Here is a 115343-nt window from a genome sequence, read left to right on the forward strand (position 1 = left end):
TATTATAATGATATCGCTTTCTATTGGCAATACCCTAATTGTAAATATCTTGGTTAATGATGATGTAAAAACTCGAAAAAGCCACGAATTTGTTGATTTTCGAGCAATATCGTATGATAGAACATAATATTTCCTGCTTGAGATAGCAAAAGGAGACGAAGACGATGGCAGTAACCATCAAAGATGTCGCAAAACGTGCTAATGTTGCTACTTCCACCGTATCCCGTGTCATTCAAGACAGCCCCAAAATTAGCGAAGCCACCAAGGCACGTGTCCGTAAAGAAATGAAGGCGCTTGGCTATGAACCCAACTATTCAGCTCAGAGTCTAGCTAACCGTGTCACACAGTCGATTGGCATTATTATGCCTGAATCGGATGTGGCAATCTTTCAAAATCCCTTCTTTCCGGAAAGCCTTCGCGGGATCAGCGAATGGGTGAATGAGCACAACTATACACTGTCCATTGTCACAGGAAAAACGAGTGATGAATTGCTATCCCGCGTGAAGCTGATGACCCGGACCGGACGTGTTGACGGCTATATTGTTCTGTACTCCAAGCAAAAAGATAGCATCGTGGAGTATCTTCATAAAGAAAAAATACCTTACACCGTAATCGGTAAGCCTCAGCAATTTGTCAGTGAAACTACCCATGTAGACAACGATAACTACCAGGCTGCCAAAGATGTGGTCAGTTATTTGACTGGGCTGAATCATCAGCGCATTGCTTATGTTGGCGGTGATCATGAACAGATCGTGAATATTGAAAGACTCCGAGGCTACCAGGATGCGCTGCGAGAGGCGGGCTTGCCTCTACCCAAGGAATACGTGGTCAGGGAGCCATTTAATCTGGAGGACATGCGCACATTATTGCAGGCTACCCCGCCGCCTACCGCGATGATCGTTAGCGACGACCTTGTAGCCATGGCAGTACAGAAAATGCTTTCTCAGCTCGGCGTGTCCATGCCAGAACAGTTATCCATGGTGAGCTTCAATAATCTAATGCTGGCTGAGCTGATGAATCCCCCTCTCACTTCCGTGGATATTGATATCTTCACTCTAGGTTATCAGGCAGCCAAAAGCCTGATTGAAAAAATCGAAGACCCCAAAGAATTGACCAAACACATCATTGTTCCCCACCGAATTGTGGAACGCGAGTCCAGCCAGATACTATGATTCTCTGAGGAATGAACAAGAACTGATTTTGTGGAAACCCATAAAATCAGTTTTTTTGCGTTGACAGGGCAAACGGTTGCACTATATACTGAACTCGCTCATATACTGGTTTCGTTAAAACAACGATCTCATTTTCCGAGAGGGGTACACAATCATGGTTTACAACCGATTATTTGACGTAGATAGTTGGAAGCTGACAACACACACTCTACATAGCACACACATGCGATTACAGGAAAGCATAACGTCCATAGGCAACGGTTATATGGGCATGCGCGGCAATTTTGAAGAAGCTTATTCAGGTGACCATCATCAGGGAACTTATATCTCCGGTGTATGGTTCCCCGACAAAACAAAAGTCGGCTGGTGGAAAAACGGCTATCCTGAATATTTCGGCAAGGTCATCAATGCCATGAACTTCATCGGCATCAGTCTGATCGTAAACCAAGAGGAAGTAGATTTATTTACGGCACACATCAGCGATTTTGTGCAGGAATTGGACATGAAACAGGGTATCCTGCGACGCACCTGCACCGTGAACGATCAGGTTCGTATCACTACGGAGCGTTTTCTGAGCCTCACCACTCGTGAGCTATGCCTGATTGATTACCAAGCTACGAATATAAGCGAGCAGCCTCTAACCATAGAGCTTGTCCCCTATCTGGACGGCAATACGAAGAATGAAGACACGAACTATGACGAGGTTTTTTGGTTGGAGGAGGCCCGAGAGGTTCAAGAACAATTCATCAGCCTGTCCACAACAACTATAGATAATCCCTTCGGTATTCCGCGCTTTACCGTAAACGCTACCATGGGTATTGTGACCGAGGGACAGGATCAGCAGACGACGGAAGAGAGCTTTTTGTATGCTGCACGCCACTATCAATACAGCGTCGCTCCGGGCGACAGTATCCAGCTGCAAAAATTTGTGGCGGTTACCACCTCACGGGATATGGAAAAGGACGCACTGATTCCACAAGCTGAACGCATCGCCGTGGAGGCTGTGAACAAAGGGTACAGCTCCCTCAAGCAGGAGCATGTCGCAGCTTGGGCCAGACGTTGGGACAAAGCAGATGTAGAAATCGAGGGAGATACAGAGGCCCAGCAGGGAATACGCTTTAACATTTTTCAGCTGTTCTCTACGTACTACGGCGAAGATGCCCGTCTGAACATTGGTCCCAAAGGCTTTACAGGTGAAAAATATGGCGGTGCCACCTATTGGGATACAGAAGCATATGCCGTACCTATGTACCTGGCGCTCGCAGACCCGGATGTAACCCGTAATCTGCTGCTGTACCGCTACCAACAACTTGAGGGTGCCAAGCATAACGCGGCCCAGCAAGGGCTACGGGGTGCACTATACCCTATGGTCACTTTTACAGGTGTGGAGTGCCATAACGAATGGGAGATTACCTTCGAGGAGATTCACCGTAACGGAGCCATCGCGTATGCCATTTACAACTACACCAACTATACGGGCGACCTGAGCTATTTACGGGAATATGGAATAGATGTACTGGTCGAAATTAGCCGCTTCTGGGCCGACCGGGTTCATTTTTCCAAAAGCCAGCAGCAGTATATGATCCACGGGGTTACCGGGCCGAATGAATACGAAAATAACGTCAATAACAACTGGTATACCAACACGCTGGCTGCATGGGTTTTGAAATATACATTATCGGTCTTACCTCAAATTTCGGCTGAGAAATCGCAGCACCTGGCAGTTACGGCTGATGAGCTGGCACATTGGCAGGATATCATCACTCACATGTATTATCCCTATGATGAGGAGCGGGAAGTCTTCGTACAGCACGATACCTTTATGGATAAGGATTTGCAGCCTGTATCCTCCCTTGATCCCAGCAATCTTCCACTAAATCAAAAATGGTCATGGGATAAAATCCTTCGTTCCTGCTTCATTAAGCAGGCAGATGTGCTGCAAGGGCTGTATTTCTTTGGGGACCAGTTCACGCTGGAAGAAAAAGCGCGCAATTTTGCATTTTACGAGCCAATGACTGTTCATGAATCCAGTCTGTCCCCGTCCATTCACGCCGTGCTGGCTGCCGAACTCAAAATGGAGGAAAAGGCAGTCGAGATGTATAAGCGGACGGCCCGTCTGGATCTGGATAACTACAATAACGATACCGAAGACGGACTTCATATCACTTCCATGACGGGAAGCTGGCTGGCGATTGTACAGGGATTTGCCGGGATGAGAACGTATCGTGAAACATTAAGTTTCTCCCCCTTCCTGCCTCAAGGCTGGAACAAATATACGTTTAAAATCAACTATCGCGGTCGCTTGTTAAGTATTCTCGTACAGGAAAATGAAGTAATCATTACCCTGTTGGACGGAGAACCGCTGACGCTAGAGCTGTATGGAGAGCCAACGCACATTACCAGTGGGCAGTCGTTAATGACGAACAGCGTTTCATAAATCGGGCAGACAGGGGGAATCCAAATGAAAGCAGTCATTTTTGATCTAGACGGAGTCATTACAGATACCGCCGAATATCATTTTCAGGCATGGGGCAGCTTGGCGGCAGCGTTAAGCATCCCTTTTGATCGGGAATTTAATGAACAGTTAAAAGGAATCAGCCGTACGGAATCGCTCGACAAAATACTGGCGCGCGGTAACCTGTCCAATAAATTTTCAGAAGAAGGCAAGCAAGAACTGGCTACACGGAAAAATACGGAGTATCAGCGGCTCATTTCAGCTGTAACTCCCTCGGACATTCTTCCAGGCATTAAAGCGCTACTGACAGAACTTCGTGAAGCCCGAATCGGCATCGCGCTGGCCTCTGCAAGCAAAAATGCAGCGTTTATCCTGGAGCGACTGGAGCTAGCGTACTATTTTGACAGTGTGGTGGATGTTACCGCCATTCGGAATGGCAAGCCTGACCCGGAAATTTTTCTCACCGGAGCCGCAAATCTGGGCGTTCAGCCTGCCGACTGTATCGGTATAGAGGACGCACAGGCTGGCATACAGGCGATCAAGGGTGCCGGGATGTTTGCGGTCGGTGTAGGAACACCTTCGCAAATGCAAGGTGCGGATATCGTGGTAGCCACTACTGCCGAGCTTTCTCTGAGCATGTTGGAGTCACATTTTATCAGAGGATGAAAAAGAGTAAAATATTAAGTTTTTAACGACAACGTATTGGCACTATTGCAAAAAATATCATGATCCAAAAGACCGACTCTTGATGAATCGGTCTTTTTTGTCTGCTCCAAAAACCAGATGAGATCCGCCGCTAGGTCACCGTCTATTTTCTGTCTGTACACATTTATCTTGGCTGTTGCACCTCTACAATGGTTACATCTTCGAGCTTATCCCCGCATCCTCACGCAGCCACTGAAGCACATCTCGCTGGTTATCTGGTGAGACACCGTGATCCGTCGGGTATGTTTTGAATGTGGAGTGAGAAGTCCTGGTCTGGAAATATGCCGCCGTCTCATGGCCGATGCTCACTGGAAATACAGAATCGTATTCGCCGTGGGAAATAAATACGGACACGTCCTCTATGCTTTGCAACGAATATTCTGTTTTCACAAAATCAGGCACATAGCCGTTCAACGCTACAATCCCCTTCAACTGATTGCCAAGGGTAAGCGCAAGTGACATCGACAAAATCGCTCCCTGACTGAAGCCGAGGAAATACCGTTTGCTAGGATCAACCGGATATTTATCTGTGGCATACTGTACGAACGCCTGAAGCTGTTCAATAGACCGATCAAACTGCTCACGCAGCGGATTACCCAGACTTTTCAGCTCATAATATTGGAATCCTCCACTCATGGGAAGGTCTCCACGAATGCCGATGATAATAAATTCATCTGACAACGGCCCTACCACTCCGAACATATCCTGCTCGTTGGACCCTTTCCCATGCAGTGTAAAAATGGTTGGATACGTACGGTTGAGATCAAGCTGGCTGGGCAGGTGAATATCATAGCTATATAAAGACGACATATTATTTCCCCCTCTTAACAATAAGTTTATTGCATACCTCCACGGATACAGTCCACTACAAACCATTCCTATACAAAATCATTAACACTAAAATATTAGTAATATTTATTTTATATTTATAATAGAAATGTACTCTTCAAAAGGAAACATGTCAACCCGTATGAAAACTTTCCAACTGCTCCCTCCACTCAATTTATATTCGTGAACTGATATAATGGAAGAGTTAAGCTACTACCCGATCAACTATTCTCTCTTAGGAGACTAATGCACATGAAACCAACCTATCTTATGGATGATATACAGTGGCAACAGCTTATTGAAAACGTGGCTGACCATTTTAATGACGTGACGATCAAACGAGGTTTCCAGTATTTTAAGCAAGGAAAGGTAAAAGAATTCGCAATGCCTGATGCCGATCATATTGCAGCTGTCGTGGATGGAAGCGAGCTATACGAGGTGGATCTCCACTTGAGCGCTTTTGCTGCCAGCAGATGTACATGCCCTGTCCACACCAACTGCAAGCATATGATCGCCGTACTACTGAATTACGCGAATGAACAGGAACGTTCTGTACATGCTTTAGTGAACGCTCATTCGGCGGGATTCACTCGATTGGCGACAAAAGCTGACATGCGTAACACACCTCCTTCCCGGTCGAATCTTTCACCGGATCACAAGGAAACAACAAGAAACTCCCTCAGTAAAACTGCAAGCAAAATACCGGACATGCCCATTTCAGAGTGGCATGATCTGTTCGATCAGTGTATCGCCCTTAACCATGTGAACACACAAAATTCCCAATATGTCCAAAGCGCTTTAGCCTCGATCTATGCTGTAAAGCCGCCGCTTTCACCCGGCATGCAACAGCTATACGGACTGCATGCTCATCTGCGTGTGCTGGAAAAGCTCGTACCTCAGTCTTCCATGCCAGGCTATCCCTCTCATACCTATATGGGGTATTACACGCAAATTGCTGCCGATGAGCTTAAAGAAGCTATCGAGCGTGATTTTGAGAGTCCACTGGAGCTGACCGATGAACCGATGCAAGAAGTCCGTATGGCAGAAACCTTAGCCTATTTACGCCGAAAAATGCTGACAGAATCGCGTAACGGTACTTATTTTTCAGACGCGTATTATCAGTTTTGGCTGCACTGGGTGCATCCCGAAAGGCAGGACTCCAGCATATATACGGAGGAATTACAGCATTTACAGGCGGCTGAGGAGGAGCTCGGCACAACCTTAGCAAGACTTCCGTGGATGTTGGCTCGCAGCTGGATGCATATTTTCCAATCGCACGATAACGAAGCCTGGGCACTGCTTCAGGAGGCGGAACGAGCTTTTCCACTAAAAATTTCTTCCAGTCAATTGCTTTTGTTCTTACAGGCGTTGCGTAAAGCCGAGGATTGGGCACGTCTCAAGGACGGACTGCGACATATCGGCCCCCTGCTTCACAGTCATCGGGATGACCATTTACAAGATTATATACATGATTGGGATCTGGTTTTGCAGCACCTTCCAGAAGCGGAGCAGGACATGTGGGACACGCTGGTGGGTATGCTTCCATTTGCCGGGGGAATGTATGAAGAGGCGCTGCTTGCTCACGAAAAATGGCGGTCATGGATCGACTATCAGCTAAGCATACGCAGTGAGCCTTTGAGTTTTCGAGTAAGCGTGTTACAGCCCATTGAAAAGAACGCGCCTGAGTTACTACTCCCCTTTTACCATCAAGCGGTAGAACGTTATGTGTTGGAAAAAAACAGAGCCAGCTATAAAGCAGCAGTCAAGCTGTTAAAGCGACTGTTCAAGCTATACAAGAAAATGAAGCAAGAATCACGCTGGGAGCTGTTCTTTACGACCTTCACCAGCCGTCATAGCCGCCTGCGGGCGCTACAGGAGGAATTGCGGAAAGGGAAATTGTTATCATGAATCAATATACGGAAACGATTACCGTCCATATCCAATTAACTACCTATGGAGACGCGCTGATCTATGGCGATTCCTCCATGAACTATAGCATTTCCGGCCAAATTCTGAAGCAGCGTTTGTTTGCTTGGCATGAGGCTTCGTTTTATGGCACCGAGCTGGAGATTCAACATGTTCAAGACACGGATATTATCCTGCTACCCTCGGAGCAGGTGATTCCTTTTCTGGCAGAGCGCGAGCTTCTGAAACATATCGAATGGATCTGGAACGAGGCCCATGCCCCGTGGCTCCGGCTGATCCCTTTACTTGCTCACTGTATTGAGGCGAAAGCATATGTGCCCAGCTTCACAGCGTTCCAGGCGGGGAAGCTGCAATGGAAGTGGGATGCGGAAGCACTGGAAAACATCCAACCGGCAGAGCTTGCTTTGCTCGACCGCTTGGAGAAGGACGAGCAGGAAGGGCTGATAGCGGCGTTCTCGGCTGCCGTATTTCAGCGCTGGTACGGCACCGAAGCGGAAGCCGCCGATTTGCGAAGAGAATATTCAATTCTCTTCGCCCCCAATCGCCCGGCGGCGGGTCTGGACGCGCGGGCCTGGCTCATCGCCATCGGCTGGAAAGCCGATACCGCGCCATTTCGGCCACTTCTGCAACTGCTGGAGCCAGAGCTGGAGGACGACGAGCCGTCCTGGCAGCTCAAGCTTGTGTTGCAGGATAAGCAGGACCCGGCGTTGCTGGTGTCTGTACAGCTCGCCGATGATGGGTACGCATCCGGCTCATGGCCCGATGCCTGGACAGCACATGTCCGTGAGCGCTCTGTCGGGTGGCTAGAACGTTTGACCTCGATTTTGCCCGCCGGACAGCGTGCCGGCAGCCGCGATGACGTGCTGAATCGCCCGCTCTCCGACGAAGCGGCGTGGCAATTCCTGACGACTGACAGCCAGCGTCTGCTGGAAAGCGGTTGGCAGGTGCTGCTCCCGGCTTGGTGGGAGGCAGCCACCCGCAAGAAGCCCAAGCTGCGGGCCAAGGTACGCCCTGGCGAAGGGGCGGGAGAGCGCACGAAGGGCAGCTCGCTGTTCGGACTGGACTCGATTGTCCAGTTCGATTGGCGTGTTGCCATCGGTGATGCCGATCTCAGCGAGTCGGAATTCGCCGAGCTGGTCGCTCGCAACGAGCGCTTGGTGCGCTTCCGCGGGCAATGGATCGCGCTCGACCCCGCGTTGCTGGCGCAGATCCGCCGGGCCATGGCCGGGATCGACAGTGCTCAGGGATTGTCCTTTCAGGACATCCTGCAGCTACACCTGCTCGGCAACGCCGACGAGCCTGAAGGCGACGCCTCGGGCGAGCAGCCGGAGGATGCGGCACGCTTCCGACTGGAAGTCGAGCTGAATGCCCATCTGCTGAAGCTGATCAGCCAGCTCGGACGGCAGTCGGAATGGCCTGCATTGGACGTGCCGGACGGGCTGCAAGCCGAGCTGCGGACGTATCAGCGGGACGGGTATGCATGGCTTGCCTTTTTACGGCGTTTTGGACTGGGTGCCTGTCTGGCCGATGACATGGGACTCGGTAAAACAGTGCAGTTTATTACTTATTTACTGCACCTACAGGATATTGCCGCCGAGACGGGCGTCCGCTCCAGTTCGCTGCTGATTTGCCCAACTTCGGTACTGGGCAACTGGCAGAAGGAACTCAGCCGCTTCGCCCCTTCATTGAAGGTGATGCTGCACTATGGAAGCAAGCGGGAGCAGGGAGACCTGTTCCGCGAAGAAGTTGAGCAGGCCGATGTCATCCTGACCTCCTTCGCTACGGCAACCCTGGATCAAGAGCTGCTACAAAGCATGACCTGGGATTCAGTCTGCCTGGATGAAGCGCAAAACATTAAAAATGCGCAAACCAAGCAATCCACAGCCGTGCGCAGCTTTCCTGCACGTCATCGAATTGCGTTGACTGGGACACCTATTGAAAATCGCTTGTCAGAGCTATGGTCCATTTATGATTTTATCAATCCAGGTTATCTGGGCAGCTCACGCGCCTTTAGCAATCGCTTCATTAATGCTATTGAGAAGGAACATAACGAGCAGCGCACATTAGATTTGCAAAAGTTGGTTCAGCCCTTCATGCTGCGGCGAAAGAAGAAAGACCCTGCTATACAGCTTGATTTGCCTGACAAGAATGAGATGAAAACCTACATTCATCTGACCTCTGAGCAGGGCGCGCTCTATGACCAGATTGTCAAAGAGTTGATGGAACGGATGCAGAAGCTGGAAGGGATTGAACGGAAAGGAGCCATTTTATCCGCCCTTACCCAGCTGAAGCAGCTTTGTGACCATCCTGGCCTCTTAACCAAGGAGGCGCTCCCAGATAGCGCGGCTTACGGTTATAGTCCCTCCGATCTTGAAGCGGTCATTAGCCGTTCATCCAAGCTGGAGCGCATTCTGGCTATGGTCAAGGAACTGCGGGAGGAGGGCGAGCGCTGCCTTATTTTTACACAGTATATTGGTATGGGACAAATGCTCCAGCGGGTACTCGCTCAGGAGCTGCAAGAGCCCGTGCTCTATCTGAACGGCAGCACATCCAAAACTGCGCGTGACCGAATGATTGATCAATTCCAATCTCACACGCTCCCCCCTGCCGAGCAGCCATCCGTGTTTATTTTATCGCTCAAAGCCGGGGGGGTGGGCCTGAATCTGACAGCCGCCAACCACGTCTTTCACTTTGATCGCTGGTGGAACCCAGCTGTTGAAAATCAGGCCACAGACCGCGCCTACCGGATGGGGCAAACGAAGGATGTACAGGTGCACAAATTTATCTCGCTGGGCACGCTTGAGGAACGCATTGATGAAATGCTGGAGAGCAAGCAGCAGCTTAGCGACCAAATCATAACCAGTACCGAGGGCTGGATTACTGAGCTGTCTACAGACGCGTTAAAAGACCTCTTTACGCTACGACGCGATTGGGCATAAGGAGGTCCCAAATCGAACTATAATGTACATGGAATTCCATTTTGAGTTCGATATATACCTATTTTTAAGAAGTCGTAGTTTATAACACAGTCCAAAACTCCTTTGTTTGCATTTACTATCTCATCACAACAAAGGAGTTGATTTGAAGTGGCCATTCGTCCTCCACAAACATTGAAATCTACGGGCAGGAAGGTTCCTGTTACGAGATATCGCAATGTGAGTCCAACACAAACCCTGCGCCGATTTACGGTCATCTGGGCTAACACAAACGGTGTTCCTTTTAACACAACCGGATTTTTTGCTATACTCCGGCGTCTAGATGGAAGCTTTGTGCAAGCTGCAGGCTTCGATGGTTTTGGTACTGCCCGATTCAGCAGAGTCCGTACACCTACGAACCAGGCTTTTATTCTGCGTACCTTTAGAGACGATGGAACGCTATTCCGGGTTAGAACCGTACCTGCTGGCGTGTCCTCGTTTGTCGTTATCGGTTAAGTTAGTACCGAACACAACCTTAACGTAGGTAACCAAAAAAGCAGTCAGAAACAGAGCATATCTGTCCTAGCTGCTTTTTTATTTGGCCTACCTATTCGGAATCTTCTTCCACTATTGCATTTTTCGCAACGGCTGTTTTGTACACCGTTTTGAGCCAGTTTTCACTCGACCAGTTCAGCTTGCCTGCACCCGCTCCATCCTTGGCCTGCAATTGAGCAACCAGGTTAGCAGGGTCTTCAGCAGTATAGCTGTATGGCAACGTTGTGAACCCATTCCAAGAGAAGCTCTTGGCCTTCGCTGGATAAGGGGCTAACGGGCTATTCGTATCGTCACTGCCTCCTCTAAATACGGTACCGTTGTCCGAAAAGATAACGTCTTCGGCTTTGATTTTACCTGTGTAATCCGCTTTGTTAGGATCTTTTTGATTATTACGCACTGGAGAAAACACATCAATTAAATAAGACTTTTCTAGCAACACCGCGCCGTTTTCTGTTGAAATTGCACCATTACCCACGACATCAAAATGGTATCCTTTTGCGGCAATTGCTTTAGCCATGTCAGAAGTGATTCTTTTTTTGGCTCTGGCCAATCCAGCATCGTCCATAACGATGTTATATGCATGAGCATTACCAGCACGCAGACGAGGCATGCGATCCTGAATATCCAGGTAGTAATTATGATGCAGCGTCACCTCAAGGTCTGCATTGTCGGAAGCCATTTCCGTAGCACCGATCAGATGAGCCTTCTTTTGTCCTGCTGCAATATCAATGATATCTTCTTTACTCATGCCTACTGCACTGCTTCTCAGATAAGCGTACATAGGATAGGAAGACTTGTCTGCTTCCATCGCGTTGACTTGTTGGGTTACCCAGCTGTTGGAGCTGCGGTCATCTCCTTTGAACAAAGACCAGGAAATCGTAACTCCGTTACTACCTTTTTTCACATCTACCAGACCATCATAGGCTTTGTTAAATGTACAGTGGTCGATCCATACCTTGGAACTTGTACCTTCGATGGTAACATAATCCCAGTCATTCTTATCATAGTTCCCTTTGGTTGCTTCATCCCACTCCCAAAGCTCATCAAATTCGAGGTTACGGAAAATCAAATTAGAGCTTCTTTTGATGACAAAGCCAGCATGTTTGATTTTCGCACCATTGGCAGAGAAAATCGTAACCCCATTCATATTTTCGATATAGACTTTGCTCACACCTGTCTTTTTCAGAACAGGATGCGTCTGTACAGGGTTGTTGGCACTAAAAGGCATTACTTTAGCAGCAGTAGGAATTTCATTCCAACCGAGATCAAGATCGTTCATAATCTCAATCACTTTGACTTTGCTGCCTTTCTTCAGTGCTTCGTTGAGATCTACAGCGTTGTAAACCTTTTTGTAGTTGGCATCTGTATCCGCAATATTGCCACCACCTGTATTACCATACGAAAAGCCAGTCAAATTATAGTTGTTTTTGGAGGTTACATCAGGGTCCACTCCAGGAGTCGGTTGTTCTGTACCTGGTGTTGGGTTCACAGGCGGTGTTCCTGGATCTACCTCAGAAGAAGCACCGGATACAATCACATTATCGAATTGGGCAGCTGTTTTAGAGGTTACCAAACCAATGGCTCCAGCAGTGAGGCTGGTGTCTGTTACGGACAGCTCCAGTTGATCATTGACATACATTTTGATTTCTGAACCAGATAGTTCCAGCTTGACTCTGTACCATGTATTCGTGTCCAGTTTGTATTTTTTATTGGTAGCCAGTGTCTTCATAGAGCCTTTGACTTTTTTTCGAATCTCAAGAGCCCCATCTTTCTTGTTGTACAACGATGCGGCATAGAAGTTGTTGGAATCTGTGTATCTACCTGCAACGTAGACTCGATTGGAGCCATTAAAATCATTTACATATACATCTGCTTGCACGCTATAGTTCGTCCATGAGGCATTACCTTTGACGGAATGGCTTTCGCTTCGACTAGATTGTTGGTATGTAGAACCATTCCCATCCTTGACCACAGACCAGTTCCCCGAATCTGCGGTCCAGCCTTGAGCTTCTCCTTGCTCGAAATCATCACTTATCTGTAAATTCCCATCTGCATGTGCATGACCTAGCAACGGTAATGATAAAGACAGTACCAACGTACTGCTTAGCATTACACTTGCACATTTTTTTAACAGACTCGACTTCATTATAACAATCCCCTTCTTAATTAGATTCATGAATACTAAAACAAAGGTTGCACCGTTCATCGGACATGACATGCCCCAACGGTATATAACGTACTGATGAAGGGAATAATGTCCCAACACCAATGAGGGCCCCAATCGCTATACTCCAATAATTATAGGCATTTAAATAAATATTAAAATATGTCTAATTACTTATCTTTTGTCTTAATTTCTCTATTAATTTTGCATCCTGTTTCGTGAACACGCCAAATGCTGTTTCATAAAATCACAAAAAACGATATTTTTTTATTTTTGAATAAGACATACGGTTGTCATGTTGAGAATGGTACATATAAAGGAGTGAGTATTATCCATATCATTTAAAGGAGCGATTAGATGTCCAGCTACGACTACGCTTCCAAATTGGAGTTAAAAGAAGCCATTCATGCCTCCTACTTACGATTTGACGGTGAGTTCCAGGAGATCGACGAGAGCCAAAAGGATATTCGTATCCCTGAAGTAGATAAAACACCCGCAGAAATGATCGCCTACCAGCTCGGATGGCTTCATCTTGTCATGACATGGGACAGGGACGAACGGGAAGGAAAAACCGTCATCATGCCCGCTCCCAATTATAAATGGAATAGACTAGGCGAACTATATCAATCATTTTACAAGACCTATTCCCACCAATCTTTACGTGAATTACGCGATATGTTCAAGTTGACTGAGCAAAAGTGGCTGGACTGGATCGACACACTTAGCCATGAAGAGCTCTTCACTCAAGGCGTTCACAACTGGACGGGTACTAATCCGAACTGGCCCATGGCAAGATGGATTCACATCAACTCGGTGGCACCGTTTAAAACATTCAGAGCCAAGATACGGAAATGGAAGAAATACAAAGCCCAACAGTGATGAAAAAAAGTGTACATTGTGCTACAATACTTGAGTTGTATCGGGATACATTTAGGGAAGGGTAAGTGAAACGCCATGCTTATTATTGGTATTGCCGGCGGTACAGGTTCCGGTAAATCGACGGTAGCACGCGCCGTCGTTGAGCGTCTGGGATCTAATAAAGTGACTTTCATATCTCAGGATAACTATTATAAAGACCATTCACATCTGAGCTATGATGAACGTGCTTTGGTCAATTATGATCATCCGTTTGCCTTTGACAACGAATTGCTTATTGAGCATCTCCAATGTTTGAAAAAAGGACAAGCAACACAAGCACCAGTGTATGACTTTACGGTTCATGCACGCTCCACGGACGAGACGGTAGAGCTTCTGCCAAATCACATCGTTATGTTGGAGGGTCTGCATGTGCTGTCAGACGAAAAGCTCCGCAGCCTGCTTGACATCAAAGTATTTGTGGATACTGACCCTGATGTGCGCATTCTCCGTCGGGTTCTTCGCGATATTGAGGAACGCGGCCGCACCATCCATTCGATCCACGATCACTATTTGACTACCGTTAAGCCGATGCATGAGGCATTTATTGAGCCTTCCAAGAAATACGCTGACCTGATCCTTCCTGAGGGAGGACACAATGAGGTTGGTATTCAACTGCTGTCTATTTTGACTGAAAAATATTTGGCGGGAGATCGGACGTGGGGAACTGTATAAAAGGAGAAAAGCACCCTTTGGAGGAAGCTCACTATCACTTCGACTCCAAGGGGCGCTTCTTTTGTTTTCACCAAACCTGAATTACAAAGAGGTTGTTGTCTTTTTGAAGGAAAGTGTATTGTGCAGCCTGCTCTTATCTACTTCAGCAGGGCTATTATCAAAATGCCGGATCTCAATATCTTCCCATAGACAACTTCTGGCACGGATTCCTTCCACAAAAGCATCCCAATGGGCAAATTTCCATTCATCCCGCTCCAATCCACGGGCTTTCATCCTCTCTTTTAATGTGTCAAAATCCACGTCCACCTGTAATACAAGCGGTCTGACATGATGCCAGTCGTATTTTTCTTTTAATTCCCGAATGTAATCTTTGTTAGAAAAATAACCGAGAAACGGTGCATCCAGAACGACGGATCTCCCCAATTGAAGGTTATCATTGGCTAAGTCCAGCAAAGTCTGATATTCAAGCGGCATGATCGTATCGCTATAAAAAGTGTTGCCGTCACGCTCATGAGGCGAGTATCCTTTGGACTCCAACAGTAGGCCCGTGAACTTATTACAGATGATATCTTTATCCAAATAAGCAAAATGATATTCTGTAGCAATGAGCTTACCTATCGTAGATTTACCTGAACTGGCAGCCCCGATTAAAAATATAGCTGTAGGTTGCATCCGTAATTCCTCCTTATAACCCGCAATCTGTATTTCAGGATTTTTGCACATTTTCATAAATTAAATCCTTAAATGTATACGGTTCCAATTGATAGCGTAGCAACACCCGTACGGTACACATCCAGGAGCTGCTCAAAATCCCACTTTGTTCGCATATACGAACTAAATTCGTAGTATTGAATTTATTTTTTATTTAGATTATAACGTTTTCATAAGAAATTCAATCCCATATCGGAATAAATAAAATATTTTGTAAAGGTTATTGATCTCTCTTGTGGGGCTGTACTATAATAAACCCAAGTTCGAAATAATGAACACTGTTCGCATATACGAACAGTAATTGAATGAAGGAGATTGCATGGAAAATTTTAAGCTGAATAAATCAGCCGAAAGGGTTGTCGATCTTCTGGTCCTGTTATCTAATAGCAGTTCCCCGCTGACACTGAACGAAATTTGCAAGACGTTGGGGCTGCCCAAAAGCAGCGCCTTCGAACTGGTGCAGACATTACTCTATAAAAACTTTATTGAGCTGGATGATCCGCGCCTGAAGACCTATCGTTTGGGCATTGGCGCCTTTGAAACCGGTATAGCTTATTTATCCAATATGGGCATCCCCCATCTGGCCAGACCGCTGTTACAGGAGCTGAACAGACAGACGGGCAGCACTGTTTTTCTGGGAGTCGAGGATAAAGGGCAGATCGTGTATCTGGATAAGGCGGAAAATTACTCTGTTATGAGACCGACAGCAAAGCTAGGCTCACGAAGATTCATACACACCACAGGAATCGGTAAAGCACTTTTGGCAGCGTTACCAACGGAAAAAATCCAGTTTATTCTGGGAGTAGACGGAGAAATTCCGGCCAAAACACAATACTCAAAGGTAACGTTACAAGAAATTTTGCAGGATATAACGGAAATTCGGACGCGTGGCTACTCCATTGATGACCGGGAAGACAATCTGGAAATGTATTGCATCGGTTCTGCGATATATGACCAATGGAATCAGCCGGTGGCAGCGATTAGTGTGGCGAGTATGTACTCTACCATGACACCGGAGCGCGAGGGTATGATCGTCAAGCTAGTCAAGGAAACAGCGCTAAAGCTCTCCAACCAGTTGGGATACCGTGGTGAAAGTCTGTATAACGATTAGGAGGATAAGATGATGTGGAAGAAGTTCAATAATCTCAAGAAAATAGCGGACACAGGCATTGTGTTGATCATTCGTTTGGACAACGAACAAGAGGCTTTGGCTGTAGCAGAAGCAGCCGTAAAAGGCGGTATTAAGGCGCTGGAAATCACAATGAGTGTGCCGAATGCGCTTCATGTCATTCAAACACTGGCAGAAAAGTATCGTGAAGAAGACGTTCTTGTCGGCGCTGGAACCATATTGGATGCAGAAACGGCAAGAGCGGCTATTCTAGCGGGGGCAGAGCTTCTGGTAAGTCCGCAACTCAACCCCGAAATGATCAAAATGGCCAACCGTTATCAGGCCGTGACCATTAGTGGCGCTTTTACCCCGACGGAAGTATTGGAGACGTTGGAAGCCGGGGCGGACATTGTTAAACTTTTCCCGGCCGAAGGGTTAGGTCCACAATATGTAAAATCGGTTACCGCCCCACTTCCTCAAGCTCCCATCGCCCCTACTGGAGGAGTCACTCCGCAAAATGTGCAGGAATGGTTACAAGCTGGCTGCATCGGAGCTGGCGTAGGAAGCTATATCACCAAGGCTGCGCAAAAAGACGGAGATTACAGTAAAGTTACGGCGGCTGCCAAGGAATTTCTGGAGGCCGTTGCGGCGGCACGTTCCATATAAGATATCGATTGGCTAAGCCTGTATAGACCACATTAGGCAAGATATGCGGCATCACAACGATCAATAGCTAACTTTCGAATTTTCCGGAAAGCTTCGAACCCATCGTTGTGAATCGCCCATATCAACAGAGCTAAGGAATCATCGAAATGAATTTGATGATTAGAGGAAATGTAAACGCATACAATCGTGATTTGAATGACCTATTTTTAATTTGGCATCAGCCTTTTTAATAAACAGCCTAGATCAAGGAGCGTGAGCTTTCATGAACAAAATCGGGAATAACCATGTAACATCCACAGGAAAACCCAAAAAGGCAGGTCTGCGCTGGGGCATTATTTTGATGCTTCTGCTTGGGGCCGTCGTCAACTATCTGGACCGATCGAATTTAAGTATCGCGAATACGACCATCGCAGCGGAATTTGGACTATCCTCTACACAGATGGGTCTGCTGCTGTCCGCCTTTCTCTGGCCTTATGCTTTGGCTAATCTTCCGGCAGGATGGCTTGTTGACCGCTTCGGTCCAAAGAAAATGTTCGCATGGGCTTCTGGACTGTGGTCGGTCGCAACCATTATCAGTGCTTTTGTAAATACCTATTCTCTGCTGTATGCAATGCGTATGCTGCTCGGTGTGTCGGAATCTCCATTCTTTACATCAGGACTTAAAGTGACCGAAAGATGGTTCGCTAAAAGTGAGAGAGGCCTTCCAACCTCTATTATTAATACGGGCTCGCAAATTGCCAATGCTATTGCTCCACCCCTGCTGACTGTTCTTATGCTGACCATGACTTGGAGAGGCATGTTTATCTTCGTCGGCGCAATGGGTTTGATTATTATGCTGATCTGGCTGAAAGTTTACCGCGATCCAACTTTTGCCGAAAAGCAGGCCATCACTCAAAATGATATGGCTGCAGACGTAGTTCCTGCTGCGGAATCAGATGCGGCACAATCAGAAACACAGGCGCCAACAGCCAAATGGTCTTCTCTTTTCAAGAATTCCAGCACTTGGTTTATGATCATCGGTAATTTCGGCATCATGTTCACAATCTGGGTATACCTGACCTGGTTGCCAAGCTATCTGGAGAAGGAACAGGGCTTCACGCTGAAAGAAACCGGGTGGATTGCATCCATTCCATTTGTTGCAGGCATTATTGGCGTACTGCTTGGTGGTTTTATTTCCGACTATTTCATCCGCAAGGGGGTTGCTCCTGTGACCTCACGTAAGATACCTATTGTTGGTGGTGCCATTTTGGCGGCGGCATCTGTAGCGCCGATTCCTTTTATAGACAATACAGTTGTCAGCATTGTACTTCTCTCTGTCGGTTACTTTGCTTCCCAGTTGCCTTCAGGCGTTATTTGGACATTGGCAGCCGATATTGCTCCGGGGGAACAGGTGGCATCCCTGGGCGCCATCCAAAACTTTGGCGGTTTTCTGGGTGCTGCTCTAGCACCCATTGCAACCGGATACATTTTGGATACAACCGGAAGCTTTAATAATGTATTTTTACTGGGAGCATCCTTGCTCGTTATGGGAGCGATTTCATACGGGGTATTCCTGAAAAAACCGATTACTCGAACTACGTAAACGATGGACGATGCATGAGCAACGGATAGATTGAGCCTATTAATAGAAAGAAACGGAAAAGCAGGTTTGCTTTTCCGTTTCTTTTTTCCATATATACGGCTTGTTCTCCATATAATATTCAATGGCCCGGCAACCGATATGAAAAGAAAGGCTTAATTTGAGACATCTTTGGATTACATCTGTAGTTTATGTTAGCATGTAAAGATTAAATACTTTATATTTCAGCCAATTTGGAAGCGTTATCAACTATGTGTCTCAAATGATGTGACGTCCGCCTTATGGAGGTCTTTTTTTGAATAGGTATAATTACGGAGAGTGCTGCCATGAAAGAACTATGCAATATTTTAATTGTAGATGATGAGATATTGGTACGGCAAGGGATCAAGCATCATTTATCGTGGGAACAGTATGGATTTCGCATTGTAGGTGAGGCTTCTAACGGGAAAGAAGCACTGGAGCTGATTGAAACCTTGCGCCCTCATATTGTCATTACAGATATCGTAATGCCGATTATGGATGGCGAGGAGCTGACGCGCATAGTCAGACAGAACTATCCAGATATCGAAGTCATTGTACTTAGCAGTTACGGTGAGTTTAATTACGTGCGATCTACCTTTCAGCAAGGGGTTGCTGACTATATTTTAAAACCCAAGCTGGACACGGATGAGTTGCTCCAAGTACTCCAGAGAACCGCTCGCAAAATTCCATCCATTCAGTATCAGGCAGATGCTAATAATAGTCAAATTACAATAGATCATGTGATCGAAAAGCTGATCTCCGGATATAGCATGGACTATGACGCTGAGCTGCTGAAGCAAGCATTTCCTTATGTCCGTTTTGCGCTTATAGGTGTGGAACAATCAGCACCGCAGAATAAAGGACGCTCCATCTCTGCCTCGGATCTATTTTCCAAGCTAACAGATCAAGTATCCTCTGCTTGTGAGCACATCGTACTGCGACAACTGCCGTCTGATGTCTATGCAGCTGTGGTTTTAGCCAATCTTGATCCACGGGAAGTAGACGCCTGGATGGCTGCGGTTAGGGAAGTTGCTCAGGAGACAAAGCGAGTCGATCCACAGACAGGCTGGGCAGTTAGCCATTTATTTGATGACTTCAATCAGATTAGTGACGTCTATCAGGATGAACTGCCCAAACTGCTGAGTTACCGCTTTTATTTCCCAGGAACAGCGCTGCTAATAGAAGACGAACTCACTCCGCCTGTACAGGTGAACAGCTCGTTCAACTTAAAACAGTTTACAGAAGAGATGAAGCGTGAGCATTTTGATACAGCTTTTCAGGATTTGAGATCCTATGTAGCCGCCATGTCCGGCAACTATACCTCTACCGCTTTTGAATTCAAATCGCTTCTCGGAAATATCGTGTTTAACATTACGATTTTGCTCGGGAATCAGGGGTATGATATGAAGGAGCTGGATGCGGCGAAATATTCCTATTTCAAAACAATTAATGATGCCCCTCATGTACATGAAGCCGTGCGCCTTCTGGAGACTTTTTTGGAGGAAGCGAACAGACAGATTATGGCTAAGACACAGCAAGGAAGTAGCGCAAGCATGAAAAAACTGCTGGAGTATATTGAGGAGCATCATGCTGAAACACTCAATTTGACGACACTTGGGCAATATTTTCATTTTAACCCTTCCTACTTGTCCAGCTATTTTACGGCACACCATACAGAGGGCTTTAGCGAGTATCTGAACAAAATTCGGGTTGAAAAAGCCGCAGAGTTACTACGGTCGGGGACGATGTCCATTTCGGATATTAGCAGCACGGTAGGCTATTCGGACCCCAGCTACTTTACCAAAGTGTTCAAAAAAGTGAAGGGTTACTCGCCCAGCCAGTACCGCCGGGAGCATCTCTATTAGAGAGTAAGCCATATCTGCCAGCAGAAAAGAGATTGATTATGAAAAGGTATATCCATAAGATCAAATATCAAGGTCTGTTCTTCAAAATCTTTATTGTTATGGTGGTCAGCATCACTGCGGTGTCCTTGCTGACCTCTTTGGTGACGATTCGGATGTCTGAACGACTTTTTGCTGAGACATTCAGTATTACAAATGCCAAGGTACTCAGCCAGATTCAATCCAGCTTTGAATCCTTCAATGATTCTATCGTGAATGCCGTAACCCATGCTTCGGAAAATGGAACGGTCAAGAACTATCTGACTGGCGGTCAATCTGACTCGATTAACTCGGCAAGGACTTACTTCGGAATGGCACAGCAAATGAAGCAAATTAAATCGAACGTCGATGCCTATGATGTCGGTGTCGCTGTAACAGGTCTGAACGGCCGGAGCTTTTACTCCGACTCGTCCTATTGGCCTGTAACTGCGGAAGAACTTAAAAGCAATGCTATTACAGCCCGAAGTGTAGCACGACCCGCACAGCTTATGTATCAATTGGATATTGAATTATTTCAGCAACAAATGAATAATACCGCGCAAAAGCCAACACCCTATATTATCGCCTCCAAACCATTTATGGAGCGGACCAGCGGCACCCTGTACGGCATGATCTACATCGCCATTCGGGAACCTGAATTACGCCGTTTTTACAACAGTTTCACGAGCAACGGCAATGATGTACTTATCTTGGACAAGTCGGGACTGATTGTATCGAGCAACCGTCAGGACCTGATCGGACAACGCTCCAGTGAGCTGCTAGGCTATGCCACAAAAATCAATGAACAGGGACTTAACTACATTAATGCAGATGTGATGAATAAGGAAAGTATCCTCCTTTCCAACTATATCCCTTCATTTGATTTTTATCTGGTGAACATGATCGACAGACAAGCCGCGATTGGGCAAATTATTGACGTTAAATCCGTTGTATGGATCTGCATTGCCATCGTACTGATTGCTTTGGTGATCGTTTTCCTCATATCCCGTCGACTGATTCGTTCCCTGACTCGACTTGTGAAGCAAATGTCGACCATACGCGAGAAAAATTTTGATAATTATATCCCGGTAACGGGCAGCTATGAGGTTAGACAATTAAGTCATGCTTACAACTACATGCTGGATGAACTAAATGACTATATCCGTAAGCTTTTAGAGACACAAAAGGGTCAACGGAACGCAGAGCTTGCTGCACTACAACGGCAGATCAATCCGCATTTTCTGTACAATACACTGGCTTCGATCAAAATGCTGGTGCTCAAAGGAAATAAGGAAACAGCCGCCGAGACGATCAATGCACTCATTTCCTTACTGCAAAATACAATCAGCAATGTGAGTGAAACGATCACTATTGAGCAGGAAATGGCCAACATGCAAAATTATGTGTTCATTAACCATGTGCGCTACGGGCAGCGGGTACAAGTGAATTATTTTGTATCACCCGATTGTCTGGAGTACCATGTGCCCAAGCTCATCATTCAGCCTTTTATTGAAAACTCTTTCTTCCATGCGTTTAATGAAAAAAATGTAGGGCACATCTATATATTGGTGTCCAAAACGGAGGATACATTGATCTGTGAGGTGGTCGATGATGGAGACGGTATGGATTTAGACGGGCATACGGCGCAAGACGGACTCCCGAATCCCAAGAGTAAGCGCCAACTGTTCACAGGCATCGGCATCCAGAATGTGCACAACCGCATCACCCTTTTATATGGAGAAGAATATGGCGTGACCATCTCCAGTAAAAAAGGCGAGGGCACCAAAGTAAGAATGACCCTGCCATTGATTTTGAAATCGAACGACTCCACTAAATAAATCTATATATACTGAACTTAAAAAATGCACATGTAAAACGGAGTGGGTGGTATGGTGCTGTACAAGCGAAGCGGTCGCTTTAAAAGCTTTCCGTAGGAAAGCTAGCTTCGGAAGCATCACCTCCCCGGATCTCTACTTTAAGAAAGACTTCTTTCAAGAAATCCGGGGGCGGGGGCGATGGGAAGCACCATCCACATGCGTAGTAACACACCATCTAATTTCAAACTCACCTAAAAAAAATACCTAAACCAAAATAAAATACAAATGTAAGCGGTACCTTTTTTGATAAATCATAATAATAAGACCAATCCTTATAAAGATATTCCTAACGCCGACAAAGTATGGATGGTACACTAGATTTATAAATAAGGTAACCGCTTTCATTTAAGAGGTTTAGAACTAGCAAGCAACATATAAAAAAAGAGTAGGGGTTGAACAAAATGAAAAAAATGACTTTCCTTCTGCTGATTGCAAGCTTGATCTTGCTATCCGCATGCTCCAGCAATTCCGAGAAAGCAGCTACTACCACAGATTCAGGCAAAAAAGAAATCACCGTCTGGGCTTGGGACCCGAACTTTAATATCGCAGCCCTGAAGCTGGCAAAAGATCGCTACGTTGCCAAACATCCAGATGTAACCGTAAACATTGTTGAATATGCTCAAAACGATATTGTACAAAAAATGAATGCCGGCCTTAACTCCGGATCTACCAAAGGATTGCCGAATGTGGTTCTGATCGAGGATTATCGGGCACAGAACTTCCTGCAAGCCTATCCCGATTCTTTCCATGATATGAGCAGCACGATCAAAGCATCCGACTTCGCTGATTATAAAATCGGACCGACTAGCTACAACGGCAAACAGTATGGTGTTCCATTCGACTCCGGTGTTATGGGACTGTATGTAAGAACGGACTATCTGGAACAAGCCGGCTACAAAGTAGCAGACCTGACTAATATTGATTGGGACAAATTTATTGAAATTGGTAAAGCCGTAAAACAAAAAACAGGCAAAGAAATGCTGACTCAAGATCCGAATGACCTCGGTCTGATCCGTGGTATGATCCAAACTGCAGGTTCATGGTACCTGAAAGAAGACGGTAAAACACCAAACCTGGCTGGTAATCCAGCTCTGAAAGAAGCGCTCTTGACGTACAAATCCTTGTTCGACGCTAACATCGTTAAAATGAATGCCGACTGGAGTCAGTTCCTGGCCGCATTCAACAGTGGTGCAGTTGCTTCCGTACCTACAGGTAACTGGATTACACCTTCGATCAAAGCTGAAGCTTCGCAATCAGGTAAATGGGCCGTTGTTCCTTTCCCTAAGCTGAAAAATATTCCTGAATCCGTGAATGCTTCCAGCCTCGGCGGCAGCTCCTGGTATGTCCTTAACTCGGACGGTCAAGATACCGCTGCTGATTTCCTGAAAGAGACATTCGGAACAGATCAAGAACTGTATCAAGATATGCTGAGCAAAATTGGAATTGTCGGTTCATTGAACGCAGCTTCCAGCGGTAAAGCTTATGACGTGGAAGATCCGTACTTCGGAGGCGACAAAGTATACAAGAAATTTGCAGAATGGACTAAGCAAGTTCCAAAAGTTAATTATGGCCTGCACACGTATGCCATTGAGGATATCATGACCGTTGAAATTCAAAACTATCTGAACGGAAAAGATGTAGACGCAGTTCTGAAAGATGCTCAAGGACAGGCGGAAGCACAGCTTAAATAAGACAGTCCATCTAGCCAAGGCTAAACAATAAAACGATAAGCACTTAAAACCTTGGGCTTGCGAGTTCAAGGTTTTATTGCTGCACAGGGAGTTGACATGGTATGAAGACAGCCGCGCCCAAAATAACTACAACACGTCTCAAAGCAGGTATGACAGGATGGTTGTTCATATCCATCGCAGTGATCATGATCGCCGCTTTTTATTTCTATCCGATGATTCAGGCGCTTATCTTGTCCTTTAAGACAGGTACAGGGTCTAATCTGAGCTTTAACGGCATTGATAATTACAAGCGACTCTTCACCGATAAAATGTTTATAACGGCCGTGAAGAATACGTTTATCTATTTAATTTTCCAGGTACCTTTGATGGTCATTCTGGCTCTGTTCATTTCGGTATTGTTGAATGATAAAAACCTGAAATTCAAGGGCTTTTTCCGCACAGCTATCTTCTTGCCGTGTATCACATCCCTTGTAGCCTATTCGGTTGTCTTCAAGTACTTGTTCTCGTCCGATGGTCTGGTAAACTCCTTATTGCTGAATCTGCACGTGATTGGCACGCCCATCCAATGGATTACAGATCCTTTCTGGGCCAAGGTTACGATTATTATCGCGATCACATGGCGCTGGACTGGTTATAATATGATCTTTTACCTGTCCGGTCTTCAGAACATTGACAGTTCCATCTACGAAGCGGCCCGTATTGACGGAGCTTCTCCGATCCGACAGTTTTTCAGCATTACGGTTCCACTGCTTAAGCCGATTATCCTGTTCACTTCGATTACATCAACGATTGGTACACTCCAACTCTTCGATGAAATTATGAATATTACCAAGGGTGGGCCAGGGAACGCGACATCTTCAATTTCGCAATATATTTACAATCTGTCCTTCAAATATTCATCCGACTTTGGTTATGCGGCGACCGTATCTTATTCCATCGTCATTATGATCATTATCTTGTCGATTATCCAGTTCAAAGTGGCAGGTGAGAAAAAATGATGAAAACAAAAAGAGCATTTACGTACGCCTTTCTGATCCTTGTGTCGTTCGTTTCGATTTTCCCGTTCCTCTGGATGCTATCCAGCTCCACGAACCTGTCGGTCGATGTGACCAAAGGCAAGCTTCTGCCTGGCTCCCATTTGATGGATAACATGCACAATTTGCTTGAAAAAGTAGACATCGTTACCGCACTAAGTAACTCTGCAAAAGTCTCCATCTCAACTACGCTGCTGGCTATGCTAATCGCATCACTGGCCGGTTATGGCTTTGAAATTTACAGAAGTAAAGCGAAAGACGTTGTCTTCAATATCCTGCTGATGTCTATGATGATTCCGTTTGCGGCGATCATGATCCCGCTCTACCGGATGTTCGGCAGTATTTCTAATGTCATACCGTGGATCGGTATTGATACACTCTCTTCTGTCGTCATTCCGACCGTAACTACGGCGTTCCTGATCTTCTTTTTCCGTCAAAGCACCAAGATGTTTCCAAAGGATCTACTGGAAGCAGGTCGTATGGATGGATTATCCGAGCTGGGTCTGTTCTTCCGGGTGTATATGCCTACGATGAAAACAACCTATGCCGCTGCCGCAATCATCACATTCATGTCCAGCTGGAACAACTACCTCTGGCCTCTGATTGTGCTGCAAACGCCGGAGAATCAAACGATTCCGCTGTTGATCTCGAACCTTGGCTCCAGCTATGCACCGGATTACGGTGTCATCATGATCGCCATTGTCCTGTCCACACTGCCAACTGCACTGGTATTCTTCCTGATGCAGAAACACTTTGTAGCGGGCATGGTTGGTTCGGTAAAATAACAGATTTCTGTGTACGTTCTTCATTTCATTTTAAAAATAAGGAGTGTTCGCCTTGACCACCCATACCCCTAGTCTGGACTGGCTGACCGACGTAACCAAATTTGCTGTACATCGGCTGCCCGCCTATTCCGATCACAAATATTACGCTACGCTTCAAGAAGCGGAGCAGCAAGCTGATATGGCTTGGCGTCATAGCCTGAATGGGAGCTGGAAGTTTAACTATGCAATGAATCCAGCCAGCCGTCCGGTAGAGTTCTATGCCCCTGGCTTTGAGTATGGCGGCTGGAGCGATATTCAGGTGCCGGGTCACATTCAGACACAAGGCTTTGGCCAAATGCAGTACGTGAATACGATGTATCCATGGGACGGACATTCGGACGTTCGCCCACCCCATATTCCGGAGGATCACAACCCGGTCGGGAGCTATATCAAAAGCTTTGTTTTGCCGGAAAATATGGCTTCGGGCGCGCAGCCTGTGTTCATTTCTTTCCAAGGCGTCGAGTCGGCTTTCTATGTATGGCTGAACGGACAATTTGTCGGTTACAGCGAGGACAGCTTTACACCATCTGATTTTGAACTGACACCGTTCCTGCAAGCAGGCGAAAACAAGCTGGCAGTAGAGGTCTATCAAAGAAGTACGGGGGCGTGGCTGGAGGATCAGGACTTTTGGCGTTTTTCCGGTATTTTCAGAGACGTATATCTCTATACCATCCCTACTCTTCACGTACGTGACCTGAATGCCAAGGCGGATCTGGATGCTTCCTACACGCAGGGCCTTCTGGAGCTGAAATTGACCTTGGAAAAGCCGGCAACGGCCTATGCAACTGTCGATGTGAAAGATGCTACCGGCCATGTTGTAGCTTCTTTGAAAGCTGACTTTACTGATGGCACAGCTTCGCTGTCAGCAACCTTGGAGCAAGTGCAGCGCTGGAGCGCGGAGAAACCTTATTTGTACACGTTGTTCATTCAAATTTATGATGCCAGTGGATCGCTCGTGGAAGTCATTCCACAAAAAATGGGCTTCCGTAAATTTGAGTTGATAAACAAGGTCATGCATTTGAACGGCAAACGCATCGTCTTTAAAGGTGTGAACCGCCATGAATTTAATGCTCGCACCGGACGTGCGATTTCCCGTGAAGATATGCTGTGGGATATCCGGACGCTCAAGCAGAACAATATGAACGCTGTTCGCACCTCTCATTATCCAAATCAGACTCTGTGGTATGAGCTATGCGATGAGTACGGGGTCTATGTAATTGATGAAATGAACTTGGAAACACACGGTTCCTGGCAAAAACTCGGCGCCGTTGAGCCATCGTGGAATATTCCCGCCAATTTGCCTGAGTGGCAGGATATCGTCATGGATCGCGCCATTTCCATGCTGGAACGGGACAAAAACCATGCGTCCATTCTGATTTGGTCTTGCGGCAATGAGTCGTATGCAGGTGAAGTGCTGCGCAATGTAGCCAACTATTTCCGTGCCACTGACCCGAGCCGTTTGGTGCACTACGAAGGCGTGTTTCACAACCGTACGTACGATGATACCAGCGATATGGAGAGCCGGATGTACGCCAAACCCGCAGATATCGAGCAATATCTGAACGACAATCCGCAAAAGCCGTATATCAGTTGCGAATACATGCATGCGATGGGTAATTCCGTAGGCGGCATGCACAAGTATACAGAGCTGGAGAACAAATACGAGCTGTATCAGGGCGGTTTTATTTGGGATTATATTGATCAGGCTGTTATGAAAAAAGATCGCTACGGACGTGAGTACCTCGCGATCGGCGGCGACTTTGACGACCGTGCCACAGACTATGGCTTCTGTACGGATGGAATTGTCTATGCGGACCGGAAGGTTTCACCGAAGATGCAGGAGGTCAAATTCCTGTATCAAAATCTGAAGCTCACCCCGGATCGCAGCGGTGTAACCCTTCGCAATGAAAACCTGTTCGAGGGAACGGGCGACTATGAGCTAGTATACAGTCTATTGCATGAAGGCCAAGAAATCGCACGTAATGCCATTCATGTAGATGTGGCGGCTCAGACCGAAGCGTATATTCCACTGACGTTCCCCAATACGGACGGAAAGCCCGGTGAGTACGTCATTCACACCGCTCTAGTTCTGAAAGAATCCACACTCTGGGCTGAGGCTGGACACGAAGTGGCCTTTGGACAGCATATTTTCATCGTGGAAGATCCAAACCCGCTGAAGATCCCTACGGGCGGTGCCTTACGAGTGGTGCATGGTGATGTTAACATTGGCGTTCACGGTGCAGATTTCAGTATGATGTTCTCCAAAGGAGCAGGCAGCCTGACTTCACTTCGCTACGCCGGACGTGAGATGATTGCCATGCCTCCTGCCCCATTGTTCTGGCGGGCGACCACAGACAATGATCGGGGAACTGCTCTGGGCTTTGAAGCCGGTGGCTGGTTCGCTGCAAGTCTGACACGTAAATGCGTCGACATTCAGGTCACGGAAGAGCAGACAGACCGTGTAACCGTTACATTCCGCTACACGCTGAGCATCCATGCAGACGTACAGGTAACGGTAACCTACACCGTCTTGGCGGATGGTAGTCTGAACGTAAAATCAACTTATGAAGGCGTCTCAGGACTGCCTAACCTGCCGATCTTTGCCCTTTCGTTCAAGGTTCCGGCTGACTACCGCCATTTGGACTGGTACGCGATGGGACCGGAAGAGAATTACATCGACCGTGCCTTTGGCGCGAGACTAGGCGTATTCCGTAACGAAGCTGCGGATAACGTATCCGGGTATGTCGTACCGCAGGAATCCGGCAACCGCACAGGCGTGCGCCGTGTCGATATTACCGACGATTCTCAACGCGGTATTCGCATTACTGCACCAGCTACCGCACCTGTGGAATGCAATATTTCGCCGTATACAGCGTTTGAGCTGGAAAGTGCCTACCATCTGTATGAGCTACCAAACGTGTATTACACCGTTGTCACCATAGCCGGTAAACAAATGGGCGTAGGCGGCGACGATAGCTGGGGAGCTCCGGTACATGAAGAATACCAAATTACAGCCGATCAAAAGCTGGAATTCGAATTTACCGTGCAACGAGTATAAATAAGCACGCTCACTGTATAGACAAGTAGATATAACAAAAGCCCTTCCGCTGCTTCCCTCATGAGAAGCTAAAGCTGAAAGGGCTTTTGTATTTACGTATCTGCAGAATAGACAGCGCTGGCCATATCTATTTCAATATAACTTCAATATAACTTCAATATCACGTCCAGGATCGCTGTACTTGTAGATGCCAGGATTTAGTTCCAATTTTCCGTCTAATTCAATGTTTTTGTAACGGTCAACATTAACTCCTGTGGATACCATACCCTTCGCAATGATCTCAGGCACTACTTCTTTGCCGTTAATTCGCATCGTTGTTTGGTTGACGCCTTTGAAGCCAGAGGAACCGGATTTCGATTCGACAATCAAATCTTTTCCCTCTGTATAGTATGTGAAATCAATTTGATAACCGTCCGCATTAAGCTCAGCGAACTGTTTTTCTTCTTTGGGTTTATGAAGAGTAATCCAATTCTTGGACGTATCACGTTTCTCGATGACAGCATCTTTCAATATAAGTTTCATTGGAACATCAGACCAGTCCTTATACCACTCTGGAGATTCAAATTGATATAAGTGTTGATAATTTTCAGGATCAGCTCCTTTAATATTCCACCCTCCGTTAATTTTTTTATCACCTATAACCAGCTGAGCTGTTTTATAATGAACAATTCCTTTTTTAAGTGAATCACGCTCTGTTACTAGAATTTCAATATCCAAGGGGGTAACAATCAGTTGGTCTAAGGTAGTGCCCGTATTTTCTTGGAATTCAGCGCTGCTATGCAGCTTCTTGGAATAAATCGCTTCACTTGCTTTTTTTCCATCCGCTTCAAATTCGAACTTCCAAGTACCTTCAATTCGTTTTGCTTCCCCAATATAACAAAAATGAAGGTTTGCCTTTTTCCAATCTTGTGCAGTCATGTTGAATACCTGCTCAATATGCAAGTCTGAGCTGTCGCTAGGTAGAATGGTTGGGATTGCGTCTATCTCTTTGTCGCCCACTTTCATTACCAAATGCGGGTTCCCACGTCCTAAATCGGATGGAGCTGCAGCAACTCTAAAGCGGACAACAGTCTTGTTGTTGGTTTGTCGAACGGATTCTATATAAATGTTAGGATACTGCTTGGTCCCGGTAACGAGGGTATCTCCGGCTTGATGATCCGTCTTTAAAGGAATATCCTGATTACGATAAAAAATTAGATTCTGAGCCTCAAGTGTGTAATCTTTTTTACGCTCCTTTAAAGTATCAATAGTTTCATAAATGCCAAGGAGTTTCTGGCTTTTAGGATCGTAATTTAAATATCCGTGTGCTTGTTCCTTGGTATCAGAATTGCTAGTTACCGTAGTTTTCTCTATAGCAAACCCAATATAACTGGTTGGATCAATTCCTGGATCCAGAGAAATAAGCATTTTCATTTTTTCGCCATCCGTTACAACACCATTCAAATTCATCGTAATGCCTGCATTGGATGCTTTTAGATCATACCGTTGTCCAATACCATTATTTAGCGCATTGGTTACACTACGTCCGCCTATTCTATCCCAATTGATAGTCACACTAGCGAATACAGGGATGGCGACGAGCAGAAAACATGAGAATACGATACTCGCTGGAACAACTTTTGCTCTATGCATAGGTGCTTCCTGTGACTGTTGCAGAGTTGCTTTTCGTTTGGTTGCTTCCTGTTCTATATTTACCCACATTGCATCATATTCAGGTTGAGGAATGTTCTGTTCTTTTTCAAAATACCGACTCACTGCTACTCATCTCCTTTACTTGGGATATCACCATTTTTTTTAGCAGTTTAAGCCCCCGATTTAATCTAGATTTAGCTGTTCCTTCGGGTATATTTATAACTCTAGAGATCTCCGGCACAGTCAATTCGTTTACATAACGAAGGACCACGACCATTCGAATTTTATCTGGAAGCTTGTTATATAGCTTCTGTAGCTCTGTCTTAGTTTCTTGATGATATAAGCTCTCTTCCACCGGATTAAATGAATGAGGGCGTGACAATAAAAAAGTTCGTATTTCCTTCATCAGTCCAGTTTTCCGCCTTCTAAGCACATTGCTGCACTCATTAGAAGCAATTCGCAAAATCCATGATTTGAGATCTTGTACTTTGGACCTGTCGGCCAAAAGTGCTTTGACAAACACTTCCTGGCAAACATCTTCTGCATCTGCTTGATTTTGCATCAAATAATAACAAAAATAATATATCTGCTCCTTATATAGCTCAAACAGCTCTCGATCAGTCATATACGTGTGCACCTCCCTTGTTGTGTTCTCATCTATTAAGACTAATAACGGAGTACAATCGTTCATTTACATCGAAAAAAGGCGGCCCTATATAGGACCACCTATTATTGATCGTTCGATTCCCGACACTCGGGCAAAACAAACCTACTGTGCCACATGCTCAATTCACTGCTTTTATCAATCAAAAAACCACCCTGCGCTAACCCCCATCATTTGCCCTAAATCAGCATGAGTCTGCCGCACCGGGCTAGCTCGTAGCAAGATTGACATATGTGTTCGAGAAATCAAGGTTCTTCAAGTCTCTTTGATCGATCAAAAATTCCAAATACCCTGCGTCCCACCAGCACATACCAACCTCGTCCAAAGAGGATACCGAGAGCAGAACATGCCAATTCGCTGAAGCCTGATCGTGCTTCTCCCGATTCGTCTGATATTCTTGCAGCTGAGGCAGCACTTCGGATCGTAAATGCTCCGCATAATCCGTACTTCCCCTATGCATAGCTTGCTCGATTTCCTTATGAATCTGACTCTCACTCTTATGCCAGTTAAACAGAAGACCCTCTAGCCCGTTTCGGCGTAGATAAGCATCCCGCAGGGTGTTCCCGGCAAAAGATTGATGCTGACCCCACACCGTGTCACTTTGTTCACACACAAGCTCATACAGCTCTTCATACTGATCTACAAGAACATCTCCTAGCTCACCCTCCGACCGAAGGGTAACAATCGGCTGAAAAGAAATTGCATAAGATGTGAAACCCCTGTTCTCAGCACATACTTCAACCTTCCCGGTCGGTGGCAAGGTTTTCTTCAAAGCGCTGCTGTCACCGTTATAGTAAAAGATTTTATGGTCAATATCATAGGCGGGCTCATCCAGCCCAAGAAAAAAGTAAAGTATACCCTGATGAGGCAACCCCTCGTATGGGGAAAAAGGCATTTCACCCAAATTGATTTGAGCAATAAACGTATAATATTCTCCGTCTGAATCACACGGCCACTCGATCGTGGGTGGCAGATCTGGATAACCGGCGATCCGACTATTTCCAATGTGTTCGTAATTTTCCTCATGCTCCACATGGAATTGTATAGCAGCTTGAGCTTCCTGATGAATCTCTTCTTTTAAATCTTCATCTAGTGAATGCCCTTCCAGTATTCGAGTCAGTTCATCCTTTAATGGTGGTTGTAGCATCTCGCTCGCCCCTTTTTCATGAAGTAATAAAATAGCCTGCAACCATTTAAACCCTTACCTCAGATTACCAAATAAAAGCCTGACAATCTATTTTTCTAGCAGATGTAAGAAAATACATGCTAAAAAGAGACCCCTAGGGCCTCTTTTTTCGTTTCATATGAGAGTAGATAATAGGGTCATTCCTCAATGGTAATCATTGCTCTTGACTGCAAGCACCTGTCGGGCGATTAGCATAAAGGCATCAAAGGAGTGGCAATGCTTTAATCGTTCCAGCGTCTCTTCCTGGCGGATCAGTTCTACAAACAAATCATAAATCCCCATAGCTTGCTCGTAGTCCTCTTTGCAGATTGAAAGCAGGAATACCACATGAACCTCGTGGTTGGCATCCCAAGGAATCGGATTTTCCAGCAAGCACACGCTTACGACCGTTCGGTTAGAGCTTAGCTCCAAGGGATGGGGAATGGCCATCCCTCGATCCAGTGCAGTAGAGCCCAGCTTCTCTCTTTCTTTGACTGCTGGCAGAAACTTGTCGGTCACCACTCCTTTTTGCTTTAAAATACCACTCATTTCTTCAATTAGGGTATCTTTGCTCGGTTGATCGGATCGGGTCATAAACCATTCCTTGTCAAAATACCGTAGCAGTGAAGTTTCCTGTTCCTCATCGCTGGCCCGTACCATCCGCGTCATTGTCTCCATATCCCGTTCCGAAGGAATCGGGCTAATCACCGCGGACGGTTTATCCTTACGTTGCTGCAAGTGAATGGTCGAAACGACAAGGTCCTCATCGACGGTGGACATCTCCTCGTATTCCCGAAGTGAAACCACTCGGGATACATCCAGCTCAGCGAACAGCGAACGCAGCCTGGATTCTAGAATCCGGGCAGTTCCATAGCCGGAGCCGCACACCAGCAACACGGTTTTACGACGCCGATGAGGTATATTGTATTTGCGTTCCAATGCAGCCCCGATATGAAGTGCCAAATAACCGATTTCGTTATCGTTGATGTCGTACGGAAACGATTTTTGTAGTTCTTTTACCGCACCAACTGTGATTTCATAGGCAAGCGGATAATACTTGCGAATATGTCCAAGCAGTGGATTACGCATGTTCATACCATGCTCCAGCCGAGTCAGCATTGGCTTCAAATGTACAAATAAATCCTTGGACAACCGTTCGTCGTCACGCAAGTCATAGGTAAAGCGTTCGTAGACGAATGTCAGCATCCCGCGCACTGCCAAGAAGAGACGGTCAGACTGGAGGCGTTCCCACTCGGTTTCGGCCATCTTTTTGCTGACGACGTGCAGCAGAACATAATCGAACTCTCCTTCTGGACAGATGATGCCAAAGACCTCTTCCATCTCCCTCAGCATGGCGCTAGCCAATTCAATATCCCGCTGACTGCCCACCACCGCCTCAAAGCGTTCTAACCCATGTCCTTCCTTCACTCGCAGCACCATGACCGCCAAATGAGTGATGAGATCTTTGAGCGCCAAATCAGCCATTTTGGTCCCAACGCTCCGCAAATGCTTTAGAATAATTGTCCGGATCTGCGGTAGATCCAATCCTTGAAACAGCTGTTGTTGTTCCAAGGGCATGTCGCTGCGTTGTCCCTCTTCATCGCGGACGTCAGCATATTCAGCCAGGCAGTAACGAATACTCTTTTCTTCCCCAATCACCTTTACACCATGTCCCGGCTTGGTGCGCAGGGTGAGGCTATAATCCTCCAGAATCCGACGGATGATTTTAGAATCATTATTCATCGTGCCCCGGCTAATATATAGCTCATCGGCGAGATCTTCCATCTTCACGTATTCCCTCGCATTCAGCAGCTTGAACAGCTCATACCGTATGCGCTCTTCCGGAGCCCCCGGTAGCCGCTGACTTACTTCTGTTTCTTCCTGACTTTCATCCGCAAAAAAATGGTATTTCTCACGATCATCAACCCTAATCGTATAGCCGCTACCCCTCTTGGATTCCAGATATGCTCCATATTCATTCAGCATACTGTCCAGCTTCTTAAGATCATCGCGGATGGTCCGCTCTGTTACCTCCAGCCGCTCAGCGAGCGCTTTGGTGGTCCAAGACCAGCCTTGATCATTTCCACTAACGAGCTGGTACAGCTTTTTCAAGCGTTTGTAGGGAAAAATCATGTAGATATAAGACCTCCTTTCCGATAAACCGTATTTTACTTCCACGTTATTTCAATTCCGGGGTTACCAGTACCGTTAACAGCTTGCAATGCTGCAATTCCGGCAATTGTGCACCTTCCGTATCGGACGAAACCAATGTTTCTCCCTTGGAACGCTCATCCAGCGAAACCAACTCGTAGTGGGCCGATTCGCTGTATGTGATATGTGTAGTCGCATTTTTCTCTAAATAAGGATTAAATACACGGACGATATAACCATCACTATGCTCTGCTTTCTTGAATGCACTCAAGATTACATTGGAATCCTTGCTAAAAGATAACAGGCTGTAGTTTTGCTCAAATATTCTTTCTTCGTCTCGGAAGGCAAAAATTAAACGGCCGTTCAGAAAATCAGACAGCTGGTAGCTGGACAATGGTGTTAAATATTCCTTGGCCGCTTGAGCGATGCCCGCCTCGTCAAACCCGGACTCGCGGACATGTAGAGCAAACGTAAATGAAAGCTCACCGAGCAGCTGTGCATCTGGCGTTTCTACGATCTTTTCTCCTGAGGCACGACCCGGGCGATATAGCAGATTCTCCTTGCCCATATAACCAAAAGTGCGGAATAACGTCAGCGCTATTGTATCATGTTCATGCCCAATGATTTCATATTCCCTTACTCCTTCAGTCATCACGGCTACTCCATGGGAACCATCGTTTAATGCAACATAGCTTTGCATAGCTTCAATGGTGATCGGCTTTTCTGTCCACTGCTCCCGTTCCCATACCTTTACTTCCTCCAGCGTAGTTGGACGGGCAATGACTCCGAACGGCTGATCTGCAATAGATAGCTTAGAGGCAATCCCGGTATCAAATAGCACCCGCAGACGGTGACTCAGCACTCGGTTGTCCACATCCACCGAGAAACGTATCAGGCGTTCACCTTTCCGCAAGGAGACCGATGCCTGCAGTGGCAACTCAGCTGAAGTCCCAGCAGCGGAACGCTCATTTAAATCATACGGAACCTTCAGTTTCATCCGAAGGGACAATTCTTCGGATACCGTACTTTTGGATGTTATCGTCTCCACATCAGCACCAAGCGAAGAAACTGTAAGATCACGTTCCGGTGGAGAATAGTTGTAGGAATCTCCGTCATCTCCGTTTTCCTCGAACACCATCTGATCTGAGTACACACGTCCCGAAATTTTATCCGTGATGCTTAATGCCCCGTTCTCCTGAACGGCTATGCTATAAAATTCATTTTCAATATGTTTTCCGTTGCTACGTTCTGCTGTTGTATCCCCTGTTGCACTAAAATCAAATATAATTTGTGTGTACCCCATAGCAGGTACTTCCTGAAGCTCCACCAACAACTTGGCACGGAATACACGCTCAGGCAGGTACACCTTTTTGCTCGGATTCAGATCAATATGCTGACCAAGCACGTAGTCTGTTTGTTCCACTTTCTCGGTAATCGTATACAAAAGCTGCTGACCGTTCGTATCCCGAATGACAAAGCTTCCTTCCGGCAAGTAAGCATCAATTTCTGTCACTCCCTTGCGCGGGTAAGGCAACGTATTAAAGATGGTGAAGGCAAAGGTTTCCTCCTGCTTAATCTTCGACGCGATCAGTCGCTTGTGCAGCTCCAATACATTCTCCGCGATATCCCGCGCCTGTTTATAACGAAAAGCCACATCCCGATTCGTCGTATCACTATTACATCCACCAATGCTGTCGTGGGCTGCATTTTCAAACAAGAGCTTCCATATATCCTTCACGATATAATGTGGATATTCATGCCCAAGTGCATGGCTGATCGATAGTACAGGCTCCAGCGTGTTCACGATTAAATGTTCAATCTCGTTATTTTGCTGCTTAAGGTCAGCCCGTGTGGAGAAAATCGACTTATGAATACGCATATGCTTAGCTTCCATAAGCTCTCCTTCCAGTACAGGAAGGTCGTTGCTGTCCTTTTCAATCTCTTCAAGGAAACGTTCCGGCTCATTCATCACATATTCCCGTTCCGGGTCCAGCTCGTTGAATGTGCGAATCAACTCTGGCAAGTTCAGGCGGATAGGTGCTTGGTCGAAGCCGTTGGGAAAATAAACATGGCGCGTGGACGCTTTTTCTTCCAGCGCACCGATCTGGCTGTCGAGATACGTCTCAAGTTCTCCCGCTTCCTCTGGAATATTTCCACCATAGTAGTAGCCAAACGGCATCTGTACCGCAAACACCTGGCTGCCATCCGACCCCTTCCACAAAAACTCAGTTTTAGGATTCGTATTATCTGCCACCCCGCGCCAGAATAGAAAATGCCGAATACCAAACTCCTGATAAATCTGCGGCATCTGCGCCGACTGGCCGAAGGCATCCGGCACATAACCGACCTTCATGGCATGACCATATTTCTGCGCCGTTTCCATACCGTAATACAGATTACGGACTATCGATTCACCGGAAATCACCAATTGATCCGTCTGCGTATACCACGGCCCGGTCATCAGGCGTTTATCGCTTACCAGGCGGCGAATGCGCTCTTCATCCTCCGGGCACCAGCGAGTATAATCGTCAAGCAAGGACCCTTGGGCATCCAAAAGATAGTATTTAAAACCGTCCCCATTCTCCAACGCATCCAATACTTCTTTCACATGCTTTACCAAGTAGACTTTGGATCTGGAAGTAGTAAAATACCATTCCCGATCCCAGTGAGTATGTGGTATGACATGTACTTTCGTACGGCTCATATCTCGTTCTCCCTCCATGCTGTCTATTCTTTATCTAGTGCTATTAGTCAAATACAAGCTCAATGTCTTCTCCATTTTTCTTAACAGAGGCCTCTTTCGTTTCAGCCTGCTGCTGTTCTTCCTCACGGAAATTGACGAGCAAGGTTCCTGCCACAATGATTAATGCGCCTGTAACCCCTCCAGCCAGATATGCAAACGGAGTGCCTACGGAGATGGCGCCATACAAACCGCCAATTGGAGGCATGATGACATGTGCGCCCAGCAAAGCTGTCAATCCTGCACCTGCTGCGCAAGCAATCATGTTTATTGGAATCAGCTTGGCAGGGTTACGTAGTGTAAATGGAATAGCCCCTTCCGTAATTCCGATAATACCCATGATCACGGAGCCTTTTCCAGCTTCCCGATACGTTTTGGAAAAGCGACGCTTCAGAATCAGGGTTGCAATTCCATAGCCCAGAGGTGGAATACAGATCGCAATATTTACGAAAATATTGGGTAAATATACACCCGACAGGAATAACGCATTTCCCGCCATCCAGGCTGCTTTATTCACAGGACCCCCAAGATCGAACCCAATCATGGCTCCCAAAATCAAGGCTAGCGCCAAGGCGCTGGTTCCGCTCTCACTCATATGCTTAATCCAGTTGACCAGTCCTTCATTAATCGCGCTCAACGGCCCACCCAGGATGACGGACATGAGAATCCCGGTTAAACCTACCGTAATGAGTGGCAAAATAATCAGTGGAACAGAACCTGCGGCCGGGCCTGTGATTTTCACTTTGTTTTTCACCCATAGGGTGAGATACCCGGCGAAAAAGCCTGCAACAAGAGCACCTAAAAATCCCGCATTCGTCTCCTGTGCCAATACGCCGCCAATCAGCCCCGCTGCAAGTGCAGGCTTATCACCAATCGAATAGGCGATATACCCCGCCAAAACCATGTTTAGCAGTCCAATTCCGCGCCATCCTACATTTTGCATTAAATATAAAACATGAAGAAATCCACTTTTGTCAGCATATGGATCAAGGTCAGTGACACCCATTGTCAGACCGATAATTTTACACACGGCAACAATCAAGGAGCCTGCAATAATAACCGGAAGCAGGTAAGAAATGCCTGTCATCAGATGCTTTTTAGCTTCACTCAGCCATTTTTTCATCATGTTCTCCCCCATTATGAATACTACTGTTATTCAAAGGCTCATCGGATATCATTCAGATCATCTACACTGCTGATTGTCCGTGTTGCCTTCCTAATCTTATTTTTGAGCAGAGATGGCCTCCACCGCTTTGGTAAGAACCGCTTCCGCATTGTTGACCGCATGACCGATTTTGACGCGAACGATTCTTTTATCTTCAAAACGCTCTGCATCCTTTACTGTCTGATCCGAGGCAATCAGTACAAAATCCGCCGCGGCAATGTCTTCCTCCGTAAGTTTGTTCACTTGGCCTAGTGCGCCTTGCTGTTCCACTTTAATATGGTGACCGAGCTGTGCCGCCGCTTTTTCCAGTGCTTTTGCCGCCATTGGAGTATGAGCCAACCCTGCGATACAGGATGTAACGCTTACAATTTTCATTATGACACCAACCCTTCTGTATACTGTTCCAGCAAATGATACACATCGCCGCTGCTATTGGCACCCGCTACCGCCTCTTTGAAGGAATCCTCTAAGAGCAGGGTTGCGAGCGAGGAAATAATTTGTAAATGGGATACATCCACGGACCCTTTAGGCACCAAAATACTAAAAATATACTGGACAGGCTTGCCATCATGAGAGGCCCAGTCAATGCTATGTTCCAATCGGATTACGAGGACTGCTGGTCTGGTAACCACTTCGCTCTGCGTATGAGGTATGGCAAACTGATCCTGAAGCCCTGTCGAATATACCTTTTCCCTCTCCCACAAATCCTGTACCAGTTGCTCCCTATGGACGGTGACACCCAGCTTTTCAGCCTCTTGGGCAATAAACTCAAACACAGCCGATTTGGTCTCCAGCTTCTCATCCAAATAAATCTGTTCTCTAGTAATCATGGTGGATGTCTCTCCTCCCTTCTATCTATAGGTGAAACGCTTACAAGTTTATTTTAGCCGACTCTTCCTCCATGTTTTATCTATAAAATTTCCCTATCCAAGCGGAAATGCACTAGACATTGTTCATAAATGTTTTGTGATAGGCATTCCGGTACTGGGAAGGAGTCATATGGACCGTGTTTTTGAACAAACGCATAAAGTACTTTTCATCGGTATATCCTGCCTCTTCGGCAACCTGCTTAATGCTCATATCTGTACGAGAAATCAACTCTTTGGCTTTGTTGATACGAATACTGTGAATGAACTCCAAGGGACGCATGCCTGTATTTTGCTTGAACAAACGAGATATATAATCCTTGTTGTAATTGAATTTTCGAGCTAAATCCGTCACGGTCAACGGCTCTTCAGCATGAATTCGGGTCCACTCGATAATTTTGTTAAAACTCACATTCCCCTGTGAACTGACAGGATTGGAAAGCAAGCGGCTAAGCGCCAGTTCAGATATCTCGATCAGCAGCGAGGTGAACAAATAATTTGCACTGTGATACGTAAGGTAATGTGAGTTGGCTACATGCAAAATCTGATTGACGATAATATGAATCCGATCTCCGTTGTCTGCCTGTACACATTGTGGTAAATAGATATCCCGCATCACACCGTGACGCTGCAAACGTCCATCCAAAGCACTTGCTTCCTGCTTCATTTCCTCATTAGATAATACATTCAGGGTCGTGGGAACATCGAAATGAAACCAATAAAATTTCACGCCTGGCAATGACTCCCGGTATCCTTTATGCGTACGACCGGGGTAAAGCAATAGAATATCTCCCTCGCCTACTTCAAAATCTTCCCGTTCCTCCCGTATATATACCGTCTCTTGGACACCCAGGATCAGCTCAAAATTCTCAATGGAACGACTCATATGCTTCCAAGGCACCTCGTTAACAAACTCGCCTGCCGAGATCAGTTGGATCGGAGCATCTACATTCACTTTCAGATAGGTCATGTTATCGCCTCTTTAGATTCATGTTCGGTTTTGTCCACCCATTGTATGGTTAAGCTACTGACATACCGCGATTGCAATGCTAATGTAGTGGAGAAATATACACTTTCATCTTAGCTAAGGAGCGATGATTTTGAAAGCTAAAGCTTTTGACTTGCATAAAGTAAGGATTGATTCCGGCCCACTTTTACATGCGATGGAACTAAATACGGCCTACCTGCTGAGTTTGGAACCCGACCGTTTATTATCACGCTTTCGTGAATATGCAGGACTGGAGCCCAAAGCAGCTCACTATGAGGGCTGGGAAGCGCGTGGCATCAGCGGACATACACTCGGTCACTACCTGTCCGGCTGTGCGCTGATGTTTGCCTCCACAGGTGACGAAAGACTGCTGGAACGAGTGAACTATGTGGTTAGTGAACTGGAAATATGCCAAAACAGTCATGGAAACGGATACATTTCCGGCATTCCACGCGGAAAAGAGATTTTTGAGGAAGTAAAAGCCGGAGATATCCGCTCCCAGGGATTTGATCTGAACGGCGGTTGGGTGCCGCTATATACCATGCACAAGCTTTTTGCGGGCTTGCGTGATGCACATCTGCTGGCGCAACATCCCAAGGCCCTGTCTATAGAAATCAAACTCGGCAACTGGCTGGAGGATGTACTTCAAGGGCTGGACGATGATCAGGTGCAGCAGGTGCTGCATTGCGAGTTTGGCGGTATGAACGAGGTGCTGACGGATCTGGCGGAACATTCGGGAGAAGAACGCTTTTTGAGCCTTGCGGAACGCTTTTATCACGGAGAGGTGCTCAATGATCTCGCAGATAGCCAAGATACGCTGGCAGGGCGACATGCCAATACGCAAATTCCAAAAATCATTGGCGCTGCACGGCAATTTGAAATGACGGGCAAACCTCAATATGCGGACCTGTCTCGCTTTTTCTGGGATCGGGTTGTTCACAAGCATTCCTACGTGATCGGCGGCAATAGCTATAATGAACATTTTGGTGAACCCGGAAAGCTGAATGACCGTTTGGGCGAAGGTACCTGTGAAACCTGTAACACATATAATATGCTGAAATTAACAAGACATATGTTCGAGTGGGACGCCTATGCAGCCTATGCCGACTACTATGAACGAGCCATGTTCAATCATATTCTGGCTTCACAACAGCCTGTAGATGGACGTGTGTGCTATTTTGTATCGCTGGAAATGGGAGGACACAAGTCCTTTAATTCTCAATATGAGGATTTCACATGCTGTGTCGGGTCCGGTATGGAAAGCCACTCCATGTACGGCACTGCGATTTATTTTCACACGCCAGAAACGATCTATGTCAATCAATATGTCCCTTCTACCGTGACATGGAACGAGATGGGCGTACAGCTCAAACAAGATACTCTCTTTCCGCAAAATGGACGGGGAACGCTGCGCGTCATCAGCAAGGAGCCCAAATCATTCGCGATCAAGCTAAGATGCCCGCATTGGGCGGAGCAAGGGATGATGATTAAAATCAACGGGGAAGAGTACGTCACAGAGGCTTGTCCTACCAGCTACGTTGTAATAGAACGGGAATGGAACAATGGGGATACGATCGAGTATGACATTCCTATGACCGTGAGAGTCGAGGAAATGCCGGATAATCCACGCCGAATTGCTTTTATGTATGGGCCGCTAGTGCTGGCTGGGGACCTTGGCCCTGTCACACCGGAATCCAACGAGGAACGTCTGCTGGCGTCTGTACTGATCGGATCGGCCGACTCATTGACAACGAAGCTGATTGCTGACGGGAACGAGCTTAATACATTCCATATGACCGACTTAGGCTATATCGGAGACTTGAAGCTTCGTCCGTTTTATCAGATGTATGATCGTTCATATACCGTCTATTGGGATCTCTTTTCCCAGGAGGAATGGGCAGCAACAGAGGCAGAATATCGTACCGCGTTAGCGTATCAGCTAGAGCTGGAACGACTTACAGTGGACGTTGTGCAGCCTGCCGAAATGCAGCCAGAACGGGATCATGCCTTTACTGGAGAGCATGTAGGTTTGGGGTCCATCTATAACCGCAAATATCGCGACACCTGGCCTGGGGGCTGGTTCTCTTTTGTCATGAAGGTGCTTCCGGATGAGCCTGTCCAATTGGCGGTCACTTATTTGAAGGACTTGAGCCGTCCTCATAGTGACTTTGGCATCACTGCGGATGGTCAGATTTTAGGGGAAGGCAAGCTGGAGTCTGAGGAAATGAATAAATTCGAAACGTTCACCTATGAGCTTCCTCTATCTGTGACGGGCCACAAGAATGAAGTTACGATTCAATTCACAGCCCATCCACAAGGTAAGGTGGCGAAAGTAGCTGGATTACGAGTGATTAGGCATTCTATTGTATGATCAAATTATCTATATAAATCTACTATAGCGCCACTACGCAGGCGGATAGTGCTTCGCTTGTACAGCACTATTCCGCCTACTCCGTTTTGATGTTCATCTTTTAAATTCAGTTTAAATACAAAAAAACAGATGCTCCTGTGAGCTATCTGCTTTTTTGTTTACCCTAATAACTTCGAATCATCGTTATTGCTTTATGTTCACTTCACAGCATGTTCATTTCACGGAAGCTGTCTCTAATCTTGCGTAGCTCTTGCTGTGCCCTGCTGTATCGCGAGGCGTAGGTCCAGGCAAGCACCTGATGATAATGCGAAGGTGTTTCAATCGTAGTCACGTTATACATGATCGGAGTCCCATCTACTTCTCCTTTTAGAGTAAACTCAATGGCAGGATATCCGTTCACCACCATATCTGAAGCGGTCCCCAATTCAGGGTCCGTAATTCCTGACACCAAATGATCCTCAATGATTCCTTTATATTCTTGAAGAGTCATACTACTGTCAAAATCGCTTTTTGGTTCAGACAATACAATCAGATATCTTTCGGTAAATTCATTTTTAATGGAGATGTCCGCATCCTCATTAATCATATTATCTCGTGACCAATTCCAGGGAGCCGTAACCGCAAACTGGCTATCCTTACTGGTAAATACCTCAGGCTTCATGATTTGCGTAATGAGCGTAGAAATTAAAGATACAGCAAAGACAATTGAAATGATCGTCGTCAGGATGATTGCTCCTGCAATAATCCCAGTTTTCTTTCTGCCCACCTTTCCCAAATCCCTTACCTTAACCACATATGTATTCGCAGCCATATCTCCAATCCGTTGTTTCCGAGGTGTCACCAGCACACATATACCGGCGGGCAGTCCCATGAAAAGCAGCGGATTCGTATCCACCAGATGTATGAGAGTGCGGATCAAGGATTTAACCATGCCTGGCGGCCTTCCTTCTCCATTCACGACCTGAATACGAAGTACAAACTTGCCCAACGTATAGCCCGTAAATCCTTCCAGTAACAGATAATAGCAGAAGGAGCCAATCAGGAAAAGCATCACTACCATGCCCATATTTGGGGTTTCCGCTTCAGATACTTTTTTCGCTGTAAAATAAACCAGCCCTCCATACCCAAAGACGATAAGAATGAAGTCAATCATCCAAGCCAGCCATCTTCTGAAAAAAATAGAGGCTCCGTATGTTTCTGATAATACTGCCATCTTATCCGGTTCTCGTCGATGATAGCTGCCATTCGTCGCATATGGTCCCGGAGCGACTGTAGACGGATTGTTCGTTACACCATGTTCCTCCAAATGATACACCTCTGTTGTCAATTTAATCCCGGTTAAGTATAGCATCCTTTTTCATCCAGTGAAGCAAGCCTGACAGTGCACTGGAGTAAACCGAATCCCGCCGATGAACAAACCACACCTCTAATTTGCGATATTCTTCAGGCAAACGATGAGAAGCAATACTTCCCGCCTCCTCTGCCTTTGCAATCGACGATTGTGGTAACATGGACACCCCCATACCAGAGGCTACACCACCCAAAATGACTTCCAATGTTCCGAACTCCATAACCTGATACGCATCCACACCTGCTTCGCTCAGAAAGCTTTCTGCTCTTGTACGATGCGTGCAGCCTACGTCGAAGAACAGCATAGGCTTGGCAAGCAACTCGCCCATGTCCCTTTCTCCCGGTTTCGAGATGAGTACCAGTTCCTCTTCAAAAGCTGCAACATACTCTATATGCGGATCATCGACGGGGCCATAGACGAACGCTCCATCTAATTTGTAATTCAATACCTTTTGTACGAGATCATGGGTGCTGCCTGTCATAAGCGATAGATGGACATCAGGATATTGAGCGTGATATTCCGTCAATAAAGAAGTCAGATGTGTAACCGCCGCCGTCTCAATCGAGCCCAGTCGCAAAGGTCCCGCAGGCTGGTCTGAATATTGAGTGGACTTTACTGCCTCGTCCAGCAAGGTCAGTATGGTATCCGCATATTCCAGCAGATTCTCTCCTGCTGGCGTTAACGTCATTCCCCGGTTAGATCGGCGAAATAGCGGTACGTTCAATTGTGCCTCAAGCTGCTGAATCCGCGAGGTCACATTGGACTGTACATAATTCAAAACTTGCGCAGCCTTCGTGATACTGCCCTCGCGAGCGACGGCCCGAAAAATTTTCAAATCACTGCTTTCCATGTATACGTCACCTGCTTGGTATGATCATTTATGATACTCACGTTCGATTTTGTTCATTTTACCGGATGCTTGCCGCTCTGTACAATTCAATATACATGCAATTGCATCTAAATTCGCACCACGGGAGGTTTTAAAATGAAAGCCGTAATCCATGCCAGCAAAAGCGGCCCTGAGGGCCTGACATATAGAGACATTGCGGACAGACAGCCGGGACACAACGAAGTGAAGGTAAGACTCAAAGCCGCAGGCTTGAACCATCGGGACCTATTCCTCATGGCAGATCGAGCTGCCAACGATGCTCCACTCATTCTCGGATCGGATGGAGCAGGTGTGATCGAGGCTGTGGGTGCTGGCGTCCCAACCTCGCTGGTAGGCACCGATGTAATTATCAATCCCTGTATCGGATGGGAGAATACGCATCACGTTCCCTTAGTTCCGGCCATTCTGGGCGGGCCTTCGGACGGGACATTCGCTGAATCGGTTATCATCCCCGTCCAAAATGCCGTCAGCAAGCCAGCATACCTTTCATGGGAAGAAGCAGGGGTACTGCCTTTGTCTGCTTTGACCGCTTACCGCGCGCTCTTCACAAGAGGCCAGTTACAGCAGGGTGAGCACGTCCTCATTCCCGGTATTGGCGGTGGTGTAGCCACGTATGCCATGCTTATGGCTTTAGCGGCAGGTGCACGGGTCACCGTCACATCACGCAGCGAAGCAAAGAGTCAGGCTGCCCTCGCCCATGGCGCTAATCATGCATTCGACAGCCATAGCGAATGGAAAGAAAGTATGAACGGAGACACCGTGGATCTGGTTCTTGACAGTATCGGTCCTGCTACGTTCGATAAATATTTTGATATCCTCAAGCCGAACGGTCGGATCGTTACATTTGGCGCAAGCTCAGGAGATCGAGTAGAGATTCCGCTGCGGTCTATATTTTTCCCTCAAATCAGCATCATCGGCACCTCTATGGGCAGTGGCGAGGAATTCGCAGCTATGCTTCAGTTTATGGAGCGCCATGCACTCCATCCGATTATAGATAGCGTATTTCCTTTACAAGACACACCGCAAGCCTTCCACCGTATGCAGCAGGGAGCGCAGTTAGGCAATATAGGGATCAGGATGGAGTAAGGGGTCTGAACGAAGTATAGGAATAGAAAAAAATCCACTGCCGTAAAATGCCTTCATCCAGAAGTCAATTTTATGGTAGTGGACCTATTCAGTCGATCAAACGATGCTGGACCCATTTGTTGCCGCGGAAGCGCCAAAGGAAGACGATCCCTCGCACGCCCCATTCAATATCCATAGCCAACCAGACACCAACAATCCCCAGGTTGAACACAATGCCCAAAATATATCCGAGCACCACCCGGCACAACCACATGGACAGCATTGAGGTGAGGGACGTAAATTTTGAATCACCTGCTGCCCTTAGTGCAGAGGGTGTAATAAAGGCAATGGACCAGAGCGGAATCTGGGCCAACGTATTAATCAGTATGACAACAAAAATGTCATCTACGATTTCGGCAGGCGGATGAAACAGCCCCACCATCGGCTCAAACAAAGGCATCAGAATTAATCCCATTACAATAAACGAACAAGACGACAGCCAAATGAACGATTTGATAAACTTCCGGGCATCCGCGACATTTCGACGTCCCATGCATTGACCGACCACGGTTACAATCGTAAGAGCCAAAGCATTCGCAGGGATTTGGAACACATTAGCTAGCGATGAGCAAATAGCATTCGTCGCCAACGCATTTGTCCCCAGGCTCACAATGAAAATTTGGGTTAAAATTTTCCCCCCATTAAAAAACATCTGTTCCGCTGCAAAGGGAAGCCCGATAAACAGAATCTTTTTAAGCATAGCCAGATTAAAATAAAGCATATCTCTAAGCTGGACACGCAAGTCATCATCTACCCTGACCAAATAGATCAGCGCGCATACTGCTCCTGCATATCTGGACACATTGACGGCAATCGTCATGCCCAGCACACCCATATCCAATACATTAATGAATACCACATTGAGAAGCACGTACGAGAGGTTCATGATGAGCGAAAGAGCCAGCGATGCCCTCGTCTTCCCGATTCCCCTCAGCGCCCCACACACTGCCTCAACGATTGCAATTCCCACAAAAGACATACAGCTTCCCAGCAGATATACCTTACCGTTAGCTAATACATCAGGCGAGGCCGAACCAAACAGAACACTTAAAATTGGATTGTACAACACGATCATAAACAAACTGATACATAAAGCCAGCAAGGAAACGGAGGAAATGGTACCGGATGCGGCTTTAGAGACCATGAGGTCGTTACCGCTCCCCTTATACTGTGCTACAACAACCGTTCCCCCGGTAGACACTGCAACAAACACATTGATCAGAAAAATATTCAAAGAATCGATCATATTTACAGCACTGACTGCCGCCATCCCCGACGAGCTAATCATTGCCGTGTTCACCAAATTAAGACCCACAATAAAAGCCTGATCAATCAGAAGCGGGATAAACAGCGCAATAATCTGTCGATAATCGATAGACTCTCCTGAAAAATGCTTATTCAGAAAGCCATGTGTTCTCATCCTTACACTCAGTTGACTCATATCATCACATTCTTTTTCTCAAATTGAAAAAAACCCTTCAACAGAAGAGCCTTCATGGCGAAAAAATGTATAAAGTTGCAAGGCTAGATATGTCTAGTTCTTGATTCTGTACACTTTTCTCTACATAGAAGTATTACTCCAAAAGAAAATACTGTCAATGGCTTTACTCACATTTGAATAGAAAAAAACAAAAAAACCTGCTCAGCTCAGTGAACAGGTTTTGGAGCAGCATTATAATGCTTTAATATATCATTAAACCCTTGTTAAAAGAATGTCTATGATCTTCTCGAAATTAAATCTTGTTGAATAGAAGCTTCATTCTTTTCGAATTTTTTATAAAAAAACATAGGAATGATTCCGATCAAGAAGACGATAAATGGCAGCCAGATAAAGCTAAACTGAATGCCGGACAACGCCGTAGGGGTTTGAACTTTTCCAGCGATATAACCGGTGCTGCCCATGATCCATGCTGGCAATAATCCGCCGATTCCGCTACCCGCTTTAATACAGAATGCGCTTCCAATAGAGGTCAGGAAACCACTTGCCCGAATACCATTTTTCCATTCCCCATAATCGACTGTATCTGACAACATCGCAAACGGCATAGAACATGCAAAACCTGATCCTAACGCACCAATAATCCAGCCGATAATAATGAGGGTTAAATCTGTACTACCCATTAAAATCACGACTTGACCCAGCGCAGCTAATATCAATCCGATAATCATAATCGCATTTTTACTTAATTTTCTGGCGAAAAACGGAATCAGAACCATCGAGATCAACTGCAAGGAGGTCAGTCCATTGATTAAGGGTACTAAATCCTTACTGTCCAGATTGTATTGCAGATAAAAGATTAGCGTAGCTGAACGAATATTCAAACCGATCCAGTAACACAGGTTGGCAGCTACAACAAGCATCCAGGGCCAGTTTCGTTTGATGGCTGTAAAGCTTTTAGCAATGGGAACGGATTTCGTTTTCACTGCTGCATTTTCTCGCAAATCCGCAAACGCTATGAAAAACATAATAATCGCCATGATTCCAAATAAAACGAGCGTTAAGGAAAATCCTTTTTGATCATTCCCCTGTCCAAAGAAAGCGACCAAAGGTAACGTAAACGTGGTGGCGATGAAGAAACCCACATTCCCCCCGACCATGCGGAAGGAGTTCAAGACTACGCGTTCATTAGAATTGGTGCTCAGATTAGGCAGAATAGACGTAATCGGCGTACTAATTCCTGTGTACAGGATGCCGGCTATGATATACGTAATGGCGGCATATGCAATTTTGCCCGACTCACTCCAATTGGGTGTCGTAAACGTAAGGACCATGAACACAGCGAACGGAATAGCTAACCATAGAAAATAAGGTCTGCTCTGGCCGTATTTCGACTTGGTTCGGTCAATCAGGATGCCCCAAATCGGGGCATCAATGGCATCGATAAAACGGGTGATAAATAGTAATGTCCCGGCAATTCCGATAGAAAGACCGAATACATCTGTATAAAAATATAATAGATAACTGGAAATGACACAGTATAGTAAATTGCCTGCTGTATCCGTTAATGAATAGCTGATTTTACGATGAAAAGGAACGGTACTTGTTGCCTTTTCCGGTGGTTCCGTACTCACAATTCTCGTACTCATGATCTTTCCTCTCCCCATGCGAATGAATTATGATTCATAAACCCATACACGCATTTCCCCTTTAGCCCGATTGCACCAGGCGTAGTAAGGAATGGCGGTAATTTGTTGAGGAACACATTCAGGAGGCTCCGAGCTATATAATGCATTCGAATTTTTTAGCCGGTATCCCTCTATGGTCAGCTTTACAACGCCACCCAGCAGGTTTTCGCTGAACTCTTCCGTAATGAGGCTATCCTTCGTCAATCTTAATCCTGCCAAATTCGCTCCATTATCTACTTCTTCCAGACAGAACACGACTGGGCCGCGTTGGAGAGCAATTTGCTGCTGGTTCATAGAGACCAGCGGATTGCTTCGAATGCGTTCAACTGGCATAGCCAAATGCAGAGTTACCACATCTCCGTCCTTCCAAGTACGCTGAATCTCGATATAGCCATTTTCCAGATGGTCTAATGATATAGCTTCCCCATTCACTTTCACCTCTGCCTGCTTGCACCAACCCGGAATCCGCAGTGCCCATTTGAAGGAAGTCGGCTCTGTTAAGTGGATCGAAAAGGTTAGATCCGCATCCCATGGATAACGATGAGTTTGTGTAATCTCAACCTCATGACCAGATAAAGTCATGTTTACCTTGCTGGCAATATACAGATGCGTATACAACGTATCATCCGTTTGGGTGTACATATTGTCCTCGACCGATGCAATCATTCGTGCCAAATTGGGCGGACAGCAGGCGCAGAAGAACCATTTTTGCCGTTCTGTTTTTACATGCTCTTGATCTTTTCTGGATTTTTGAAAAGGATTAACCTCCAGCGGATTCACGTAGAAAAACCGTTTCCCGTCCAGATCCATCCCACTAATCGTTCCGTTGTATAGCGCACGCTCCAAAACATCGGCATATTTCCGGTCTGGCGCTAAGCGCAGCATACGATTGGCCCAAAAGGCCAGCCCTACAGAGGCGCAGGTCTCACAGTACATACTGTCATTGGGAAGATCATGATGGCAAGTGAACGCTTCCGCGTTTACAGTAGAACCGATCCCTGCAGTGATGTACATTTTATGATTCGTTACATCATCCCATAGCGTTTCACAGGCTCGTAACAGGGAAGCATCCCCTGTTTTCGCGGCTAAGTCCGCCATCGCAATATACAGATACACCGCTCTCACCGCATGGCCGACTGCCTCTTTTTGTTCCCGCACAGGTTGGTGTGCTTGCTGGTATTCGAAGCCTAAGCCAAAATTAATGTTGTTATCATCATTCCAGGTGGGCTCTGTTTGAATATGTTTTCTCTTTTCTTGTTCCTCTGCAAAGTAAATAGGATGCTGTCCCCGCTGTTCAATAAAATATTGCGCTAATTTGAGATATTGATCCTTTGCAGTTACGTCGTATAATTTGATCAAGGCCAACTCAATTTCTTCATGTCCCGGGTAGCCTTTCCGTTTCCCTTCTTCCGTACCAAAAATCTGCTGAATCAGATCTACGTATTTCTCCATAATGTGAAGAAACTTCGTTTTGCCCGTCGTTTCATAATAAGCAACAGCCGCTTCTATAAAATGCCCTGCACAATACAGCTCATGATTATCTCTTAGGTTCGTCCAGCGATTGTTGGGTTCCTTGAGCAGATAGTACGTATTCAGATATCCATCCTTAGCTTGAGCTCTTCCCAACAATTCAATTACTTCATCAGCCCGCTCTTCAAGCGCAGGATTCGGATGATCTCTTAAGCTAAAGGCAACCGTCTCCAGCCATTTGGCAAGGTCACTGTCCTGGAAAACAGTTCCATAATATTCCCCGCTGGATTCCCCAGCCGCAATCCTAAAGTTTTCAATCGCGTGACTGGGTTCTGTATCTGGTAATTCATCATTTAATGCTTTCCACTGATAAGGAATAACCTCTTCCGCCACAACCTGCTTATACTTTTTCCAAAATAAATCATCAACGATGACATGCTTAACTGGCTTTGCCGTTTTCATTGGATAAACATCCCTTCCTGGAAATAGAACGCTTTCATTTTTGAGAAAATAAGGATAAAGTAATGATAATATCGTACAGGCTAACCTGTGCTCCCCTTGCTACAGTCCTTATTTTATCAACCTGAATTTATAAAAAAAATCGCGATCTTTAACTAAAACTTATACGATTTCACACACAAAGGAGCTGGCTTCCATGAGCAAAACAGATTTTCTATCCTTCCTTGTCCCTCCGCTGCCTTATTTCATTGAGGGGAATTTTACTACATATCAAAAAGGGGACTGGCACCCGAATCGGTATAATTTAGGTTATTTTGACGTAATAATCATTAAAGAAGGATTGCTGCACATTGGCGAAGAGGACGAAGTGTGGAAGGTAACTGAAAATTACGCTCTCATTCTTGAACCGGATAAACATCATTTTCCCATTGAGGCATGTACAGAACAAACCTCCTTTTACTGGTTCCATTTTCAAACCAATAGCATGTGGTGCGCACAATCCTTGCCCAATCCTATTATACCCAGCACCCCCATTCCCGAGCTGCACTTTCATTCAGAACATACGACCATTCATTTGCCCAAAATTCAAAAAGTGGTGAATCCACATGAGCTATTTTCGAAATTAGACTATTTACTAGCCTCTACTTTAAAACCTAGAAAACTGGCACTATGGGAGGCCCAACAGACGTTTGTGAATGTTTTTCAGAGTTTGGAGTATGATCAGAATAATAAAGACAGCTCCTCTAAGTTGGCGGAACAGATCGAAATATACCTAAAACAGAATTACAAAAATACAATCACCAATAAAGATTTGGAGACCCATTTTCACGTACATCAGAACTATCTCGCCAGATGTATGAAGGTCGCCTTCCAGCGCACACCGCTTGAGTATTTAATGGATTATCGACTGGACCAAGGGCGTAGTCTTTTGCTACAAACCGACTGGTCCGTCCAACAAATTACCGAGGAAACAGGATTCTCCCAAGCAAGCTATTTCTCCAAATGCTTTAAAGAAAAGTTCGGAATGTCTCCAAAGAATTACAGACAACAATACTGGAAGCCAGTCCATTGAATGCTTACACCTCCTTTACATTCCTTTTACATTTTCATTGTATCCTTTTGATATTCTCGCTTTATACTGAGTCGGTTATATCATTTTCACTTCAGAAAAGGGGCATACATATGAAGTCAACTAAACTAGCATTATTAGCCATTTTAACGGGGGTCCTGGTATCACCAGAACTGACCTATGCGGCAGACATTCAGCCATCCGGGTATGCACCACTACGGACACAGGCAGATAAAATGGGGGCGACAATTACATGGGACAGTGATGACCAGTCTGTTTTGGTCAAACTGAAAAATGGCATTGTCGGGACCTTTACAGTGGGTGAGAAGCAATATCGTCTAGCTGGACTAAGCGGAAAAGCGGACCGGGAAATTAAAATAGTGAATGGAAATGTATATCTTCCTACAAAACTTCTTACAGCGCTTGAAGCAGAGAACAGCAAATATGCAGATCCTAAGGACGCAGTTCCCACCTATAAAGTAATCCCCTCTGCCGAAACAGAAGCTGTGGAGGATGGAGAAGACGCAGCCGACGACCCTGCAATCTGGCTCAACCCGGCCGATCCAGAGAAAAGTAGAATTTTAGCAACCAATAAAGGCGGCGGGATTTTAGTCTATGATCTGGAAGGCAAACAACTGCAAAACATGAAGGTCGGAAAAATGAATAACGTGGACCTTCGTTACGGTTTCACATTGGGCGGCAAAAAAATTGATATCGCAGGGGCAACCAATCGAACCAACAACACGATCGATATCTTTGCCATTGACGGTGCATCAGGAAAGCTGACCAACGTGGTTGGCAAACCTATTAAAGCATCTATGAAAGAAGTGTACGGATTCAGCTTATACCATAGCCTCAAGACAGATAAATTTTACGCGCTCGTGTTGGGCAAAGAGGGTGAATTTGAACAATATGAGCTGACTGATGACGGAAGTGGCAAAATTGCAGGTAAGCTTGTCCGCCAGTTCAAGCTGAATACGCAATCCGAAGGCATGGTTGCTGATGATGAATATGGTACGATCTACATCGCTGAAGAGGATTACGCCATTTGGAAGTATAGTGCCGAGCCAGACGGTTCATCCGAGCCGCTGCGACGTGTTGATATTGCAGATGGGCGTAGACTTCACGATGACATAGAAGGACTTACATTGTATTACGGTAAAGATGGCAAGGGGTATCTCATGGCCTCCAGTCAAGGAAACAGCAGCTATGCGATCTATGAACGACAAGGTGACAATGCATATATAAGCAACTTTACGATCAGCGCGAGTCCTACCGTTGACGGTACGTCTGTCACAGACGGTATTGATGTTCTTGGCTACGGACTAGGCAAGAATTTCCCTCATGGTATCTTCGTTGCACAAGATGACGAAAATCTTCAAAATGGCAAAAAGTTAAATCAGAACTTTAAAATGGTGCCTTGGGAGCGAATCGCTACGGGAGCCCCTACCCCGTTAACGATAGACGATGGCATCAATCCGCGTGAATTGGTAAACAGAAGCACGCAGTAATGCCCTTCGGGGAAATCAACTCAACATTCCGACTCTATTCATAGAAAAAGAGGTGTTCCAAAAGCCGTAAAACGGCTGCTTGGGACACCCCTTTTTGTTTTTAAGCGGGAAAAGGTTTAAGATCCAGCACCAGCACATTTACCGAGTTGGCCGGTAAGTCTAAGAGGACAGAATCCGTATGAAGCGTAATCTGCTGTTCGGTAGGCACTACCTTCTCATCATTCTTCTTGTTCACGTTAGGTACATGAACAAGCGAGGAATCGCCGGTTAGTGTAATCAGCTTAGCGATGGACTCAACACTCAAATCTTGTAGATTCAGCTGTGTTACCTTATCCACGTTGTCAGCATTCACCAGCTTCACGTATACATGCTCAGCATCTTGGGTTACCGAGTTGAACACGTCTCTGTTGTAAGCCTCCAGCTTGTAGTCCAGCACTTTGCTGGTTGTCTCGCCGTCGGTGTATGAGCAAATCAGATTGCTGCCCGTTTCACCGCCGTAGTTCACTGTTATGGTGTAGTCCGTGTTGTCAGCCAACTCTTCATAGCTAGCTGCTCTCAAGTTACCTGCCGCTGTACTGGAAGAGTAGTCACCCATGGTATAGCCTTCTATGCCTTGCTTGTAAACCTTCACGCCGGTAGCCTTGCCGCCATAGCCGATCGCGTATTCGACGACGTTCTTTTTCTCCGCAGAAATATCCGTGAGACCTGCACCCACATAAAAACCGTCCGTGCCAGAAATACGGGAAGCGATCACCTCTACCTTGTAATTGCTCCAGCTGTCGTTCAAGATGTACAAACCATTCTGACCGCTATCCTGAGCTTTGAGGACAAGCCCCTTGCCTTTCTCCACTGTAGAGCCCACGGAACCGGGAATGACCTGCCAGGCCGAATTCAGTTCCTGGGTGAAATCTTGATCCAGCAGCACACTGCCGTCCTGGTTGGAGGTAACGGTCACACGCTTAATCATAACCTCGGCGTTGCCTGTCGCGATTTCAATTCCACCCTGAGGAATGAGATCCGTTGGCTTGCCATTTTTGTAAGTAGAGAAAGAAGTGCTCAATACTTTATTTCCCAAGTATTTAGCATACATTTGCTGTACATAGTAGTTCGGCGTAAACCACACTGTTTCGTCATCGAACCAGATGCAGTCTGGCGTCCATCTGTAGGTTCCATCTGTCAGCACCTTGTTAAACAGCGGTGCATAGGCAGCCAACCGAACGACATCGGCATTATTTTCGAAGCCCGTCATCACCGCTGCCTCTGCTACAGCGCCTGCCAATGTATTTTTATCCGTTGAGGCGTACTCTCCGACAAAAACCTTTGATGTTGCTTTCCAATTTATACTACCGTCCACGTTATAAGCTCTGTAGTAGTAGTTATAGCGGTCCACGTTATTCAGCAGATACTCGTTAGAACGATAATAGTGCTCGTCTGCAATGGTGTCCATATAGTCCTTTTGCTTCTCATACCAGGTTACAGTCTCCTCCGTCACCTGGTTACCATCTGCAAAAGCAACCTTAGCCGAACCGGTCATATTACCGCTTAAGAACTTCCAGCCCTGTTGATATGCATCGTCGTCTGCTTGAGCGCCAACCGTGGAGATGATATGCAGCTCATAACCCGGATAGTTTTTCTCCATATACTCATCAATCGACGTTTTGAACACTTCAAAGTTGGCAAAGAATTCTGTACCCCAGTTCTCGTTACCTACACCCAAATAACGCAGATCGAACGGAGCTGCATGGCCCATTTTTTTACGCATAGCAGCCCATTCATTATGTTCAAAATCCACACTGATCGCAAAGTTGATCAGATCCGTAAAGTTCTTAATGTAGTATTCTCTTAATGCGCCTCCAGCCGGATGAGCGTAATCGGAACGGGCTTGACAGAGAACGCCGCAGGCCATAACCGGAAGCGGAGCTGCATTCAGGTCTTCTGCCAACTGGAAATACTCCATATAACCAAGGCCCATGGTCATCATATAGCCCCATACATTAAAGTTTTCCTTGCGCAGCTCGATATCCCCAATCGATTCCTTCCAATCGTATACATTTTCCCATATAAACGAACCCTCGGAAATACAACCACCTGGAAACCGCAAAAACTTCGGATGCATGCCAACAAGTGCGTTCACCAAATCTTTTCTCAGTCGGTAGTTAGGATTTCCCTGGAAGTTAGCATGTGCCGATGGGGATTGCGCTTCCTCTCCTGCGCCCCATACATCTTGTGGGAATAAAGAAACCATATCAACCGAAATGTCCCCTTCAAATGTAAGCGCCAGCTGCCCGAGAACCGTAGCTGAGCCTGTCAGCACAAGCTTGGAATCGATGCCGTACTTCTTCCACGTGTTGCCACCTTCCACCTGTATCGTAACCGAATCACTAATAGCCTTTTCATTCGAGTCTTGCAGTTGCAGTGTGATTGCCCCCGCTGAATCGGCCTTCGCCCAGATGGTAAACTCATACTTGGCACCCTCTTGGATGGACATGGCACAATTCTGGTTAGAGTCGGAAAAGCCCTTGTTCCGAATCGTTGCACCATCCGCTACCGTCACATAATAAGAGTTCACTTCTTTGTCTTTTGCGCCTAAAAACTCATTTAATCCACCGCTATGTTGTGGAGTCATCTTATCCGTATCACCAGACCAGGCGAACAACGGGTTGCGATTCCGTCCTGTAGAGCAGCCGCATTCACCGGAAGCATGGGAATACGTATCGAACTCGAAAGATTCAAAGGAGCGATTCTGAACGAGTTCTGCATAAATCCCGCCATCTGCTGCGTTATTGATATCTTCATAGAACAAGCCGTACATCACTTCGCTGACATCAAGTACTTCCTTATTTCCATGAATGGTCAGCGTGTACGGAGGCAGCTGTTCAGGAAGAACGGACACTTCAAAGCTTTCTTCAATCTGGCTTAAGCCCTTCGTTAACAAAGCTGTGACGGTAACCCCTTGTGCAGAGGTAATCGCCTGCACCTGCCCATTGTCAGAGAGTATACTAGGTTGGCTGGATTTCCAGGTCACTCCTACTCTACCGCCCATCAGAACGGTTGGTAGAGATAAGTCCTTGGTCACAATCGTCGTTGGAAAGGACAAATATTTATCTCTAGCAAGCTTCACGATCTCTTCATCTGTCAACGAATCGCACATGACCTCAATGACTTCATCTGCCGACAAGCCTGCTTTATAAATTCTAAAGTCTGAAACGGAGCCGGCAAAGTCTACATCCGCCGCATGCTGGGAGCGACCGATAAAATTGTTGCTGTAGTTGGACGAGTCCGTAAACGTTTCGAACCATCTACGCAGCTTGGCATAGTTACCGCTGGAAGTTTGGCTGATGGAACCATCCGCTACCACTTCACCATTGACATATATCACCGGGCCGGCACTGCTTAATGTGCCGCCTTCCGTGCCGATCACAGACAGGGCTATGTGCATCCACTCATCCCTGACAAAGCCTCTTCCCGGGTCTACGGATAAATCCGCCTCGGTGAAAAGGGTTCCGCGCAGATTCCGTGTCATGAACATATAGGGTCCTGTATGGGCTTTACCAAAGTCAAAGACACGTTCCCACATATCTGTGAATCTGCCGAAGTTGACCCATGCAGTAACCGTCACACCGGTGTTATCGCTTACATCTTTGAATAGATCGGAAGGAAGCTGGATATACGATGTACCGTTGGGGCCTCCCTCAAGCGTCAAAGCTGCTCTACCGGTAGCATGGGAAATCGCAGGTGTTACTGTGCCTGAAGCAACCCCATCGTTACCTTGCCCTGAGCTATCTTTGCCGACGTTCTCTGCATCATCAAACTTGTAACGCGCAATGATTTGATCTTGGAATTTGGTCATCATCGTTGCTCCTATACCTATAGTTTATTAATGTAATAACTAATTAGTTAATATAAATACATACTATATAGTTATAGTACCTTATCCTGAGTACCTTTTTCAATCCAATAAATCGGATTTATGAAGAAAATACTTGAACGAAATACATAAAAAAGCAGCCATCACAGAAGATACTCTGTGATAACTGCCTTTTGGCTTACAGGATTACTTGACCCAGTCGGAGCTTTTCTGAAATAAAGAAGTTTGGCCGTAGCTATGTTATCCGTTCAATTTTTGTCCACAATTCGGACAGAAGTTAGCTCCTTCGTTTTTTGTACCGCAATTCGGACAAAAATTGGGCTTATTACCGTCTCCAGATGGAGCGGGGGCAGCAGGTGTAGGCTGAGTCTCAGCCGAAGGATTTGGGTTCGGGTTCAAATTTTTCATCATTTCATTTGCTATATTCATCCCCATCATCATACTCGCCATATCCGAAGCAGCACCGCCGCCTTTTACATTACCCGATGCAATCCCGTCCGTCATCGTCACTTGTTGGTACTTTTGCAGATTACCGATCATTTCATGAGAGGCTGTCTTCGTAATCATATCTTGGATCTCTTGAGGATAATTGAAGCTCATCACATGAAAGCCAGTAATCATCATACCGTTGTCCATCACTTGCATATCCAGATCTTCTTGAATACCTTTTGAAATGTCAGAAGCATTCGCCTGCAGATTGAACATGTCCTTTCCTTCTCTGCTAATCCACTTCATCAATAACTGATCCAATACCGAAGTAATCTGTATTTTCACATCCTCAACTAGATAACTGTCCTTCACTCCGGCAATCTTATCGATGAGCGTAACATAATCGTTCACTTTAAAATTAAATGTACCATTAGCACGAATCGGCATACCACCTGGCAGCTGGGGCGTCGGGATCAGCACTGGATTCTGCGTCCCCCATTTGACCGTAAACTCCTTCGTATTAACGAATAAGACCTCTACCCTCATGCCACTGTTAAAACCAAATTTAAACCCTTTTAAGGTGGATAGAAATGGAATAATGTCAGAGTCCATGTTATACGACCCTTCATTCTCGAAAATACCCTCTATCTTTCCATTATTTACAAAAATCGCATCTTGACCGGAGCGGATGATTAATTTACTGCCTTTTTTAATTTCACGGTTGCTCCACTTCCAGAAAATCATATCATCCCTAAATTCTTCCCACTCTACAACATTTGCAAATTGATTTCTGAAGAACCCCATACTGTATCCATCCTTTCAGTTTAGGATTTTGCAAAATTCGATTTCAGTCGCTCCAAAGTGCAATATATAGACGAACTAGACCATTTCGATCTATATATTATTTATTGAAAGTCGCTTATTGGATTTTTACAAAATCCTCAGTTAAAATGATCCTCTGCTACCGCTATGCGAATGACCGCCGCTGGTAGTCCCACCACCACCGCCTGAGCTGCTGCTACTGCTGCTCTTTTCAATCTTCCGTTTCGTTGTCGTTGTGTGAAGATACTGATCTCGATGCTCCAGAACTCCCGAAGCGTTCGCATCCTCGTAGGTCTGTCGATTTACCGTAACCCGACCGCCAGAATTGGAAACCATTTTACCCACGATAATTGCCGCCAATCCCAGGGCAACCGCCAAATGAAGCCAGCCCTTAAAAAATATACTGTCTGGATTCACCCCTGGACGGATCGCCAAATATTTGTGCGCACTTAGAATATACTTTTGAAATGCCAACCCATAGTTACCGTTCGTCAGATCCGGGCTAATCTCATGGCGTATTTTAGTAAGCCTGTCATCATCCAGATACCGTTCTGCCTTATAAAATCCGGCCAAGTACACCTCTCTATTTCTCATATCCATCGTTAAAATGACCGCGTTCCCATGAGATCTGTCATACCCCGGACCATGGTCATCATAAAAATCCTGCGTCATTTTCATAACATCCATATTATCAGGATTGAGGGTAGTATAAATAATAATGTCCGTTTCTCTTTCTGCTCCATATTGATTAGCCATCGTATTCAACACATCATACTCTTCCTGATTGAGCAGACCCGCTTCATCATAAATCAATGGCTTCATTTCTGTCGTTGCTGGTTCGCCCTTCATTTCCATAGGAAGCGCCAGAAAAACAGCAAAGAACAACAAAACGGCTATAATCGCTCTATGCTTTTTCAATAAAATCCCCCTCCCATCATCAACCAAGTGATTAACCTCAATGAAAAGAGAGTAATGCCAAAAATACCTGCAAACCAAGCCGTCACTTTGAACTTGCTAATCGGAGGCTTACCGACTACCTTGCCCGTCTGTCCGTTCATAGCAAACGTATGTTCCAATTGATTATAGTCATAGTGTATGACCCACACCGGGAGCAGGACATAATCCGCTTGTTTTAATGTAGTATCAATTTGCTTTTCCGTATAACTCACGGCCGTATACTCTGACACCGTAGAATGAATATAAGCATCAATATATTCCTTCACTTTTTCTTTAACTCGCGGAAAAAGCTCTTCTTCGTTATAACTGTATTTCTCCGCAATATAACCTGCTAGATATGGCGTTTTAAAGGGTTTTAGCTGATCGTATGGAAAAGGCTCCAATTTATCCATCAGCTCATCGTTCATTTTCTCCGCAGCATCAATCGGAACCTTTACATAATTCAAACGGATTTTCCGATATACATCAAAATGCTTCGTTTCCGTGTATTCGTAGTCTCCGCTCGTATAGGTTCTCACTTGGGTACCTTCACCTTGAACCTCAATTTTATTATGTAATTCATATAACCAGAAGGGCACATACATCCCGGTTATTCCCTTGATTCGGTCTGCTATCATGAACCGATTCGGCGTCAGACGGCCATTCTTGCACCATTTTTTGAAAGCAGCTATGGCTTCTTCCTTACTGATGGAAAAAGGAATAACCTGCGCTGGAGCCAGTTTCCCAGTCAGTCGATCCCCGAGAACCACGGCAGAACCACAAAAGCTGCACACCGTTGCACTCGTCTCCACTTCGGTCATAATCACTGCTCCGCAGTTATTACAATGATATTCATGGGCCTCATCTTCTGAAAAAATACGATTTACCAGAGGATCAGGAATAGATTCGATATTGTCTTCTCTTCCACAACTATGACAGGATAACATCCCTGTCTCACCGTCAAAGACCATGCCGCTGCCGCAGTTGGGGCATTTGTATTCGATAACCGGCATCTGCTCACCTCTTCATGTAGATACTGTTATGATTCCTTATGGTTGATTTTTTCTTTAATCGCAGCCAGTTCATCTTCTGCATTCGTACTCTTCTCGTATTGTGCAAATAAAGCATCCAGGTCGTCCTTCGTTCCTGCTCGAAGCTCGGCTATAGCCATCGCTTCATCATACGCTCTGTTCACCTGTTCTTCCATAACTTCGAAAGCAGAATTCTTGCTGCCCATAGAGTTCAAGGTTTGCTGTGCTTTGGCAACCGCCATCTTCCCTTTAAGTTCAGCGCGCCGCGCTTCTAGTTGCCCCATATCGGACACCAACTTCTCCTGCATTTGTTTCATATTTACGGCGTTTGTCGAAGCTACATCATAGGACGTTTGTAATTGTCCCAATTTCTCCGCCTGCAAACCTTTTCTCTCCAAAAACTTTCGAGCTTCCTCTTCATTACCAGCTTCCACAGACTTACTGGCATAATGCTGGAGCTTTTTGATTTCGGCTTTGCATTCATCCAGTGCTCTTTTCGCCCTTCTCTCATCAGCCAAGACTGAGGCCGTCTCCGCTTTCACCTTGCCTAGATCACTGTTTAAATTCCGCATATAATCGTCAATGGTTCTCTCCGGATCTCCCACCTTATCCACTAAGGCGTTAATATTCATTTTCATAATATCCCTAAACCTCGACAAAATCCCCATGATGACCTCCTTCGAAAGGACTACATTCCACCATATCATACATCAAATCCGGTAAAAAATGTTCATCCCAGCCATATATACTGGCCCATTGATCACTTTCAGATGTGTGTTCGTTTTATTATAAAAGCAAAGGGTCCAAAAACCCGCGATAGATTTTTGAACCCTTCTATTTATTGTTCCTGATTATAGTTCTTCATAGGACTTGGGGTCCTGTCCCCATATCCGTCCATTCTCACTGCTAAATGCCGAAATCACGTTCATTTCCTCTGGAGACAACTCAAAATCGAAAATATCCAGATTCTCCGTTTGGTGTTTTAAGGAAGAGGCCTTAGGGATCGGGATTGCTCCAAGTTGGATATGCCAACGTAAAATCGCTTGTGTAGTCGTTTTGCCATGAGCAGCAGCGATTTTCCCAATCTCTTCATTCTCCAGCATGCTGTGACCGCGACCCAAGGGGCTCCACGATTCCGTCACGATGCCCTGTTCAGCATCCTTTGCACGCTGATGCTCCTGATTAAATAATGGATGCAATTCAACTTGATTTAAGCTCGGCGTGACACCTGTTTCTCGAATTAAACGTTCATTATGCTCGGGCAGAAAATTGCAGACCCCGATGGAACGAATATAGCCCCTTTTCTTCGCCTCAATCAACGCCTGCCAGGCTTCAACATATCGATCGATTTGGGGATTCGGCCAATGGATCAGATAAAGATCATAATAGTCCAGACCTCCTCTATATAATGACTCTTCGATCGTTACAATGGCTTCTTGATAAGCATGTCGGCGACCCGGTAGTTTGGAGCAAATCAACAATTCTTCTCTGGGCACAGAGCTCTGCTGGACCGCTTTCCCGACAGCACCCTCATTTTCATAGTTGAACGCTGTGTCGATCAAACGGTAACCTGCATCAATCGCGCCGGTAATCGCCTTGACTCCATCTGCACCCTTAAATCCAGCAGTCCCAAATCCAATGACGGGCACTTTAGTGCCATCATGCAATACCTTCTCCGGAATTTGTTGGTTCATATTAACAGCCTCCTTTACTATTCTCATATAACATAACACCTCTTCAAAGCACCGGCAAAATATAGAAATCCATTCCGTTCCCTATATATGTATATACCCACTAGTTCGTAACTTCCCTACCAAGTTCTCTGTGTGCTAAATCAAAAAGCGCCTGATCCCCATTGAAATCATACTTGAAGTCAAGGGGTCAGGCACTTGTTCCACTACCAAATCATATATCCCACTTCATACTTAATGGCTTGGTTGTCCAACACAAAGTTGAAGTGTCTGTATTTTTATTTCAAGCCTTTCCATACCCAGTTCTCTACCTCTGGCAAATCAATGCCCTCTTCGCGAATGAATTGATGATGTTTCTTAACCGTAGCATCCATTTCATCCACAATGTTGGTGTACTTCTCAGCGTCAGGTAAGTTGAGAACAGCTTCCTTCACTAAGTCAAAACGATCCATTTGATTCAATACACGCATATCAAATGGTGTCGTAATATCGCCGTTCTCACGGTAACCATGTACATGCAAGTTATGATTGTGACGATCAAAGAACAGATCTTTGATCAGACCTTCGTAACCATGGAAAGCGAAAACAACTGGCTTGTCTTTTGTGAAAAAATGATCAAACTCGGCGTCGGATAATCCACGTGGGTCTAGTTTTTGACTTCTCAGTTTCAGCAAATCTACCACGTTGATGTACCGAATCTTCAAGTCAGGCAATTTTTCATGCAAAATGGAAATCGCAGCTAAACTTTCAATCGTTGGCTCTGTACCAGCAGAAGCAATGACAAGGTCAGGTTCTCCACCTTGATCTGTACTTGCCCAGTCAATGATCTTCAACCCTTTATCCACCAATTCTTTCGCTTCATCAGCACTAAACCATTGTGGACGTGGGTGTTTAGACGAAACAATCAAATTGATCTTTTGACGGTCGTTTAAAATGGTGTCGAAAACAGCCAACAAGGAATTGGCATCCGCTGGCAGATATTCCCGAATAAATTCTGGTTTTTTATCAGCCAAATGACCTAACAAACCTGGATCTTGGTGTGTATACCCATTATGATCCTGTTGGAATACTGTTGAGGTTGCTACGACATTCAATGATGGGATATCTGCACGCCATCCTTGATCCGTTGCTTTACGCAGCCACTTAAAGTGTTGGGTGATCATCGAGTCAACCACACGCAGGAAGGCTTCGTAACTTGCAAAGAAACCATGACGACCTGTTAATACATAACCCTCCAGCAATCCTTCAGCTTGGTGTTCGGATAATTGAGAATCAATTACGCGCCCATAGGATGATAAGAATTCATCATTAGGTTCAATAATTTGGTCCATCCATTGGCGTTTGGTTACTTCAAAAACAGGAGCCAAGCGGTTAGACATCGTTTCATCCGGTCCGAAGATTCTGAAATTACGATTTTCTTCATTTAAGAGAACCACATCTTTAACGTATTTCCCTAAAACCGACATATCTTGCGCAATCACTTTACCCGGTACGGAATTATCCAATGCATAGTTACGGAAATCCGGTAATTTCAAGTCTTTAATGAGGTTACCCGCATTCGCAACAGGGTTCATTCCCATACGTTTATCGCCTGTAGGCAGAATTTCAGCAAGCTCAGAGTTTAAACGACCGTTTTCGTCGAACAATTCCTCTGGTCTATAGCTATTCAGCCATTCTAACAAAGCAGGTGCGTGCTGCATATTTTTTTGATCAACCGGAATTGGAACCTGATGGGCACGGAATGAATTTTCATTCGGTACGTTGTCCCATTCCTTCGGACCTGTCCAGCCTTTAGGTGAACGGAATACAATCATCGGCCACGCCGGACGAGTAAGGTCATTATTTTCACGCGCATTCTTCTGAATAGCTTCAATCTTCTCGATGGCCGTATCCAATACTTTCGCCATTTCTGGATGCATGTGATCCGGATTTTCACCTTCAACAAAGAACGGTTCCCAACCCAAACCTTTAAAGTATGAGGTCAATTCTTCTTTCGATTGACGAGACATAATCGTTGGGTTACTAATCTTAAAGCCATTCAAGTGCAAGATTGGCAGCACTGCACCATCTGTGATGGGATTGATAAATCTGTTAGAGAACCACGAAGCGGCTAATGGGCCAGTTTCAGCTTCGCCATCACCAATAACAACAGCCGAAATCAGATCAGGATTATCCAGAATGGCACCTACACCATGAGAAAGGGAGTAGCCTAATTCTCCACCTTCATGGATAGATCCAGGTGTTTCAGGAGCAGCATGTGAAGCAATACCGCCAGGGAAAGAGAATTGTTTGAACAATTTCTTCATACCTGGGATATCTTGTGTAATTTGCGGATAGATTTCAGTGTAGCTTCCATCCAGATAAGAATTTGAAACCATAACCTGGCCGCCGTGACCAGGACCTTCAATGTAAAGCATGCTCAAATCATATTTATTAATAACACGATTTAGATGTGCATAAATAAAGTTTTGGCCCGGAATTGTGCCCCAGTGTCCAATAGGCTTAACCTTCACATCTGAATCTTTTAAAGGCTCTCTTAACAAAGGATTATCTTTTAAATAAAGCTGACCTACCGAAATGTAGTTCGTTGCACGCCAATATGCATCAAGTTTTTTCAAATATGTTTTAGATGAATAATCTGCTAACACGGGTGATAATGACATTGTGTCCACTCCCTAAGTAGTTTGGTTTGTAATTTATTTCCGGAAATTTCATCTACATGTCCATCATAACGCTACGCCAATTTAATTCAACCTTTTTCACAAGTGATACGGTCCAATTTTGTGAAATTTTGAACATACTATGAAATATAAATTAAAAAGACAGTAAAAAAGCTCTTACATTTAAATATATAGAAGTATAAACCAATAAAATTTGTATTAAATGAGGCAATCGCAGGCTTCAATCCTTTTTTCAAAACCATAAAAAAAAGACCGGAGAATTCTCCAGTCTTATCATTAGTGAACCGATACAAAGGTATTAAATTTCAAATATTTATAATGAAATCGCATATGAGAAAACTCAAATGGCGTACCGTTATCTAAAAAGAACACACCTTCCATAATACCTACAGGCTCATTTTCATTTAAATGTAGTAGCTTTTGATCATTCTCTTGAGACGGTTCTGCAAAAATGGATAAAAAAGATTTGGTGACGGCCAAGTTCCGCGAGTCTTCCAAATAATTAAAAATGGACCCCTCGATAATTGTCTGATTTAAATTTTGGACAATTTTAATGGGGATATAGCCCGTTTCAATCATAAATGGATCATCATCAAACAGACGTAAGCGGACAATTTTGTAAACAAAATCATGAGTCTCCAAGAACAAATCGCGCTGTAATTCTTCTGTTGGCGGAATGACCTCAAAACTCAATACTTTGATTTTTGGCTTTTTACCATGCATTTGAAAATTATCAGTGACCCCTAAATTAGAGCCTTCGTAGTTAAAGATAGATTCATTTCTTATGTATAATGGATTTATAAATGTCCCGGAACCTTGTTTTTTGAAAATAATTCCGACATTCTCCATTTTAGTCAGAGCACGTTTAATTGAACTACGACTAACCTGGTAAGTCTCACTAAGACTACGTTCATCTGGCAATCTCATATCTGCAAACTTTCCCGCAAAGATTTTCATCTTGAGATCGTCAATAATTTGCTTATAGACAAATTGTGTCATATAGTACTCCTCTTTCAGGTCTTCTATAACTCTATATAGTTTACCATAACTTGCCCATTTCATCTCATGTTTGTTTCTGTTTGCTGAGCGGGCTTTCAGCGGATAGGAAGTGACCTCGCTTTTACTTTACATCTCTATGCATAATACCATGATTACACATACATAACACCACTGAACGTGCCTGCAAAACAGCAGGAAATACAGAACCCCTACCTTAGCATCAGTAATAAAACCAAGCCTGTTTCGAACCTTGAGGGATGTTTGACTAGACCAGGCTACAATCCTTGAATACATTGTTATTATTTATCTTGTTCAAGCGTTTTCTAATAAGAATGGTGGGGGGAGATCATATTGGCTATCCGCTACAGCGTCATCATTCCAACCTATAATCGAGCCCAGCAATTGTTGCTCACACTCGCTTCATTTGAGACACAAACCTATCCAAAGCAACTATTCGAAGTAATTGTAGCTGATGACGGTTCTACAGACGGAACGAAAGAAATGGTCGAAGGCTTCAAAGCATCCTATCCTCTTATCTATGTGTCACATCAGGAACAACGCGGTCGATCTGCCGTTCGAAATTTGGGACTGCGCCGTGCAAAAGGGCTATACATCATCTTCTGCGACGCTGACTTTGTAGTATTACCGGAATTCATTAGGATCGTGAGCCGTTATCACCGTAAATATCCCAAGTCCGTGCTCTCAGGCATTCCTCACTCATGGGACGATGCTTTTACCCATTATTACCCTGACTTTTCACCTGAAGAAAAAGAACAATGTCGCAACATACTTACGCAGTCCAACTTATGGAATGCTGACTATGAAGCAGCGAACGAAATTACTCCAATCATAACCCCTGAAGATATCCTTCACCAAACGGGTGCACTGTCTAAAGTAGTTAGTCCCACAAGGGTACCTCCCAATACGCAGAAACAATTTGCCTCAACGGACGTTGCCCCCTGGATGCTGCTGGTTACTCGTTGTGTAGCCATCAGACGCAGCCACTTGATTCGTATTGGAGGTTTCAATGAACGGTTTGTGCTGTATGGACTCGAAGACTGGGACCTTGGCTATAGACTGCATCGCTTGAAGATCCCTTTTTATTGCATCAAAGAGGTGGTCGGATACCATCAGGAACATCCAACCTATCTTAGAGGTAACGTTTTAAATACGGAAAACCTGAGAATCATGTATGAAACCTACGGATTCAATGACTCCTCGTTAAATTTATTTGCCCTTATCCCTCCATCCGAGGATTTTGAGACCTACAAAAATACGTTGCGGGTATTGCGCAGGGGATTCCGCTCTAGGTTAACACGCTCATCAGCACTGTTATTAAGAAGAACACTACGCATTGCAGCCAAACAGTTCTACGATCAAAGCCATACTCATGCATACAAAAAATCATTACACTTGATAAAAAAGAAAGCAGAGAATCGGAAAAGTCGAGTCGCTCACGTGTTACGAGAAATGCTGGTGAAGTCTGAAAAGCTGGTGGAATAGCAAGAGCCCGGAAGGCCCCGAAACACATGAATTTTTCCCGGAATAAAAAGACTCCTCCATATGAGAGCAGGCCATACTCGGCAAGCTGTCTTATGGAAGAGTCGTATGCAACTTTTACTTACTGTTGTTTCCCAGTTAATGTTCTCACTTTAATAGGGTGCAGATTCGCCTCGATTTGAGCCCGCTGCGGTTCATACCACTCTGGCAGCATTAATTTCTGCCCCAAAGATTCAGCAGGTTCATCGTTAGCAAATCCCGGTGGGTCTGTAGCAATTTCAAATAGGATGCCGCCCGCTTCTCTGAAATATATCGCATTAAAATATTGGCGGTCTATGATTGGAGTCGGCTGATAGCCATAATGCTGGACTGCGTTTCTCCATTCTTCATGCTGTTCAAAATCTTTTGCACGCCACGCAATGTGATGTACCGTGCCTGCTCCACCAAAGCCTACACCCATTTTGGCGAGCGGAACATCTACGATGTTGCCGATTTCTCCTACGGACTGATAACGGGCATATTCGGCGTCTTCAGCGATTTTCGTAAATCCGAGTATGCTCTCCAATGCATCCATCGTTCTCTGTGGATTGACGCTAAATAGCACGGCACCTCCAAACCCCTTAATTGCTTTATCAGCCGAAATGCCACCGTAAGACCAAGTACTATTCGCTCCCGCTTCACGTTCAACAAGCTCAAGGCGTAAACCCTCATTATCCTCGAATTGAAGATATTGTTCAGAAAAACGGCTCGTTTTCGTAACTTGAATATCAAAGCTTTGCAAACGATGCTGCCAAAAATCAAGTGAACCTGGGGGGACCACATACGAGGTTATCCCCACCTGGCCACCTCCGATTCGTCCTTTGGGAGTCCCTGGTGCAGGAAAAAAAGTAATGATCGTTCCAGGACTTCCTGCCTCGCTACCAAAGTACAAGTGGTAAACCTCAGGAGCATCGAAGTTGATTGTTTTCTTCACTAACCGAAGTCCCAGGACGCCGGCATAGAAGTCGTAGTTTTCCTGCGGATTACCGGCAAAAGCTGTAATATGATGGATACCTGTAGTTTGAAGTGACATATGAAGCCCTCCTTTAATCGTAGGAACCTTTATTTTTGATTATTGATGACTTTTAATGACCTAAACATCATGTTTTATCTAAGTAATGCATCGATGGAATATGAACCTGCCCCTGTTAACGCAATACCAATTACGACTGCAATAAGAACTAGCGGATATTCATAGCCATTAGCTGTTGCCCAGATCCCGTTTGGACCATGTACTTTGAAAATTGCTCCGAGCATAGTCACCGTAATCAACAATGCAGCCAGTGGTGTGAGCAGTCCTACTGCAAATAGAGCTCCTCCCAACAATTCCATCAACCCGGCAGACACTGCCATAAATACTCCGGGCTTAATGCCGATCGATTCCATCCAACCGCCGGTACCTTTTGGACCATAGCCGCCAAACCAGCCAAAAAGTTTCTGTGCTCCGTGCCCCACCAATAACAATCCAACCACCAAACGTATCAGTAACAATCCACTTGCCAACATAAAAATCACTCTCCATATTATATTTATTTAAAGATTATTGAATTAGAGATATTAGATAAAATTAAATTCATTGTTCAGCGATTTGAGCCTGTTCTTTTTTTAGTTTTTCAGGCGTAACATCGTCTCCATTCGGATCATAGATCGTAGCATTCAAGAGAATGCTTTGTACAGAACCCCGAAAGATTTGAAGGTATTCTTTGCGAAGATCCGTTTGTTCCGTTTTTTCGATTTCAGTCAACCCAACTTCTTTCGTTTTTTTTGCAAGCTGATTAATTCTTTCTAAAATGGTGATCATGTGTATACCTCCTTATTCAAAATTTTCTGGTTGTTTTACCTTTAATTTATTTATCTTGATATAAAGATATAATACTTTTCTATCTGTGTCAATACTTTTTCAAAAAGAAAGAAAAGTATGACCTCCCAATCCATTTATGAGGTATCCATAGGGCAATATCATATCAGCGGCTAAAACAAAAGGTTATCCTACAACAGCCCTGTTCAACTGTTGCAGAATAACCTTTGTCCTATAGCTTTGCTGTTACGTATGCATTATATCGGGTAAGACATTAATCCAAGGAATCTACAAGATTCTTAACTTGTGCATGGAGATTCAATGCATTCAAAATAATCGTTATAGCCTCCGCACGTGTGGCATTACCCTGTGGATCAAATACGCCAGCACTCTTGCCAGTGATGATACCGGCTTCTGCGACATCCTTAATTGCGCTCGTTGCATAGGAGCTTGCACTCGATAAATCTGTAAAGCTGCCTTTGGAATCATCTTTATTCACGCCATTCAAGTTCACAATGCGGGATAGGATGATAACTATTTCTTCACGGCTAATCGTTTGATTTGGTTTGAAGGTTCCATCGCCATACCCACCAATTACCCCTGCGCTGGTGAGCTTCTCAATAGCTTCCTTAGCCCAGTGACTGCTGATATCGCTCATAGCAGCGGAATGGTCGGCATCCCCGCTAATATCGAATACGCGAGAGACAAGCATTGCGAACTCCGCACGTGTAATATTGCCATTAGGTTTGAACTGTCCATCCCCATAGCCTTTGATCATCTGCAGCTTCACAAACGTATTGATCGCCTTTTCAGCCCAGTGTCCTTTAATATCGGCTAGTTCAACCTTGACATTAGCTTGCTTAGCTTCCGCTACCTTGGACTCAATAGCCTTAACTGAGCTTGCTACATTAACAATGCTGCTCTTGAACACATCAATAGTAGGCTGCACAGTTTCAGGATTCGATGCCGGAGCAGGCGACGTGGTCTCTGTTGTTGATATAGTCGATGCAGATGACGCAGATGATGTATCCGTTACTGATTTATCTTTCTTTTTGGACGGTGCTGTTGGCTTGACTTCCTTGGAGACTGCGGAAGCTACACTGCTACCTGCACCATTTTCAGCTTTCACCGTAAATGTATATGTGGTGCCATTGGTCAGCCCCGTTACCGTGATTGGGATTTCCGTTCCTATTGCGGTAATATTTCCTGGCGAGGCTGTGACCTCGTAGCGTGTTATCAGGCTTCCTCCGTTTTCAACAGGGATATTGAAGCTGACCGTCGCTTGTCCATCACCTGCTGATACAGTTACATCCGTTGGCGATGACGAAATCGTTTTAGGTGTTTCGCTCACTTCATTGGAAACAGCACTCTCTCCTCCTGGGTTGGTTGCTTGTATAACAAAATAGTATGTGGTGCCATTTGCCAATCCTGTTACATCATAGCTGTATACTGAACCAGTTACCGTGGCTTCTTCTGATCCATAAGCTCCGGAAGCCGTACTTTTGAATATTTTGTACCCCGTGGAATCCATCATCGGATTCCATGTAAGACGTACTTGCGAGTTTCCGGCTGTAGCGGGCAGCAATACCGGTACTCCAGGCACTGGAACCTGAGGCGTTGCAACCGCTTCATTGGAGCTATCGCTGCTGCCTCCCGCGTTGCTTGCCTTGACTACATAAAAATACGTCACACCGTTCGTTAAACCTGTTTCCGTATAGCTGTAGGTCGCCCCGCTCACAGTGGCAACCGGAGTTGACTCATAGGACCCCACTGTTGTTCCCTTGTAAACATCGTAGGTGACTGCTCCCGCAACACTGTCCCAGCTTAACGCAACTTGTCCGTTACCCGGTGTCGCGGTGAGTCCTCCGGGTGCGGCAGGCGCATTAATATGTGGCTTTGCGTTCACTTCACTGGAGAAAGAGCTATCCCCGTGCTCGTTACTAGACTTAACCGCAAAATAATAAGTTGTACCATTGGTCAGCCCTGTTACTGCTGCGGTTGTGCCGTTGACCGTCGCAACCGGAGCTGCATCGTATACACCTGGCGATGTGCCTTGATACACTTTATAGCTTGTTGCATCCAACACGCTGCTCCAGTTTAACGTTACTTGCTCATCACCTGCTGTAGCTGCAACGTTGATTGGCGCATTCAGCGTAGTATTGTATAGCTGGAATTCTGTAATGTCAGGGAAAAAATTCCACGAATTAATCGTAACCTTCACATATCTTGCACTGACAACCTGAGGCAATGTTTTTTTGATAATTACATTCGTATTCCCAGTTACTGTATCCACCGCAGTCCAATTGGAATCATCATTGCTTATTTCTAAGGTAATTCCACTGTTGTACCGGTCTGGCAATGTCTGTACCAAATAACTGTTAAACTGTGTTACCGAGCCTAAGTCAACCTTAAGCCAAGGAGTACCGCTTGCGGAAAAAGGTCCCCACTCGCTACGTGGATCACCATCGACTGCTTTACTTGGAAGAACACCGGCCCAATTACTGCTAGCTGTTGCCGTTTTATTTAATGCCAAGTTAGTAGCGGCTGCATGTGCAGGGGTCACTCCTGCCATAAGAAATAATACCAATAACGAAGAAATATACCGTCTAATCATCTGTTTCTTTCACTCGCCTCTCGTTATATTCTATGATGATGTTCATACGAGTCTTCAACCGGACTATTGATCTACATACCTAACGTTCTTATCTACTCTCTTTCGTTGCAGGACCTCTGCTTGCTGGCACTTGATTCATGTATCGGCTGAACCCTACCGTCTTCATTGCGGGATGGAAATGCCTCCGCTTTCTATATTCGATGGTTGCCCTAATCGGCTATATTCTCCATTTTAGCGTCGCTGCTTACGTGCTGCTGCTCGTACTATCCATGTTCAGGACTCCCAACAGCTTTCTTGATTCGCTCGCCCATATTGCCTCTCCCTCCCCATTGCAATACATTCTAGCAAACTGTTCTCACAAAATTCTCACAAAACCACGAGTGGTGTCGAAAAAACAAGAAAAGTGACTATCCCCCTAATAGATTGTTCTACTGGGAATAACCACTTTTTTATTAATCCAGTATTCGGTTTTCGGCAAAATTGTCGGACAAGACCTACTTTGTCCGCTGTTTTCCCTATACATCAGCTTGCGCCCTACTCCAAATAGGACGCCTTCTGGCTTCTCAGCTCCTGCGGTGGCTCCACCCCCAGTTCCCTGCGATAAGAAGCCTCCAGCTGCGCGTAATGCTTGAGCATTTTCTCCTTTTCCCCACTACTTGCATAGATGCTCAGCAAAATCTGATTCATCTCCTCATGCAGGGGATACATAGTCAAATAACCATCCATTCTCTGCTCCGCTTTTTCCCAATCCTCCCTGGCAAAATCCTGTTGGATCAAACTGCGTACCAGCGTTGTGTACTGTTTGTAGAATACTTCCTCCAGCGGAGCTTTCCAGAAGTAATCTTTTCTCTCCAGCAGCGGGCCTTTGTAGAGCGAGCATACATGCTCTGCTTGAGCCGCATCTTGAAGCCCTAATACACGAGTATAGTCGTACCCCTCATATTCCAGCACATCGTACGTTAGATCCGATGGTTCCAGCATGTATCCTTGATTCGTTTTCTGAATCTCCATACCCATTTCTTGCTCTTTCAACAATTTCTTTAAACGATACATCGTATTATGCAAATTATGTGACGCTCGATCCTCGCTCATATCCGGCCACAACAAATCTGTCAACCGCCACTTGTTGAGATTTTGACCCGGATGACAGAGGAAATAAGCGAATAATTCCTCCGTCTTGCGTGTTGGGAAGCGAATTAGCGTTCCTCTCGGACTTCGAACCTCGAATCCTCCAAAGCACCGAATTGAGGGCAGCCCCACCTGTTGTTTAGCATCACCGACAGGCCGATGCAGCTTAACCAACCGGTTTGCGACCCGCTCAATCGCCACAGGTGTCACAGGCTTCAAAATATAGTCGAAGGCATAAACCTTAAATGCATCCAACGCATAATGCTTGTAAGCCGTCGTGAAGATGATTTTTGTCTGCTCCGATGCTTCGTAGATATTCTCCGCCAGCTCCAGCCCATTCATCTTTGGCATTTCCACATCAAGGAAAGCAACGTCCGGCCGAAGCACAGGCAGGCTAGCCAGCGCCTCAAGCGAGCTTGTAAAAGCACCTATGATCGTAAAGTACGGGTTTTGCCCGATAACATGTTTCATTAAATTCAAAATCGGTATTTCGTCCTCCACAATGACCACGTTAAACAACCCTACTCCTCCTCCGTTTTCCCGAACCGGTCATTTCGTTATTCCTTACAGGCAAATACATCGTTATTTTAGTTCCTCTTCCCATATCGGAGCTGATGTTTAGCGTTGCCCCTGGGAGAGAGTCCAGACGCTTGCGTATATTATGAATACCGATGCCGCAACCCTGCAAGTCCCCTGTGGACATGCGGTACAGCAGATCCTCCGATATGCCGACACCGTCGTCTTCTACTACCACCCGGATATAACCGTCAACCTCGTTGATAGCGAGCGTTACCTTGCCATGTCCTTCCTTCTCGAATAAACCGTGCCGAATCGCATTCTCGACAAAAGGCTGTATGCATAAAGGAGGAATTTCCAAATGCTCTATACGTTTATCATAGTGAAAATCGTAGTCGAATCGCTCTCCGAAACGGGCTTTTTCGATCTCAACATACGCCTGTATCAGCTCTATTTCCTGATAGAGAGGGACGAACTGCGTCGAAGAATCCATGTCCAGGATGTAGCGCAGGTACTGACTGAGCATCGATAACAAGTACGCCGCTTTTTCCCCATCCGTATAGCAAAAAGAAATAACACTGCTCAAGGCGTTGTAGAGAAAATGCGGTTTAATCTGGGCTTGATGGAACGCTTGCTCATTGCGAATTGCTTCCTGGAGTGATGTTTTCACAGCGATCAGGGTTTGGATTCTGGCAATAAGCGTTTCCGCCTCAAACGGCTTGGTCAAATAATCGTTGGCCCCGGCCCGGAAGCCGAGCGCAATATCCTGCGGCGTATCCTTAACCGTTGCGAACAAAATGGGCAGGTCGAGAATGGAGTAGCTGCTGCGCAGTTTCTGACACAGCTCAATGCCCGAAATCCCCGGCATCATCACATCGAGGATAACAAGATCCACTTGCGGGTACTCTTCTACCTTCTCCAATGCTTCTTTTGCCGAGAAAGCGGTAACGACATTGTAGCGATGCCGTTTCAAAATATTCAACAAGGTATAGATATTAGAGGCTTCATCGTCAACAATCATTACTGTATGCTCATGCCCATTCCAAATGTTCAGTTCATGATCCTTGTCGGTATAACGCTGCTGCTCTTCCAGCGCATATGCCGTTTCACGATTGGCCGGTATCTGAACTGTACTTGGTAATGTAAACGTCATGCGCGTGCCTTGACCAACCTCTGACCAATCCACCCAAATTTCTCCGCCCATCCGTTCGACTAGCTTGCGGCTAATGTACAAGCCAACGCCCATTCCTGTATATCCATCCTTCGGCAGCGGCCCGTCAAGCTGCTCAAAATATTCGAAAATCACAGCATGCTTATCCTTGGAAATCCCTGTTCCGGTGTCCTCGACGGAAATCGTAACCGTTCCGTGGGCAATGCTCGATACCACCTTGATCAACCCTTCATCTGTATGCTTAATGGCGTTACTAACCAGGTTGTACATAATTTGACGCAGCCGATTCTCGTCCGCTTGCACCCAGACGTCGGGATCGACTTGATTATCCAGCCGCACAGCTTTGCCCAAAAGTTCAAATTGCAGCACGTCGAATACAATTTGCGTTACCATTCTGGCATCCACAGCGGTCGGGTGCAGGCGCAGCTCCCCATGCCTCAAGCGGGTAACATCGACTAAATCGTGAATGAGCATGGACAGCTTGATAGACGTATCCTTGATTAGCGAAAGATTCCGTTTTTGCTTGGGCGACAGATTCTTTTCCTCATCATCCAGCAAATAAGACGTCATATTCAGAATGCCATGCAGTGGAGTCTTGAGCTCATGTGACGTATTCATCAAAAACTCGTCCTTGAGCTGATTGGAGACTGTCAGTTGATATGAAAGAATTTCCGTCTTCTCATAAGCATTCGAGAATCGAACCACGAGCAGGATATTCATGATGATAATAAAACAAACTACTCCGAGTTTTCCCACCAGATCGGTCGAAACCATATTCTCCGAATAGAGGCTTCCGTCCACCAGAAAGATTACCATCGAAACGCTTGCACCAATAAAAAGCATTAACTCCTTCCGATCGGATGAGCCGTCTTGGCTTTGAATGTACAGGTACGCCATTCTGCCAATAATGTATAGGAAAACAATGATTAAATAGAAAAAGAAAACGTATTTCCCCTGGATATGCACATGGTAAGGCAGCGCAACAACCGCCGCAATATATAGGCCTAACGGAGTCAGGATCAACTTCAGCAGCCGAGACGAAATGAGGCGGGCTTCAACCGAACTGAAAAACAAAATGAGCACCACAGCGCCGATAAATTCGCTTAAATCGAGCAGCTTATATGCAATATCAAAAGGGAGGTCAGGCAGTACCCTCTGCAAGATTTTTTCGCCAAAAAGTGCTTTTTCCAATAATAGCAGCAGCAAATACAGCCCGCTGAGCCAATATGTTTTCTCTCTTCGCCCTAAAAGGCTGAAGCTGAGATGATACACGCCAAACATGCCCAAAATTAATATAATTCCGATATCGGTTCCGATCTGTATACTGTTTAGCTTCGTCACATCTTCAGCCAATCCGAATGGGATCGAGCCAGCAATACCACCCGTGACATATACGTAGTTAGACACTTGAATGACAATGTCAATTTCTTTGGCATCCGTGTGAAAAAATGCGCTGTAGGGCGTATTCCCAGGCTGATGATCCTTGATGTCGACTGCTGGGCGCCCACTTTCCCCTTCTAACTTGCCGTTAATGAACAATCGGTGGGAAAGGCGAATACTCCTTATTTTTAAACCTAAAACCTCATCCTTATCTTTAATCAGCACCCTCAACCGGTACGTACCATACCCTGTTCGGTTCATACCGCCGTTCGCTGATTTTCCTCTCCACGTACCAGGTACAGATAAATATGAGACCTCCGCACGCGTCCCTTGACGAAAATCAGCAGGCTCCAATAATTCGCCTTCATAAAATTCCCACTCACCATCCAGATTGACCCATCCCTGCTTGTGGAAATCCCACTTCGACAAATCCAGCACTCCCCGCTTCGCAGGCGGTATGTCCTGATTCGGTATCGTTTGCAAATAAATAGCGACGAACAACGCGATGGAGAGCGAAAAAATCAAGCCAATTCCGATGGCCTTGCGGTAATTCCCCCTGTTAATACATAGCGCCCCCTCGGAATTCATTTCAACACTTTTTATTCTATACATTACGCATTTCACAAAAAAATCACAAGACTGACATAAGTGACATTGGAGATGAGCGTGGGTGAGACTTCAATCCTATACAGATTCCGAAGATGGTCCTGAGGGGTCAGAACAATTTACCATTCTTGAAAAGTTGTCATCACTGGAACAGCGAAAGATCGAACTAAAACGAAGCTGATAGTGTCTCAACCGCGTTATGACCGCAATACCGAATAACATTCATAAACCTATTCTGTAGAAATGATGTCTACATTTGCTCTACAATTTTGTGTAATAAAAAACCAAAAACCCGCTCAATGAGCGGGTTTTTTTAATGGAGGCGAGGGGAGTCGAACCCCTGTCCGAAGATAACGACACATAAGCTTCTACGGGTGTAGTGACAGTTTTGATGTCACCCTAGAAACTCCCTGTCACCGGATTCCCTTCGGGTCAGCCTGGTTATCTTCTTCAGCTCACCGCAGGCGGAGATGAGACAGTGTATCCCACTAAAAGTCGAGCTCCTCGCCAAACACATGGGTTAGGGTTGAGAACACATGTTTAGTTTATTAGTGTAGGTAGATAGGGGTTGGTCAGTGTCTTTGCAATAATAGAATAGAATCTAGTTCTAGTCTTTCCTTATTTATCAACATCAAAAATAATCTATAGCTTTACTTTGCAACTGATTTATTACGGATTGAACCTGCCCGGGAGAAAACCTCAACTCGCCAGATATCTCAAATAAATCTCGATCATCTATCAAAAGAAGTACGACTTGCCTTTCTATTGGCGACAAGTCTTCTATAAAACGATCTACGTCAATAATAGTATCATCATGTGGGATTGAATTTATGAAGTCTAAACGTGTGGAATATTCATTATGGGTAAGCACTGGAGCGTCCAAGGAGAAAATAGATTCTAGTTTTTTTATAGCCCATGCTTCTTTATTTTTTTGCTCCATTATTATTTTCAACTGTAATAAAAAATAGTCTTCGAAGCATCCATATTTCGTTCTATAAGTACGGATAGCATGAATAAGTGCCAGAACACCTTCTGTAGTTCGATCCTCTGGTTCCAATCCTTTATAAGAATTTTTACATTCTTGAATAACAAAGGGAAAAAAGTGTCTAACAACATCATCTTCAGTAATTTTCGCCATTACATTATATCTTTCTTTGGAAGCATGGCACGAAGCCCATTTTTCCTTGGGTTTTTAGGAGTTTTTCTAGGAGTAGATGGTATTGGTTTAGTAGGAACTAACGTAGCCAACCATAGATCATCTTTTTTTTCAACAATATAATTGGCCGGTAGAGAAATTCCACGTATTTCAATTGAGTGAACCAATTCAGGGCCCTTTATCTTTCCATTTTTAAGAACATGATATCCCTTTTCGGGAATCTCTAATAACCCTATATTTTTCCCATCTGGACTTATGCCTACTGTTATTTCCTTAGAAAAATATTCACAGAGCTTACTGTTTAAACAGAATCCCTTGTCTTTAGATACAACTATTGATAAAACCGGCTTAGAAGGGCTAGGTAAAAACCATTCAAATTTTTGAATATCAAACTCTTGATTCTCATTAAAATGATTGCTCATATCTATTTCCCCTTTTTGTATCGATTGTATTCTTCTAAGCATCATACGTAAACTCTAGTATTTTTACTATGATAAATCGCACGTATGAAATATACATATATCGAACGTTTATTATAAAGTTGTTATATTGTTAAAATGTAGTATCTGTAATATGATGAAGTAGTATTGGTCAGATATATTTATCTGTGGATTGAAAAGATATTTGTATTTTTCAAGTTAAAATCAAAAAGGCTACCTTAAAACAGTAACTTTCTGTCTAGGTAGCTTTTTTGATTTATGCATCTGGAAATAATTCACTAAGCTCTATAAGTTGTTCACCATCACCATTTATTATCCTATCCAAATAATCTATATTCTTTGTTTCAAGAAATTCTAAAGCTTGATTAACTTCAGAAATAGATGTAATGATAATGGCATTCCTGTTATCCACTACAATGAATATTTCGAAGGCTTTACTGCATATCGATTTGGATCGAATATTTTTGTACACTTCAGACAGTCCAATGTTTCCCTTCTTATATCCCTTCATCAAGGTAATCCTTTATTTATGTTAAACTTTATAAGCATTATACCTTTGAAAAAGCAGCTGCAATATTCCAATCAATGGGACAAGGCCAACCCTTTCAAAACGCTAACAAATGGATATGAAGATTGCAAGAACTTTACCATAGATATGGTAAACCATAATACGAACTTCAAGAATTGGCTGCAATCATTTAAACCCATTATGTTATCTTGACTGAGTCATAAAAAAGACGCGAAAAAGCGACCTGTTAAGGTCGCTTTTCTGATGCTTAGTATGGAGGCGAGGGGAGTCGAACCCCTGTCCGAAGATAACGACACATAAGCTTCTACGGGTGTAGTGACAGTTTTGATGTCACCCTAGAAACTCCCTGTCACCGGATTCCCTTCGGGTCAGCCTGATTATCTTCTTCAGCTCACCGCAGGCGGAGATGAGACAGCGTATTCCACTATTTGTTAGCCCCTATCCCAGTCACATGGACGATGCTGGGTAGAAGCACGCACACAGTTTCTTAGGCTGCGAAAGCGTAGTTGTTTTGTTGTTTGCCGTTTAATAGGCTTTAGCGTTGATGAAGCGGACGCGTCCCCACTACCCGCTACCCATGCTCGAACTATCCCCGTCGAATCCATAAACGCCCCCTTATTATAAAAGGGCTCCACGGATAAATCCGGAAATACCGGAGCATAAGCATGCATAATATCAAAAGCTGAATTCTAAGATTCAACACTCGAACAAAGTTAAAAACCTTAAAACTGACTACTTCGTTAGTATACCATATTACAGCTCATTACGGAACGAAATGAAGCCATTTAAGCCTTATAAAATAGCACCATTACAGGAACAAGTAACTTCTCCACGTAATTTGTACCATAACCAATAATACAACAACTTATCTCGCAATTTTCTGCTTCTCACGCAAAGCGCGTTGGATATCACGCTGTGCATCGCGTTTAGCGGCAGCATCACGTTTATCATACTGCTTCTTACCTCTGCCCAGTCCGAGCAAAAGCTTGGCATAACCATTGCGAACATAAATCTTTAACGGAACAATCGTGTAGCCTTCCTGTTTGGACAGACCGATAAGCTTGCGAATCTGCTCTTTATGCAATAGCAGCTTACGTGTACGCGTCGGATCGGTAGGATTATTACGATTGCCTTGCTCAAAGGGACTGATATGCATATTGTGAATATGAATTTCGCCGTTACGGATCGTAGCAAATGCATCACTTATATTAGAGCGACCATTCCGTAGAGACTTAATTTCTGTTCCCGTTAGCACCATGCCCGCCTCGTAAGTGTCCTCAATAAAATAGTCATGGGAAGCTTTTTTGTTCTGGGCGAGCACTTTCCCGTCTGCCTTCTTACCCATGAATACCACTCCTTATGAATAACGTAATTCACTCTTGAAATCCAGGTATCAAAATCCGGCTACAAAGAGCCACCTAGAAATATATTGTAACAAATTTCAGATGGTAAAAGCAAGAAAGGTCAAGCCTTCTACATTTCTAATTGCAGTTATATCACACTTAAAGCAAGCGGCTTCCATCCATTACAGCAGACAGAAACCGCTCGTATACCTATCTTCAAATCAGCTTCATTCACTGCAATGAAAGCTCCAACCTTCAAAGCAAGTAAGCTCTAGCTACCTACTTCTTCTTTTTCCGCACAAAGCCCGCGGTGCTATTGCCGCCACTTCCGCCCTTATTCTTCCGCTTGCGACGTGCAGCGCCTTCACCGTTTGGTCTGGCATCACTGCCTGGTGTAGCTGCTCCGCCGATGAAAATACCGCTGGCAGACGTCTTCTTCCGTCGCTTGCTTGCCCCGGATGCTGGCGAGTTATACCCGCCCTTGCCACTGCCAAAGCCGAAGCTGCTAGCTGAGCCGGCTCCAGCTCCGTTTCCACCGCCGCGCCCTGAACGACCTGCAGTGCTAATACCTCCGCCACCTACGCCTGAACCGGCTTCTTTAGGCTTCCCGGCAGCATCACGACCGCCTTTACGCTCTTTGCCAGTCTTGTCCTTGCCACCCTTACGGTCGCGCCCTTCATGGGGCTTGCCTTTACCTCGGCCCTCACCGCCACGCGCAAAACCTCCGCCCTGTCCTGAACCGCTCGTCCGTTCACGGCGTTGCCGTTGCTTCATATCGACAAGTTCAAAGTCAATTGTGTAATCTTCCATGTTTACACGCGCGACGCGAACCTTAACCTCATCCCCAATGCGGAACACCTTGGAGGTGCGTTCGCCAATCAAAGCCATATGCTGCTCGTCAAAGTGGTAATAGTCGTCCGTAAGCGCACTCAGACGCGTCAGACCCTCCACTGTATTGTCCAGCTCAATGAACATCCCAAAGCTGGTTACACTGCTGATGATCCCCTCGAATTCCTCGCCGACCTTGTCCAGCATGTATTCAGCCTTTTTCATCTGCTCTGTATCACGCTCTGCATCCACAGCCACACGTTCACGCTCGGAAGATTGCTGCGCAATATCAGGCATACGTGCAGTCAAATATTCCTGACGCTCGGCTGTTAAAGCCCCGCCATTCTCCAATACCTCACGAATGACACGGTGAATCACCAAGTCAGGGTAACGACGAATCGGCGATGTAAAATGAGAGTAGTACTCCGCTGCTAGTCCAAAATGTCCTGTCGTTTCCGCATCATACTTTGCCTGCTTCATCGAACGCAGCATCATCGTGCTAAGCACGGTTTGCTCCTTCGTACCCTGAATATCTTCCAGCAACGTTTGCAGTGCACGCGGATGAATGGAATTTCCTCTACCTTTAATCTGATGCCCAAAATTAGCCGCGAAAGCCATAAAGTTTTGCAGCTTCTCCGGATCTGGGTCCTCATGAATCCGGTACAAGAAAGGTACTTTGAGCCAATGGAAATGTTCGGCTACCGTTTCATTGGCTGCCAACATAAACTCTTCAATAATTTGTTCAGCTATCGTACGCTCTCTCTTTACAATATCTACAGCTTTTCCTTCATTATCCACAATCACTTTAGCTTCATCAAAATCAAAATCAACCGCACCTCGGCGCATTCGATTAGCACGCAGCTTCAATGCCAATTCCTTCATCGTGCCGAATACATCAACGAGATCCTTGTACCGTTCCGTCAGTTCAGCATCTTCCTCTTCGAGGATTTTGCGAACGTTAGTGTACGTCATCCGTTCCTTCGTTTTAATCACACTGGTGAAAATATCATGCTTTACAACCTTCATATGCTCATTGAATTCCATCTCACAGGATAAAGTCAGTCGATCCACCTGTGGATTCAAAGAACATATTCCGTTCGAAAGTCGATGTGGAAGCATAGGAATGACACGGTCAACCAAATACACGCTACAACCGCGGTTATATGCCTCCTGATCCAGCTTGGAGTTCTCACGCACATAATATCCTACGTCGGCAATATGAACGCCCAGACGGTAGTTCCCGTTCGGCAAGCGCTCTACATTTACAGCATCATCCAGGTCTTTGGCATCCTCGCCATCAATGGTAACAATGATCTTATCACGCAAATCGCGCCGTCCCTGACGTACAATCTCTTCTTCCGTAATCGCGTCGGGAGCCTTCTCCGCTTCCTCTGTCACTTCATCTGGAAAAGCTTCCGGAAGCTGATGCTTGCGAATAACTGACAAAATGTCGACGCCCGGATCATCCTTATGACCCAAAACTTCCAACACTTCCCCTTCAGCCGCTGCTCGTCCTTCCGGATAGCTCACAATACGCACAACAACCTTTTGACCGTTTACGGCTCCATTGAAGCTTGTTTTTGGAATGAAAATATCCCGATTAATACGCTTATCATCCGGCAAAACGAAACCATATGCTTCGTGGCTCTGAAACACGCCTACTACTTGAAGCACTGCACGCTTCACGATCCGTACAACTTCACCTTCTAATCGACCGCCCGCAGGTCCCTTCGAGGACACTCTTACCAGTACCGTATCTCCATTCATCGCACTCTTTAAGTCGTTCGCATGAATATATACATCCGGGTGCTCCCGGTCCTCTGGAATTAGAAAGGCAAATCCCTTGGCATGAGCCTGCAAACGCCCACGCTGCAAATCCATCCGTTCCGGCACGCCATAACGGTTTGTGCTGGTCAGCAGGATTTTGCCCTCTTCCTCTAAGGCATTCAAGAGCTTAAGAAATTCACGGAAATCTTCCGCATCCTTAATATCAAAGTGCTGCTCCAGCTCCTGGTAAGTCATGGGTTTGTATGCAGTCTCGCGCATAAAATCGAGTAGTTGTTGCTCTGTTATCATAATATTGTCCACCTCGGGTGACCTTTAATTTTCAGTAATAAATCCGCATGTCCTTGTTCCTGATACAAGGCTCTTAATATACTCATACCCTAGTATACACGAATTTAATCGACGGCATCCCTGCCTGTCCAAAATCTAAAAAAAGCCCCCGTTTCCCGCGAAACGAAGGCTTAAGGTACATATTTATCTTATTTTGCAAAAAATGCAACTAAAACAGAAACGATCATGAAACCCGCACCCAAAATAGCAGTTGCGCGTTGTAAAATCAAATCCATACCGCGAGCTTTAGTCTTGCCGAACAGATGCTCAGCACCGCCAGAGATGGCACCGGACAAACCTGCACTTTTCCCCTTTTGCAGTAAAACAACCGCAATAACAGCAATCGAGAACACAACGAGCAGCACTTTCAAAAAGATTTCCATGAAAAATCCCACCTCCTGAGCTTATACATCTGTTTTGCAAAACAACACAGCCTCTTTTATGAAAACATGTACATATCATGTTATAAATAGCCGGAAATTAACGCAAAACACTATTTTTATTCTACCACAGCTTCCAGTAGATAACAACAGTTATACAAGTCACTCAACCATTAAGCCTTTGCAAAGTTATAAATTCTCATACACATCAATAATACAAAAAAACAGGCCTACTCGCGGTGGCGAGTAGGCCTGTTTTATTAATGCGTAAAAGCTTTGAGCGTTCAGACTTCGTCATCATAAACCATAAGTCTGAGACGCGTCAGCAATTTGCGCAATATTATTTTTTCAGGTTATAGAAAGATTTCAGGCCGTGGTATTGAGCCAGTTCACCCAGTTGATCCTCAATGCGGAGCAATTGGTTGTACTTCGCGATACGGTCAGTACGGGAAGGCGCACCTGTTTTAATTTGGCCTGCATTTGTTGCAACAGCGATATCAGCGATTGTGCTGTCTTCGGATTCACCGGAACGGTGAGAGATTACAGCTGTGTATCCTGCGCGTTTAGCCAACTCGATAGCATCGAATGTTTCAGTCAGCGTACCGATTTGGTTTACTTTGATCAGGATGGAGTTACCGATGTTTTCTTCGATACCTTTACCCAGACGCTCTGTATTGGTTACGAACAGGTCGTCACCAACCAATTGGATTTTGTTGCCCAGTTTTTCAGTGAGCAATTTCCAACCTTCCCAGTCATCTTCGGAGCAACCATCTTCAATAGTGATGATTGGGTATTTATCAACCCAAGAAGCAAGCAGGTCAACGAACTCAGCAGAAGTGAAGGATTTGCCTTCGCCTTCCAAAGTGTATTTTCCATCTTTGAAGAACTCAGTGGAGGCAACGTCCATACCGAGGAATACGTCAACACCTGGTTTGTAACCAGCTTTTTCGATCGCTTCGATAATAGTGGACAGAGCTTCTTCGTTAGATTTGAAGTTAGGAGCAAAACCACCTTCATCACCAACAGCTGTGTTCAAACCTTTGGAGTTCAGTACGGATTTCAGGTTGTGGAAGATTTCTGCGCCTACACGCAGAGCTTCTTTGAATGTAGGAGCGCCTACAGGCAGAACCATGAACTCTTGTACGTCAACGTTATTGTCGGCATGAGCGCCACCGTTAACGATGTTCATCATTGGCACTGGCAATTGTTTAGCATTGAATCCGCCCAGGTAAGTGTACAGTGGCAAGCCCAGAGCTTCAGCAGCAGCGCGAGCTACAGCCATGGATACAGCCAGAATTGCGTTTGCACCCAATTTACCTTTGTTATGTGTACCGTCCAATTTGATCATCAGCGTGTCGATTTCTACTTGGTTCACAGCATCCAAGCCGATTACTTCAGGAGCAATAATTTCGTTCACGTTTTTAACAGCTTGCAGAACGCCTTTACCCAGGTAACGGGATTTATCGTTATCACGAAGCTCTACAGCTTCGTGAGCGCCTGTGGAGGCACCGGAAGGAACGATAGCACTACCGATAGCACCGGATTCCAGATATACTTCAACTTCAACCGTTGGGTTACCACGGGAGTCGAGGACTTCGCGAGCGTACACGTCAGAAATAATAGTCATTTGTACTTAATCTCCTTTGTGAATCATGATTTATTGGTCAAGCCTATACTTATTAAATCAAGCTTACTTGCGGGATGCAATCATAGATTTTCCTGTCATTTCCGCAGGTTGCGGAAGTTGCATCAAATCCAGAAGCGTCGGAGCTACGTCAGCCAGTATTCCATGCTCACGCAAAACGATATTTTCGTCAGTCAAAATGAATGGAACCGGATTAGTTGTGTGAGCTGTGAACGGACGTCCCTGCTCATCAATTTCCATATCCGCGTTACCATGGTCAGCAATGATAATAACCACGCCGCCTTTGGCTTTAACCGCATCTACAACACGTCCAACACATTCATCCGTCGTCTCTACCGCCTTAATCGTTGGCTCCAGCATACCGGAGTGTCCAACCATATCCGGATTGGCAAAGTTCAGGATAATCGCATCATGCTTGTCGGCTTCGATTTCCTTAACAGCAGCATCCGCTACTTCATACGCACTCATTTCCGGCTGCAAGTCATATGTAGCCACTTTAGGCGAGTTGATCAAAATACGAGTTTCGCCAGGAAGCTCCACATCACGTCCGCCACTGAAAAAGAAAGTAACGTGCGGATATTTTTCAGTCTCAGCAATACGCAATTGCTTTTTGTTGTTTTGAACCAACACTTCACCAAACGTGTTATCCAGGTTTTTCGGTTCGTAAGCTACAAAGCCTTCAACCGTTTCGCTGAACAACGTCAGGCAAACAAAGTGCAGATCTTTAGGCAATTTCGGGCCACGGTCAAAACCACGGAAGTCCGCGTTTGTAAATACCTGAGACAGTTGAATCGCACGGTCAGGACGGAAATTGAGGAAGATAACAGAGTCATTGCTTTCGACCAGCCCTACAGGACTTCCGTCAGCCTTCACAATAACCGTTGGCTCCACAAATTCGTCGAACACTGATTTTTCATACGATTCTTTCAATGCTTCCATTGGATCTGTGTATTGAGGGCCTTCTCCGTATACGATTGCACGGTAAGATTTCTCCACACGTTCCCAACGTTTGTCGCGGTCCATAGCATAATAGCGTCCTTGTACAGTCGCAATTTTGCCTACGCCCACTTCTTGAATTTTGGCGATCAGTTGCTGCATGAAGCCTACGCCGCTGTCAGGCATAACGTCGCGTCCATCCATGAAAGCATGAATGTACACTTCAGTTAAGCCTTCTTTTTTCGCCAAGTCCAGCATAGCGAACAGATGGCTGATATGGCTATGCACGCCGCCGTCAGACAACAGTCCGTACAGGTGAAGTTTCGTGTTGTTCTTCTTAGCATGTTGCACTGCTTTAACCAGTGTTTCATTATCGTAGAACTCACCGTCACGAATGGACTTCGAAATACGAGTCAAGTCTTGATATACAATTCGGCCTGCGCCGATGTTCAAGTGACCTACTTCGGAGTTACCCATTTGTCCTTCAGGCAGACCCACTGCTTCGCCAGAAGCCGTCAGCGTTGTATGAGGATACTGTTGTAAATACCGGTCGTAATTCGGTTTGTTGGCCTGCGCAACCGCATTACCTTCTACGGTGTCACGCAATCCGAACCCGTCCATAATAATTAAAGCTACCGGTTTTGGTGCTGTCATCTTACTTCGCCCCCTCAACAAGCGCGATGTACGACGCCGGTTGAAGACTGGCACCGCCCACGAGCGCGCCGTCGATATCGCTTTGACCCAGGTACTCAGTAACATTTTCAGGTTTTACACTGCCACCATACTGAATACGTACAGCATTTGCTGTATTTTCATCATACAGCTCTTTAATCAGACTACGGATATAGGAAATCACTTCATTCGCATCCTGCGAAGTGGAGGATTTGCCTGTTCCGATGGCCCAGATTGGCTCATAAGCAACAACTACTTGTGCAGCCTGATCCTTAGCCAAACCAGCAAAAGCTGCTACAGTTTGCACTTTTACAACCTCTTTAGTTTGTCCAGCTTCACGATCTTCCAGCTTTTCGCCTACACATACGATTGGAGTCAGGTCATGACGGAATGCCGCATGAACCTTTTTGTTCACCGTTTCGTCTGTTTCATTAAAATATTCACGACGCTCGGAGTGTCCGATCACAACGTAGTCTACGCCCAGATCTTTCAGCATTCCACCGCTAATTTCACCTGTAAATGCACCATCTTCTGCAAAATGCAGGTTTTGTGCGCCAATTTTAATAGACGTGCCTTTTACTGCTTCAACCAGAGCAGGAAGATTCGTAAATGGTGCGCAAATCACGCTTTCCACTCCTGCAACCTCTGCTTTGCCTTTGATCTCTTCGATGAAAGTTTTAGCTTCTGGTACGGTTTTAAACATCTTCCAGTTACCCGCGATAATCGGTGTTCTCAATGGTTTCAACTCCTAACTATTAGGTGCCCTAAAGCTTTATTCACGCATAGTGCGTTTGATTATTTATCGTTCAGTGCAACAACACCCGGAAGTGCTTTGCCTTCCATAAATTCCAGAGATGCGCCGCCGCCAGTGGAGATATGATCCATTTTGTCAGCCAAGTGGAATTTTTCAGCCGCAGCCGCAGAATCACCGCCACCAATGATGGTGTATGCTTCTGTTGTTGCGCAAGCTTCCGCTACTTCACGAGTACCACCAGCGAAAGGTTCGATTTCAAATACACCCATTGGTCCATTCCAAACAACCAATTTGGAGTTTTTGATCACATCTGCATAGATTTTACGTGTTTTCGGTCCGATATCCACGCCTTCCCAATCTGAAGGAATGCCGTCGATATCCACAATGTTTGTGTTCGCCGTAGCGCTGAAATCGTCAGATACAACAATATCAACCGGAAGGTAGAAGTTTTTGCCGAGCTTCTTCGCTTTTTCGATAAATCCAAGAGCTACGTCCAGTTTGGATTCATCCAGTAGGGATTGACCCACTTCATGACCTTGAGCTTTGAAGAATGTATAAGCCAAACCACCGCCAATGATTACGTTATCTGCAATGTTCAGCAGGTTGTCAATCACGTCGATTTTGTCTTTTACCTTGGAACCGCCGATAATGGCTGTAAAAGGACGATCTGGGTTTGAAAGAGCTTTACCGATTACAGACAATTCTTTCTCCATCAGCAAGCCGGAAACAGCCGGAAGAAGATGCGCGATACCTTCTGTGGAAGCATGAGCACGGTGTGCTGCACCAAATGCGTCATTCACGAAAACGTCGGCCAATTCAGCAAATTGCTTCGCCAATTCAGGATCATTCTTTTCTTCCCCTGCATAGAAACGTACATTTTCAAGCAACAGCACGTCGCCGTTTTGCAGTTCAGCCACTTTCGCTTTAACAGCTTCGCCTACCGATTCGTCCACTTTAACTACTGGTTTTTTCAGCAGCTCAGACAAACGTACGCCAACAGGAGTCAGACGCATGGATTCAACAACCTGACCTTTTGGACGTCCAAAGTGACTCGCCAAAATAACTTTTGCACCTTTTTCAATCAGGTAGTTAATGGTTGGCAAGGTTTCACGAATACGCTTGTCATCCGTAATTTTACCGTCCTCAACCGGAACGTTAAAATCTACACGAACAAACACCCGTTTTCCATTCAGTTCTATATCACGTACGCTCTTTTTGTTCATCTCCATATTCCTCCGCACCCTTATAATTTTACGAATCAGGAATTCAAGGCACATTTGATATATAAAGAGCGGAAACAATAACCTGTTTCCGCTCTATGATGTTGCTCAATAAGACTGTTCTTATTTAGCCAGTTTTGCGAAGTATTCCAACGTGCGGATCAATTGTGCAGTGTAAGACATTTCATTGTCATACCAAGCTACAGTTTTCACCAGTTGTTTGTCGCCAACAGTCAGAACTTTAGTTTGAGTTGCATCAAACAAAGAACCGAAAGTAAGACCTTTGATGTCGGAAGAAACGATTTGATCTTCAGTGTATCCATAAGTTTCAGGATCGGATGCTTCTTTCATCGCAGCGTTGATTTCTTCAGCAGTTACGTTTTTCTCCAGAACTGTTACCAGCTCAGTCAGGGAACCTGTAGGTACTGGAACACGTTGAGCCGCGCCATCCAATTTACCTTTCAACTCAGGGATAACTAAACCGATTGCTTTAGCAGCACCAGTTGTGTTAGGGATGATGTTTTCAGCTGCTGCACGAGCACGACGGAAGTCACCTTTAGCATGTGGAGCATCCAAAGTGTTTTGGTCGCCAGTGTAAGCATGAATTGTAGTCATCAAACCTTCAACGATACCAAATTTATCTTGCAGTGTTTTAGCCATAGGAGCCAGGCAGTTTGTTGTGCAAGAAGCACCGGAGATTACAGTTTCAGTTCCGTCCAGAATTTCATGGTTTACGTTGTAAACGACAGTTTTCATGTCGCCAGTAGCTGGAGCGGAGATAACAACTTTTTTAGCGCCGCCTTTCAAATGTTTCTCAGCAGCTTCTTTAGTTGTGAAGAAACCTGTACATTCCAGAACGATGTCTACACCCAGGTCTCCCCAAGGCAGTTCTTCAGGGTTGCGGTTAGCCAAAACTTTAACTTCTTTACCGTTTACTTTGAAGAAGCCGTCATGTACTTCTACTTGTCCTTGGAAATTACCTTGTGTTGTATCATATTTCAACAAATGTGCCAACATTTTGGAATCTGTCAAGTCATTGATTGCTACTACTTCAATACCTTCCACGTTTTGAATCCGGCGGAAAGCAAGGCGTCCAATACGTCCGAAACCGTTAATACCAACTTTAACTGTCATGAGTGAGTTCCTCCCAAAGTTCGTTTAGTTTAGTTTTATATATTCAAGACAGACCCGAAAGCCCGTCAAGACAACATTATTCATAAATCCTATATTAATCATTTAAATAACGACTTACAATCTCAACAGCAGCGCCTTCGTCGGTGACTAGAATGTCCTCTTGCCCGAAACGCAGTACCGCATGAATAGCGGCCGCCTTGTTTTTGCCTCCAGCTACACCTAGAACCGTATCGGTACGCCTAATGTCCTCCAATCGGAGTCCAAGCGTCAGCATTCTGTGAACAACGACGCCATCTTCGTTAAAGTAATAACCAAACGATTCGGCTACCGCTCCTTCACTGCTGATCTGGGCAAAGGTTTCGGGATCAAGTTTACGTCTATGTGCCATCGCTATGGCGTTGCCTATCCCGTGAATGATGATACGACTCTCGCGAATCAGGTTCAATATATCCTGAATGTTCGTATCTTCAAGCAAGGAGTTGTAAGCATGATTGCTGAGCAAATCCGGTACATGGAGCAGACGGTATTGAGCGCCTACCTTGCGAGCCATTGTGGAAGCAATTGTGTTGGCCTGCATTTCCATGCTTTCTCCCAAACCCCCGCGTGCCGGTACAAACCACCCACCCTTAAGTGGGCCATTAGAAGGTAGTGCCAGTTGTTCCGCCACGTCGGCAATTGTCGTGCCACCTGTTACAGCGACCACATCCTCGTCGTCCATAACACTCAGCAACGCTTTTGCTCCAGCGCGCCCCAGCTCCTGCTTTGTTAACGGAGAAGCATCCGAATCCCCTGGAACGACAACCACCTTCCTCAAACCATAGGCTTGACGAATCTGGTCCTCCAATTGGGACAGGCCGAACAAGTTGTTCGCAATCGGCTCCAGCTGTTCCAGCAGATCCAGTCCTGCTTTGCTCACCTTCATGCCTACACTCTCAATCTCAATTAGCCCCTGAGCTTTAAGAAGATCGGTTTCGGCGCGCAACACGCGCTCAGTCATGTTCAGTGAAGCTGCCAGTGTTCTGCGTCCAACAACATCGGACAGCATAATCTGATGCAGGATCGTGTACCTTTTTTTCAAAACATCCATGAGGTCGGGCAGAAGCTGCTTCTGTATTTCTAATATCTTTCGCATGCTTTCCACTCCCGCACACTTCTAAGTTCTGTCTCTAATGCTCTATCTCTAACTGGTCTCAAAACGTCCCGGGATAACTTTTTAAGTCCCACGTATATCTTAACCAATATTTGCTCCATATGCAAGTCTATCTGAACCTATATTTCTCAACCATTTATCTGAATATGCGCATTTAATAAAAGCTTGCAATTCACTGCTGTATATCATATAATCATCTTTGTTTCCAATTAGCTGTTTAATTAGTTAGTTGTTTGCATTGAATCAACTATGCGCCCGTGGTCCAACGGATATGACGTAGGCCTCCGGAGCCTGAGATCGAGGTTCGATTCCTCGCGGGCGCGCCATTTTAAATGAACGCTTAGATGCTTCTATATAATGTTTTAACCAATAAGAGCGCTGAGGGCTCTTTTTTTTAATCATTAGTTTGACTTTCTTTGACTTTTTGTTTGAAATTGTTTATCATGTGGTTATTACGGTAACAGTTTATAAATAAGGGACGTGTAATCGGCATGTCCACCAAATCCACTAACGATATTTAAGGGAGGTTTTTTGACGTGAGCTATGTTCCAATGGTAGTAGAACAAAGTAACCGCGGCGAACGCGCCTATGACATTTATTCCAGACTGTTAAAGGATCGCATTATTTTGTTAGGCTCGGACGTCAATGACGTTGTAGCCAACTCTATAATTGCGCAAATGCTGTTTTTGGCTGCCGAAGATCCTGAAAAAGATATTCACTTGTATATTAACAGCCCTGGCGGTTCCATTACAGCTGGTATGGCCATTTTCGATACGATGCAATATATTAAACCTGACGTATCTACGATTTGCGTAGGTATGGCGGCTTCCATGGGCGCGTTTTTGCTGAATGCAGGCGCCAAAGGTAAACGTTTCGCTTTGCCAAACAGTGAAATTATGATTCACCAACCACTGGGTGGTGCACAAGGTCAGGCAACGGATATCGAAATCCGCGCACGCCGCATTCTGAAAATGCGTGATAAACTGAACCGCATTCTCGCAGATCGCACAGGCCAACCACTGGAGCGCATTGAAAAAGATACAGACCGTGACTACTTCATGTCTGCTGATGATGCCAAGGAATACGGTATTATTGATAAAGTGCTAACTAGCTCCTCTCCAGAAGGTGTATAAGAGAAGAAATTCACCTCTTTCGATAACTGGTAAATGAAAAAGCTGCTCCGGACTTTCTTATCCGGTAGGCAGCTTTTTTGCATTATTGTTTTTTAGGTTATAGACAATTGGACTTATTTATTTCTACTATTCATTCTGTCCCGCAAAAGGCTTTTCGCCTTGAGGCAGCAATTGACCGAACGAGTAGGTAAACTCCGGAATTCCATACGCGTATGGCGCATAATCATACAAATCAAACACGATTGTTACTCCACTGTTCGTCACATAAAAATTCTGATCTGCCGCCAGCTCTTTAAATTTGCCGAATCCTTCGCCAGCCTGAAGTGCATCGATTTTTTTCTTCAAATCAGCATTGAGGAACTTTTTGTAGTTCGGATTTGCCTTCAATACGTCAGACAATTGCTGCAGTTTACCATCAGCGAGCGAAAACGTATATCCTTTACGTGCCGTCATGCCATGTGCGCCACCCGTATACGAGTAGTCCTGCATAATCACACTCAGAATACCATCTTTGTTATAGGCAATCGCAAAATCATTTCCAAACTCATACGGTCTTTCTGTTGTAGCCTCTCCCTCAGCCATCATCTTTTTGCCTGCTGCCAATATACCTTCTGCATGCTTTTTAAGCACATTGTTAATGGCCTGTTGAGCCTCAGAATTCAGCTGGCTACCGCTGATTTGCGGGTACTTAATCTTGTAGGACACCTTCGCACTACTCGAAGCTGGAAGTGTTTGAGACGCAATTGTAATCGGATTTAGCTGGCTTTTACTCAGCGTTACTGTTTTCTGAGCTGCATTCCATTGAGCATCTATGCCCAGATAGTCTTTCAGCAAACTCATAGGAATATATAGCTTCCCAGCGATCTGTTTGGCATCCATACTACGTGTATTGATTCCATTGACGTTGACGTAGGCATCCGAGGAAGAAGCCATAATGTAAAGTTTATTGTACCCGCTACCTACGGTATATGTCGCTGTTTTCGCATCATAGCTTACTGGAATCCCCAAGCTGTCGCGCAGTGCGGCCACCGGAATCATTGTACTCCCGTTCACTTGGACACCTTTAGCGGGCAACGTTTTACCATTCCATTGGATGGTGATTCCTGGTTGCTGTGTTGTCGCTTGCTGCTGTTTCGTCGATGCTGCCTGGATATAGGAAACGGGAACAGCTGTGACTCCTGCGAAAATCCCTGCCGCCAGCAGTGCTGAACCCCATTTTTTTGCATGCTTACTCATATTAAATATTCCTCCTGTTAATGATCTGTATTGTCTATGTGTGATAACTACTTTTATTATTATATCTATACCCTATTGTATGTAGTTTACAATCTGTACACTCTCCGATTTCAATATGTACACCTAATAACCCTTAGCTATGACAGACTCATTACAAAAAGGTTTCGGTATACAAAAAAAGCCAGCAAGCCAGCCTGCACATGATGCTGGCCGCTTGTGGCTTCGTTTGATGATCTATATTAGTTCATTTCGTATTGAGCCGACACCTGAACTTTCACTGTTACTTGCCCCGATTGTATCTCTGTCCCGCCACCTGCTACGTCCAAGAGCGATTTTGACATGGCATTTTCACGTTGTGTAAAGATTTGTGCTTCTCCGCCATCTACCGTCACACTCACAAGAGCACCTAACCCGCGTTTTGCTGCCTTAGCTACAGCACTGGCTTTAGATTGTGCGCTTCCCAATGCCTTAGTAATGGCTTCTTCTTCATAAGTCGAAGGATCTTCCACGGAAAAACGTACATTATCTACGTTATTGGCTCCAGACTTGGTCGCCTCATCCAACAACTGACCGATTTTATCCAAATCGCGGTATTTGACGGAAAGTGTATGGTTGGCAGTGTAGCCTTTGAGCTTCTGCCCTTCTTTTTCGTTATAGGTGTAGTTAGGCTGTACATAAAACTGGCTGGTCTGAATGTCATCTGCGCTAATGCTCCACTTTTCTTTCAGCAGTTGTGTAACCTTGTTCAATTTTGTAGCATTGGCTTTTTGAGCAGCAGCTGCCGTATTCCCTTCCGATTGTACACCGATAGAGAGATAAGCAATATCGGGCTTCGCCAATACTTCCCCGCTTCCAGTCACATTAATTACACCGTTTACCGTCGAAGCTGTTGACGCAGCATAAGCACGATCTGCCCCCGTCCATAATCCGCCTGCTACTCCCCCTGCCATTAATGCTCCTGCGAGAACTGCCGTGGCTACTGTTTTTGTCCAAAGTCTCATTGAATTCAACCTCTTTCTTGAAAATGTTTGTACCTTCCAGACGGAAAAGACGGAAAAAGGTTGCAGCCAAGCGTACAAATTTCCGAAACAGAGCATGACCACGGGGATTTTAATTATTTATAGTTTGAACTTAATACAGTCTCTATATTCAACAAATCCATCCATAAAACAGTTAACGGAGGAGTTTTCGAAGACTTTTTTCTGGATACAAAAAAAGCCCCAAAGGGGCTTTTCACTAAGAGCATACACCATATCACAAAGCAAATCTTTGTTTATTGATTTTCCAGCTCTACCTTACTAACTAGACTTACTAAAGCGTTTACAGCCTGTTCGGCGTCCGCACCTTCAGCACTAATATTGATTTCAGTACCTGTACTGATGGCAAGACTCATAATACCCATGATGCTCTTGGCATTAACCTTTTTGTCTTCTTTTTCCACAAAAATCTCAGATGAATATTTATTCGCTTCCTGTACGAACAACGCAGCAGGTCTGGCGTGCAGTCCTGTTTTCAAGCGTACGACTACCGGATGTTTTGACATGTCAGCTTACCCCCTCATCAAATAAATCTGGACACTACTTACTCCATTTTATTTATCACATTATAACATTAACCCGGGACAGACACTAGAAAAAAAACTAAAAAAACCGGGGCTGAAAGCCCCACGGACAATCTTTTTATGGAATCAGGCCATTTTCGCCCCTGATTTTGTCAGCCATCTCATCAATTTTGCGAAGCCGATGATTTACACCCGATTTACTCACGACCCCTTTGAGCATTTCCCCGACTTCTTTTAAATTCAAATCGGGATGAGCGAGTCGAATTTCTGCCACTTCACGCAGTTTATCCGGCAAGGTCTCCAAACCAACTTCCCTCTCCAGCAACTTAATATTCTCAATTTGCCGGACAGCAGCTCCGATCGTCTTGTTCAAATTAGCCGTTTCACAATTGACAATGCGATTTACGGAATTGCGCATATCGCGCATAATGCGTACATCTTCAAATTTGAACAAGGCTTGATGCGCCCCAATGATGCTAAGCAGCTCAATGATCTTCTCGCCTTCCTTGATGTAGAGAATAAAACCTTTTTTTCGCTCAATACAGCGAGCATTTAGATGAAATTCATTCGCAAGATCAACGAGTGCCTGACAGTGCTCCTCATACATCGAAGAAATTTCAAGGTGGTAAGACGATCCTTCAGGATTGTTGACAGAGCCACCTGCCATAAAGGCGCCCCGCAAATAAGCCCTCTTACAACAGTTTTTCCGAACGATATCCCGATTAATCCCGTCAGTGAACAAGAAACCTTCTGAGACGATATAAAGATCCTTTAGCAGCTGTTGCACACCATTGGGAATACGGACAATGTACACATTATTTTTTTTCAAGCGCATTTTTTTCCGTACAAGCAGTTCGATATGAAGTTGAAAATGCTTCTTGATCAAGGAGTAAATCCGCCTTGCAATCGCGGCATTTTCTGTGGACACGTCCAATATCACCCTTTTATTCGACAGTTGTACGGATCCGAGCATACGTATGAGCGCAGATAGTTCCGCTTTCTCACAGCAGGACTGGCTTTCAATCATTGTAAGCTCTTTTTTCGTTTGTGCCGCAAAGGACAAGGGACTCACCTCCTTCTTAATATCCAGTTTTGTACCAATTGGTAAATATGCTGGCTCAATTTGTCGGCATCATGCCGTAGATACGTACGGAACAGAACTAATGTATCTGCCACCACTTTATATCCCCGATCGGTCAGCTCGCCCATGTCTACTTGAACTGGCTTAGCTCCCTGCTCGGCATACATTTCCTGTACTTGGGGTGGAATTTCTCCGTTATTTACAATGACATAGTCAAAGAGATGATGCCCTACATGCTCAAAAATAGCTTGCAGGTGATCTCCTACCGTATAGCCATCAGTTTCTCCAGGCTGGGTCATAACGTTACAGACAAATATTTTGATAGCGTCTGATTTTACTACAGCTTCAGCGAGTTTAGGTACAAGCAAATTCGGTAATATGCTGGTATATAGACTGCCGGGGCCAATCAAAATCGCATCAGCCTCATTAATGGCCTCTACAGCCTCAGGCAACGGCTCCACGTGAGTCGGTTCAAGAAAGACGCGTTTGATTCGTCCGCCCGCTTCCGGGATCTTGGACTCTCCGGTAATCACCGTGCCATCCTCCATTTCGGCACTTAGCACAACGCCTTCCTCAGCTGCCGGCAGCACGCGTCCCCGGACAGCAAATACACGGCTAAGCTCACGCACCGCCGTTACAAAATCTCCCGATATATCGGTCATCGCTGCTAAAATCAGATTACCCAGGCTGTGGCCTGACAATCCTGATCCCGCACCGAAACGGTATTTCAGCATATCTGACATCACTGGTTCCACGTCAGCCAAGGCAGTCAGCACATTGCGAATATCCCCTGGAGGGGGCATCTGCAGCTCACTGCGCAAAATCCCGGAGCTTCCGCCATCGTCAGCGACTGTAACAATAGCCGTAATATCTAGCGGCTTTTGCTTTAAGCCCCGCAGCATGACGGACAAGCCGGTTCCGCCGCCCATAACAACAATACGTGGGCGCTCCCGTTGTGATCCGGTCTCTTTCATGATTTCACCTCATTAATGCCGGTCCCGATCAGCATCCCGATGCGAAACAGAAACAGATTCTGTCTCGCTGGCACCCAGCATTTTTCCTAAATACTCCGATATTGCAACAGAACGATGCTTACCGCCAGTACAGCCAATGCCGATAATGACCTGGCTTTTGCCTTCTTTGCGATATTGCGGAATCAAAAAGTGTAACATATCCAGCAACTTGGTCAAGAATGCCTGAGTCTCGGGCCATTTCATGACATAATCATATACATCGCTATCCTGTCCCGTGTGGGGACGTAGTTGGTCCACATAGTGGGGATTAGGCAGGAAGCGCACATCGAATATAAGATCGGCATCAATGGGAATACCATACTTGAAGCCAAAAGAAGTAATGTTCACGGAAAGCATACTGCTCTCCAGATGAGAAAATCGTGAAATAATCCTCGCCTTTAAGGTTGCAGGCTTCATCACACTTGTATCAATAACCTGTGTAGCCGAGCTTTTTAATTCTTCCAACATCTTGCGCTCCAACCGAATCCCATCCAAAGGCATGCCGTCTGGAGCCAGCGGATGACGTCTACGGCTTTCCTTATACCGCTGTACGAGAACGCCATCATTCGCATTTAAGAATAAAATTTCACAATGAATCGTAAAATGATCTTTAATATAATTCAACGATTCAGACAAGGCGGTGAAAAATTCTCGTCCGCGTAAATCAATTACGAGTGCCACCTTGCCTATTTTACCGTTAGACTGCTCAATCAACTCGGCAAATTTGGGAATCAGTACAGGAGGCAAATTATCAACGCAGAAGAAGCCCAAGTCTTCCAGGCTCTGAACCGCAATGGTCTTCCCTGCGCCTGACATCCCCGTAATGATAATGAGCGTTGCCCACGGCGCAGCATTTTTTAGGTTATCTGTCATATGGACTTCCCTCTCCTTTTGCTTCTTCGCTCTATGCCAGTACCCGTATTATCAGTAACCTGTGGATCAGGATCAGGAACGTAGCAACAAACCAGCTGCCCCTACGATACCTGCGTCATTGCCCAGCACAGCTGGAACAATCGATACCCCTTTTTGAAGGGGCTCAGGTGCCAGTTTGGTGTACACGCGACGCATCTCTTCAAACAAAAAGTCGCCTGCTTTGGAAACACCGCCACCTATGATAAACAACTCTGGATTAAGCACAGCGGCAACTGCTGCCATAGATTTCCCCAAATAGAAAGCAGCACGGTTCACGATACGCAGAGCGACTTCATCCCCGGCTTTAGCAGCATCAAATACTTCCTTGGCAGCAATTTGATCTTCCAGCGCCAGAGAGGTCCGGTCGCCACGTTCCACAGCGTCCTTGGCCATACGAATGATGCCTGTTGCGGAAGATACAGTTTCCAAGCAACCCATTTTGCCGCATCCACACTGAATAGCCTCCAGATCAGGTACGACACTGATATGGCCAATTTCTCCGGCCATGCCCGAAGAACCTTGGTATATTTTACCGTTTATAATAATGCCGCCACCTACTCCTGTTCCCAGGGTATAGCATACGCAGTTTTCTATGCCTTTGCCTGCACCAGCCCAAGCCTCACCCAGCGCAGCAACATTCGCATCGTTGTCTATTTTCACAGGCTTGCCAATCCGGTTCTCTAGGAGCGCACGGATCGGTACGTCACGAAAGCCAATATTAGGAGCGAGGACAATAATACCATCACGAACATTCGTAAAACCTGCAACGCCTGCACCGACACCCTTTAGTTGATCCCACTCATAAGGAGATTGCTCAACAATATGCCGCACATATTTTTCGATATTACCGATGACAACGTCTACACCTTTATCGGTTTCGGTTGGTCCCTCATATGTGTGCAAAAGCTGTCCGTTTTCATTACAAATGCCGACTTTAATCGCGGTACCGCCCAAATCGACACCTACATAGATACTTTCAGACATGTTCCAAGCCACCTTTATGTTTACTTAAAAACCTGGTATGAAATATACGCTTACAATTCCTACTTCATAATAGTAATCCTACGTTCCAACTATAATTGAAGCCCCCGTTACGGTCAAGGACACTTCCTTGTTGAAAAGTGTACGATTAGCGGAATTATTAACCTCATGCACCCATAAGAAAAACGTCTATTGACGTACTTTCAAGGAAGCCAGACCACGCTTAACGGAAATTTTTCTTGCGATTATAGATTGTTCAGCTCCGCTGAAAACTTATAAATTCTATAATCATAAAAAGGAGAAAGCCTGTGCAAACGCAGCAGGCTTTCTCTTCCTGAACAAAAGATGCGGCATAACAGAGGTTTCCTTCGCTCTCCCGTTAGCCTTTTTGTATACCATAGACACGCTTTTATTGATCCAGTGTTTCGCTCCAGTCGTGAACAGCACTGCCTTCGAGATACTTCTCGCAGTCCATAGCCGCCATACAGCCCGTTCCCGCAGCCGTAATAGCTTGACGGTAACGGTTATCCTGTACGTCCCCACAGGCAAAAACTCCGGGGATGTTCGTTTCCGTTGTGCCTGGCTTTACTACAATATAGCCGTGTTCATCGGTATGAATTTGTCCGTTCAGGAAACCTGTGTTCGGTGTATGCCCGATGGCTACGAACACGCCATCTACCTCAATCAGCTCATCCTGATTGGTCTCATTATTGTGTACCTTCAAACCTTTTAAGCCAGCTTCTCCCGTCACAACTTCCAGAGGAGTCCGGTTTAATGCCCAATGTACTTTTTCGTTCTCACGCGCACGATCTTGCATAATTTTGGATGCCCGCAACTCATCGCGACGATGGACCAAGGTTACACTGGAAGCAAAACGGGTCAAGAAGCTCGCTTCCTCCATGGCTGAATCGCCACCGCCAACCACGACAATCTTTTTCCCGCGGAAAAAGAAGCCATCGCAAGTTGCGCACGTGCTGACTCCGCGACCTACATTGTCCTGCTCACCCGGAATGCCTAGATATTTGGCGGACGCACCTGTAGCAATAATGACCGACTCCGCCTCAATGATACCTTTACCCTCTACCTTCACTTTAAAAGGGCGTTTGCTGAAATCTACTTCCTCTACCCATCCGGAAGTAAATTCAGCGCCAAAACGTTCAGCCTGCTTGCGCATATTATCCATCAGTTCAGGCCCGAGGATACCTTGCTCAAAACCCGGGAAATTTTCAATTTCGGTCGTTGTAGTAAGCTGCCCACCGGGCTGCATCCCTTCAATGATCAGCGGATTCATGTTAGCGCGTGCCAAATAAATAGCCGCTGTGTAGCCTGCAGGACCTGTACCAATAATTATGGATTTATACATACGTTTGTTGCCTCCTTTAAGTGATGTTTGGAGCAGGTCTCAGACCTGCTTTTTAAACGTGGAGAGCGGCTGCTTCAGCTTCTGTTTGATACCACACACGCTGTCAATCTGGCGTGCATAGCGGCTTACGGTCGATACGGAAATACCATAACGATCGGCTACTTCCTGATAGGTGACTGAATGATGATGCATTTTGGCTGTCAAATATTCCAGCGCCGCTGCCCATCCCTCAGTATGCTGAACCATCGGAACTTCCGGGGCAAGTCGATCCAAATACTCCAGCCAAAGCGATTTCAAATCGTGCTGCATGGCCGGATCTGATGGCTTGCTCATGACGGTCAGTACCTTATCCAGCACTGCCTGCCATTGTGGATCGACCGGGGAAGCAGATACATCACCTTCAATTGTATGCGGATCGTTCTCAACCTCCAACTGATCAGAATGTTCCGTTTCCGGATACATTTTCTGCTCATCCTGCTCCGCCAGCTCTTGCAATACTTGCAAGGCACGGCGTCTCAGCTCATCCTCCTGGTCCGGGTCTTCTACGAAGGACTCCAGTGCCTGGCGCACCTCATCATCACCGATCAAGCTTAACGCCTGAATGACCTGAAGCTGAGTCGCCCGGTCCCCGTGGCGCAAGGCCCAGAAGAAGGATGAGCGGATTAGCGGGTCCTTCTTCATGCTGTCAGGCACCTGGTCAGCACCAAACTTCTCCCACATGCGGAATTGCTCCTCAAACGGGAGATGATAATGATAGCTGAGCACTTGCAGCGGTGTACCCTCCTGCTGGAGTTCCTCCAGTCGGGACAGGAAAAACCGCGGAACTTCCGAGGAAGCATCCTGCTTTTGCAAATGACTCCACAACCGCCGAGCTTCCGCATATCTTCCCGTATTGCTGGCAGCTACCGCCGTGTAATGGTACAAAGAAGCGTCCGCATTGTTCTCTCCATCGCCATGAAGCAACCTGCGGAAATGTCTGTAGGCCTCCTCATGGCGTCCGAGAATGCCCATAGTGGTCGCCAGCTTGAATACCTGCTCCTCCTGAAACGGTATAGTAACCGCCAAAGTCTGCACCAGACGATCCAATTCCGGGCCGCCGCCCTCGTGCTGATAAAAGATCGCCAAGTTGCACAATGCGTGTAAATTACCCGGCTCATCTTCCAGCACTTGAATAATGGTAGCCTTAGCATTTTGGAACAACCCCATGTAGTAATACGCCAGCGCCAGATTATTCCGCGCAGCGAACATATCCGGTTGTTCCTCTGAAATTTGCTTGAGCAACTGGGCTGCCTGAGCAAATTTCCCCTCCTCCAGCAGGACACGAGCCTGATCATGCTCTACTACTCCCTGCCGGGCCTTAATGCGGTTCAGCTTCGTTGGACGGTCCAGCTCATAATAGAGCAGCTCCATCATTTCCTCCGCTTCATCAAGAAACTGGCCTTCTTCGTCCTCCTCCAGGTACGTGACCAACGCTTTCTCCGCTTCTTCAAACTGCTCCATATTAGCGTAATTATTCGCCATATAGAAATAACACTCTGTCATCGACGAGTCTACGTCACTCAGAACAGAGGACAGGATCTCATTCGAACCTGCATAATCCCCCATCTCTGATAATATACCCGCCATATTGCAATGATTCACCGGATTATCCGGTTCATATTCAACGGCTTTGCGAAAATATTTCAATGCCTTGTCATAATGATTGCGATCAAGCGAGCGCACAGCTTTCTCAAAAAAGAAAGATGCGTCGAAACGCAAAGCAATAATTTTAGGGCTAGGTTCCGATACTCGCAGATGTTTCCCTTTCATAAATAACCAAGGCACCTCCTTTAAAAGTAACTGGCATGTTCATACCCTTCAGTATACCACAACTTCAAAACGACTTGACAGTCGATCCTACCTCATTCCAAAAAACGGATATATGCTCGTATACCGATAGATATAGATACAAGAATACGCTAAATAGCCGAGCGCTTTTTCCCTGTATAAATAGGGAGCGTTCGGCTAGCCACTGGATATGATACTTAGACCCAATAAACGTAATAATTAAAGCGTCAGCGGCACCAGCGAGCGCTCACGATGCTGAAATACGGCAAGCTCGCGATAGCCGACTTCATATAGAAGCGCGCGTGCCTTCTCCAAGTGCTCGGACAGCTTCGCCGGATCATGAGCATCCGATCCTACGGTCAGCGGGATGCCTAGCGTAAAAGCTTCTTCCAGCATGCGGCGGCTCGGGAACATCTCGGCACAGGGCTTCGAAAGCCCTGATGCATTCAGTTCCATCGCCCGACCGTTGCGGGCAACGGCTGAGAGTGCGGAGCGCTCCAGTTCACGCAGCTCCTCCATTTCCTCCGGCTTCGGATGATAGCCGAAGCGCTTAATGACATCCAGATGACCCATGATGTCATACAAACCGGTAGCTGCCGCCTTAGAAACCGCATCATAATACGTGCGGTAAACCTCAAGCACATTTTTGCCTTCCCAATGGTGTACCTGACGGAAGTCCGTGACATCCCATTCGCCGAGAAAGTGGACGGAACCAATCACATAATCCCAGGGATACGCGGTGATGATGTCTTCGATTTCTCGTTCCCAGCCCTCGATGTAGTCGCCTTCCAAGCCAACACGAATATCAATTTGCCCTTTAAAACGTTCCTTCAGTTCCAAACATTCTTCCACGTATCGGGGAAGCTCCTCCATAGGCATCGCCATTTCCGGGTAATAGTCAGCCGGTTTTACATGCAGTAGTGGCATGTGATCGGACAAGCCGAGCTGATCCAGACCCAGCCGAATTCCCTGCTGCACATACTCTTCCAGACTTCCTATGGCATGCCCGCAGCGGGCGTGATGCGTATGATAGTCGATTTTCATGCGAGCCTCCCCCTTTCAACACTACAAGAAACCGTACTAATCACGACGAGGACGTTCATGACGGCGATTCAGCTCAGCCAACACGTCATCAAGCGGTAGCTTGCGCTCCTGCAACAGCACCAGCAGGTGATAAATCAAATCGCTGACCTCCAGGCGCAGTTCGTCATTATCTTTATTTTTGGCGGCAATGATCGTCTCGGATGCTTCTTCGCCAACCTTTTTTAAGATTTTGTCTACACCTTTATCAAAAAGATAAGTCGTATAGGCCCCTTCAGGACGTGTCTCTTCGCGCTCCTTAATAATCGCCTCCAGCTGGGCAAGTACCTCAAAGCGGTCTGCTGAATCACTGGAAATATCATCGGTTTGATTTACCAGCGCGTGGTCTCCTGCATTTCCTGCAACAGGTGCTACAGCCGTTCCTGGCGCGGAAATATCACGAAAAAAGCAGCTCGTTGCTCCTGTATGACAGGCAGGACCACTCGGAATGACACGTACCAACAGGGCATCACCATCACAATCCAGCTGGATGGAGGTGATTTTTTGCGTATTCCCCGAAGTAGCCCCCTTGTGCCACAGCTCCTGTCTGGAACGAGACCAGAACCAGGTCTCTCCCGACTCCAAAGATAGTTTCAGCGACTCGCGGTTCATATAGGCCAGCGTCAGCACCTGAAGCGTAGCATCATCCTGCACAATCGCCGAGACAAGTCCTGCCTCATTCCAGCGGACATTATCCAGTATCTGCTCCAGAGATAGCTGTTGGTTCAATTCGTTGCTCATCGTATCTCCACTCCTCTGCGCTTCAAATCCCGTTTTAGCTCAGGGATTCCTATTTCTTTATAGTGAAAAATCGTTGCTGCTAATCCAGCATCCGCTTTGCCCGCCGTAAACACGTCATAGAAATGCTCCTGTTTGCCTGCACCACCAGAAGCGATAACTGGAATCCCGACGGTATCCGATACCGCGGAAGTCAGTGGCAGGTCAAAGCCATCCTTGGTTCCGTCCGCATTCATGCTGGTCAGCAGAATCTCACCGGCTCCCAACTGTTCAGCTTCCTTGGCCCAGGCCAAGGCTCGGATACCAGATGGCGTGCGGCCTCCGTGCGTATACACTTCCCACTCGCCCCACGCCTCGTTGTACTTGGCATCAATGGCAACAACGATACATTGTGAGCCAAAACTGCGCGCACCCTCCGCAATCAGCTGAGGGTTACGTACAGCCGCCGTATTTACGCCGATTTTATCAGCTCCGGCACGCAAAATGCGTTTCATATCATCAACATGAGATATCCCGCCACCTACGGTGAAAGGAATGGCAATTTCCCCGGCTGTCTGACGAACTACTTCTTCCATGGTGGCACGCCCTTCAACTGAAGCAGAAATATCCAGAAATACGATTTCGTCTGCCCCTTCCCGGTCATAAAGCGCCGCCAATTCCACCGGATCGCCTGCATCGCGTAAGTTCACAAAATTAACGCCCTTAACCACCCTGCCATCCTTTACATCCAAGCAGGGAATAATACGTTTAGCCAGCATGCCTACTCCCCCTATGCCTTTGCTACAGCTTGTACGGCGATCTGTAAATCAATGCTGCCTGTATACAATGCCTTACCCACAATAGCACCGCCTACACCCTCTTTCGCATAGGCGCTCAGCGTGATTAGATCGTCCATCTTGCTGACACCGCCGGAAGCGATCACGGTTCGTCCACTGCTTTTCGCAAGCGCTACGATAGCCTCCACATTCGGGCCTTGCATCATTCCATCGCGGGAAATGTCTGTGAAAATGAACGTTTCCGCTCCCTTGGAGGCCAACTCAGCAGCCAATTCGTCCGCTCGAACCTCCGAGGTTTCAAGCCATCCGCGCGTGGCCACATAGCCATTCCGTGCGTCCAGACCAATGGCGATCCGATCACCGTAGGTACCCAATACCGCTTCCGTAAAAGCACGATCCTCAATCGCTGCCGTACCCAAGATCACACGGCTCACGCCCAGCGACAACAGCCGCTCCACATGTTCTCGTGTACGCAAGCCGCCACCCACTTGTACAGGCACTTGCACCGCAGAAGCGATGCGCCCAATGAGCTCATCGTTCACCGGTTGACCTGCTTTAGCACCGTCCAAATCAACCAAGTGAATGTAGGAGCCGCCCAAACGCTCCCATTCTTGGGCAACCTCCACCGGGTTTTCGTTGTATATCGTCTCCTGGTTATAATCTCCTTGTACCAGTCGTACACATTTGCCATCGCGAATATCAATCGCCGGGTATATCGTGAACAAAGTATGACCCCCTTGTGAGCTATTCAACATCTATATGCCTTTACATCAATTAACGACCAAAGTTGGCGTACCACCAACTGCAGACTCACGAATCGTTACGCTCGGTTCTCCGCTTCCGCTAGTTCCAAAAACTGACGAAGCAGTTGCATCCCCATTTCCCCGCTTTTCTCTGGATGGAACTGCATGCCATATACGTGGCCTCTGCCCACGATAGCTGTTACGGGCCCGCCATAATCGGTCACCGCCAGCAGGTCACTATCGACCTCTGGCTTCGCATGATAGGAATGCACAAAATACACATGTCCTTCCTCCAAGCCCTGAAGCAACGGGTGATCCGGCTGAGTCATACGCAGACGATTCCAGCCCATATGCGGCACTTTAACCCCCAGATCAGGAGCAAACCGAACGACCTCGCCTGGCAAAATATTAAGCCCTTCGTGACTGCCGTATTCTTCACCACGAGTGAACAACAGTTGCATTCCTAGACAAACACCGAGCAGCGGTTGTCCCGTGCTTGCAACCTCCTGAATCACCCGATCCAATCCGTTGGAACGCAAATGCTCCATAGCGTCCCCGAATGCCCCTACACCCGGCAAAATCACACCGCTGGAGGAACGAATCACTTGGGCATCTCCCGTTACTACAGCCTCATAGCCAAGACGCTCAACCGCCTTGCTCACACTATGCAGATTGCCTCTGCCGTAATCCACAATGGCAATGGACATGGACTACAGCACTCCCTTCGTTGAAGGCACTCCCGTCACTCGCGGATCAATGGAGGTCGCTTCATCCAGTGCACGTCCCAGTGCCTTGAACACCGCCTCAATCATATGGTGGGTATTTTGCCCGTAGTGAACGATGACGTGTAGCGTCATGCGAGCCTCCAACGCAAATTTCCACAGAAATTCATGCACCAGCTCTGTCGAAAAGCTCCCTACCTGCTGTGATGGATACTCCGCACGATACTCAAAATGGGGTCGGTTACTCAGATCAATGACAACTTGCGCGAGCGCCTCATCCATCGGTACAAAGACGCTGGCATAGCGCTTAATTCCTTTTTTATCACCCAACGCTTCCAGCAAGGTTTGCCCCAGACAAATACCAATGTCCTCCACGGTATGATGATCGTCGATATCAACATCCCCTCTGGCCTGTACATTCAGATCAAATTGTCCGTGCTTGGTGAACAAATCCAGCATGTGATTCAGAAAAGGAACATCCGTTTCAATCTCAGCTTGCCCTGTGCCGTCTACTGCAAAAGATAGCTGAATATCCGTTTCGTTCGTCTTTCGGCTGACGCTGCCTGTACGTCCTTTTACGTTATTTTCGTTCCCCATCGCCATCCACCGCCTTCTTTTCATTGTCCAATCGAACTTGTATCGCCCGTGCGTGACCTTCCAGTCCTTCATGGCGGGCAAGCTGCATAATCGTCTCTCCATTGCGCAGCAGCGCTTCCTTGCTGTAATAGATCATACTCGACTTCTTGATAAAATCATCAATATCCACTGGCGAAGAAAACCGCGCCGTTCCATTCGTCGGGATAATGTGGTTAGGTCCAGCAAAATAATCGCCTACCGGCTCCGAGCTGTACGCTCCCAGGAAAATAGCTCCCGCGTTTTCGATCAGACCCACATGTTCCATCGGCTGCTCTGTCATAATTTCCAAATGTTCCGGTGCCAGTTGGTTTACAATATGGATGCCCTCTTCCAAAGTGTCGACGACAATGATAGCCCCGTATGCCTCCACCGATGCAGCAGCAATATCTCTGCGCGGCAGCTCTGCCAATTGGCGCTGTACTTCAGCTGATACTTCTGTGGCCAAGCGTTGCGAGGGCGTAACCAGTATGGCTGAGGCCATTTCGTCATGTTCCGCCTGTGAAAGCAGGTCAGCCGCTACATAAGAGGCATTCGCCGTGTCGTCAGCCAACACGACAATTTCACTTGGTCCCGCTATACTGTCGATATCCACCGCGCCGTACACCTCGCGCTTCGCCAGCGCTACATAAATGTTGCCTGGACCGCAAATTTTATCGACTGGTTCAATGCTATGTGTTCCGTAAGCGAGAGAGGCAATCGCCTGCGCTCCGCCAACCCTATATATTTCCGTTACACCAGCCTCTGCCGCAGCTACCAGTGTATATGGATCTATCCCTGCCTTGCCGCCTGTCGCCGGGGGTGTCACCATGACAATCTCCGGTACACCAGCCACCTGAGCGGGAATGACATTCATCAGCACCGAGGATGGATAGGCTGCTTTACCGCCCGGAACATACACGCCTACACGTTTCAACGGTCGGATAATTTGGCCGAGCAAGCTACCATCCGGCTGTAAATCCATCCACGAATTACGTTTTTGCTTCATGTGAAAAGCACGGATATTATCCGCCGCCTCTCGAATCGCCTGTAAAAAAGAAGGCTCTACCTTGTCATATGCCGCCTTCAATTCTTCCTCCGTCACACGAAGTTGCTCTGCTATCAGCGATACACCATCAAACGATTGTGTATACCGCAGGACAGCCTCATCCCCTTCTTGGCGTACCGACTGAATAATGGTACGCACAGCCTCATTTTGCTCAGGTGTGCCGTAATCCACCTCCCGTTGGAGACTGAAATCACGGGCTGATACGATCTTCATTTGTCCATTCCCCCTTACTTGCAGCTTGCAGAATGCCCATTAATCATTGGCTTATTCCTTTAGTTCATTTACTCCCGGGGTGCCACCGCAGCTGGAATCACCTGATGCAATCGATCACACAACGCCTGAATCGAGCTGTTTTTCATCCGGTAGCTGACCCGGTTGGCAATCAGACGACTGGTAATATCCAGTATGCTGATCTGCTCGACCAATCCATTCTCCCGCAAGGTCTGCCCCGTTTCCACCATATCAACAATACGGTCTGCCAGACCAATTAACGGCGCCAGCTCAATGGAGCCATTCAGCTTAATAACCTCCACCTGCTGGCCTTGCTCCCGAAAATACTGGGAAGCCACGTTCGGATATTTGGTAGCGACCCGCTGACGAATACCTGGCTGCCAATCTGGTAAAGCAATCACCGACATCCGGCAACGAGCAATCCCGAGATCCAGCAGTTCATACACATCCTTATTCTCTTCCAGCAAAACATCCTTGCCCACAATGCCGATGTCCGCCGCCCCATACTCTACGTACGTAGGAACATCGACGGGCTTCGCCATAATAAATTCCATGCCTAGCTCAGGCAGTGGAATGACCAGCTTACGCGTTTCGTCCACATCCAGTGGAATCGGAACCCCCGCCTGGCGAAACAGCTCAGAAGCCTGCTTATAAATCCGTCCCTTTGGCATGGCTACCTTCAACGTTTCCGTCATGGCAATTCCCTCCTTTGTACTGGCTGTCTTCCTTCTGCTGTATAGCTGTATACCTCTGCGTACAGGCCCTGCTGCTCACGACGTCGATCTTCCGTTCCGCCCGTGAGCCCCGTCACTACAGTAAGGCCTATTGCGCGTAGCTGTGTTGCTGCGGATAACGCCTCTTGGCGTCCCTGTTCGTCATAACGGATAAGTACAGGAAGCTTCGTCTCCATTTGGATACCATCCACACCATCGACGATCCGGTTTGTCTTCAATGCAAATCCCGTTGCAGGTACGGAGCGACCAAACTGCTGAAGCAGATTGTCATAGCGACCTCCGTTGCATACCGGGAACCCAATCTCCGCCGCATAGCCCTCAAAAGTCATTCCTGTATAATATGAGAAATCCCCGATCATGGTAAGGTCGATTAACACATGCTCAGATACGCCGTAAGCCTCCAGCACTTCCCACACCTCGCACAAATGTGCAATGGATCGAATCGTCTGCTGCTCCACACTAAGACGGGTAGCCTGGTCACAAATTTCTTTCCCACCGCGCAACCGAAGAATAGCTTCCAACTTATCCCGATGTTCGGGAGCCAAGCCCAAAGCTCCAATCGCTGTTCGGTAGCCTACTACATCACGACTGAGTAACAGTTCCTTTAGCGCTTGTTGTTCAGCCTGACGGCCAGGAATGATTTCCTCAAATAAACCGTTCAGGAATCCCACATGCCCCATGGCAATTTTAAAAGAGGTCACCCCTGCTGCCTGTAATGATGCAATTGCCAATGCTACAACTTCTGCATCAGCCTCAGGCGAATCATCACCCACCAGCTCCACACCCGTCTGAAAAAACTCCGCTTCTCTTCCTGCTTCTTCCTCAATCGCCCGAAATACATTTGCGTGATAGGAAAGTCGGAGTGGTACTTCCTCTTCCTTTAGCAACGAAGATACCACCCGTGCAATCGGAGCGGTCATATCCGATCGCAGCACCAACGTGGTTCCCCGGTTATTGAGCAATTTAAACAGCTTCCGATCGGAAGTAGAACTGGCCACTCCCACCGTATCGTAGTATTCCATCGTAGGTGTCATAATCTGGCGGTAACCCCAACGCTCCATGCATTCGAGTACATTCAGTTCAATAGCCCGCAACTTCGACACTGCACGCGGAAGATAATCTCGAACCCCTACAGGGATCTCAAATCCTTTTGGCTTAGACATCTCTATCACCTCATGATTTCACAATATCTTTATCATGGTAAAGTGCTAACAAACTAAAGTATATTCGATATATTATCATGCCCTACTTGTGAACGTCAACCGAACAGCGCAGCCCTTTTTTACAGATTCGCCAAGTGGCTGCCCCTCTCTATATTTTATCCAATGCAAAATACATGAATCCTATATGAAAAACATCTATCAGAGTATTTTCCGGAGCAAGACCGCGCTTACCGCTTACGGTAATTTTTGTGCATATGAATTGTTCAGCTCCGCTGAAAATTTATAAATAATTCTATACTCTAAAAAAAGACTGCCAGCCTTAAGCTAACAGTCCAAATCAAAATATTTAGTTATTTACCTGTTCATCTTTACTCCGGGAAGGAAACTTCGGAACCGTGCCCAAACCGATCCATGCAAAGGGTACATATCGAAAACACAACGTCACAATCAGCCATGAGCCAAACAGCGCCAACAACCATCCACCCGCAACAGAGAAGATATATTCTACCGGCGTTCCTTGCAAATCCAACTTGCGATACACCCGCAATAACGCTGGGTGAAGTAAATAAATGCCGAAAGAGCATGCCCCCAGCCAACTGATTAACATTCGCAGCCTATCGTTAGTATGACGATATAATAAGACCGAGAACTGAAACAGTACCAGCGCAGAGACAAGGGCATATGCATTATGGAGCAGTTCATAGATCAGCGAGTCTGCATAGATGGCTTTGCGATATGCTACAAACCAGATTTGTACATATGCTATACCTAGGAGTAGCCAAGCCACCCACAAGCCCCACCAACTGATCAACTGACTGCGACTAATTGCCGTACCTGACACCGGTAAAAGCCACTTTTTAAACCCTTCATATCCAATTGCTACAGCTGCACCCAAGGCAAAATAACTGATATACGTAATCGCAAGACTTCCTCTTTCCTCTTGCCAAACGTATTTGTTCAGCAATACAAACCCCCATTGAATGACTAACCCTACTATCAAAATGACAAAGGCTGCTCTCCGTGGACTCGATATCGAATGGCGTAAACGCTGCACCCCCCACAGCAACAGCGGAAAGACCAAATAAAATTGGATGATGATGATGACATAATACAAATGCGTGTACGCCTTTCCCGTTAACAGCACGAGCGGAAGATCACTGAGCGGCATCAACCCGCGTGTCACCAAGGTTACATAGTACATAAGAGAAAACGAAACATAGGGTAACACAATAAACATCAGTCTTTTTCGGAAAAATATAAGCATATCCTTACCACGAAGCGGCCTATCGACATAATTGTAAAATAAAACAAACCCGCTCACAAAAATAAATACGGGCACAGCAAAGCTACTAAACACATTTAAAAATAAAAAGGGATAAAACAATAGAGAATGACGCGCATCAATTAAAGCCATTGAAGTCGCATGAATGGTAACAACGGCTGCAATTAATATTCCCCGGTAAATATCAAGCTCTGGTATACGTTCTTTTTTGACCAAATCAACACGCTCCCATATCACCTTGCAAATATGTCTGTTATCAATTTTTAAACATAATTAACATGCATTACCCCACTTATTATACAGAAAAACAATGCAAGAAAGACCCCTTAATACATAAGGGGCCTTTCTATTGTGCTATTTACTGCTCATTCACACCAGAGCGTCTTAAATCACGTAACGGATTGCCACCCACAAATGCACCTGCGGGCACGTCTTTATGCACGACGGCTCCGGCCGCTACGATAGCTCCGTCACCGATGGTGACACCCGGCAAAATGGTTGTGTTTGCGCCGATCAACACATGATCACCAATCACCACTTTACCGATACGATATTCCTGTATGAGGTATTCATGAGCCAGTATCGTCGTGTTATACCCAATGACCGAATTGTTCCCTATCGTAATATGCTCCGGAAAAAAAACATCCACCATCACCATCAGGCCGAAGGCCGCATGTTGCCCCACCTTCATCCCCAGCATTCTGCGGTAAATGACGTTTTTCAGAGAAAGCACAGGACAATACCGGGCAATCTGTATAAAAATAAAGTTCTTAATGCCTTTCCAGCGGCTCACCGTCCGATAAATCTGCCACAACGCATTGGGACCTTCTACAGGATAGCGGTTCACCTTTCTCACGATACATTGACACCTTGAAGCTCCAGCTTCAGCAAATCCCGCATATCATGCAACATGTAGTCAGGCCCATATCTGCGCAGAGTTTCCTCGCCCTTGAGCGACCAAGCTACACCAGCCGATTTCACACCTGCTGCCTGAGCTGACAAAATATCAAAAGAACTGTCTCCGACCATCAATGTGTGCTCTGCTTCAGCATTCAAACCTGCCAAGGCCTTAAGCACTGGCTCAGCGTGTGGCTTTGGATGCTCCACATCGTCTACCGTCACAATATAGTCCATAGAGGAAGTCAGATTGAACAGATTAAGTACACGTATCGTGGATGGTCGTATTTTTGTTGTCACAACCCCCAGCTTAATTCCTCTCGCACGCAACTCCTGAATAACCTCAATGACATATGGAAATGGCTTCACCATTTGATCATGATGAATCTGATTATAAGCACGGTAGTCCTTAACTAACCCAGATACATCCGTTAATCCCGAAAAAGTACGGAGTTGATCGTCCAGCGTTCCACCCATATGAGGAATAATATGCTCCCGCGTCAGCGGATCAGCATCCGGATGATTCAAAATGTGTAAAAATGTACTGATAATCAACTCATTCGTATCCATGATGGTGCCGTCTAAATCAAACAAAATCGTATTTATCATAGATGCTCCTTCTTGTCCTCGTCCGTGTCTTCCTTAGGTAGCTTATCCGCCGTAGCTGTTGGAGGAACCGCGTCCTGTCCTGGACGGGATACCTGTTCTGGCGTCACGTCAGGTACCTGATCAATCCCCGCTTTGCTGGAGATAATCGGATCGCTATACCGAGCAACAGATGTGCCCTTCCGGCGACGAACCAAAATGAAAATCACGGCAGCTACCACAATGAAAATAGGCAGCAATTGCGAGATCCGTACATTACCGTAACTCGGGTCCAGATGCCCTGGTTCAAACCCTAACCACACCATAGGAGACCACAAAGCATTCACAAAGGAAGCCAGCCAATCCGGTCCCTGAAAAGCCAAACTATCCGTCCGTACACGCTCGATGAAAAAACGGCCAATCGAGTACCAAATGAAGTAAAACGCGAACATTTCGCCTGCACGTATAAATTTCATACGACGAATGACAAGCAGCAAAATCACACCTACAATACTCCACAGTGATTCATATAAAAATGTAGGGTGATGGAATACCCCGTTAACGTTCATCTGATTCACAATGAAATCCGGCAGATGCAGTTGATTTCGCAAAAAAGTCTCTTCCGTCGGTCCACCGTAGGCTTCCTGATTGACAAAATTACCCCAGCGTCCAATCGCTTGACCGATCAGTAAGCCTGGTGCACAAATATCAGCGATACGCCAGAAGTTATACCCTTTATACCGGAAATAAATGACCGCACATATAATGGCCCCGATTAAGGCACCGTATATCGCAATACCGCCATTCCAAATTTTAAAAACATCCCATAAATTATCTCTGTAGTCTTCCCATTTGAAGGCTACATAATAAATACGCGCTCCAATAATAGCTGATGGAACCCCCAGAAGCAGCATATCCATAAAAAAGTCCTGCGGAATACCGAATCTTTTTCCTTCACGGATGGCGAGATATAAACCCACAAGCGCCGCCAGCCCCAAAATAAGCCCATACCAGTGGACTTTAATTGCCCCGATTGAAAAAGCGATCGGATTCAGCAGTAATGTTGCCGTTGACATATGTTTCTCTCACTCCTCGTTCTTCCTTGCAAACGAACAAATCTTAATCCATCTCTTCCATATCTTCAGAAATTGTAGCAGTCAGCTTGTTGGTAAATTGCAGGGCTGCATTAACGCCCATTTGTTTCAAACGATAGTTCATCGCCGCCACCTCGATAATAACAGCCAAGTTTCGGCCCGGACGAACTGGGATCGTAACCAGTGGAACATCTGTATCAATAATGCGTGTCGTTTCCTCATCAAGACCAAGACGGTCATACTGCTTGTCCTGCTGCCATGCCTCCAGACGGACAACCAATGTTATCCGTTTGTTATTACGAACTGCACCAGCACCAAACAGCGTCATCACATTAATAATGCCCACGCCACGAATTTCCAGCAGGTGACGAATCAGCTCAGGTGCTGTACCATGCAGCTGAAAGTCGGACGTTTGCCGAATTTCTACCGCATCATCTGCTACCAAGCGATGTCCACGTTTAACCAGTTCCAGTGCTGTTTCACTTTTACCAATTCCACTACTTCCTGTGATAAGCATTCCCACGCCATACACGTCACACAGTACACCATGAATGGTCGCCGTAGGAGCCAGCTTTCTTTCGAGAAAGCCTGTGATGCGGCTTGATAAAATCGTCGTCGCCATATTAGTACGCAGTACAGGAATATCTCGCTCTGCGCTCGCCTTCACTAACTCAGCCGGTACCTCCAGAGCACGTGTGATGATAATACATGGAGTCAGCTCTGTACACAGACGCTCCATCCGATCCCGTCGCTCCTCAGGAGGCAGCATCCCCAGAAAAGCCAACTCAGACCTTCCCAGAAGCTGTACCCGCTCCTGTGTATGATATTCAAAATACCCAGCCATCTCCAGACCTGGGCGATTCAAATCATCCACTGTGATCAGTCTTCGCAGACCCTTTTCACCAGAAATAACTTCCATTTGAAACTGCTGTACAAGCTCGGATACCTTTACCTGTTTAGCCATTGTATTCTCCCCTTCATCTGCAAAACCGGATTCTATACGTCATTTGATTTATGTAGCTTTACCCTATTAACCATACAGCCCAACGCCAGTCTATGCTGCACTGCACCAATCCACACTCCACTTAATTTAACACTATGGTTCCAGGCTAACTCTATTCCGACAGCTGGATTGATCCCATCTAGGGACCTTGCCTGCATCTAGACCTGTACCATTGTACCCATCGTATCGGAATTTTCCAATGAATGCAATGCCGAAGCTAGTAGCCGTATGCGATATACAGAAAGAGTCGCAGTTCTCCGCTTGGGGAAAACTGCGACTCTCTTCCAGAGGCAAATTTTATTCGCCAACCAGAATACTCAATTCCGATTCCTTATCAAAAATATGAACCTTGTTCATATCAACAGCCAACTTCGCTTTGACACCATCACGAGTATTGGAACGTCCGTCTACACGGGCAATAATCGTATCATTTCCGGCACCGCTCAGGTACAACAGCATTTCATGACCGAGATTTTCCGTTACATCCACAGTGGA

At 45.9% G+C, this 115343-nt stretch carries 89 protein-coding genes, 1 tRNA gene and 2 other RNA genes (1 of these 92 cut by a window edge); 24 read left to right on the forward strand and 68 right to left on the reverse strand.

Translation table 11 applies throughout. The annotated features are described in order from the left end of the window. The first annotated feature begins 164 nt into the window (after window positions 1–164). The 3 genes from ACQW03_RS09895 (at window position 165) to pgmB (ending at window position 4293) form a co-directional block, all read left to right on the forward strand. Window positions 165–1172, forward strand: coding sequence for a LacI family DNA-binding transcriptional regulator (locus ACQW03_RS09895; RefSeq protein ID WP_076293832.1), 1008 nt, complete (start codon window positions 165–167; stop codon window positions 1170–1172). Window positions 1173–1326: 154 nt separating this feature from the next. After that, window positions 1327–3609, forward strand: coding sequence for a glycoside hydrolase family 65 protein (locus tag ACQW03_RS09900; RefSeq protein WP_441949522.1), 2283 nt, complete (start codon window positions 1327–1329; stop codon window positions 3607–3609). 24 nt (window positions 3610–3633) lie between these two features. After that, a complete protein-coding gene (pgmB, locus tag ACQW03_RS09905; RefSeq protein WP_071639131.1) occupies window positions 3634–4293 on the forward strand; it encodes a beta-phosphoglucomutase in 660 nt (219 codons plus the stop codon). Window positions 4294–4485: 192 nt separating this feature from the next. Here the strand turns inward: pgmB and ACQW03_RS09910 are convergent, their stop codons facing one another. Further along, entirely contained in the window at window positions 4486–5142 is a 657-nt protein-coding gene (locus ACQW03_RS09910; RefSeq protein ID WP_441949524.1) for an alpha/beta hydrolase, read from the reverse strand. A 270-nt stretch (window positions 5143–5412) separates the two neighbouring features. Here ACQW03_RS09910 and ACQW03_RS09915 point away from each other — a divergent pair, with 270 nt between their 5' ends. The 3 genes from ACQW03_RS09915 to ACQW03_RS09925 all read left to right on the forward strand — a co-directional run bounded on the left by ACQW03_RS09915 (window position 5413) and on the right by ACQW03_RS09925 (window position 10517). After that, the gene (locus ACQW03_RS09915) at window positions 5413–7068 is read left to right on the forward strand and encodes an SWIM zinc finger family protein (RefSeq protein ID WP_441949526.1); all 1656 of its coding nucleotides are present in this window, start codon (window positions 5413–5415) and stop codon (window positions 7066–7068) included. Then, entirely contained in the window at window positions 7065–10025 is a 2961-nt protein-coding gene (locus ACQW03_RS09920) for a DEAD/DEAH box helicase (protein ID WP_441949528.1), read from the forward strand. The genes ACQW03_RS09915 and ACQW03_RS09920 overlap by 4 nt, the downstream gene beginning before the upstream one ends. Window positions 10026–10172: 147 nt before the next feature. Further along, window positions 10173–10517, forward strand: coding sequence for a hypothetical protein (locus tag ACQW03_RS09925; protein WP_023986544.1), 345 nt, complete (start codon window positions 10173–10175; stop codon window positions 10515–10517). 91 nt (window positions 10518–10608) lie between these two features. Here the strand turns inward: ACQW03_RS09925 and ACQW03_RS09930 are convergent, their stop codons facing one another. Further along, window positions 10609–12702, reverse strand: a complete 2094-nt coding sequence (locus ACQW03_RS09930; protein ID WP_441949531.1) for a pectate lyase family protein — start codon at window positions 12700–12702, stop codon at window positions 10609–10611. A gap of 375 nt (window positions 12703–13077) precedes the next feature. Here ACQW03_RS09930 and ACQW03_RS09935 point away from each other — a divergent pair, with 375 nt between their 5' ends. Both ACQW03_RS09935 and udk read left to right on the forward strand, forming a co-directional pair. Continuing rightward, the gene (locus ACQW03_RS09935) at window positions 13078–13599 is read left to right on the forward strand and encodes a ClbS/DfsB family four-helix bundle protein (RefSeq protein ID WP_076293826.1); all 522 of its coding nucleotides are present in this window, start codon (window positions 13078–13080) and stop codon (window positions 13597–13599) included. 75 nt (window positions 13600–13674) lie between these two features. Further along, the gene (gene udk / locus ACQW03_RS09940; protein ID WP_013308305.1) at window positions 13675–14310 is read left to right on the forward strand and encodes a uridine kinase; all 636 of its coding nucleotides are present in this window, start codon (window positions 13675–13677) and stop codon (window positions 14308–14310) included. Between the two features lie 81 nt (window positions 14311–14391). Here the strand turns inward: udk and ACQW03_RS09945 are convergent, their stop codons facing one another. After that, a complete protein-coding gene (locus ACQW03_RS09945; RefSeq protein ID WP_071639121.1) occupies window positions 14392–14982 on the reverse strand; it encodes an AAA family ATPase in 591 nt (196 codons plus the stop codon). A 358-nt stretch (window positions 14983–15340) separates the two neighbouring features. Here ACQW03_RS09945 and ACQW03_RS09950 point away from each other — a divergent pair, with 358 nt between their 5' ends. The 9 genes from ACQW03_RS09950 to ACQW03_RS09990 all read left to right on the forward strand — a co-directional run bounded on the left by ACQW03_RS09950 (window position 15341) and on the right by ACQW03_RS09990 (window position 28759). Beyond that, a complete protein-coding gene (locus ACQW03_RS09950) occupies window positions 15341–16132 on the forward strand; it encodes an IclR family transcriptional regulator (protein ID WP_071639120.1) in 792 nt (263 codons plus the stop codon). A 9-nt stretch (window positions 16133–16141) separates the two neighbouring features. Continuing rightward, window positions 16142–16795, forward strand: coding sequence for a bifunctional 2-keto-4-hydroxyglutarate aldolase/2-keto-3-deoxy-6-phosphogluconate aldolase (locus ACQW03_RS09955; protein ID WP_233901797.1), 654 nt, complete (start codon window positions 16142–16144; stop codon window positions 16793–16795). 262 nt (window positions 16796–17057) lie between these two features. Then, window positions 17058–18377, forward strand: a complete 1320-nt coding sequence (locus tag ACQW03_RS09960) for an MFS transporter (protein WP_071639118.1) — start codon at window positions 17058–17060, stop codon at window positions 18375–18377. 323 nt (window positions 18378–18700) lie between these two features. After that, a complete protein-coding gene (locus ACQW03_RS09965) occupies window positions 18701–20260 on the forward strand; it encodes a response regulator transcription factor (RefSeq protein WP_441949535.1) in 1560 nt (519 codons plus the stop codon). 38 nt (window positions 20261–20298) lie between these two features. Further along, window positions 20299–22113 carry a cache domain-containing sensor histidine kinase gene (locus ACQW03_RS09970; protein WP_441949537.1) on the forward strand — a complete coding sequence of 605 codons (1815 nt, stop codon included), beginning with the start codon at window positions 20299–20301 and terminating at the stop codon, window positions 22111–22113. 440 nt (window positions 22114–22553) lie between these two features. After that, entirely contained in the window at window positions 22554–23843 is a 1290-nt protein-coding gene (locus tag ACQW03_RS09975; RefSeq protein ID WP_053324404.1) for an ABC transporter substrate-binding protein, read from the forward strand. Between the two features lie 101 nt (window positions 23844–23944). Then, complete coding sequence (locus ACQW03_RS09980) at window positions 23945–24841, forward strand: carbohydrate ABC transporter permease (RefSeq protein WP_013308301.1); 897 nt, start codon at window positions 23945–23947, stop codon at window positions 24839–24841. Then, window positions 24838–25662 carry a carbohydrate ABC transporter permease gene (locus ACQW03_RS09985; protein ID WP_023986538.1) on the forward strand — a complete coding sequence of 275 codons (825 nt, stop codon included), beginning with the start codon at window positions 24838–24840 and terminating at the stop codon, window positions 25660–25662. Before ACQW03_RS09980 ends, ACQW03_RS09985 begins: the two co-directional genes overlap by 4 nt. A gap of 52 nt (window positions 25663–25714) precedes the next feature. Continuing rightward, window positions 25715–28759 carry a glycoside hydrolase family 2 TIM barrel-domain containing protein gene (locus ACQW03_RS09990; protein ID WP_071639115.1) on the forward strand — a complete coding sequence of 1015 codons (3045 nt, stop codon included), beginning with the start codon at window positions 25715–25717 and terminating at the stop codon, window positions 28757–28759. 132 nt (window positions 28760–28891) lie between these two features. Here ACQW03_RS09990 and ACQW03_RS09995 read toward each other — a convergent pair whose 3' ends face one another. The 9 genes from ACQW03_RS09995 to ACQW03_RS10035 all read right to left on the reverse strand — a co-directional run bounded on the left by ACQW03_RS09995 (window position 28892) and on the right by ACQW03_RS10035 (window position 40112). After that, the gene (locus tag ACQW03_RS09995) at window positions 28892–30514 is read right to left on the reverse strand and encodes a DUF4179 domain-containing protein (RefSeq protein ID WP_441949541.1); all 1623 of its coding nucleotides are present in this window, start codon (window positions 30512–30514) and stop codon (window positions 28892–28894) included. Continuing rightward, complete coding sequence (locus ACQW03_RS10000) at window positions 30498–31016, reverse strand: RNA polymerase sigma factor (RefSeq protein WP_025718786.1); 519 nt, start codon at window positions 31014–31016, stop codon at window positions 30498–30500. Before ACQW03_RS10000 ends, ACQW03_RS09995 begins: the two co-directional genes overlap by 17 nt. Before the next feature lie 247 nt (window positions 31017–31263). Beyond that, window positions 31264–32202, reverse strand: coding sequence for a YwqG family protein (locus ACQW03_RS10005; RefSeq protein WP_071639113.1), 939 nt, complete (start codon window positions 32200–32202; stop codon window positions 31264–31266). Window positions 32203–32385: 183 nt separating this feature from the next. Then, window positions 32386–34353 carry a BglG family transcription antiterminator gene (locus tag ACQW03_RS10010; protein ID WP_441949544.1) on the reverse strand — a complete coding sequence of 656 codons (1968 nt, stop codon included), beginning with the start codon at window positions 34351–34353 and terminating at the stop codon, window positions 32386–32388. Between the two features lie 46 nt (window positions 34354–34399). Beyond that, entirely contained in the window at window positions 34400–37075 is a 2676-nt protein-coding gene (mngB, locus tag ACQW03_RS10015) for a mannosylglycerate hydrolase (protein ID WP_441949546.1), read from the reverse strand. Between the two features lie 43 nt (window positions 37076–37118). Beyond that, a complete protein-coding gene (locus ACQW03_RS10020) occupies window positions 37119–38234 on the reverse strand; it encodes a PTS fructose transporter subunit IIC (protein WP_441952361.1) in 1116 nt (371 codons plus the stop codon). Between the two features lie 99 nt (window positions 38235–38333). Continuing rightward, window positions 38334–38651 (reverse strand): PTS fructose transporter subunit IIB, encoded by a 318-nt coding sequence (locus tag ACQW03_RS10025; RefSeq protein ID WP_023986530.1) that lies wholly within the window; start codon window positions 38649–38651, stop codon window positions 38334–38336. Beyond that, a complete protein-coding gene (locus tag ACQW03_RS10030; RefSeq protein WP_025718799.1) occupies window positions 38651–39106 on the reverse strand; it encodes a PTS sugar transporter subunit IIA in 456 nt (151 codons plus the stop codon). Before ACQW03_RS10030 ends, ACQW03_RS10025 begins: the two co-directional genes overlap by 1 nt. 112 nt (window positions 39107–39218) lie before the next feature. Further along, entirely contained in the window at window positions 39219–40112 is an 894-nt protein-coding gene (locus tag ACQW03_RS10035) for an AraC family transcriptional regulator (RefSeq protein ID WP_441949549.1), read from the reverse strand. A 130-nt stretch (window positions 40113–40242) separates the two neighbouring features. Between ACQW03_RS10035 and ACQW03_RS10040 the strand changes: the two genes are divergently transcribed. After that, window positions 40243–42501, forward strand: a complete 2259-nt coding sequence (locus ACQW03_RS10040) for a beta-L-arabinofuranosidase domain-containing protein (RefSeq protein WP_441949551.1) — start codon at window positions 40243–40245, stop codon at window positions 42499–42501. A gap of 202 nt (window positions 42502–42703) precedes the next feature. On the opposite strand, the gene ACQW03_RS10045 is transcribed toward ACQW03_RS10040, so the two are convergent. Both ACQW03_RS10045 and ACQW03_RS10050 read right to left on the reverse strand, forming a co-directional pair. Further along, window positions 42704–43852, reverse strand: a complete 1149-nt coding sequence (locus ACQW03_RS10045) for an RDD family protein (RefSeq protein ID WP_441949553.1) — start codon at window positions 43850–43852, stop codon at window positions 42704–42706. Further along, entirely contained in the window at window positions 43830–44702 is an 873-nt protein-coding gene (locus ACQW03_RS10050; protein ID WP_441949555.1) for a LysR family transcriptional regulator, read from the reverse strand. The genes ACQW03_RS10045 and ACQW03_RS10050 overlap by 23 nt, the downstream gene beginning before the upstream one ends. 135 nt (window positions 44703–44837) lie before the next feature. On the opposite strand from ACQW03_RS10050, the gene ACQW03_RS10055 reads away from it, so the two are divergent. Then, window positions 44838–45827 carry a zinc-binding dehydrogenase gene (locus ACQW03_RS10055; protein ID WP_076293818.1) on the forward strand — a complete coding sequence of 330 codons (990 nt, stop codon included), beginning with the start codon at window positions 44838–44840 and terminating at the stop codon, window positions 45825–45827. Between the two features lie 88 nt (window positions 45828–45915). Here the strand turns inward: ACQW03_RS10055 and ACQW03_RS10060 are convergent, their stop codons facing one another. The 3 genes from ACQW03_RS10060 to ACQW03_RS10070 all read right to left on the reverse strand — a co-directional run bounded on the left by ACQW03_RS10060 (window position 45916) and on the right by ACQW03_RS10070 (window position 50924). Continuing rightward, window positions 45916–47307: an MATE family efflux transporter gene (locus ACQW03_RS10060; RefSeq protein ID WP_441949557.1), complete on the reverse strand. Its 1392-nt coding sequence runs from the start codon at window positions 47305–47307 to the stop codon at window positions 45916–45918. 275 nt (window positions 47308–47582) lie between these two features. Further along, on the reverse strand, window positions 47583–48953 hold the full coding sequence (locus ACQW03_RS10065) for an MFS transporter (RefSeq protein ID WP_220030571.1): 1371 nt from the start codon (window positions 48951–48953) through the stop codon (window positions 47583–47585). Between the two features lie 27 nt (window positions 48954–48980). Continuing rightward, entirely contained in the window at window positions 48981–50924 is a 1944-nt protein-coding gene (locus ACQW03_RS10070) for a glycoside hydrolase family 127 protein (protein ID WP_441949560.1), read from the reverse strand. Window positions 50925–51117: 193 nt separating this feature from the next. On the opposite strand from ACQW03_RS10070, the gene ACQW03_RS10075 reads away from it, so the two are divergent. Both ACQW03_RS10075 and ACQW03_RS10080 read left to right on the forward strand, forming a co-directional pair. Further along, window positions 51118–51993, forward strand: coding sequence for a helix-turn-helix transcriptional regulator (locus ACQW03_RS10075; RefSeq protein WP_322158431.1), 876 nt, complete (start codon window positions 51118–51120; stop codon window positions 51991–51993). 110 nt (window positions 51994–52103) lie between these two features. Beyond that, window positions 52104–53501 carry a phytase gene (locus ACQW03_RS10080; protein ID WP_076293816.1) on the forward strand — a complete coding sequence of 466 codons (1398 nt, stop codon included), beginning with the start codon at window positions 52104–52106 and terminating at the stop codon, window positions 53499–53501. Between the two features lie 100 nt (window positions 53502–53601). Here the strand turns inward: ACQW03_RS10080 and ACQW03_RS10085 are convergent, their stop codons facing one another. From ACQW03_RS10085 to ACQW03_RS10120, 8 genes are all read right to left on the reverse strand, one after another. After that, a complete protein-coding gene (locus ACQW03_RS10085) occupies window positions 53602–57351 on the reverse strand; it encodes an alpha-L-arabinofuranosidase C-terminal domain-containing protein (RefSeq protein ID WP_441952363.1) in 3750 nt (1249 codons plus the stop codon). A gap of 258 nt (window positions 57352–57609) precedes the next feature. After that, window positions 57610–58602 carry an SPFH domain-containing protein gene (locus ACQW03_RS10090; RefSeq protein WP_441949563.1) on the reverse strand — a complete coding sequence of 331 codons (993 nt, stop codon included), beginning with the start codon at window positions 58600–58602 and terminating at the stop codon, window positions 57610–57612. A gap of 141 nt (window positions 58603–58743) precedes the next feature. After that, window positions 58744–59538, reverse strand: coding sequence for a TPM domain-containing protein (locus tag ACQW03_RS10095; protein ID WP_071639100.1), 795 nt, complete (start codon window positions 59536–59538; stop codon window positions 58744–58746). Further along, window positions 59535–60569 (reverse strand): hypothetical protein, encoded by a 1035-nt coding sequence (locus ACQW03_RS10100; protein ID WP_076293813.1) that lies wholly within the window; start codon window positions 60567–60569, stop codon window positions 59535–59537. Before ACQW03_RS10100 ends, ACQW03_RS10095 begins: the two co-directional genes overlap by 4 nt. 26 nt (window positions 60570–60595) lie before the next feature. Then, on the reverse strand, window positions 60596–61255 hold the full coding sequence (locus ACQW03_RS10105; RefSeq protein WP_441949565.1) for a PspA/IM30 family protein: 660 nt from the start codon (window positions 61253–61255) through the stop codon (window positions 60596–60598). Window positions 61256–61438: 183 nt separating this feature from the next. Beyond that, window positions 61439–62281, reverse strand: a complete 843-nt coding sequence (locus ACQW03_RS10110) for an aldo/keto reductase (RefSeq protein ID WP_441949567.1) — start codon at window positions 62279–62281, stop codon at window positions 61439–61441. Between the two features lie 275 nt (window positions 62282–62556). After that, complete coding sequence (locus tag ACQW03_RS10115) at window positions 62557–64941, reverse strand: phosphoketolase family protein (RefSeq protein WP_071639096.1); 2385 nt, start codon at window positions 64939–64941, stop codon at window positions 62557–62559. Window positions 64942–65235: 294 nt separating this feature from the next. Then, window positions 65236–65958, reverse strand: coding sequence for a GntR family transcriptional regulator (locus ACQW03_RS10120; protein ID WP_023986502.1), 723 nt, complete (start codon window positions 65956–65958; stop codon window positions 65236–65238). 351 nt (window positions 65959–66309) lie between these two features. On the opposite strand from ACQW03_RS10120, the gene ACQW03_RS10125 reads away from it, so the two are divergent. Further along, entirely contained in the window at window positions 66310–67461 is a 1152-nt protein-coding gene (locus ACQW03_RS10125; protein ID WP_441949570.1) for a glycosyltransferase family 2 protein, read from the forward strand. A gap of 118 nt (window positions 67462–67579) precedes the next feature. Here the strand turns inward: ACQW03_RS10125 and ACQW03_RS10130 are convergent, their stop codons facing one another. The 19 genes from ACQW03_RS10130 to ACQW03_RS10220 all read right to left on the reverse strand — a co-directional run bounded on the left by ACQW03_RS10130 (window position 67580) and on the right by ACQW03_RS10220 (window position 90994). After that, window positions 67580–68530 (reverse strand): ring-cleaving dioxygenase, encoded by a 951-nt coding sequence (locus tag ACQW03_RS10130; protein ID WP_441949572.1) that lies wholly within the window; start codon window positions 68528–68530, stop codon window positions 67580–67582. A gap of 74 nt (window positions 68531–68604) precedes the next feature. Further along, window positions 68605–69003: a DoxX family protein gene (locus ACQW03_RS10135; RefSeq protein WP_061830219.1), complete on the reverse strand. Its 399-nt coding sequence runs from the start codon at window positions 69001–69003 to the stop codon at window positions 68605–68607. 67 nt (window positions 69004–69070) lie between these two features. Next, entirely contained in the window at window positions 69071–69298 is a 228-nt protein-coding gene (locus ACQW03_RS10140) for a DUF896 domain-containing protein (protein ID WP_441949575.1), read from the reverse strand. Between the two features lie 271 nt (window positions 69299–69569). Beyond that, window positions 69570–71909: an S-layer homology domain-containing protein gene (locus tag ACQW03_RS10145; protein WP_441949577.1), complete on the reverse strand. Its 2340-nt coding sequence runs from the start codon at window positions 71907–71909 to the stop codon at window positions 69570–69572. Between the two features lie 534 nt (window positions 71910–72443). Then, complete coding sequence (locus tag ACQW03_RS10150; RefSeq protein ID WP_252508857.1) at window positions 72444–73547, reverse strand: response regulator; 1104 nt, start codon at window positions 73545–73547, stop codon at window positions 72444–72446. Window position 73548: 1 nt separating this feature from the next. Continuing rightward, entirely contained in the window at window positions 73549–76692 is a 3144-nt protein-coding gene (locus ACQW03_RS10155) for an ATP-binding protein (protein WP_441949579.1), read from the reverse strand. A 332-nt stretch (window positions 76693–77024) separates the two neighbouring features. Then, window positions 77025–77443, reverse strand: a transfer-messenger RNA (tmRNA) gene (gene ssrA, locus ACQW03_RS10160). Window positions 77444–77847: 404 nt separating this feature from the next. Then, complete coding sequence (locus ACQW03_RS10165) at window positions 77848–78288, reverse strand: hypothetical protein (RefSeq protein WP_076293804.1); 441 nt, start codon at window positions 78286–78288, stop codon at window positions 77848–77850. Window positions 78289–78562: 274 nt separating this feature from the next. Beyond that, complete coding sequence (locus ACQW03_RS10170; RefSeq protein WP_076293803.1) at window positions 78563–78817, reverse strand: hypothetical protein; 255 nt, start codon at window positions 78815–78817, stop codon at window positions 78563–78565. A 268-nt stretch (window positions 78818–79085) separates the two neighbouring features. After that, window positions 79086–79450, reverse strand: a transfer-messenger RNA (tmRNA) gene (gene ssrA, locus ACQW03_RS10175). A gap of 250 nt (window positions 79451–79700) precedes the next feature. Further along, window positions 79701–80180: an SsrA-binding protein SmpB gene (gene smpB / locus ACQW03_RS10180; RefSeq protein WP_013308270.1), complete on the reverse strand. Its 480-nt coding sequence runs from the start codon at window positions 80178–80180 to the stop codon at window positions 79701–79703. 277 nt (window positions 80181–80457) lie between these two features. Then, window positions 80458–83082: a ribonuclease R gene (rnr, locus tag ACQW03_RS10185; RefSeq protein ID WP_076293801.1), complete on the reverse strand. Its 2625-nt coding sequence runs from the start codon at window positions 83080–83082 to the stop codon at window positions 80458–80460. Between the two features lie 188 nt (window positions 83083–83270). Further along, complete coding sequence (secG, locus tag ACQW03_RS10190; protein ID WP_025722930.1) at window positions 83271–83504, reverse strand: preprotein translocase subunit SecG; 234 nt, start codon at window positions 83502–83504, stop codon at window positions 83271–83273. 337 nt (window positions 83505–83841) lie between these two features. After that, on the reverse strand, window positions 83842–85128 hold the full coding sequence (gene eno, locus ACQW03_RS10195) for a phosphopyruvate hydratase (RefSeq protein WP_071639089.1): 1287 nt from the start codon (window positions 85126–85128) through the stop codon (window positions 83842–83844). A gap of 63 nt (window positions 85129–85191) precedes the next feature. After that, window positions 85192–86736, reverse strand: a complete 1545-nt coding sequence (gpmI, locus tag ACQW03_RS10200; RefSeq protein WP_028541876.1) for a 2,3-bisphosphoglycerate-independent phosphoglycerate mutase — start codon at window positions 86734–86736, stop codon at window positions 85192–85194. Window position 86737: 1 nt separating this feature from the next. Next, entirely contained in the window at window positions 86738–87490 is a 753-nt protein-coding gene (gene tpiA, locus ACQW03_RS10205; protein WP_023986490.1) for a triose-phosphate isomerase, read from the reverse strand. Between the two features lie 59 nt (window positions 87491–87549). Further along, entirely contained in the window at window positions 87550–88731 is a 1182-nt protein-coding gene (locus ACQW03_RS10210; RefSeq protein ID WP_023986489.1) for a phosphoglycerate kinase, read from the reverse strand. A gap of 120 nt (window positions 88732–88851) precedes the next feature. Beyond that, on the reverse strand, window positions 88852–89862 hold the full coding sequence (gene gap, locus ACQW03_RS10215; RefSeq protein ID WP_023986488.1) for a type I glyceraldehyde-3-phosphate dehydrogenase: 1011 nt from the start codon (window positions 89860–89862) through the stop codon (window positions 88852–88854). A gap of 94 nt (window positions 89863–89956) precedes the next feature. Further along, window positions 89957–90994: a sugar-binding transcriptional regulator gene (locus tag ACQW03_RS10220; RefSeq protein WP_023986487.1), complete on the reverse strand. Its 1038-nt coding sequence runs from the start codon at window positions 90992–90994 to the stop codon at window positions 89957–89959. Window positions 90995–91263: 269 nt separating this feature from the next. Here ACQW03_RS10220 and ACQW03_RS10225 point away from each other — a divergent pair. Further along, window positions 91264–91338 (forward strand) — tRNA-Arg (locus ACQW03_RS10225). A gap of 210 nt (window positions 91339–91548) precedes the next feature. Next, window positions 91549–92145, forward strand: coding sequence for an ATP-dependent Clp endopeptidase proteolytic subunit ClpP (gene clpP / locus ACQW03_RS10230; protein ID WP_013368815.1), 597 nt, complete (start codon window positions 91549–91551; stop codon window positions 92143–92145). Between the two features lie 126 nt (window positions 92146–92271). Here the strand turns inward: clpP and ACQW03_RS10235 are convergent, their stop codons facing one another. The 24 genes from ACQW03_RS10235 to ACQW03_RS10350 all read right to left on the reverse strand — a co-directional run. Further along, a complete protein-coding gene (locus ACQW03_RS10235; RefSeq protein WP_023986486.1) occupies window positions 92272–93381 on the reverse strand; it encodes a PdaC/SigV domain-containing protein in 1110 nt (369 codons plus the stop codon). 239 nt (window positions 93382–93620) lie between these two features. Further along, a complete protein-coding gene (locus tag ACQW03_RS10240; protein ID WP_441949586.1) occupies window positions 93621–94382 on the reverse strand; it encodes an SIMPL domain-containing protein in 762 nt (253 codons plus the stop codon). A 272-nt stretch (window positions 94383–94654) separates the two neighbouring features. After that, on the reverse strand, window positions 94655–94924 hold the full coding sequence (locus ACQW03_RS10245; protein ID WP_013368811.1) for an HPr family phosphocarrier protein: 270 nt from the start codon (window positions 94922–94924) through the stop codon (window positions 94655–94657). A gap of 136 nt (window positions 94925–95060) precedes the next feature. Next, entirely contained in the window at window positions 95061–96005 is a 945-nt protein-coding gene (whiA, locus tag ACQW03_RS10250) for a DNA-binding protein WhiA (RefSeq protein ID WP_013308256.1), read from the reverse strand. A gap of 5 nt (window positions 96006–96010) precedes the next feature. Continuing rightward, on the reverse strand, window positions 96011–96997 hold the full coding sequence (locus ACQW03_RS10255) for a gluconeogenesis factor YvcK family protein (protein WP_023986485.1): 987 nt from the start codon (window positions 96995–96997) through the stop codon (window positions 96011–96013). 12 nt (window positions 96998–97009) lie between these two features. Beyond that, window positions 97010–97909 (reverse strand): RNase adapter RapZ, encoded by a 900-nt coding sequence (gene rapZ, locus ACQW03_RS10260; protein WP_013308254.1) that lies wholly within the window; start codon window positions 97907–97909, stop codon window positions 97010–97012. Window positions 97910–97981: 72 nt separating this feature from the next. Then, window positions 97982–98932: an ROK family glucokinase gene (locus tag ACQW03_RS10265; RefSeq protein ID WP_023986484.1), complete on the reverse strand. Its 951-nt coding sequence runs from the start codon at window positions 98930–98932 to the stop codon at window positions 97982–97984. Window positions 98933–99338: 406 nt separating this feature from the next. Then, entirely contained in the window at window positions 99339–100292 is a 954-nt protein-coding gene (trxB, locus tag ACQW03_RS10270) for a thioredoxin-disulfide reductase (RefSeq protein WP_013308252.1), read from the reverse strand. A gap of 39 nt (window positions 100293–100331) precedes the next feature. Continuing rightward, the gene (locus tag ACQW03_RS10275) at window positions 100332–102101 is read right to left on the reverse strand and encodes a tetratricopeptide repeat protein (RefSeq protein ID WP_441949591.1); all 1770 of its coding nucleotides are present in this window, start codon (window positions 102099–102101) and stop codon (window positions 100332–100334) included. Between the two features lie 237 nt (window positions 102102–102338). Next, entirely contained in the window at window positions 102339–103163 is an 825-nt protein-coding gene (gene hisJ / locus ACQW03_RS10280) for a histidinol-phosphatase HisJ (protein ID WP_441949593.1), read from the reverse strand. Window positions 103164–103199: 36 nt separating this feature from the next. Then, window positions 103200–103940, reverse strand: a complete 741-nt coding sequence (hisIE, locus tag ACQW03_RS10285; RefSeq protein WP_441949595.1) for a bifunctional phosphoribosyl-AMP cyclohydrolase/phosphoribosyl-ATP diphosphatase HisIE — start codon at window positions 103938–103940, stop codon at window positions 103200–103202. Beyond that, window positions 103937–104695, reverse strand: coding sequence for an imidazole glycerol phosphate synthase subunit HisF (hisF, locus tag ACQW03_RS10290; protein ID WP_013308248.1), 759 nt, complete (start codon window positions 104693–104695; stop codon window positions 103937–103939). The genes hisIE and hisF overlap by 4 nt, the downstream gene beginning before the upstream one ends. Before the next feature lie 11 nt (window positions 104696–104706). Then, window positions 104707–105438, reverse strand: coding sequence for a 1-(5-phosphoribosyl)-5-[(5-phosphoribosylamino)methylideneamino]imidazole-4-carboxamide isomerase (gene hisA, locus ACQW03_RS10295; protein WP_071639082.1), 732 nt, complete (start codon window positions 105436–105438; stop codon window positions 104707–104709). 95 nt (window positions 105439–105533) lie between these two features. Continuing rightward, on the reverse strand, window positions 105534–106163 hold the full coding sequence (hisH, locus tag ACQW03_RS10300; protein ID WP_441949598.1) for an imidazole glycerol phosphate synthase subunit HisH: 630 nt from the start codon (window positions 106161–106163) through the stop codon (window positions 105534–105536). 3 nt (window positions 106164–106166) lie between these two features. Continuing rightward, window positions 106167–106775 (reverse strand): imidazoleglycerol-phosphate dehydratase HisB, encoded by a 609-nt coding sequence (hisB, locus tag ACQW03_RS10305; RefSeq protein ID WP_071644167.1) that lies wholly within the window; start codon window positions 106773–106775, stop codon window positions 106167–106169. Next, window positions 106759–108072 (reverse strand): histidinol dehydrogenase, encoded by a 1314-nt coding sequence (gene hisD, locus ACQW03_RS10310; protein WP_441949600.1) that lies wholly within the window; start codon window positions 108070–108072, stop codon window positions 106759–106761. The genes hisB and hisD overlap by 17 nt, the downstream gene beginning before the upstream one ends. Window positions 108073–108140: 68 nt before the next feature. Continuing rightward, window positions 108141–108785: an ATP phosphoribosyltransferase gene (gene hisG, locus ACQW03_RS10315; protein WP_071639079.1), complete on the reverse strand. Its 645-nt coding sequence runs from the start codon at window positions 108783–108785 to the stop codon at window positions 108141–108143. Beyond that, window positions 108782–109987 (reverse strand): ATP phosphoribosyltransferase regulatory subunit, encoded by a 1206-nt coding sequence (locus tag ACQW03_RS10320; protein WP_441949602.1) that lies wholly within the window; start codon window positions 109985–109987, stop codon window positions 108782–108784. The genes hisG and ACQW03_RS10320 overlap by 4 nt, the downstream gene beginning before the upstream one ends. 346 nt (window positions 109988–110333) lie before the next feature. Beyond that, on the reverse strand, window positions 110334–111485 hold the full coding sequence (locus tag ACQW03_RS10325; RefSeq protein ID WP_076293795.1) for an acyltransferase: 1152 nt from the start codon (window positions 111483–111485) through the stop codon (window positions 110334–110336). A 142-nt stretch (window positions 111486–111627) separates the two neighbouring features. Continuing rightward, window positions 111628–112125 carry an acyltransferase gene (locus tag ACQW03_RS10330; RefSeq protein ID WP_023986468.1) on the reverse strand — a complete coding sequence of 166 codons (498 nt, stop codon included), beginning with the start codon at window positions 112123–112125 and terminating at the stop codon, window positions 111628–111630. Continuing rightward, the gene (gene ppaX, locus ACQW03_RS10335) at window positions 112122–112775 is read right to left on the reverse strand and encodes a pyrophosphatase PpaX (RefSeq protein WP_013308234.1); all 654 of its coding nucleotides are present in this window, start codon (window positions 112773–112775) and stop codon (window positions 112122–112124) included. The genes ACQW03_RS10330 and ppaX overlap by 4 nt, the downstream gene beginning before the upstream one ends. After that, on the reverse strand, window positions 112772–113827 hold the full coding sequence (gene lgt, locus ACQW03_RS10340) for a prolipoprotein diacylglyceryl transferase (RefSeq protein ID WP_071639075.1): 1056 nt from the start codon (window positions 113825–113827) through the stop codon (window positions 112772–112774). Before lgt ends, ppaX begins: the two co-directional genes overlap by 4 nt. 43 nt (window positions 113828–113870) lie before the next feature. Further along, on the reverse strand, window positions 113871–114809 hold the full coding sequence (hprK, locus tag ACQW03_RS10345; protein ID WP_441949606.1) for an HPr(Ser) kinase/phosphatase: 939 nt from the start codon (window positions 114807–114809) through the stop codon (window positions 113871–113873). Window positions 114810–115145: 336 nt separating this feature from the next. Beyond that, window positions 115146–115343 carry the 3' portion of an ABC transporter ATP-binding protein gene (locus tag ACQW03_RS10350; RefSeq protein ID WP_071639073.1) on the reverse strand. The gene runs 927 nt beyond the window's last position, so 198 of the gene's 1125 nt are visible here — the last part of the coding sequence; the start codon falls outside the window, past its right edge — the gene reads right to left on this strand; its stop codon occupies window positions 115146–115148.

The sequence above is a fragment of the Paenibacillus sp. DRB1-1 genome (assembly GCF_052119485.1).
Taxonomy (GTDB): Bacteria; Bacillota; Bacilli; order Paenibacillales; family Paenibacillaceae; genus Paenibacillus; species Paenibacillus polymyxa_B.

Coding starts and splice junctions, on each gene's coding strand:
- ACQW03_RS10220 (WP_023986487.1), bottom strand. CDS start 90,994: ATGCGAAAGATATTAGAAATACAGAAGCAGCTTCTGCCCGACCTCATG.
- udk (WP_013308305.1), top strand. CDS start 13,675: ATGCTTATTATTGGTATTGCCGGCGGTACAGGTTCCGGTAAATCGACG.
- hisJ (WP_441949593.1), bottom strand. CDS start 103,163: ATGAAAATCGACTATCATACGCATCACGCCCGCTGCGGGCATGCCATA.
- hisB (WP_071644167.1), bottom strand. CDS start 106,775: ATGGGGAACGAAAATAACGTAAAAGGACGTACAGGCAGCGTCAGCCGA.
- ACQW03_RS10235 (WP_023986486.1), bottom strand. CDS start 93,381: ATGAGTAAGCATGCAAAAAAATGGGGTTCAGCACTGCTGGCGGCAGGG.
- ACQW03_RS09915 (WP_441949526.1), top strand. CDS start 5,413: ATGAAACCAACCTATCTTATGGATGATATACAGTGGCAACAGCTTATT.
- ACQW03_RS10050 (WP_441949555.1), bottom strand. CDS start 44,702: ATGGAAAGCAGTGATTTGAAAATTTTTCGGGCCGTCGCTCGCGAGGGC.
- hprK (WP_441949606.1), bottom strand. CDS start 114,809: ATGGCTAAACAGGTAAAGGTATCCGAGCTTGTACAGCAGTTTCAAATG.
- ACQW03_RS09950 (WP_071639120.1), top strand. CDS start 15,341: ATGGAAAATTTTAAGCTGAATAAATCAGCCGAAAGGGTTGTCGATCTT.
- gap (WP_023986488.1), bottom strand. CDS start 89,862: ATGACAGTTAAAGTTGGTATTAACGGTTTCGGACGTATTGGACGCCTT.
- ACQW03_RS09920 (WP_441949528.1), top strand. CDS start 7,065: ATGAATCAATATACGGAAACGATTACCGTCCATATCCAATTAACTACC.
- ACQW03_RS09970 (WP_441949537.1), top strand. CDS start 20,299: ATGAAAAGGTATATCCATAAGATCAAATATCAAGGTCTGTTCTTCAAA.
- hisG (WP_071639079.1), bottom strand. CDS start 108,785: ATGACGGAAACGTTGAAGGTAGCCATGCCAAAGGGACGGATTTATAAG.
- mngB (WP_441949546.1), bottom strand. CDS start 37,075: ATGAGCCGTACGAAAGTACATGTCATACCACATACTCACTGGGATCGG.
- ACQW03_RS10245 (WP_013368811.1), bottom strand. CDS start 94,924: ATGTCAAAACATCCGGTAGTCGTACGCTTGAAAACAGGACTGCACGCC.
- trxB (WP_013308252.1), bottom strand. CDS start 100,292: ATGTATAAATCCATAATTATTGGTACAGGTCCTGCAGGCTACACAGCG.
- ACQW03_RS10140 (WP_441949575.1), bottom strand. CDS start 69,298: ATGATCACCATTTTAGAAAGAATTAATCAGCTTGCAAAAAAAACGAAA.
- ACQW03_RS10275 (WP_441949591.1), bottom strand. CDS start 102,101: ATGAAAGGGAAACATCTGCGAGTATCGGAACCTAGCCCTAAAATTATT.
- ACQW03_RS10240 (WP_441949586.1), bottom strand. CDS start 94,382: ATGAGACTTTGGACAAAAACAGTAGCCACGGCAGTTCTCGCAGGAGCA.
- ACQW03_RS10020 (WP_441952361.1), bottom strand. CDS start 38,234: ATGAAAAAATGGCTGAGTGAAGCTAAAAAGCATCTGATGACAGGCATT.
- ACQW03_RS10080 (WP_076293816.1), top strand. CDS start 52,104: ATGAAGTCAACTAAACTAGCATTATTAGCCATTTTAACGGGGGTCCTG.
- ACQW03_RS10060 (WP_441949557.1), bottom strand. CDS start 47,307: ATGAGTCAACTGAGTGTAAGGATGAGAACACATGGCTTTCTGAATAAG.
- ACQW03_RS10085 (WP_441952363.1), bottom strand. CDS start 57,351: ATGACCAAATTCCAAGATCAAATCATTGCGCGTTACAAGTTTGATGAT.
- ACQW03_RS10170 (WP_076293803.1), bottom strand. CDS start 78,817: ATGAAGGGATATAAGAAGGGAAACATTGGACTGTCTGAAGTGTACAAA.
- ACQW03_RS10130 (WP_441949572.1), bottom strand. CDS start 68,530: ATGTCACTTCAAACTACAGGTATCCATCATATTACAGCTTTTGCCGGT.
- ACQW03_RS09910 (WP_441949524.1), bottom strand. CDS start 5,142: ATGTCGTCTTTATATAGCTATGATATTCACCTGCCCAGCCAGCTTGAT.
- hisH (WP_441949598.1), bottom strand. CDS start 106,163: ATGTCCATTGCCATTGTGGATTACGGCAGAGGCAATCTGCATAGTGTG.
- hisF (WP_013308248.1), bottom strand. CDS start 104,695: ATGCTGGCTAAACGTATTATTCCCTGCTTGGATGTAAAGGATGGCAGG.
- ACQW03_RS09895 (WP_076293832.1), top strand. CDS start 165: ATGGCAGTAACCATCAAAGATGTCGCAAAACGTGCTAATGTTGCTACT.
- ACQW03_RS09975 (WP_053324404.1), top strand. CDS start 22,554: ATGAAAAAAATGACTTTCCTTCTGCTGATTGCAAGCTTGATCTTGCTA.
- ACQW03_RS09960 (WP_071639118.1), top strand. CDS start 17,058: ATGAACAAAATCGGGAATAACCATGTAACATCCACAGGAAAACCCAAA.
- hisD (WP_441949600.1), bottom strand. CDS start 108,072: ATGAAGATCGTATCAGCCCGTGATTTCAGTCTCCAACGGGAGGTGGAT.
- ACQW03_RS10320 (WP_441949602.1), bottom strand. CDS start 109,987: ATGTCTAAGCCAAAAGGATTTGAGATCCCTGTAGGGGTTCGAGATTAT.
- ACQW03_RS09945 (WP_071639121.1), bottom strand. CDS start 14,982: ATGCAACCTACAGCTATATTTTTAATCGGGGCTGCCAGTTCAGGTAAA.
- ppaX (WP_013308234.1), bottom strand. CDS start 112,775: ATGATAAATACGATTTTGTTTGATTTAGACGGCACCATCATGGATACG.
- ACQW03_RS10000 (WP_025718786.1), bottom strand. CDS start 31,016: ATGACTGATCGAGAGCTGTTTGAGCTATATAAGGAGCAGATATATTAT.
- ACQW03_RS10120 (WP_023986502.1), bottom strand. CDS start 65,958: ATGACACAATTTGTCTATAAGCAAATTATTGACGATCTCAAGATGAAA.
- eno (WP_071639089.1), bottom strand. CDS start 85,128: ATGACTATTATTTCTGACGTGTACGCTCGCGAAGTCCTCGACTCCCGT.
- ACQW03_RS10030 (WP_025718799.1), bottom strand. CDS start 39,106: ATGATTACTAGAGAACAGATTTATTTGGATGAGAAGCTGGAGACCAAA.
- ACQW03_RS10110 (WP_441949567.1), bottom strand. CDS start 62,281: ATGAACCAACAAATTCCGGAGAAGGTATTGCATGATGGCACTAAAGTG.
- ACQW03_RS10145 (WP_441949577.1), bottom strand. CDS start 71,909: ATGATTAGACGGTATATTTCTTCGTTATTGGTATTATTTCTTATGGCA.
- ACQW03_RS09965 (WP_441949535.1), top strand. CDS start 18,701: ATGAAAGAACTATGCAATATTTTAATTGTAGATGATGAGATATTGGTA.
- ACQW03_RS10045 (WP_441949553.1), bottom strand. CDS start 43,852: ATGCTATACTTAACCGGGATTAAATTGACAACAGAGGTGTATCATTTG.
- ACQW03_RS09900 (WP_441949522.1), top strand. CDS start 1,327: ATGGTTTACAACCGATTATTTGACGTAGATAGTTGGAAGCTGACAACA.
- rnr (WP_076293801.1), bottom strand. CDS start 83,082: ATGATAACAGAGCAACAACTACTCGATTTTATGCGCGAGACTGCATAC.
- ACQW03_RS10065 (WP_220030571.1), bottom strand. CDS start 48,953: ATGAGTACGAGAATTGTGAGTACGGAACCACCGGAAAAGGCAACAAGT.
- smpB (WP_013308270.1), bottom strand. CDS start 80,180: ATGGGTAAGAAGGCAGACGGGAAAGTGCTCGCCCAGAACAAAAAAGCT.
- ACQW03_RS09930 (WP_441949531.1), bottom strand. CDS start 12,702: ATGAAGTCGAGTCTGTTAAAAAAATGTGCAAGTGTAATGCTAAGCAGT.
- ACQW03_RS10070 (WP_441949560.1), bottom strand. CDS start 50,924: ATGAAAACGGCAAAGCCAGTTAAGCATGTCATCGTTGATGATTTATTT.
- gpmI (WP_028541876.1), bottom strand. CDS start 86,736: ATGACAGCACCAAAACCGGTAGCTTTAATTATTATGGACGGGTTCGGA.
- secG (WP_025722930.1), bottom strand. CDS start 83,504: ATGGAAATCTTTTTGAAAGTGCTGCTCGTTGTGTTCTCGATTGCTGTT.
- ACQW03_RS10255 (WP_023986485.1), bottom strand. CDS start 96,997: ATGAAAGAGACCGGATCACAACGGGAGCGCCCACGTATTGTTGTTATG.
- ACQW03_RS10265 (WP_023986484.1), bottom strand. CDS start 98,932: ATGTCTGAAAGTATCTATGTAGGTGTCGATTTGGGCGGTACCGCGATT.
- rapZ (WP_013308254.1), bottom strand. CDS start 97,909: ATGACAGATAACCTAAAAAATGCTGCGCCGTGGGCAACGCTCATTATC.
- ACQW03_RS09985 (WP_023986538.1), top strand. CDS start 24,838: ATGATGAAAACAAAAAGAGCATTTACGTACGCCTTTCTGATCCTTGTG.
- ACQW03_RS10005 (WP_071639113.1), bottom strand. CDS start 32,202: ATGCTACAACCACCATTAAAGGATGAACTGACTCGAATACTGGAAGGG.
- ACQW03_RS10115 (WP_071639096.1), bottom strand. CDS start 64,941: ATGTCATTATCACCCGTGTTAGCAGATTATTCATCTAAAACATATTTG.
- ACQW03_RS10100 (WP_076293813.1), bottom strand. CDS start 60,569: ATGCCGGTTATCGAATACAAATGCCCCAACTGCGGCAGCGGCATGGTC.
- ACQW03_RS10025 (WP_023986530.1), bottom strand. CDS start 38,651: ATGAAAATTGTAAGCGTTACATCCTGTATCGCAGGGTTGGCTCATACT.
- ACQW03_RS09935 (WP_076293826.1), top strand. CDS start 13,078: ATGTCCAGCTACGACTACGCTTCCAAATTGGAGTTAAAAGAAGCCATT.
- ACQW03_RS10075 (WP_322158431.1), top strand. CDS start 51,118: ATGAGCAAAACAGATTTTCTATCCTTCCTTGTCCCTCCGCTGCCTTAT.
- ACQW03_RS10135 (WP_061830219.1), bottom strand. CDS start 69,003: ATGTTGGCAAGTGGATTGTTACTGATACGTTTGGTGGTTGGATTGTTA.
- ACQW03_RS10165 (WP_076293804.1), bottom strand. CDS start 78,288: ATGAGCAATCATTTTAATGAGAATCAAGAGTTTGATATTCAAAAATTT.
- pgmB (WP_071639131.1), top strand. CDS start 3,634: ATGAAAGCAGTCATTTTTGATCTAGACGGAGTCATTACAGATACCGCC.
- ACQW03_RS10105 (WP_441949565.1), bottom strand. CDS start 61,255: ATGGGGATTTTGTCGAGGTTTAGGGATATTATGAAAATGAATATTAAC.
- ACQW03_RS10035 (WP_441949549.1), bottom strand. CDS start 40,112: ATGACCTATCTGAAAGTGAATGTAGATGCTCCGATCCAACTGATCTCG.
- ACQW03_RS10155 (WP_441949579.1), bottom strand. CDS start 76,692: ATGAATTCCGAGGGGGCGCTATGTATTAACAGGGGGAATTACCGCAAG.
- lgt (WP_071639075.1), bottom strand. CDS start 113,827: ATGTCAACGGCAACATTACTGCTGAATCCGATCGCTTTTTCAATCGGG.
- ACQW03_RS10010 (WP_441949544.1), bottom strand. CDS start 34,353: ATGATTTTTCCCTACAAACGCTTGAAAAAGCTGTACCAGCTCGTTAGT.
- ACQW03_RS09980 (WP_013308301.1), top strand. CDS start 23,945: ATGAAGACAGCCGCGCCCAAAATAACTACAACACGTCTCAAAGCAGGT.
- ACQW03_RS10090 (WP_441949563.1), bottom strand. CDS start 58,602: ATGGGGTTCTTCAGAAATCAATTTGCAAATGTTGTAGAGTGGGAAGAA.
- ACQW03_RS10210 (WP_023986489.1), bottom strand. CDS start 88,731: ATGAACAAAAAGAGCGTACGTGATATAGAACTGAATGGAAAACGGGTG.
- ACQW03_RS10055 (WP_076293818.1), top strand. CDS start 44,838: ATGAAAGCCGTAATCCATGCCAGCAAAAGCGGCCCTGAGGGCCTGACA.
- hisIE (WP_441949595.1), bottom strand. CDS start 103,940: ATGAGCAACGAATTGAACCAACAGCTATCTCTGGAGCAGATACTGGAT.
- ACQW03_RS09955 (WP_233901797.1), top strand. CDS start 16,142: ATGATGTGGAAGAAGTTCAATAATCTCAAGAAAATAGCGGACACAGGC.